Origin of the sequence: Paenibacillus chartarius (assembly GCF_042432825.1) — a bacterium.
Lineage (GTDB): Bacteria > Bacillota > Bacilli > Paenibacillales > NBRC-103111 > Gordoniibacillus > Gordoniibacillus chartarius.
Genome location: NZ_JBHLWN010000124.1, coordinates 1 through 84473, shown reverse-complemented (window position 1 = coordinate 84473; position 84473 = coordinate 1). Strand labels below are relative to the sequence as shown.

General features: G+C 53.3%; 91 protein-coding genes, 2 pseudogenes, 1 riboswitch and 1 other annotated feature. Of the genes and pseudogenes, 62 read left to right on the top strand and 31 right to left on the bottom strand.

Translation table 11 applies throughout. The features are described from left to right. Positions 1 to 245: 245 nt before the first annotated feature. Entirely contained in the window at positions 246 to 1220 is a 975-nt protein-coding gene (locus ACFFK0_RS30415) for a tyrosine-type recombinase/integrase (RefSeq protein WP_377475157.1), read from the bottom strand. Then, on the bottom strand, positions 1217 to 2185 hold the full coding sequence (locus ACFFK0_RS30410) for a tyrosine-type recombinase/integrase (RefSeq protein ID WP_377475154.1): 969 nt from the start codon (positions 2183 to 2185) through the stop codon (positions 1217 to 1219). Before ACFFK0_RS30410 ends, ACFFK0_RS30415 begins: the two co-directional genes overlap by 4 nt. 159 nt (positions 2186 to 2344) lie before the next feature. On the opposite strand from ACFFK0_RS30410, the gene ACFFK0_RS30405 reads away from it, so the two are divergent. The 8 genes from ACFFK0_RS30405 (at position 2345) to ACFFK0_RS30370 (ending at position 8448) form a co-directional block, all read left to right on the top strand. Further along, a complete protein-coding gene (locus tag ACFFK0_RS30405) occupies positions 2345 to 2773 on the top strand; it encodes a sensor histidine kinase (RefSeq protein WP_377475152.1) in 429 nt (142 codons plus the stop codon). Positions 2774 to 2871: 98 nt separating this feature from the next. After that, positions 2872 to 3717: a transporter substrate-binding domain-containing protein gene (locus ACFFK0_RS30400; RefSeq protein ID WP_377475150.1), complete on the top strand. Its 846-nt coding sequence runs from the start codon at positions 2872 to 2874 to the stop codon at positions 3715 to 3717. 113 nt (positions 3718 to 3830) lie between these two features. Next, a complete protein-coding gene (locus tag ACFFK0_RS30395) occupies positions 3831 to 4478 on the top strand; it encodes an amino acid ABC transporter permease (protein ID WP_377475148.1) in 648 nt (215 codons plus the stop codon). Then, positions 4475 to 5197, top strand: coding sequence for an amino acid ABC transporter ATP-binding protein (locus ACFFK0_RS30390; protein WP_377475146.1), 723 nt, complete (start codon positions 4475 to 4477; stop codon positions 5195 to 5197). Before ACFFK0_RS30395 ends, ACFFK0_RS30390 begins: the two co-directional genes overlap by 4 nt. A 32-nt stretch (positions 5198 to 5229) precedes the next feature. Continuing rightward, complete coding sequence (locus ACFFK0_RS30385) at positions 5230 to 6075, top strand: DegV family protein (RefSeq protein ID WP_377475143.1); 846 nt, start codon at positions 5230 to 5232, stop codon at positions 6073 to 6075. A gap of 23 nt (positions 6076 to 6098) precedes the next feature. Further along, entirely contained in the window at positions 6099 to 6944 is an 846-nt protein-coding gene (locus tag ACFFK0_RS30380; protein WP_377475142.1) for a DegV family protein, read from the top strand. 212 nt (positions 6945 to 7156) lie between these two features. Then, complete coding sequence (locus ACFFK0_RS30375; protein WP_377475140.1) at positions 7157 to 8014, top strand: alpha/beta hydrolase family protein; 858 nt, start codon at positions 7157 to 7159, stop codon at positions 8012 to 8014. A 65-nt stretch (positions 8015 to 8079) separates the two neighbouring features. Beyond that, complete coding sequence (locus tag ACFFK0_RS30370) at positions 8080 to 8448, top strand: IS3 family transposase (RefSeq protein WP_377475138.1); 369 nt, start codon at positions 8080 to 8082, stop codon at positions 8446 to 8448. Between the two features lie 195 nt (positions 8449 to 8643). Here ACFFK0_RS30370 and ACFFK0_RS30365 read toward each other — a convergent pair whose 3' ends face one another. Further along, positions 8644 to 10812, bottom strand: a complete 2169-nt coding sequence (locus ACFFK0_RS30365; protein ID WP_377475136.1) for a HelD family protein — start codon at positions 10810 to 10812, stop codon at positions 8644 to 8646. A 148-nt stretch (positions 10813 to 10960) separates the two neighbouring features. On the opposite strand from ACFFK0_RS30365, the gene ACFFK0_RS30360 reads away from it, so the two are divergent. The 8 genes from ACFFK0_RS30360 to argS all read left to right on the top strand — a co-directional run bounded on the left by ACFFK0_RS30360 (position 10961) and on the right by argS (position 19582). Beyond that, the gene (locus tag ACFFK0_RS30360) at positions 10961 to 11437 is read left to right on the top strand and encodes a glutathione peroxidase (RefSeq protein WP_377475134.1); all 477 of its coding nucleotides are present in this window, start codon (positions 10961 to 10963) and stop codon (positions 11435 to 11437) included. A gap of 312 nt (positions 11438 to 11749) precedes the next feature. Further along, positions 11750 to 11890, top strand: a complete 141-nt coding sequence (locus ACFFK0_RS30355; protein ID WP_377475132.1) for a paeninodin family lasso peptide — start codon at positions 11750 to 11752, stop codon at positions 11888 to 11890. 45 nt (positions 11891 to 11935) lie between these two features. Continuing rightward, positions 11936 to 13492, top strand: coding sequence for a leucine-rich repeat domain-containing protein (locus ACFFK0_RS30350; RefSeq protein ID WP_377475130.1), 1557 nt, complete (start codon positions 11936 to 11938; stop codon positions 13490 to 13492). 196 nt (positions 13493 to 13688) lie between these two features. Continuing rightward, positions 13689 to 14891 (top strand): FAD-binding oxidoreductase, encoded by a 1203-nt coding sequence (locus ACFFK0_RS30345; RefSeq protein WP_377475174.1) that lies wholly within the window; start codon positions 13689 to 13691, stop codon positions 14889 to 14891. Continuing rightward, a complete protein-coding gene (locus tag ACFFK0_RS30340; RefSeq protein WP_377475128.1) occupies positions 14869 to 15402 on the top strand; it encodes an MFS transporter in 534 nt (177 codons plus the stop codon). The genes ACFFK0_RS30345 and ACFFK0_RS30340 overlap by 23 nt, the downstream gene beginning before the upstream one ends. A 238-nt stretch (positions 15403 to 15640) precedes the next feature. Continuing rightward, a complete protein-coding gene (locus tag ACFFK0_RS30335) occupies positions 15641 to 16168 on the top strand; it encodes an RNA polymerase sigma factor (RefSeq protein ID WP_377475126.1) in 528 nt (175 codons plus the stop codon). Positions 16169 to 16175: 7 nt separating this feature from the next. Then, on the top strand, positions 16176 to 17537 hold the full coding sequence (locus ACFFK0_RS30330; RefSeq protein WP_377475124.1) for a DUF4179 domain-containing protein: 1362 nt from the start codon (positions 16176 to 16178) through the stop codon (positions 17535 to 17537). A 54-nt stretch (positions 17538 to 17591) separates the two neighbouring features. Beyond that, positions 17592 to 17816: a binding site (T-box leader), on the top strand. A gap of 53 nt (positions 17817 to 17869) precedes the next feature. Continuing rightward, positions 17870 to 19582, top strand: coding sequence for an arginine--tRNA ligase (gene argS / locus ACFFK0_RS30325; protein WP_377475122.1), 1713 nt, complete (start codon positions 17870 to 17872; stop codon positions 19580 to 19582). 46 nt (positions 19583 to 19628) lie between these two features. On the opposite strand, the gene ACFFK0_RS30320 is transcribed toward argS, so the two are convergent. From ACFFK0_RS30320 to ACFFK0_RS30305, 4 genes are all read right to left on the bottom strand, one after another. Further along, on the bottom strand, positions 19629 to 20285 hold the full coding sequence (locus tag ACFFK0_RS30320; protein WP_377475120.1) for a DUF4871 domain-containing protein: 657 nt from the start codon (positions 20283 to 20285) through the stop codon (positions 19629 to 19631). Positions 20286 to 20392: 107 nt separating this feature from the next. Further along, positions 20393 to 20569 carry a hypothetical protein gene (locus ACFFK0_RS30315; protein WP_377475119.1) on the bottom strand — a complete coding sequence of 59 codons (177 nt, stop codon included), beginning with the start codon at positions 20567 to 20569 and terminating at the stop codon, positions 20393 to 20395. Continuing rightward, a complete protein-coding gene (locus tag ACFFK0_RS30310; RefSeq protein ID WP_377475172.1) occupies positions 20559 to 20750 on the bottom strand; it encodes an RNA polymerase sigma factor in 192 nt (63 codons plus the stop codon). Before ACFFK0_RS30310 ends, ACFFK0_RS30315 begins: the two co-directional genes overlap by 11 nt. Before the next feature lie 18 nt (positions 20751 to 20768). Further along, entirely contained in the window at positions 20769 to 21092 is a 324-nt protein-coding gene (locus ACFFK0_RS30305) for an RNA polymerase sigma factor (RefSeq protein WP_377475117.1), read from the bottom strand. 215 nt (positions 21093 to 21307) lie between these two features. Here ACFFK0_RS30305 and ACFFK0_RS30300 point away from each other — a divergent pair, with 215 nt between their 5' ends. From ACFFK0_RS30300 to ACFFK0_RS30285, 4 genes are all read left to right on the top strand, one after another. Further along, positions 21308 to 21568 carry a GNAT family N-acetyltransferase gene (locus ACFFK0_RS30300; protein WP_377475115.1) on the top strand — a complete coding sequence of 87 codons (261 nt, stop codon included), beginning with the start codon at positions 21308 to 21310 and terminating at the stop codon, positions 21566 to 21568. After that, positions 21544 to 22389: a phosphotransferase gene (locus tag ACFFK0_RS30295; protein ID WP_377475113.1), complete on the top strand. Its 846-nt coding sequence runs from the start codon at positions 21544 to 21546 to the stop codon at positions 22387 to 22389. The genes ACFFK0_RS30300 and ACFFK0_RS30295 overlap by 25 nt, the downstream gene beginning before the upstream one ends. Positions 22390 to 22678: 289 nt before the next feature. Then, positions 22679 to 23026, top strand: coding sequence for a short-chain dehydrogenase (locus tag ACFFK0_RS30290; protein WP_377475170.1), 348 nt, complete (start codon positions 22679 to 22681; stop codon positions 23024 to 23026). A 35-nt stretch (positions 23027 to 23061) separates the two neighbouring features. Next, on the top strand, positions 23062 to 24456 hold the full coding sequence (locus tag ACFFK0_RS30285) for a cobyrinic acid a,c-diamide synthase CobB (RefSeq protein ID WP_377475111.1): 1395 nt from the start codon (positions 23062 to 23064) through the stop codon (positions 24454 to 24456). Between the two features lie 100 nt (positions 24457 to 24556). On the opposite strand, the gene ACFFK0_RS30280 is transcribed toward ACFFK0_RS30285, so the two are convergent. Both ACFFK0_RS30280 and msrA read right to left on the bottom strand, forming a co-directional pair. Beyond that, entirely contained in the window at positions 24557 to 25633 is a 1077-nt protein-coding gene (locus tag ACFFK0_RS30280; protein WP_377475109.1) for a DUF1835 domain-containing protein, read from the bottom strand. 60 nt (positions 25634 to 25693) lie between these two features. Then, on the bottom strand, positions 25694 to 26662 hold the full coding sequence (gene msrA, locus ACFFK0_RS30275) for a peptide-methionine (S)-S-oxide reductase MsrA (RefSeq protein WP_377475107.1): 969 nt from the start codon (positions 26660 to 26662) through the stop codon (positions 25694 to 25696). A gap of 102 nt (positions 26663 to 26764) precedes the next feature. On the opposite strand from msrA, the gene ACFFK0_RS30270 reads away from it, so the two are divergent. Next, positions 26765 to 26983, top strand: a complete 219-nt coding sequence (locus tag ACFFK0_RS30270; protein WP_377475105.1) for a hypothetical protein — start codon at positions 26765 to 26767, stop codon at positions 26981 to 26983. A gap of 16 nt (positions 26984 to 26999) precedes the next feature. Here the strand turns inward: ACFFK0_RS30270 and ACFFK0_RS30265 are convergent, their stop codons facing one another. Genes ACFFK0_RS30265 through ACFFK0_RS30255 form a run of 3 tightly spaced genes read right to left on the bottom strand, consistent with a single transcriptional unit; the run spans position 27000 to position 30602 of the window. Further along, positions 27000 to 27542: a DinB family protein gene (locus ACFFK0_RS30265; protein WP_377475103.1), complete on the bottom strand. Its 543-nt coding sequence runs from the start codon at positions 27540 to 27542 to the stop codon at positions 27000 to 27002. Next, positions 27502 to 29268, bottom strand: a complete 1767-nt coding sequence (locus tag ACFFK0_RS30260; RefSeq protein WP_377475101.1) for a vWA domain-containing protein — start codon at positions 29266 to 29268, stop codon at positions 27502 to 27504. The genes ACFFK0_RS30265 and ACFFK0_RS30260 overlap by 41 nt, the downstream gene beginning before the upstream one ends. A gap of 20 nt (positions 29269 to 29288) precedes the next feature. Beyond that, positions 29289 to 30602: an AAA family ATPase gene (locus ACFFK0_RS30255; protein ID WP_377475099.1), complete on the bottom strand. Its 1314-nt coding sequence runs from the start codon at positions 30600 to 30602 to the stop codon at positions 29289 to 29291. A 131-nt stretch (positions 30603 to 30733) separates the two neighbouring features. On the opposite strand from ACFFK0_RS30255, the gene ACFFK0_RS30250 reads away from it, so the two are divergent. From ACFFK0_RS30250 to ACFFK0_RS30225, 6 genes and pseudogenes are all read left to right on the top strand, one after another. Next, positions 30734 to 32239 (top strand): amidase, encoded by a 1506-nt coding sequence (locus ACFFK0_RS30250; protein WP_377475167.1) that lies wholly within the window; start codon positions 30734 to 30736, stop codon positions 32237 to 32239. Beyond that, a complete protein-coding gene (locus ACFFK0_RS30245; RefSeq protein ID WP_377475097.1) occupies positions 32236 to 32739 on the top strand; it encodes a metallophosphoesterase family protein in 504 nt (167 codons plus the stop codon). Before ACFFK0_RS30250 ends, ACFFK0_RS30245 begins: the two co-directional genes overlap by 4 nt. Positions 32740 to 32853: 114 nt before the next feature. Then, a pseudogene (locus ACFFK0_RS30240) lies at positions 32854 to 33603 on the top strand (MerR family transcriptional regulator); the annotation flags it as partial. Continuing rightward, a pseudogene (locus tag ACFFK0_RS30235) lies at positions 33575 to 33682 on the top strand (class I SAM-dependent methyltransferase); the annotation flags it as partial. The pseudogenes ACFFK0_RS30240 and ACFFK0_RS30235, both read left to right, overlap by 29 nt. A gap of 275 nt (positions 33683 to 33957) precedes the next feature. Further along, positions 33958 to 34644, top strand: a complete 687-nt coding sequence (locus tag ACFFK0_RS30230; RefSeq protein ID WP_377475095.1) for a class I SAM-dependent methyltransferase — start codon at positions 33958 to 33960, stop codon at positions 34642 to 34644. Between the two features lie 126 nt (positions 34645 to 34770). Continuing rightward, positions 34771 to 37083, top strand: coding sequence for a type IA DNA topoisomerase (locus tag ACFFK0_RS30225; RefSeq protein WP_377475093.1), 2313 nt, complete (start codon positions 34771 to 34773; stop codon positions 37081 to 37083). Positions 37084 to 37149: 66 nt separating this feature from the next. Here the strand turns inward: ACFFK0_RS30225 and ACFFK0_RS30220 are convergent, their stop codons facing one another. Beyond that, positions 37150 to 38565, bottom strand: coding sequence for a hypothetical protein (locus ACFFK0_RS30220; RefSeq protein WP_377475091.1), 1416 nt, complete (start codon positions 38563 to 38565; stop codon positions 37150 to 37152). 205 nt (positions 38566 to 38770) lie between these two features. Continuing rightward, on the bottom strand, positions 38771 to 39013 hold the full coding sequence (locus ACFFK0_RS30215; RefSeq protein ID WP_377475090.1) for a hypothetical protein: 243 nt from the start codon (positions 39011 to 39013) through the stop codon (positions 38771 to 38773). A 201-nt stretch (positions 39014 to 39214) separates the two neighbouring features. Here ACFFK0_RS30215 and pruA point away from each other — a divergent pair, with 201 nt between their 5' ends. Together pruA and ACFFK0_RS30205 are read left to right on the top strand one after the other, a co-directional pair. After that, entirely contained in the window at positions 39215 to 40768 is a 1554-nt protein-coding gene (gene pruA, locus ACFFK0_RS30210; protein ID WP_377475088.1) for an L-glutamate gamma-semialdehyde dehydrogenase, read from the top strand. A gap of 34 nt (positions 40769 to 40802) precedes the next feature. Further along, entirely contained in the window at positions 40803 to 41732 is a 930-nt protein-coding gene (locus ACFFK0_RS30205; protein ID WP_377475086.1) for a proline dehydrogenase family protein, read from the top strand. 118 nt (positions 41733 to 41850) lie between these two features. Here the strand turns inward: ACFFK0_RS30205 and ACFFK0_RS30200 are convergent, their stop codons facing one another. After that, positions 41851 to 41985 (bottom strand): hypothetical protein, encoded by a 135-nt coding sequence (locus ACFFK0_RS30200; protein WP_377475084.1) that lies wholly within the window; start codon positions 41983 to 41985, stop codon positions 41851 to 41853. 162 nt (positions 41986 to 42147) lie between these two features. Here ACFFK0_RS30200 and ACFFK0_RS30195 point away from each other — a divergent pair, with 162 nt between their 5' ends. Both ACFFK0_RS30195 and ACFFK0_RS30190 read left to right on the top strand, forming a co-directional pair. Then, positions 42148 to 42732, top strand: coding sequence for a DUF5317 domain-containing protein (locus tag ACFFK0_RS30195; protein ID WP_377475082.1), 585 nt, complete (start codon positions 42148 to 42150; stop codon positions 42730 to 42732). Between the two features lie 903 nt (positions 42733 to 43635). Beyond that, entirely contained in the window at positions 43636 to 44769 is a 1134-nt protein-coding gene (locus ACFFK0_RS30190) for a diguanylate cyclase (RefSeq protein ID WP_377475080.1), read from the top strand. 74 nt (positions 44770 to 44843) lie between these two features. Here ACFFK0_RS30190 and ACFFK0_RS30185 read toward each other — a convergent pair whose 3' ends face one another. After that, a complete protein-coding gene (locus ACFFK0_RS30185; RefSeq protein WP_377475078.1) occupies positions 44844 to 45962 on the bottom strand; it encodes an aminopeptidase in 1119 nt (372 codons plus the stop codon). Between the two features lie 165 nt (positions 45963 to 46127). Here ACFFK0_RS30185 and ACFFK0_RS30180 point away from each other — a divergent pair, with 165 nt between their 5' ends. Then, a complete protein-coding gene (locus ACFFK0_RS30180; protein WP_377475077.1) occupies positions 46128 to 46658 on the top strand; it encodes a hypothetical protein in 531 nt (176 codons plus the stop codon). A gap of 49 nt (positions 46659 to 46707) precedes the next feature. Here the strand turns inward: ACFFK0_RS30180 and udk are convergent, their stop codons facing one another. The 3 genes from udk to ACFFK0_RS30165 all read right to left on the bottom strand — a co-directional run bounded on the left by udk (position 46708) and on the right by ACFFK0_RS30165 (position 49306). Next, complete coding sequence (udk, locus tag ACFFK0_RS30175) at positions 46708 to 47334, bottom strand: uridine kinase (protein ID WP_377475075.1); 627 nt, start codon at positions 47332 to 47334, stop codon at positions 46708 to 46710. Between the two features lie 31 nt (positions 47335 to 47365). Then, complete coding sequence (locus ACFFK0_RS30170) at positions 47366 to 48724, bottom strand: N-acyl-D-glucosamine 2-epimerase (protein WP_377475073.1); 1359 nt, start codon at positions 48722 to 48724, stop codon at positions 47366 to 47368. Positions 48725 to 48841: 117 nt separating this feature from the next. Further along, positions 48842 to 49306 (bottom strand): hypothetical protein, encoded by a 465-nt coding sequence (locus ACFFK0_RS30165; RefSeq protein WP_377475071.1) that lies wholly within the window; start codon positions 49304 to 49306, stop codon positions 48842 to 48844. Between the two features lie 140 nt (positions 49307 to 49446). Between ACFFK0_RS30165 and ACFFK0_RS30160 the strand changes: the two genes are divergently transcribed. The 7 genes from ACFFK0_RS30160 to ACFFK0_RS30130 all read left to right on the top strand — a co-directional run bounded on the left by ACFFK0_RS30160 (position 49447) and on the right by ACFFK0_RS30130 (position 55455). Continuing rightward, complete coding sequence (locus ACFFK0_RS30160; RefSeq protein WP_377475069.1) at positions 49447 to 50292, top strand: patatin-like phospholipase family protein; 846 nt, start codon at positions 49447 to 49449, stop codon at positions 50290 to 50292. A 159-nt stretch (positions 50293 to 50451) separates the two neighbouring features. Beyond that, positions 50452 to 51474, top strand: coding sequence for a DUF3231 family protein (locus ACFFK0_RS30155; protein WP_377475067.1), 1023 nt, complete (start codon positions 50452 to 50454; stop codon positions 51472 to 51474). 245 nt (positions 51475 to 51719) lie between these two features. Beyond that, the gene (locus ACFFK0_RS30150; protein WP_377475066.1) at positions 51720 to 52772 is read left to right on the top strand and encodes an ABC transporter substrate-binding protein; all 1053 of its coding nucleotides are present in this window, start codon (positions 51720 to 51722) and stop codon (positions 52770 to 52772) included. Between the two features lie 28 nt (positions 52773 to 52800). Beyond that, positions 52801 to 53091, top strand: coding sequence for a thiamine-binding protein (locus ACFFK0_RS30145; RefSeq protein ID WP_377475064.1), 291 nt, complete (start codon positions 52801 to 52803; stop codon positions 53089 to 53091). Next, positions 53088 to 53870 (top strand): ABC transporter permease, encoded by a 783-nt coding sequence (locus tag ACFFK0_RS30140; protein WP_377475062.1) that lies wholly within the window; start codon positions 53088 to 53090, stop codon positions 53868 to 53870. The genes ACFFK0_RS30145 and ACFFK0_RS30140 overlap by 4 nt, the downstream gene beginning before the upstream one ends. Next, complete coding sequence (locus ACFFK0_RS30135) at positions 53870 to 54643, top strand: ABC transporter ATP-binding protein (protein ID WP_377475060.1); 774 nt, start codon at positions 53870 to 53872, stop codon at positions 54641 to 54643. The genes ACFFK0_RS30140 and ACFFK0_RS30135 overlap by 1 nt, the downstream gene beginning before the upstream one ends. A gap of 5 nt (positions 54644 to 54648) precedes the next feature. Further along, on the top strand, positions 54649 to 55455 hold the full coding sequence (locus ACFFK0_RS30130; RefSeq protein ID WP_377475058.1) for a TatD family hydrolase: 807 nt from the start codon (positions 54649 to 54651) through the stop codon (positions 55453 to 55455). A gap of 61 nt (positions 55456 to 55516) precedes the next feature. On the opposite strand, the gene ACFFK0_RS30125 is transcribed toward ACFFK0_RS30130, so the two are convergent. After that, a complete protein-coding gene (locus tag ACFFK0_RS30125; RefSeq protein ID WP_377475056.1) occupies positions 55517 to 55693 on the bottom strand; it encodes a hypothetical protein in 177 nt (58 codons plus the stop codon). Positions 55694 to 55854: 161 nt separating this feature from the next. Between ACFFK0_RS30125 and ACFFK0_RS30120 the strand changes: the two genes are divergently transcribed. Together ACFFK0_RS30120 and ACFFK0_RS30115 are read left to right on the top strand one after the other, a co-directional pair. Further along, a complete protein-coding gene (locus tag ACFFK0_RS30120) occupies positions 55855 to 56586 on the top strand; it encodes a phosphonate ABC transporter ATP-binding protein (protein WP_377475055.1) in 732 nt (243 codons plus the stop codon). Next, complete coding sequence (locus ACFFK0_RS30115; protein WP_377475053.1) at positions 56583 to 57152, top strand: DNA-3-methyladenine glycosylase I; 570 nt, start codon at positions 56583 to 56585, stop codon at positions 57150 to 57152. Before ACFFK0_RS30120 ends, ACFFK0_RS30115 begins: the two co-directional genes overlap by 4 nt. On the opposite strand, the gene ACFFK0_RS30110 is transcribed toward ACFFK0_RS30115, so the two are convergent. Beyond that, positions 57140 to 58213, bottom strand: a complete 1074-nt coding sequence (locus ACFFK0_RS30110; RefSeq protein WP_377475052.1) for a site-2 protease family protein — start codon at positions 58211 to 58213, stop codon at positions 57140 to 57142. The two genes, ACFFK0_RS30115 and ACFFK0_RS30110, sit on opposite strands and share 13 nt — an antisense overlap. 137 nt (positions 58214 to 58350) lie before the next feature. Here ACFFK0_RS30110 and sigW point away from each other — a divergent pair, with 137 nt between their 5' ends. From sigW to ACFFK0_RS30075, 7 genes are read left to right on the top strand one after another with little or no spacing between them, the layout of a single operon-like run. Beyond that, complete coding sequence (gene sigW, locus ACFFK0_RS30105) at positions 58351 to 58959, top strand: RNA polymerase sigma factor SigW (protein ID WP_377475050.1); 609 nt, start codon at positions 58351 to 58353, stop codon at positions 58957 to 58959. Next, a complete protein-coding gene (locus ACFFK0_RS30100; RefSeq protein WP_377475048.1) occupies positions 58956 to 59435 on the top strand; it encodes a DinB family protein in 480 nt (159 codons plus the stop codon). Before sigW ends, ACFFK0_RS30100 begins: the two co-directional genes overlap by 4 nt. A gap of 16 nt (positions 59436 to 59451) precedes the next feature. After that, entirely contained in the window at positions 59452 to 60171 is a 720-nt protein-coding gene (locus ACFFK0_RS30095) for a DsbA family protein (protein ID WP_377475047.1), read from the top strand. 12 nt (positions 60172 to 60183) lie between these two features. Then, positions 60184 to 60603, top strand: coding sequence for a disulfide oxidoreductase (locus ACFFK0_RS30090; RefSeq protein WP_377475165.1), 420 nt, complete (start codon positions 60184 to 60186; stop codon positions 60601 to 60603). Between the two features lie 33 nt (positions 60604 to 60636). Further along, complete coding sequence (locus tag ACFFK0_RS30085; RefSeq protein WP_377475045.1) at positions 60637 to 61035, top strand: hypothetical protein; 399 nt, start codon at positions 60637 to 60639, stop codon at positions 61033 to 61035. Positions 61036 to 61061: 26 nt separating this feature from the next. Next, positions 61062 to 61577 carry a mismatch-specific DNA-glycosylase gene (locus ACFFK0_RS30080; protein WP_377475043.1) on the top strand — a complete coding sequence of 172 codons (516 nt, stop codon included), beginning with the start codon at positions 61062 to 61064 and terminating at the stop codon, positions 61575 to 61577. Between the two features lie 58 nt (positions 61578 to 61635). Continuing rightward, positions 61636 to 61950 carry a hypothetical protein gene (locus ACFFK0_RS30075; RefSeq protein ID WP_377475041.1) on the top strand — a complete coding sequence of 105 codons (315 nt, stop codon included), beginning with the start codon at positions 61636 to 61638 and terminating at the stop codon, positions 61948 to 61950. A 62-nt stretch (positions 61951 to 62012) separates the two neighbouring features. Here ACFFK0_RS30075 and ACFFK0_RS30070 read toward each other — a convergent pair whose 3' ends face one another. The 3 genes from ACFFK0_RS30070 to ACFFK0_RS30060 form a co-directional block, all read right to left on the bottom strand. Further along, positions 62013 to 62675 carry a deoxynucleoside kinase gene (locus ACFFK0_RS30070; RefSeq protein ID WP_377475040.1) on the bottom strand — a complete coding sequence of 221 codons (663 nt, stop codon included), beginning with the start codon at positions 62673 to 62675 and terminating at the stop codon, positions 62013 to 62015. Positions 62676 to 62790: 115 nt separating this feature from the next. Beyond that, entirely contained in the window at positions 62791 to 63240 is a 450-nt protein-coding gene (locus tag ACFFK0_RS30065) for an acyl-CoA thioesterase (RefSeq protein WP_377475038.1), read from the bottom strand. A 25-nt stretch (positions 63241 to 63265) separates the two neighbouring features. Further along, positions 63266 to 63451, bottom strand: coding sequence for a hypothetical protein (locus ACFFK0_RS30060; RefSeq protein ID WP_377475036.1), 186 nt, complete (start codon positions 63449 to 63451; stop codon positions 63266 to 63268). Between the two features lie 140 nt (positions 63452 to 63591). Between ACFFK0_RS30060 and ACFFK0_RS30055 the strand changes: the two genes are divergently transcribed. Continuing rightward, complete coding sequence (locus ACFFK0_RS30055; RefSeq protein WP_377475034.1) at positions 63592 to 64098, top strand: ADP-heptose synthase; 507 nt, start codon at positions 63592 to 63594, stop codon at positions 64096 to 64098. Between the two features lie 8 nt (positions 64099 to 64106). On the opposite strand, the gene xerS is transcribed toward ACFFK0_RS30055, so the two are convergent. Beyond that, positions 64107 to 65174, bottom strand: a complete 1068-nt coding sequence (xerS, locus tag ACFFK0_RS30050) for a tyrosine recombinase XerS (RefSeq protein ID WP_377475032.1) — start codon at positions 65172 to 65174, stop codon at positions 64107 to 64109. An 88-nt stretch (positions 65175 to 65262) separates the two neighbouring features. On the opposite strand from xerS, the gene ACFFK0_RS30045 reads away from it, so the two are divergent. Genes ACFFK0_RS30045 through ACFFK0_RS30035 form a run of 3 tightly spaced genes read left to right on the top strand, consistent with a single transcriptional unit; the run spans position 65263 to position 67671 of the window. Continuing rightward, the gene (locus ACFFK0_RS30045) at positions 65263 to 66597 is read left to right on the top strand and encodes a 5'-deoxyadenosine deaminase (protein WP_377475163.1); all 1335 of its coding nucleotides are present in this window, start codon (positions 65263 to 65265) and stop codon (positions 66595 to 66597) included. Between the two features lie 20 nt (positions 66598 to 66617). Beyond that, positions 66618 to 67172 (top strand): chromate transporter, encoded by a 555-nt coding sequence (locus tag ACFFK0_RS30040; RefSeq protein WP_377475030.1) that lies wholly within the window; start codon positions 66618 to 66620, stop codon positions 67170 to 67172. Between the two features lie 28 nt (positions 67173 to 67200). Continuing rightward, complete coding sequence (locus ACFFK0_RS30035) at positions 67201 to 67671, top strand: NUDIX domain-containing protein (RefSeq protein ID WP_377475028.1); 471 nt, start codon at positions 67201 to 67203, stop codon at positions 67669 to 67671. A gap of 58 nt (positions 67672 to 67729) precedes the next feature. Here the strand turns inward: ACFFK0_RS30035 and motB are convergent, their stop codons facing one another. The 3 genes from motB to ACFFK0_RS30020 form a co-directional block, all read right to left on the bottom strand. Beyond that, the gene (gene motB, locus ACFFK0_RS30030) at positions 67730 to 68539 is read right to left on the bottom strand and encodes a flagellar motor protein MotB (protein ID WP_377475026.1); all 810 of its coding nucleotides are present in this window, start codon (positions 68537 to 68539) and stop codon (positions 67730 to 67732) included. Continuing rightward, entirely contained in the window at positions 68532 to 69338 is an 807-nt protein-coding gene (gene motA, locus ACFFK0_RS30025; protein WP_377475024.1) for a flagellar motor stator protein MotA, read from the bottom strand. Before motA ends, motB begins: the two co-directional genes overlap by 8 nt. 152 nt (positions 69339 to 69490) lie before the next feature. Further along, positions 69491 to 71758, bottom strand: a complete 2268-nt coding sequence (locus ACFFK0_RS30020) for a carbohydrate-binding protein (protein WP_377475022.1) — start codon at positions 71756 to 71758, stop codon at positions 69491 to 69493. A gap of 229 nt (positions 71759 to 71987) precedes the next feature. Between ACFFK0_RS30020 and ACFFK0_RS30015 the strand changes: the two genes are divergently transcribed. From ACFFK0_RS30015 to ACFFK0_RS30005, 3 genes are all read left to right on the top strand, one after another. Beyond that, positions 71988 to 72977: a glycosyltransferase gene (locus ACFFK0_RS30015; RefSeq protein WP_377475020.1), complete on the top strand. Its 990-nt coding sequence runs from the start codon at positions 71988 to 71990 to the stop codon at positions 72975 to 72977. A 268-nt stretch (positions 72978 to 73245) separates the two neighbouring features. Beyond that, positions 73246 to 73345: riboswitch (purine riboswitch) on the top strand. Positions 73346 to 73396: 51 nt separating this feature from the next. After that, on the top strand, positions 73397 to 74827 hold the full coding sequence (locus ACFFK0_RS30010) for an NAD(P)/FAD-dependent oxidoreductase (RefSeq protein ID WP_377475018.1): 1431 nt from the start codon (positions 73397 to 73399) through the stop codon (positions 74825 to 74827). 75 nt (positions 74828 to 74902) lie between these two features. Continuing rightward, entirely contained in the window at positions 74903 to 75292 is a 390-nt protein-coding gene (locus ACFFK0_RS30005) for an MmcQ/YjbR family DNA-binding protein (protein WP_377475015.1), read from the top strand. Positions 75293 to 75379: 87 nt separating this feature from the next. Here ACFFK0_RS30005 and ACFFK0_RS30000 read toward each other — a convergent pair whose 3' ends face one another. Next, the gene (locus ACFFK0_RS30000; protein WP_377475013.1) at positions 75380 to 76063 is read right to left on the bottom strand and encodes a TerC family protein; all 684 of its coding nucleotides are present in this window, start codon (positions 76061 to 76063) and stop codon (positions 75380 to 75382) included. A gap of 364 nt (positions 76064 to 76427) precedes the next feature. Here ACFFK0_RS30000 and ACFFK0_RS29995 point away from each other — a divergent pair, with 364 nt between their 5' ends. Genes ACFFK0_RS29995 through ACFFK0_RS29985 form a run of 3 tightly spaced genes read left to right on the top strand, consistent with a single transcriptional unit; the run spans position 76428 to position 78792 of the window. Beyond that, on the top strand, positions 76428 to 77222 hold the full coding sequence (locus ACFFK0_RS29995) for a hypothetical protein (RefSeq protein ID WP_377475011.1): 795 nt from the start codon (positions 76428 to 76430) through the stop codon (positions 77220 to 77222). After that, a complete protein-coding gene (locus ACFFK0_RS29990; protein WP_377475009.1) occupies positions 77219 to 78589 on the top strand; it encodes a DEAD/DEAH box helicase in 1371 nt (456 codons plus the stop codon). The genes ACFFK0_RS29995 and ACFFK0_RS29990 overlap by 4 nt, the downstream gene beginning before the upstream one ends. Then, on the top strand, positions 78586 to 78792 hold the full coding sequence (locus tag ACFFK0_RS29985) for a YwbE family protein (protein ID WP_377475007.1): 207 nt from the start codon (positions 78586 to 78588) through the stop codon (positions 78790 to 78792). Before ACFFK0_RS29990 ends, ACFFK0_RS29985 begins: the two co-directional genes overlap by 4 nt. A gap of 22 nt (positions 78793 to 78814) precedes the next feature. On the opposite strand, the gene rsgA is transcribed toward ACFFK0_RS29985, so the two are convergent. Beyond that, complete coding sequence (gene rsgA, locus ACFFK0_RS29980) at positions 78815 to 79867, bottom strand: ribosome small subunit-dependent GTPase A (protein WP_377475161.1); 1053 nt, start codon at positions 79865 to 79867, stop codon at positions 78815 to 78817. A gap of 181 nt (positions 79868 to 80048) precedes the next feature. Between rsgA and ACFFK0_RS29975 the strand changes: the two genes are divergently transcribed. The 4 genes from ACFFK0_RS29975 (at position 80049) to panD (ending at position 83357) form a co-directional block, all read left to right on the top strand. Continuing rightward, positions 80049 to 80957 (top strand): aldo/keto reductase, encoded by a 909-nt coding sequence (locus ACFFK0_RS29975; protein WP_377475005.1) that lies wholly within the window; start codon positions 80049 to 80051, stop codon positions 80955 to 80957. Positions 80958 to 81045: 88 nt separating this feature from the next. Further along, positions 81046 to 81729, top strand: coding sequence for an MgtC/SapB family protein (locus tag ACFFK0_RS29970; RefSeq protein ID WP_377475003.1), 684 nt, complete (start codon positions 81046 to 81048; stop codon positions 81727 to 81729). Between the two features lie 175 nt (positions 81730 to 81904). Beyond that, the gene (locus ACFFK0_RS29965; protein ID WP_377475001.1) at positions 81905 to 82819 is read left to right on the top strand and encodes a cation diffusion facilitator family transporter; all 915 of its coding nucleotides are present in this window, start codon (positions 81905 to 81907) and stop codon (positions 82817 to 82819) included. Positions 82820 to 82952: 133 nt separating this feature from the next. Next, entirely contained in the window at positions 82953 to 83357 is a 405-nt protein-coding gene (gene panD / locus ACFFK0_RS29960; RefSeq protein ID WP_377475159.1) for an aspartate 1-decarboxylase, read from the top strand. Between the two features lie 53 nt (positions 83358 to 83410). Here panD and ACFFK0_RS29955 read toward each other — a convergent pair whose 3' ends face one another. Further along, a complete protein-coding gene (locus ACFFK0_RS29955) occupies positions 83411 to 84001 on the bottom strand; it encodes a TVP38/TMEM64 family protein (protein WP_377474999.1) in 591 nt (196 codons plus the stop codon). Positions 84002 to 84473: the final 472 nt, after the last annotated feature.

Sequence of the window (84473 nt, the reverse complement as noted above, 5' to 3'; positions counted from 1 at the left end):
GGGTTTAGAGACTTACGTTGGGTGTAAATGGAACGAATCTTGTTCAGCAAGCCCTAAATAATTACAACAAGTTTGTATCCAAGTTTTGCAGCTTCCCTAATAACCTAATAAAAGGGAAAGCCCCTTCCGCCGTGCTGTCTGCAGAAGGGGCAATGCATAAAAAATGCTTTTCAGTTGTTGACTCATCGAAGGTCATCGTAGCTAACCGTTAGGGAATAGTCGCCGTTTAGCTCGAATAGTACGGTTCATAGGGCAGATGGGAGTTTCATATTCTCCACCGGGCTATATTTTTGATGTTGCTTCTTGATGTCTGAACTGAATAATTCCAGATAGTACTCAACCATATCCAGCGTGGCGTGTCCAAGGATTTTTTGCAAGGTAAATGCGTCGCCGCCGTTTAAAATGTAACATTTCGCCATGGTATGGCGGAAGGTATGCGGGGAAACCCGAACGCCCGTTATGCCGGCCTTTTTGCCGTACTCCTGCATGTTTTCCTGCATCGTTCGCGAGCCGAGCGGACTGTTGGTAATGCTAACAAACAGCGCGTCGGTTTCCAGGTCACCTCGAATGTCGAGGTATTTGCGAAGCACTTTACAGCATGTTTTTTGGATCGGTACTCTCCTTGATCTTCCGCCTTTTCCCTTTGTAATCCGGATTTCTTGTTCTTTGAACAAAATATCGCCGATCTTCAGGTTCATCAACTCTCCAATACGCATCCCCGTTTCAAACATCACCATCATCATCGTATAATCGCGGTAGCCGGTAAATGTTTTTCGTTCGGTCTGGTTTAGCAGCGCGGCGACCTGTTCTTTGTTGAACGTTTGCAGCATCAGCTTTTCCGATTTCACCGTATGCAACTCTTCCGCCAAATTCTGCTTGATCCATCCTTCGCGATACAAATAATGAAAGAAGGCTTTGCACGCTTTGATCCGGCTGTTGACTGTATTGCTTGACTTGCCTTGATCAATCATGTAGGCAACAAAATACTCCTTGATATCCTGCGTGGTTATGCTGAACGCATCCAAGGGAATTTTTTGCTCATCAAAAGCAAGCTTCAAACGTTTCAGAGATTCTTCATAACTTTCCGAAGTACGCGGCGAAAGGTTTCTGGCCTTTACATCTCGAAGAAATGCATGGACGAGATCTTCCCATTTCATTTGCTGTTTGATCGTGCTATGGTCAACGGTTGTCAGCACGTTTTGGCGTCGTTTCACAGTCATTTTGGATTACCCTCCTCAGCATCGATCAAATCAGGAAACTCCTCGAGCATGTTTTCCACCGGACTGTATTTTTCGTGCTGTTCCTGCAGATCCCGGGAAAACAACTCCACATAATAGCGCGTCGTTTCGATTTTGGCGTGGCCCAAAATGCGCTGCAGGGTAAAAATATCGCCTCCATTTAACAGGTACTTCTTTGCCATCGTGTGCCGGAAGGTGTGGCAGGAACATTGAATGCCTTCGATCTTGGCTTTTTTGCAATATCTGGCCATCATCGCGCGAATCCCGGCTGCTTCAAAAGGCCGATTGTCCAAATTCGTCCAGAGGAAATCGTGTGCCTCGGAACCGCGTTCCATCAAGTAGAGCTGCAGTTGCCTCATGCAAATTCGTTGGATCGGCACGGTTCTTGACTTGCGTCCTTTTCCCATCTGAATGCGGATGATTTGTTCCGTAAAGTCGACGTCTTTGATACGGAGCCCGGCTAATTCCTTTAGACGCATTCCGGTGTCAAGCAAGACAAGCATCATGATATAATTGCGATAGCCGGTGAAGGTGGAACGGTCGGGCTGGCTCAGCAGCGCTTGAAGCTGCTCATCCGAAAACGTATGAATGAGTTGCTGTTCGATTTTGAAGAGTTTGGTATCCGCTGCGATACTGTCCGGAATCCGCTGTTCCTCGACATGAAACTTGAAAAAGTCCTTGAGAATGCAAAGGATGCAATTGACGGTTCTGACGGAAAGTTGTTGGAGCAAATCGGGCAAGATCGTATGGGTTAAATCTCGCTGTGTCAGGGAAGACCATTCTAATTGATGGCTCTCCAGGCATTCCTGAAAATTTTTTAAACTGTAGCGATACTTGCGAATGCTTTCAGATGAAAAATTGCGGAATTTGCATTCCATCAAGTACAACCGTACGGCTTCATCGAACGGAAGTCCTGTTGCCGCGTCATCGTGGCTTTTGGTTGTCATTCTGCCTATCCTCCTATGGAAGATAGGCGCGGAAGAAAGATAGGCGAGACTGGAGGGGATTTCCCTCGTCTATCTCAGCGATAGTCGAGCGCAACTAACTTTGTTGAAATCGGCAGGATATCTGCGCTCTCTGGAAAAAAATCCAATCCGCGAAACTCCTTGATACATAAGGATTTTCGGCATTTTGGGAATGCTTGTTCGTTTCGTCCCGGCTCACCTAACACCGCATTCACAAACCTGTTTGCGAACGCAATTCGGCACATGCCGGAAGCGGCAGGAGTATTGACCGTTTCGCTCGATTATTTGGAACGGGAGCCTGCGCCTATGCTGCAGATTCGGGTGAGAGACAACGGCAGCGGGATCGATGAGAAGGATCTGCCGTTCATCTTTGACCGCTTCTTTACGGGGGAAACGGCAAGAAGCCCGCGGAAGAGCGGCAGAGGGCTTGGACTCGGACTGTCCATATGCCAGGAAATTATCGCTTCGCACGGCGGTTCCATCTGCGTTGAAAGCAAACGCGGCGAAGGAACCGAGTTTCATTTTACCATTCCGATTGCAACTCGGCCCACAGCCGTATCCGAATCTTGAAAAATATCATTGAGCATTTGTAAAGATTCTAGTATACTAATTCCCATCGTATAATTATTCAACCGTGTGTTAAATAAATAGGGATGGGGAGAAACGATATGAAAAAACTCACAACAACCGCTGTCGCTCTGGCGTTAACGATGGGACTTGCAGTCGGCTGCGGACAGAAGGACCAGCCTGCTTCGTCGAATGCGGCAGCGCCGGCAGCAGATAACAAGGAGGCGGCCGCACCGGCAAGCCCGTTCAAGGAAAAGGGCAAGCTGATCGTCGGCACGAGCGCGGATTATCCGCCGTACGAATTCCACAAATTGATTGATGGGAAAGACACGATCGTCGGTTTCGACATCGACATTGCGAATGCGATCGCGAAGGACCTCGGACTGACGCTCGAAATTAAAGATATGAAATTTGACGGCTTGCTCCCGGCGCTGGCGACGGGCAACATCGACATGATCGCTTCGGGCATGAGTCCGACAGAGGACCGCAAGAAGAACGTCGATTTCACGAACATCTATTACATGGCGAAGCAGGGCATCGTCGTGCGCGCCGAAGACAAAGACAAAATCAAGTCGTTGGACGATCTGAAAGGCAAGCCGGTCGGCGTGCAGAAGGGCTCGATTCAGGAAAAGCTCGCACAAGAGCAAATCGAGAACGCGCAGCTGAAGTCGCTCGGCAAAATTTCCGATATCGTGGCGGAGCTGAAATCGAAGCGCGTCGACGCCATTGTCGTCGAGCTGCCTGTTGCCAACAACTATGTGAATAAAAATAAAGACCTGGCGATTTCCTCGGCCGAGCCGAAGGACGAAACCGGCGGCTCCGCATTGGCGTTCAAGAAGGGCATCGATCCGAAGGTGCTCGAGCAGGTAAACAAGACGCTCGAGAAGCTGAATGCCGAGAAGAAGATCGACGAATTCGTGGCCAAAGCGAACGATATGGTAGAGTAACACCGACCGGATGAGGCAAGGAAGCGGAAAATGGCGGCATGTACGCTGTTTTCCGTTTTTGCTTGTATAACGCCAGCAAGCTGTGAATTCAAAGTATGCGAAGGAGGACGGAGATGGATTTTTCATTTCTCCAAGAGTACTGGAGCTTTTTTCTTAAAGGCGCCCAGTGGACGATTGTGCTGTCTATATTCACCGTGTTTTTCGGCGTCATTCTCGGCGTCGTTCTGGCCTTAATGCGCCTGTCCAAGGTGAAGGTGGTAAAATTTCTGGCTTCGGCTTATATTGAGTTTATACGGGGCACGCCGCTGCTTGTGCAAATTTATTTGATATATTACGCGCTGCCTTATGCCGATATTAAATTGCCTGACTACGTGGCGGCGATCTTAACGCTGTCGCTGAACAGCGGCGCTTATATCGCGGAAATTTTCCGGGCGGGCATTCAAAATCTCGATAAAGGTCAAATGGAGGCTGCGAGGTCGCTCGGTATGCCGCATTGGATGGCGATGCGCCACATCGTGCTGCCGCAGGCGTTCCGCAACATCCTGCCTGCGCTTGGCAACGAGCTGGTCGTGGTCATTAAGGAATCGTCCATCGTGTCGGTCATCGGCATTATGGAAATCACGTATCAGGCCGATACCGTTCGGGGTATTGTTTTCAGGCCGTTTGAACCGCTTATTGTCGCCGCGATCATGTACTTCGTCTTGACGTTTACGCTCTCGAAACTGCTGAGCCGCTGGGAAGGGAGGCTGCACCGCACATGATTTCCGTTCGCAACCTGCATAAGCGGTTCGGCAAAAACAACGTGCTGAACGGTATCGATATGGACATCCCGCAAGGCGAGGTGCTCGTCGTCATAGGGCCGTCGGGTTCCGGCAAAAGTACGTTTCTGCGCTGCCTCAACCTGCTGGAAACGCCGAGCGAAGGGGAAATCCGGTTCGACGGCACGCTCATTACGAGCAAGGATAACGACATTAACATTCAGCGCCAGCAAATGGGCATGGTGTTCCAGCAGTTCAACCTGTTCCCGCACCTGTCCGTTCTGCAAAATATTACGCTCGCTCCGCGCAAGCTGAAGAAGCTGAGCGAAGCGGAAGCGGAGAGCGTAGCGCTGGGCCTGCTGCGCAAGGTCGGTTTGGAGGACAAAGCGTCCAGCTACCCGGGCTCCTTGTCCGGCGGCCAAAAGCAGCGGATCGCCATTGCTCGTGCACTGGCGATGTCGCCGAAGGTGATGCTGTTTGACGAACCGACTTCGGCGCTCGACCCGGAAATGGTCGGCGAGGTGCTTGAAGTCATGAAGGGGCTTGCTCAGGCGGGGATGACGATGGTCGTCGTTACGCATGAAATGGGCTTTGCCCGCGAAGTCGGCTCGCGCGTCGTGTTCATGGACGGCGGCAAGGTCGTCGAGGAAGGCAAGCCGCACGAGCTGTTCGCCGCGCCGCAGCACCCGCGTACCCGGGAGTTTCTGAGCAAAGTGTTGTAATCGCAGTTAATCGAAACTGGGAGTGGAGTCACATGTCACGCATTCAAGTATTTACTGATAGCACTTGCGATCTGGGCTTGGAGCTGCGGCGCCGTCACGCCATCGAGATGGTGCCGCTGCATGTGATTTTTGACGATGAGGATTATTTGGACGGCGTCAACCTGCAGGCGGAGGATTTGTTTCGAAAGGTGGAGTCCGGCGGCAAGCTGCCGAAGACGGCCGCCCCTTCGCCGGGGGAGTTCATCGCTGCGTTCGAGCCATATATCGAGCAGGGCTGCGATATCGTTTATGTCGGGCTGTCTTCCAAGCTGTCGGCTACATTTCAGAACGCATGTCTCGCCGCCGAGCATTTTCCTTCCGGACGCATCGTCTGCGTCGATTCGCTCAACCTGGCCACGTGTGTCGGGCTGCTGGCCTTGAAGGCGGCCCGCGCTGCAGAAGCAGGTCTGCCGCTCGCTGACATCGAGCGCATGCTTCTGGATGCGCGCGAAAGGCTGGAAGCCGAATTCGTCATCGATACGCTCGACTATTTGCACAAGGGCGGGCGCTGCTCGGCGCTGGCCAGCTTTATCGGCGGTTTGCTGAAAATTCGTCCCGTCGTGAAAGTCGTGGATGGGGGCATGATTTTGGCGAGCAAAATTCGCGGCAAGCGCGAGAAAGCGCTGGAGCAGCTCCTTGCGAATTTGATCGAGCAGCGCGAGCGGATCGAAGACGATTTTATTTTTCTGGAGCATGCTTCGGCGCTTGAAGATGCGCTAGCGCTGAAGGCCCGGCTGGAGAACGAATTCGGCTTGCAAGTCGAGCTCGCCGAGGCGGGCTGCGTCATATCCAGTCACTGCGGACCGCAAACGGTCGGAATCTTGTACTGCCGTTCCTAACATCTAGAGTAGGGGGTCATTGGATGACCATTTGCATCATTTCAGACGGCGGTGCCGATTTGCCGACGGAGCTTGCTGCGGAGCTCGGCATTCGGATCGTGCCGCTGACGGTTCGATTCGGCGACGAGGTGATGCCGGCAGACACCGGCGCTCAAGCGTTTTATAACAAAATGCGGGAGAGCCGGGAGCTGCCGAAGACGGCGAGCCCTTCGCCGCATGACTTTGCCGCAGCGTACCGTGCAGCCGGCCCGGAGACCGACATTCTCGTGCTGACGATTTCTTCGGCCCTCAGCTCCACGTATCAGAATGCGGTGATTGCCAGGGACATGCTCCTCGAAGATCAGCCCCGGAATTGCGGTTCGATTGAGGTGGTCGACTCTTTGAACGCCTCGGGCGGGCTCGGTCTGCTCGCTTATCGGGCGGCAAAGTGGGCCGGAACCGGGATGGTTTTCGACGAGCTGCTGCAGCGAGTAAAGTCGATCGTCGCCGAGTCGAAGCTGTACGTTTTCCTTGAAACGCTGGAGAACGTCATTAAGGGCGGAAGACTTGATCGTGCCCGCGGTGCGGTGGCGTCCATGCTGAACATTAAGCTCGTGATGAAGCGCAGCGACGAGGGGACGATCGAAGTGGTCGACAAGGTGCGCGGCTCGCAGCAAGCAATCCGGCGCATGATCGAACGGATCGGCGAAGTGAAGCACGACTTCGAGAAGGCGGTGCTGGCGATCGCTCACAGCAACTGCGAGGAGAAGGCTCGGAAGGTGCTGGCCGATATCCTGGCCGTTTATCCGTTCCGCGATGTGATTTTTACCGATATGGGGCCTGTGATCGGCACTTATGCCGGTGAAGGCGGAATTCTTGTTTCTTACTGATACGTGCTGCATCCTGCAATTAAATAATAAGTAAAGACCCCGGTTCCAGGTGTTTGCTGCCAAGGAATCGGGGTTTTGTCGTGCTAAGTAATGTATAGTGTTCGAACAACTGCACATTGAATTCAATATTTGTTCAAAATGTTAACAGGCAAATAGTGGTAGAATATACTTGTATACTCAATTTTATTCGATTATTACAGGGAGTGGTTTAGATGTTTGCTTATGATCGCTCATTGCCTCTGGATTATACGGAAATTTCAACAAGTAAAGAGAATGGATACACGATGAAGGACATGTCGTATTTAAGCCCACATGGAGATCAAGTCCCTGGATATTTGGTTATTCCTGATACAGATGATTATCCATTTCCGGCGGTTATTTTTATGCATCCCGGCCAAGGCGATAGAACGACGTTTTTAACAGAAGCGAAGGCTCTAGCCTCGAAGGGTATTGTTTCTCTATTAATATCGGGACCTTCGATTCGAAACAAGTCAACGCAACAGCTTTCCAAGGAACAACAACTCATGCAAATTGTGAAGGAAATAACGAGTATTCATAATTACATACAGATCGTTGTAGACCTTCGAAGGGGAATAGATCTATTATGCAACCTAGATATCGTAGATCCAAACCGACTTATTTATGTAGGACATAGTCTTGGAGCTACATGGGGCGGAGTCCTTGCTGGTGTTGAGGAACGCATCAAGGCATTTGTTCTTTTAGCCGGATTCTCCAGAGTGTCCCAGTGGCATAAATCTAGTGGCCATCCAATTGCCAATTTGGTTAGGCAAGTTTTATCAAAAGAAGAGTTCGAGCATTTTATCTTTGCTTTGGAGCCTTTAGATGCCATTCACTACATTAAAAATACTTCAAATTCATCGTTATTTTTCCAATTTGCTCATAACGACGAATTTGTATCGAGGGAGCAAGCGGAGGCATTTTTCGAAGCAGCAAGCTCCCCTAAGGAAATCGTATGGTATGAAACTGACCATCTATTCACAAACCATGCCGCCTCTTATCTTGATCGAGTGCAATGGATTTTCAAACAATTAGAACTTGAAAAGCAGTAACAGCATTTTGAACTATATTTCCAAAAGTTTCTATAAGTATGGCTACCTTTTAAAGTGGACATTCCGTGGAATTGCAGGAGGAACTGGCGATTCTAAAAGGCTCTGCACATCTTCGACAAAGAAAGGAACTAAGGTTCCAATTCATCGAAGATCATCGCTCCGAGTTTCGTGTGGAGAAGATGTGCAGCGTGATGCAAGTTTCCCGGAGCGGCTTTTACAAATGGCGGAAAGCTATGCCAAGTGAGCTGGAATTACGAAAGGCTAAAGTTCTCGAACGGGTTGCGTACTATTTTCACGATTCCGAGGGACGGTACGGCAGCCCGAAAATCACACAATTGCTGCGGAAAGAGGGCGTCGGGATCTCGGAGCGCACGGTCGGCAACTACATGAAAGAGCTCGGCATCCAAGCTCATATTGAACAATCCTTGCGTTGATCGATCCGTCCCACGTCATCTGCAAGTCACAACGCGCCATACGAATCAACCCGCAAGCCTTATTAAGCTCAAAAGGACCTCAATTCTCTATTCTCGGAGATTGAGGTCCCTTTTATATGTAACATCGGCAGCCCCGGACCATATTCGTCCGAATCTGCCGCAGCTTCGTTATATGAAGTCAGATCATGAATTCTCTTACGCGCCGGCTTCTTGAATTTGGATGAGCTCACTCGGAATCTGAGCCAGAAGCGGCGAAGGATCGGCTCCATGGATGAGCACCAGCTCATGCAGCGCCCGTGTGCAGCCGACATAGAGCAGTTTGGCGTCCTGCGGCGTCGCTTCGTATGCGTCGGCATCGACGCCGAACAAGATGACGGCATCGAACTCCAGCCCTTTAGCCAAATAAGCCGGAACGACCGAGACGCCGCCGCCGTAATGCTGCTGGGCCGCGCCGATCAAATGAGCTTCAATTCCCGCTTGCTGCAGCGCTTTATACACAGGGGCGGACGCCTTCTCCGTGCGGGTAATGACGGCAATCGCCTGCGCGCTGCCGCCGCGGATGCGTTCGACGGCGGCAACCGCCGCCGCTGCCGCTTGCTTCGGCGATGCGGCCCGGAGGATGCGGATCGGCTCGCCGCTCCGGAACACCGGCACGGCCAGCTTCGCATTCGGGACGCCGGCCTGCAGGACATGGTTTGCAAAATGGATGATTTCCATCGTTGACCGATAGCTACGTTCCAGCTCGAAATAGCCGGTGCGCTCCGTCTCAAAGAGCGAGCTGAATTCATCCCACGCATGAATGCCCTGGTAGCCATGAATACCTTGCGACAAGTCGCCGAGGATCGAGAACGAATCGTTCTTCGTATGGCGGCGCAGCAGCTCGACCTGAAACGGCGAAAAATCTTGCGCTTCATCGATCACCGTATGATCGAACATATGCTCGCCGGATATGCCCCAGAAGGTGTCCCGGATATAGACGAGCGGTGCGAGGTCTTCCGGCTGCACCAGCTTCTTCTTGAACTGTGCCGCCGATGCGGAGGCTAGCGATTCCGGCAGCGCTGCACACAGTTCCTTGGTCGCGTAGAAGGGAGGCTGTTTCACATCGAACAAGGCCTTGTAGAAGCCAAACGGCGTCAGTGCCGTCCAAGCCTTCTCGTAGGCGCGCAGCTTTTGCGCTGCCGATTTCTTCAGCTCTTTGCGGCGGCTTGCTTCCCAAACTTTATCGAGCTCCATCTCCAGCCAGCGCTTCATCCGGGCGATAACGCGTTCGCGGCGCTTCATCAGCGGATAATGCTTGTTTTCAACGTCCCACCAGCCACGGATCGTATCAGCGGGCAGCTTCTTGCGCTCCCATGGCTCAAAGTCGGTATCCGGCAAAGCGCCTGCCTCATATTTGCGGAGGCAGTCTTCGAGCAATTGGACGAACCGCACGGAGCCCTTCCAGCGTCCGGGGGCGGTGTCGTCGATAGGCGGGCGCTCCGGGCCCACGGCGAACCAGGCGGCGAGCCTTTCGGCCGGATCGGCCAGCTTCACCTCGTGGTCCAGCAGATCGAGCGCCCAATCCGCGAACGTGCTTTGCTGAATCGAGCCGACCCCGAGCTCCGGCAGCACGCCGGAAATATAATCGAGAAACATGCGGCTCGGCGCGAAAATCATCATTTTCTCGGCATGCACTTGATCCCGGTATTGATAGAGCAGGAAGGCAAGACGGTGCAGGGCAACCGTCGTTTTCCCGCTGCCCGCGACCCCTTGAATAATCAGGGCGGTGTTCTTCGCAGCGCGAATGATTCGGTCCTGCTCCGCTTGGATCGTCGATACGATGTCGCGGAGCTTGTTGTCTTTATTTTCGCCGAGCCGGTACAGCAGGAATTCGTCGGTGACCGCCGGATCGCCCGCACTACGGTCATACGTGTCGACGACGCGCTGCAAAATTTGCTTGCGGATGACGATGTTCCGCTTCAAATAGACGAGTCCTGCGACAAGTCCTTCCGGGGACTCGTACTCAGCCTGCTCCAAACCTCCGGTAAACGAGTAAAACAAGCTCGCAACGGGCGCACGCCAGTCAATTACAAGCAGCTTGCTTGTATCGGGGTCGTCCACGCCAACCTTGCCGATATACAGCGTGGCGGGGGCCGACTGACCGTTCTCTTGAAAATCCAGCCGTCCAAAATACGGCTCTTCAATCGCCCTCGCCATATTACGCCGCCCCGACTCGCGCACCGCTTCGAGCGACTGCTCGGTCAAGTCGTCGCCCCGGTAAGGCGGAATTGCTTGCAAACGCTTGAGCTGCGCATCGATTTGACGGCTCGTTTCCTCCAGCCGCTGCAGCTCTTCTTGATAGGCACTTTGAAGCTTCGTCTCCACGTTTCAGTTACCTCCTAAGTGAATTTGCAAGCTAAACGAAAAACGAATATACCATATATTGGCGAGTGAATGCAAGCGTTTGCGAGTTTGGGGACCAATTCCTTATAATATAGGTAAGCTGTGAAGAAGGTGAAGGAGGCTGGGGACCATGAGTCGTTTGTACGATTTAACCGTAACGACATCGAAAGGGCAGGCGAAGCCGCTTGCCGATTATGAAGGAAAGCCGCTGCTGATTGTCAATCTCGCGTCCGAGTGCGGCTTGACGCCGCAATACGCCGGACTGCAGAAGCTGTACGAGACGTATCAAGAGCGCGGCCTTCATATTTTGGGCTTTCCGTGCAACGACTTTGGAGGTCAGGAGCCGGGCACGATCGGCGAGATCGAACAATTTTGCTCGCGGAATTATGGCGTCACGTTCGAGCTGTTCGACAAAGTCGCTATTTTGGGGGAGGACAAGCATCCGCTGTACGCTTACTTAACGACGCATGCCGAGCCTGCCGGGGACGTCTCGTGGAATTTCGAAAAATTCCTCATCGATCGCAGCGGCCATATTGCCGGCCGCTTCTCGCCGAAGGTGACGCCGGAGGACGAAACGCTGCGCAGCGCAATTGAGACGGTGTTATAAGGATCATGTAGGAAAAGCCGCTTAGATGCGGCTTTTTTTTGTTAAGGAAATTATGCGAAACATAATTTTTGGAAATCGGATTTCCAGTGAACCTTAAGCTATCTCCAGCTTGCCAACAATCCAATCAGCGTAAAAATGCATTAATCCATTGTTTGAAGCATGCTTGGACTGCAAGATTTACATTAGCAGAAAAAACCATAAAATGGTATATTAAATCGAAATTTAACATCTAACCCTTAGTTTTCGACAGCTTTTTCTTTCCGCAATATTTATACTACATTTGGAATATATGAAACTTGGAGGGATGATGATATGGAGAACAAAAAAGAATGGATCGAGCCCTGCCTGGAAGTTTTGGATGTAAGGGAAACAACGCTGCAGCCAACATGGATATTCAAGGAACCCGGAGATAATTATGATTTTTGGCACCGGGAATTAATTCAGATCAGCTAATCAACAAAGCAACAACTAAAATCGACGAATAAAGGAGCTAGGTACATGATCAAAAAAATCGTAGTTAGTACCGTTCTAGCATTTGCCGTTGTCGCTTTCGGTTCGTCAGCCTATGCCGCTGAGGGCAACCATCCCAGTGCTTTGGGCAGTGATGTTGTTACGATCCCCGATACCAAATTAGAGTCGGCAGTACGAACAGTGTTAAACAAACCCACTGGCAGCATTTCCGTCACCGATATGGAGCAGCTCACTGCTTTAAACGGGAACTATCGCCACATCACAAATCTGCAAGGGTTGGAGTACGCCAAAAACCTGAAATCGCTTGAACTGAAATTCAACGAGATTACAGATTTCACGCCGATCTCCAATCTAACGTCCCTGGAGAAACTGGATATTGGATTTAACAAGAATCTTACCGTCTTCCCCTCCCTACCAAAACTCGGTAATCTATCGCAACTTGATTTCGAAGGTAGCCAGATTAGCGATATTTCGAATCTTAAGGACTTGCCGAATCTTAGCTATCTCTCCATTAGTGATAATCCAATCAGCGATTTTTCTCCGATATCCAGGCTTAGCAAGTTGAAAACTCTTATGGCTAGCAACGTTAAGATGACTGACCTTTCGCCCATTGCCGGCGCCACATCCCTTGAAAATCTGTATTTGCGTAGCACTCCATACGGTAACAATATGAATCAAATCTCCGACCTCTCACCGCTTAAAAGCCTGAAAAACCTCAGTATATTGGATGTAAGCTTCAATAATGTCTCGGACCTTAGTATAATCGAACATTTACCCAGAATAAGCCGTATGAATTTGGAATATAACCAAATAACGGATGTTACCCTTGTTTATAACCTCTTTCTAAATGGCCGCTTACCTAATGTAAACATTATTATTACAGATAATCCTTTGAAAGTTTACGCAGGTTCGAAAACCCTGAAACAACTTCAGTACCTGACGGAGCATGGCTTAAAAATCGAATACCTATCATTTTCCAAGTCAACTTCACCCGCTGCAAGCGATATTACCATTTATAATCAACCGGGAATCTCATATGCCGTTATCAAAAATGTGCGTAAGGACATTCAAAGAATTTGGGTTTCTACTGAAATTTCCCCCAATTATCCTGTTGATTTGGGGTATGCGGATGTAAACCCAGATGCTACTGTTATTCATATCCCGCTTGATTTTTCAGTAGCCCTCAAACCTGAAGGCGGTACAGTTTACGTGACTGTCAAAGATTATATAAAGAAACACAGTGATCCTGTCTATATTTCATATGGCCCTGTAACCACAACGGACAAGCTGCCGCCGGTCACGAAATACCAAGTGCAGCCGGTATACGAAACTTCCAGCAAAGGCGAACGATATATCAGCGCTTTAACGGTTACACTTACAGCATCCGATAGCAGCGGCATTCAATCAACCATGTATCGCATTAATGGCGGCATTTGGACGAGCTATACCGAACCGTTTACGATACTCGCGAAAGATGCGTTGAAGGTTGAGTACATGAGTACGGATTCGAATGGAAATACCGAGGATATTAACGTGATGGATTTCGAACACGGAACGTTTATCGGTTCCGGCAAAGTCAATTAATTGAAAAAGATGACATTGTACAGCTACACTGAAGGTTATTCTCTTCTTTAGCATCGTTCAATACCTGAGTAATCTGCAAGTAAAATGATCGAGGTTCCTTGGCCGAAATGTGTCATTCATAACAGTTTGCTCAGAGTCGTCATTGGAGGAATCCAGTGGCGCTTTTTGTTTGTGACATACGTTTTATAAAGACGGTATTGTCGTGGATATGACCGCATTTAATCGTGTGCTGGCTTTCGATCCGCAAAATCGCACGATACGAGTTCAAGCGGGTGCGACATGGGGAGATATTCAGGATTATGTGAACCCGTACGGTCTTGCGGTCAAGACGATGCAGTCGCAGAACATTTTTACGATCGGAGGGTCAATCAGTGTAAACGCACATGGACGCGATATCCGCAACGGGTCGTTGATCAAGAGTGTGGAAGCTTTTCGGCTGCTTACGGCGGACGGGAACATCCTTCAAGTCAGCCGCACCGAGAATCCCGAGCTGTTCCCGCTGGTCATCGGAGGCTACGGACTGTTTGGCATTATTCTTGATGTTACGCTTACATTAACAGACAACGAAATGTACCGGATGCACATCGATCAAATGGATGTCGGGAGCTACAGCCGTTATTTTATGGAACAAGTGAAAACGAACCCCGCTATTCATCTGCACCTGGCACGGATATCCGTAACGCCGGATCAGCCGTTAACGGAGATGTATGCCATCAATTATGAGCTGGACCGTTCGTTGTCATTGAAGGAACACGATGCGTTAAAGACGAGGGAAAGCGGTGTTCTTCCATCTAAGCTTTTATTTCATCTCAACCGGTTCTCCGGTTGGGGGAAAGCCGTGTTCTGGAAGATGCAGAAGGCCTACTTCGATACCCGGCAAGGGAGCTTCATTACGCGAAATAATGCGATGCGGTCGGAGTCGGCGTTTATGGAGTATCGTCAGGCGGGAAGAAACGACGTGCTTCAGGAATATTTTATTCCCGTAAGCCAATTTGAAGGATTTATTGACGATTTTCGCAAGGTGCTTCAGACGGAAGACTTAAATCTGCTTAATGTCACAGTACGGTATGTAAACCAGGATGAAGAAGCGGTGCTTTCGTATGCAACGGCTGACATGTTCGCACTCGTCTGTTTATACAACGTCCCGCTCTCGGAGGAAGGGCAAGCTCGCGTTCGTTCCGGTATGCAGGCTGTTATTGACCGGGTTTTGGAGCATAGAGGGACCTACTACTTGCCGTACATCGCCTATCCGCGGCTTGGCCAGTTTCAGTCGGCCTACCCGAAGCAAGAAGAGTTTTTCCGTAAGAAGGAGGAGTACGATCGTGACGGCTTGTTGATGAACCAATTCTACAATGATTACAGAGGGGGAGCTAAACGTGAAGGGGCGATGGCTGATTAGGTCGCAATCGATCGTAACGCTGGCTGCGGGCTTGATCTATCCTTACTACTTGCTATTTCTCAAAAACTTGGGCAACAGCTTCACCAAGTATGGCCTTGCGTTTGCGGTGTTCACGATCAGCTCCGCCGCTGTCTCGCAGCTGCTCGGTCCTAAACTGGACCGGTATGGGATCAGGCTCCTCACCTATAGCTCACTTGGCATGATGGCTGCGATGCTTTTGTTTCCGTGGGTGGAGCATTATGCGTGGGTGTTAGCGCTGCAGCTGCTGATGGGCGTTTGCAATGCGATGCAAAAAATGAGCGAACGGTTGCTGCTGGCCGATTATACCGAACAGGGAAAGCGGGGGAAGGTGATCGGTTCGTATCATTTTTGGACATCGGTGGCTTCGGGATTTGCCGTTATGATCGGCGGATATGTAATCGACTGGCTGACCATTCAGGCGCTGTTTTATGTAAGCGCGCTGCTGTATGCGATCAGTGCTTGGGTGACTTGGCGGGCCGTGGGGAAATAGCGAGAGACCGAACAACTGCCCACAGTGAGCCTGCTCTTGACATTATGTATGCTGAAGCATGTAGACATCCCCGAATGTTAACACGTAGAGTGACATCTAGTGACCATCAAAGCTCTCGTCTCTTTGGAAGATGGGAGCTATTTGCATTTATTTGCATTTTGAAGATGTCACTCAACAAATCGAACCTTTTCAGCTTAACTAGGATATATACAGTAAACAGTTTGGGAGGTGAAATGGATTGAACGTTTCCGAAGAAGAAGCGGAGAGAATCTACGCAGAACAGTCAGCCTACGTGTTCCGATTAGCATTGTTTCTAACCAAATCCAGGAGCATGGCCGAAGACATTGTCCAAGAAACGTTTATTCAAGTCTTCAAGGCGTTACCCCACTATGATGCTTCGAGACCGATCCAGCCTTGGATTTACAAAATTACGCTGAATACGGTCAGAAAATCCCTGCGCAAAACGTACTGGTCGAGCATATGGAATAAACACCATGGAGACGAACCTGAATCTGTGGAAGCTGCCATTCTAAGAGAAGAATCGAACCAGCAATTATGGGAAAAGGTCAACGCCTTGCCTATAAAAAGTAAAGAAGTCATATACCTCCATTACTACCTTGAGCTGAAGCTGACAGAGATCGCCGAGATTTTGGACATTCCAATCGGTACCTGTAAATCCAGACTGCATACGGCTTTGAAATCATTGAGAAAGAAGTTGTCGGAAGCCGAATGTGCAATGACACCATCTAGTGAAATAGGAGGCTAATTGCCATATGGATGTGCGAGATTCCACAATAACAAACATTCTAAAGGAAAAGTTGGATCGAGAATATCCAACGGCAACATTTAACCGGATATGGGGGCAAACGTACCCGGAGCGGCACGTGCAGAAATCTAAAAGGCTTACATACAAGCGTAAATACGGGTTCGTTCTTGCAGCCCTAACCGTTCTCATTCTGCTGGTTTCGCTGCCTAATACAGCAACGCTTGCCCAGTCCTTTCTGATGAAATCCGTTTTTCAATTCATCGGTTATTTTCACGATCGAAACCCCGATCTTGGGGGGAGGACGACCGAAGTGCGGCAATCGGTGATGGATAATGACGTTAAGATTACCATCTCAGAGGTGTACTATGACGGGTATGAGCTGATTGTCAGTTATTTGATGGAAACGGCTGAACCGGTAAAGAGAGGGATGACTCCATACGATATCGAACTCGGGTTTAACGGGCTGCGTATCCCGGCAACGGCAGGGTATGGGAATCTGATCAATGATCATCAGTATGCCGGGGTTATTTTTACTAATCCAGACGACATGTTGTTGAAGGGGCTGCCGGAAACATTCGATATGCAGATAACCATTGGTAAAGTTGGTTACGAGCTGGCGAACGGGGAGATGGTCAACAAAGAAGGACAATGGAATTTTACATTCAGCACGAATCTAGGGATGCTCAAGGCGGGGATTCGTACGGTGGAGCTTATAACCGTCAGCCAGGATCAGATTCAAATCACGGTTAAGAACATCAGTTATTCGGATTCTTTTATTAGTATAATCGGGGAGACCAAAGAGGGAGAGGCAAGGGAAGGTTTTATCGATATGGAGATCATGGACGAAAATGGACGCTTCCTTGATTTTACTTATAGCGGGATGAGAAAAGGCTGGCATGAAGGAAAATTGAACATCAATACATGGAAAATAAGCTCGCAAATAACAGGTGAAATTCCGAAGTCGATCACGATTCGTCCATATTCGGTACCGAAGGATCCGCCAAGAAAAACGTCGATAGTGCCTCTGGACCGTACGCCGACACCAGAAGCCCCGGTACTGGTACCGCGCGGAAAGCTCGGCAGCTTGGAATTGAGTGGCATCACGCATTTACCTGACAAAACGCTGGTATATTATCGAACTCTTGGCGAGCAACGCTCCGACCACGATGGATGGGCATTTCGGTTACTCATGGAAAATGGTAAATTAGTGGAAATGATTGGCGAATATTACGTCGATATCAACAATGACATCATTGTTCGAGAATTTCCACCTGTGGAACCGGAACAAAAGCTTCGTTTACTCGTTCAAGATCTGGTGCCGAGAACGTACTTGAAGGAGCTTGAAATGACCGTTTTACTCGCAAAGTAAAAACTTATCGCTTGCATTGACGTTTTCTTCGTGGTAATTTAATCCATAATAAGAAGAACGTTAATGAACGGGAAAAGTATTCCGTGTCGGACAGTCACAGCGAGCCGGGGAAGGTGGAAACCGGTACGTACCGCATGGAGGAACCGGGCCCGGGAAACGGTTTGCCGAACCTGCAGCAGTAGGCAAGCCCGGTCAATGACCGTTACAACAATCGAGCGGTTAACCCATGGGTTAGCACGTAGAGTGGAACCGCGGGACCGTATGGCTCTCGTCTCTTTTGGAGACGGGAGCTTTTTGCATTTTTGCTGCTTAAAGAAGATGGAGGGATGCACATGAAAGCGTACAAAATTCGTATCGCCGAGCAAGTATCGGAAATCTATCCTTCAATTCCTAAAGAGGATATCGTCCTCTCGCTCGAAACACCGCCCCAACCGGACATGGGTGACATGACACTGCCTTGCTTTCCATTAAGCAAGCTGCTGCGCCGATCGCCCCTGTATATTGCCGAAGAGCTTAAGGAGCAGCTGCAGCTGGATTTTATCGAACGCAAAGAAGCCGTGGCCGGTTATATGAACATGTATTTTGATAAAATGAGCATCGGAAACGACGTCGTCACCGATATATTAACCCGCCGTGAACATTATGGTTCGCAAACCGTTGGGCACGGAAAGACGATCGTCATCGACTACTCTTCGCCGAATATCGCAAAACCGTTTCACATTGCTCATTTACGATCAACGGTAATCGGACATTCTCTATATCGGATCTTCTCGTTCCAAGGCTACCAGTGTATCGGCATCAATCATTTGGGAGATTGGGGGACGCAGTTCGGCAAGTTGATTACGTCTTATCGCTTGTGGGGGAACGCCGACGCCGTTGAAAAGGGCGGGATCGACGAGCTGCTTCGCTTATATGTCGTCTTTCACGAAGAAGCCGAAAAGCAGCCTGACTTGGAAAACGAAGCGCGTCGTTGGTTTGCGAAGATGGAACAGGGTGACCCGGAAGCATTGCAGCTATGGGAATGGTTTGTGGACATCAGTCTGACGGAATTTAGACGAACTTACCATTTGCTTGGCGTCAGCTTTGATTCATATGCGGGTGAAAGCTTTTACAACGATCAAATGGGTGCCGTCATCGAGGAACTGAAAGCTAAAGGGCTGCTGGTAGAGGACGATGGTGCTTGGCTGGTAAGGTTGGATGAGTATGAGCTCCCGCCTGCATTACTAGTAAAGCAGGATGGCAGCTCGTTATACCATATGCGTGATATTACTGCAGCCCTCTACAGAAAAAAGACATACGATTTTGATAAAGCGATTTATGTGACCGATTATGCTCAAAATCTTCATTTTCAACAATGGTTTAAAGTGATTGAGCGAATGGGATACGAGTGGGCGAACGAATTGGTGCATGTTGCATTCGGACGTGTAAGGTTGGAAGGAAGGGGCCTTTCCACGCGGAAAGGGAATGTATTGAAATTAGAGGACGTGCTGCAGCAAGCGATTGCGAAAGTGAAATCCATTATTGAGGAAAGAAATCCGAGTCTTAGGAACAAAGAGGAAGTCGCAAGAGCGGTAGGCGTGGGAGCGGTGATTTTTCATGACTTAAGCATGAGCCGAATCAAGGATATCGACTTCTCGTGGGAAGAGGCGCTTCAGTTCGAAGGGGAGACGGGACCTTATGTACAATTTACTCACGCGCGCGCATCGCAGGTTCTGAAGAAGGCATATCGTTCTCGGGATATTCCTGCGAGTGATGTGGCGGTCGTGCCAATTCATCTTGCAGATGAAACGTCTTATCAGTTAATTAAAGATCTGTCCATGTTCGGAGATGTCGTCGAAAGAGCGATGGAGAAATTGGAACCATCCATAGTCACCCGCTACCTGATTGATCTTGCACAGCAGTTCAATCGATTTTATCATGAGCATCACATCCTGGTGGAAGACGCAGAAGTGCTGGAGACTCGCCTTGCGTTGGTAAAATGCGTACAAATTACGTTGAAGGACGGGCTGTGGTTGATCGGGATCGAGGCGCCTAAAGAGATGTAGGCACCTCGACACCGAACGGTGATGTGATTCATAGGTGAGAAGCGAGCTACTGCGCAGCAACGTCAACTACGATGCTGCCCAGCAATTCGCCATCGATGAAGGCGAGTAGGCGCCAGCGTCCTTCGCTCGGAAGCATCAAGTTGCTTGGCATCGAAGCGTCGGCTCCGTTCAGTTTTCCTGGAGCGAGTTGGGCATGGAATAAAGAAAGCAGTGTGTTCGTCCCTTGCTTCATGGCGGAAATTTCCAGCTGCCCAGTAAGCTTTTCCGGTTCACCCCAGAAATGCCACATATATTTGTTCGGTTTTCCTGCGACAAAGTTTGGACCGAGGATGCCGAGCTTATCCGGTACACCGGTCATCTCGAACGTTCCGGAACGAAACGCAGTGCTTGGCTCCCAGGAGCCGTCCGGCACTTCAATGTCTACGCTGCCGGTGGAAAGGTCATCAAGGTATATCTGGAACGTCCAAACTCCCGGAAGAGGAAGTGCAAGCCGGCTAGATATGCGAAACAAAGAATCCTTATACCGATTTGCTTCCGTTAGTTTCGTTGGGACCAACTCTGTTAACCTTGTTCCAGTGCTGTCGTGCAGCGCGTCAATCCGGATTGTTTTGCCAGCGAGATCCTCCTTAGGGAGGTTCAAGTTCCACCACGCACCGGCGGGAAGGCCTGCTTGCAAGTCACCGCCGGGCAGCGCTTCGATCACTGCGCGTCCTTCTTGAATGTAAGCGTAGCGTTTGCTTTGTTCAGGCGACAATGGCGACAACGCGTAAGGTTGCATCAACAAAGCCAATACGACTGTAGCAGTTACAGTTATCGCGGCCGCGAACCATGCGGCGGTACGGTAACGGTGCGTTCTAGCGGTGTAGAATGACGCGCGCGTTCCAAAATCGTTCGCGACAGCTCTTCCGTAAAACCGCGAATTCCTTCAGGCGGCTGCCGAAGCGAGTCGTACCATTTAGGCCTCCGTGCTTCATCGTTATTTGTCATCTCGTCCATCCCCTTCCAGCATTCGTTCCAGCCTCGCTCTTGCCCGATGGAGTCTGGATTTCACGGTTCCTCTGGAAACGCCGAGCACTTCAGAAATTGCCTGTTCGGATAGTCCGTGATGTGCTTCTAAGATTACCGTTTCACGGTACGGCGGTGAAAGCTTCATCACCAATGACCAGATCCGATCAGCTTCTATGTGTCAAATCGCCTCTTTTTCGGCGGAAACATTATGTTCGTATTCACGGGGGAACAGAACCCTGAACATATTTCGCAACCATAACGATTTACGGTGCTTTAGTGCGGTGTTGCGGGTGATTGCGAGCAGCCACGTTTTCACGGAGCTACGTCCTTCAAAGCTGTCCATTTTCAAATATACTTTCAAGAACACATCCTGTGAAATTTCGTCCGCAGCGTCTGAGTTACCGGTTATGACAACCGCGTAATTCCAAACATCTTTGCCGTAAGTCTGCATTAAATGAGTCAACACTGTACCAGGGTCATCCGAATGCTTCAGATGCTTCATGAAATCCAATGCCTTCACCTCGTTCCCATACATTAGACCCTGTAGTTGCCGTATGGTTCCCGTTTTTGATTTTTTTTTTATAGTTGGTTTTTGTCGAGAGCGGAAATTAGGCGTCATTGTTGAAAGATTGGTTAGAACCATTGTTTACCTACAATGAAATGTTAAAAAATGTTATTCTATCACATATGCGCCATCTAAGCTGAAGGAGTCTAATCATGACGGAAGAGCAGGTCTTTACTCTTGATTGCAAGGACGTCATTCTAAGAGAATTTATAGCTGCAGATGTAGAAGCGTTTCATGCACTAACATGGCAGCCTGACATATATGGTTACTTACCAGGTTGGAACGTATCGAAAGAACAGCGGGAGAACTGGTTGTTGAATTACGAAATACCGGGTAACAAACAGTTTCTGAAAGGCGTATATGAAGAAGGAATTGGGGATGATGAGTCGTGGCGGCGCCTGATATTGAGTTGATTGTGCAGGATCTTCGCAGCAGAGGAATAATCGAGAATACGAGCCAAGTTAGCGGACATATGAGTGGAACGACGCAAGGGCGGGTGTTCACAATAACCGTTCATGAGCAGCCTACCTATATCGTGAAAATCGATTCGCCGTCCAGTACCGCGTACGACGTACAGTTTCTGGCTGCGTACGAGAACAGTCCGCTGATTCCTAAGCTTATATATGTTGGGGAGGGGCATTCGTTTTTTGTATACGGCTATTTAGCCGGAACGACACATGTTCAGCGCGGTTCAAAGGCGGATTGGATGAAGCGGCTTGTTCGGGATTTATTGAATCACTACGTGCCAGATCGGTGCACGGAAGGATGGGGAAGACTGGAGGCGCCGGCGAGCACTTGGCAGCAATTTCACGAGCGCAGCTTGGAAGAAGCCCGAGCCGACATCGGCGACCTGTTGTCGTATGCGGACTATGAACGAGTAAAGTCGTTACTACCGGTTATCTCCGTAGGTCATCACAAATGCTTATTGCATGGAGATACGGGGGTACATAACTTCGTCTTTCGCGAACATCGTCTCGTTGGGGTGATCGACCCGTGTCCGATGGCAGGGCCGCTGCTTTATGATTTTACGTATGCGTTCTGTTCCTCACCTGACGATCTCAACGAAGAAACGTTGTTTGCCGTTTACGACTTGCTGAGACATGCACCTTTCGAAAGAGCGAGGCTTAGGGACGAAGTGCTGTTCCAATTGTATTGCCGGATCGGCATATGTGTGAGACATCATCCTCACGATTTGCCCGGTTATTTACAGGCATGGAAGAGTTGGGCCGGATGAGAACCATACATCGTGTCCTTACGCTTACATTCGTTGCGATAGTTATTCTTGCTGCTATTTTTTATTCTCCATTAGGTCTGGATACAAGAGTTAAGCTTGCTGAACGGGTTATTGTTACGAGATACGAATCGTATGCTTGGCTGCTTGTCGGAAAATCCATGAGAGATCAGATGATTCTAGAACATATCATTCAACATTGCGGTTATCTCCCTGATCATGAACGTCCATGTATGTGAATTGGTTGCGTACAGCTAGTTGGCGGTAAGATAAATTGTCAGAGGTGAAAGCAATGCCCTGTGTCCATGAATTTGGTATAATGGATGATTTCGACACCGAGAAGGAATACAATAAATACGAGCCGCAGAAATACAACTGTATCTCTGTTGACGATGACATCATTAATTGTTTGGTTGTAGACTTAATGGGAATGAAAAGTTACTTTCATTCATTTCATCGACCGGAGTATGGGTTAGCCCTTTGGGGAATTACGATCATTCCGCCTGAGTCCTTATCCTTATTTTATGATGTTGTCATATCTTCGAATGATTATCAAAGTTCTGTTGAGCTTTCTTATCTGGCCTCAAAAATATTGCTAGCAATAGAAGATCAAAAATATATGATACATTTTGGAGTATGAACGCATGAGAGCAAAACAATTCCTGGAGGCGTGACATGCAGCGTAGACTACTTATCGCTGGAACGGGAAGCGGCGTCGGCAAGACGACGCTAACGATCGGCCTGATGGCCGCTCTAAGAAGCCGCGGACTAACGGTACAGGGCTTTAAATGCGGGCCCGATTACATCGATCCGACATACCATACGGCGGTTACAGGCCGGCAATCCCGCAATCTGGACACTTGGATGCTGGAGCGGTCCGTGATGAAGGACATTTACAACCGTGCCAGCGCCGACGCCGATATTTCGGTTATTGAAGGAGTTATGGGATTGTTCGACGGGAAAGACCATCTATCGAACGAAGGCAGCGCGGCCGATATTGCCATGGAGCTGGATTGTCCGGTCGTGCTGGTCGTCAACTGTCAGAGCATGGCCCGCAGCGCCGCGGCGGTTGTGAAAGGCTTTCAGCATTTTGCTCCAGGTCTGCGAATTGCTGGTGTCATCGCCAATAAAGTGGGTAGTGCCGGTCATTATCAAATGGTTCAAGAGGCGATTACGCAGGAATGTGGCTTAAAGACGTTCGGCTATTTGCCGCGTGACAACACGCTAGCCATTCCAGAACGACATCTCGGGCTTGTGCCGTCGGTGGAACGGGGGGAGCTCGATTCATTCTTTGCCAAGCTTGGGGACCATGTTGCGGAGACGATCGATATCGATGCGATGCTGGAAGCCTCCCGCTATGGGGATATACATACAGATGATCCGTCCGGTGCGAGCTCTATATTCGAACCGGCTGCCGATCGCTATACCGCCACGATCGCCGCAGCACGAGACGCTGCATTCAATTTCTACTATCCGGAAAATTTTGAGCTGCTGCAGGCTTACGGCGCCGAGCTGCGGTTTTTCTCTCCGCTGGCTGGAGAGCCGGTGCCCGCCGATGCAGACGGCTTGTATATCGGCGGAGGTTTCCCGGAAGAGTTCGCTCAGATACTGGCGGGTGATGGGAAGGTAAAAGAGTCTGTTCTCCGGTTCATCGAGCAGGAGCAGCCGGTGCTGGCGGAGTGTGGAGGATTTATGTATTTGACCGAGGTAATCGTCGACCGGGAGGGGCAGCGTTACCCGATGGTAGGCGCGATTCCCGGATATGTTCAGATGCAATCGAAGCTGGCCGCTCTCGGATATAGGGAAGTTACAGGAAGCGAAGAAAACAGGCTGTTCGGCGAAGGGCTGCGGGCAAGAGGCCATGAATTCCATTATTCCATCTACCAAGCTCCTGCTTCGCCGCTTCCTGCCGCGTACAAGCTGACCGGTCGAGGCGGGGCAAAGGCAGAAGGCGTCGTCTATAAAAAGCTGATCGCCGGCTATACGCATATTCATTTCGGCTCGGCCCCTGAGCTGGCGAAACGATACGTCAAGGCGTGCAGCGAAAATAATAAGCTAGGAACAATATGACCTGTATCCTGGACATGAAGGATGCACGTTAGTAAAAGGTACAACAAACAAACCATCCCCGTCCATTGGGGATGGTTTGTTTGTTGAGGAATGATACGGATCATTGCAAAATGTCCATACGCCGTTTGCGTCTTATACTGTAATACCGCATCGCAGCGGGAACGCCTTTAATTTCAAGAATACCTTCGTAAATCAGCTCTCGAAGCCGGTATTCAAAAAACAAATCCCCGACATACTGTTCGCAATGGCCGATCGCTTCTCCGATCAGGCGGGTCGCTCGCAGGAAGCCGTCATCTTCGGCAGAAGGCGGCACCTTGTCGAGCGATTCCAGCAAGTATGCATCATAATAGTGTGCCGGAACGTCAAACACGACGCCGTTCTGCCAAATCCGCAGCGTTCCGGCTTGCTCCGTTATGTCCTGCCATTCTTGTTCCAGCCGCATAAGCTCGGCAGGTCCCAGCCTGCCTTTACCGTCCAGACGGACCATCGCTTCCTTCAGCTTGTCCGGTGGGAGCTCCCCCGAATGCCTGTAGTCGATATAGGCATCCGGGCGGTTGTACAGCTCCTCGCTGACGGCGCAAGCATCGCGTAGCGAAATCGGATTTTGCTTGCCGTGCATACGAAGCAGGTGAAGCGCGTGCCGAATGCCCGCCTGCTCACTTGCGTTGCTGCAGGTCCATAGGACCACTTCGGCATGTTCGGGAATGCGCTCTAACTTGAGCGAAAGCTTCTCGTACTCTACTTCTAAACTCGTATATGCTTCGTTCTCCAGCGCAATATTGTCGCGAAACCAGTCATACCGCACTTTACGTCCTTCAGGCGAATCGAGATCGCCCAAAGGACCGATAGCGTAATTTTCCCGCAATACAATGAGCTTGTGCGTTTCGGTCCGGCCGAGCGCTTTCAGCGCCTGCTTCATGCTGCCCGCAAAGGATTCGCCGACAACGATATGAACATGGGTGCAAGCCGGATCGGGATCCCAAGCTGTCAAGTTGCTCTGCAGTCTCATCAGTTGGTCATACAGCCGGGTGAGCTCTGCGGCCGATTCTTCTAGAGGTACTTCCCGCTCTTTCATTCGCTTGATAGCAGCCAAAATGAACTTCAGATACGGCTTCAATTGGCTTTCACCCAAGCGATCGAGTGCATGTGTAATCGCCTGCATGTCTTGCGGATTCATACGCCATCTCCTTCGGGTACAAGTGAATGATGAGCGGAATGCAGCAACGGCAGCATACGCTCACTTAAACAGCGACCGATACTCCCCGTAGCCTTCCCTCTCCAGCTCTTCCTTCGGGATGAACCGGAGGGAAGCGGAGTTGATGCAGTACCGCAGCCCGGTAACGCCGGGACCGTCCGGAAAGACGTGACCGAGATGAGAGTCTCCCTGCTTGCTGCGCACTTCGGTTCGAATCATGCCATGCGAGGTGTCCAGCTTCTCGACAACGTTCGATTCGTGCAGCGGCTTATGGAAGCTTGGCCAACCGCAGCCGGAGTCGAATTTGTCCAAGGAAGAGAAGAGAGGCTCGCCGGAAACGACGTCGACGTAAAGGCCTTCCCGCTTGGAATTCCAGAATTCGTTATGGAACGGCGGTTCGGTCTTGTCCAGCTGGGTGACGGCGTATTGAATGTCCGTCAGTCGCTCCCGCAATTCGTCGTCGTTCTTCTTCATGCGCCAATTCTGCTCCAGAAATGCCTGACGGCCGGAGCCTTTGCTGTAAGCCTTGTAACGCATCGGATTTTTTCGGTAAAAATGCTGATGATATTCCTCAGCAGGGTAGAAGGGAGCCGCAGGCTCAATCGTCGTTGCGATCGGTTTATTTCCGAACCGGCCGCTTTCCTGCAGCTCCTGCTTGGACGCTTCGGCGATGCGGCGCTGTTCCTCATTATGGTAAAAGATCGCCGTCCGATACGAAGAGCCGCGATCGTGGAACTGTCCGTCGGCGTCGGTCGGATCGATTTGGCGCCAAAACAAATCGACCAGCTTCGCATAAGGGAAAACCGCCGGATCAAACGTAATTTGCACGGCTTCCGTATGGCCGGTCGTGTCGGAACAAACTTCCTCGTAGGTTGGATTTTTGGTATGGCCGCCGGTGTAGCCGGAAACGACGCTAATAATGCCCGGCAGCTCATCGAACGGCTGTACCATACACCAGAAGCAGCCGCCTGCGAACGTCGCCAATTCCACTGATTTTTCTTGCTCACTCATCGAAAATTCCTCCTCATGGAAAAATGATTAACGCGGCCCCCATACCAGCGTATCTCGCCGCGAATACTATCGCAATAGGACAAGCGAAAGGTCGTGCTACAGATGGCATTAGCTAATTGCAAACGGTGCGGAACGCTCTTTATTACCCAATTTGAAAAGCACTGCAAAGCATGCGCGGAATCCGTTATCGAAGATTCCCGTAAAGTGAAGCAATTTATTTCCGCCAACCCTTGGGCTACCGTTATGGAGGTTTATCATAAAACCGGCGTTTCCTTGGAGACGATATACGGATTAATGGAGCGCAAACGCAGTGCGCTGTAGCGGCTGAAGCATGCGGCTAGGCGCGTGGATGTGCGGCGCGGATCCGCTTCAGCTGGTGAATATGGCTCCACTCATGAAAGGCGCTGAATAGGACCCATTGACATGCATTGAGCGAAAGTCCGAGCGGGTGCGGCGCGATCAATGCGTTCGTTTCGCGCAATGCTAGATGGGGGAGCAGCGCCTTGAGCTGAGCTCTGGACTCCTGCATTTCACGCATCGCTTCTTCATATGACATTAGGCCGGACGGCTCCAAATGCGGAGGCGTCTTCTTTTTGCTTCCCAGCAGCCCCCGTTCGCGGAACGGCTCGGTGATGTCGACAAGCTTATCGCCAGCAGGCTCGGAAGGGAGGGCGGGAGCCGAATCCAGCAGCAGCTGAACTTGCGCAGTCACCATGCGTTCTACCATGGCAACATGCTCCAGTACGTCGCAAGGTGTCCAGCCGCCCTCAGCCTCACGGAGCGATTTCGCTTCCGATACAGGATCAAACCAATCAACCGCGGCCAATAATTCATGGCGTTTACGATCTAGGAACGGCTCCAGCTCTGCGAATCCGATCACGGCGAACCGACTCTCTTTCGGCAGAAAATACATCGAGCAGCAGCTCGTCTTTCGTCACATCCCGCATATCCCAGTTGGCGGCGAAACGCACCTGATGCGATACGCCCAGGATGTCATATTTTTGCACCAAATGCTGACGAGCCGAGCCGATAATGAGCGTGTGCAGCCGCAGCTGCTTCGTCCGGCCGAGCTCGCCCAGCTCCTGTCGGAGGGGAGGGGATACCGCGCCGACACCGTCGGTGACCATGACGAAATCGGCATGCCGAAAAGCCGGCGTATTGGTAACAATGTCGATGCCGCGGCGAAGCGGGGCGTCGAAGTTCGTTCCGCCGCCGAACGCCATCTGCGCCAAGCTGTAGAAAGCGGCCCAGTCCGGACGGCGATGATACAGCATATGCTCGAGCACCTCGCCTTTAGCTCCGAACAGCAGCAGAACGAAATCACGGCGCTCCAGGAGCGAATACGAAGCGAAGGTGGCGACGAACAGCTGGGCAAGCTGCAGCTTCGCTCCCCGCATCGAGTGCGAGGTGTCAAGCATGCAGATGACCGGACCCTTCTGCGGCTCCTCGACACGGCCGGAAATGTTGTACGTCAGGAGCTTGCCTTCGAGCCATTTTTGCAAAAGAAGCGGTTCGAAATCCGGGTCCGCAAGCAGGCTAGCTTCACTCGGCAGCATATGCGGCAAATCGGCGGATTGGCGTAGATCGTCGTACGCTTCCGGAACATGCGGCGATTTTCTGGCGCGGCGGGCCACCTTCAGATGATGAATGTTGCGGCCGACTTCATGCAGGAAGGAGAGCAGGTCGGGCTGCTTTTTCATCTTGTCGACCCATTTCAAATAGTGCTCGAACTGCTGCCGTCTCAGCTTGCCGAGCTCGGCCCCCCAGCGCCGGTTGGCCAGCCGCTGGCTTGCTTGAATTAATTCGTGCAGACGGAAGCTGTCTTCGTCTTCGCCCTCGAGCGTTTCGCGCAGCGAACGGTTCAGCCAATCCCCGAGCTCCGACTCGATCGCCTGCACGGCTTCCTTGTCGCGCCGTTCCTGCTTGCTGCGCTGCGCCTCGACGACCGCAAGCTCCTCTTCGGCTTTGCGCAGCTTCGCCTTCAGCTTGTCCCGCTTCAGGAACTCCGTCTTCATCTCCTGCTTCAATTCCTCGATCCGCTGCTTTAATGCGCGGATTTCCGCCGCCGCAAGCGGCTTGGCATCAAGCTCCGCCTGCTTCTCCTCGACGGTGCGCTTGCCCTGCTGCAAGGTATAGCCGACGAGCCTCAGCTTCTCAATCTGCTTCTGCGACAGCCGTTCCTCCAGCTCTCCGGGCTGCTGTCCGGGGGCCGGCCGTTTCTCGCCGACGCCGGCCGAGACGGGCCGTTTTTGCCGCTCGCGCTTTTTCGTCTCCTCTTCATAGGAAGCCGTTAACCACATGAGAGACTTCAACGATGTCTTGAAGGCGGCGTTCACTTGTTGGATGGTGCGAGGGTGGATCGTCCGGTAAAAATGCTGACGCAGCAGCGTCTCGACGAGCCAGCGGTGAAACGGCGTCACGTCCGGTGCGCTGTAGTCCAGCCGGGGCTCGGCCAAATAGAAGGCGAAGAAAAAGTCCGCGAACAGCTCCTCCGTAAACCATGGCGCCTGTCTGCGAGCTTCCAGCAGCCATTCCCGCGCGGTCCGGGACGAACGGAGGTAGCCTTCGAATACGTATTTGTCGACGCGGGCACATTCGATCAGCATCGGCGAAACCCTCCGCTTCGTTACAAGGTGTAATCGTAGGTGAACCCGGGAATATCTTTGTCATTGAGCGTCCGGTACAACCCCTGCAGCTGCTGGAGAATGCGCTCGCCTTGAATGCGAAGTCTCGTGAACTTGGCCGCGTACGTATCCGCGTGCAGGATCAGTACATTTTGCGAGCGGATCCAGTCGTCCAGCTTCTGTTCCCGCAGCTGCCAAGCGGTCAGCCGCTTGGCCAGCGCTCTGGCCGTCTCCTCCAGCTCGGCCCGGCTTTCATCCAGCGCACGGCGCAGACGCTCGGCGGTTTCTTTCGGCACATTGGCGCCGACCTCGCGCTTGAACTGGAAGCTGTGCAGCTCGTCCTCGCGCTCCAGCCATTTGCGAAGGACTTGATCGTATTGGCCGAGCGGCAGCTCCCGCTCCATCTCGCGCTTCAGCGCTTCCTGGAAGACGCCGTCGAACAGCTCCTTGAGCGGACTGAGATCTTCGGGAAAATCCCACAGCATATGAGGCGTATACACGGTATCCCAAACCGACACGGAGGTGCGGCCGTTCAAAGCGGCGGAGGTGCGCCAGACGTTGCCGATCTTCTTCCACCTGCGGTCGGAGACGACGTATTCCTTCTCTTCCATAACCGTCTTCAGCTGGAACAGCATATAAATGATCGCTTCGGACAGCTCGACACCTTCGGCCCGCCGCTGAATATCCTTCAAATCCCGGACGGACAGCAGGGCAGGGACGGGCTCCTTCGGCGTGTCGAACATGCGCTCGTAGCTCGCAATCGTCTTCATATACGATACTTCATAACGGAACAGGAAGCGGTCGTACAGCGCCGCCAGCTGTTCATTTTCCTCCGGAAGCTCGTTGGAGGCGGCCATTAAGAAAACCAATGGAACTTGCTGCTTTTCGCGTCCGTTGAAAAATACCCGTTCGTTCAGAATCGACAGGAGCGCGTTCAAGATGGCGCTGTTCGCTTTAAATATTTCATCGAGAAAGGCGAATTCCGCCGACGGCAAGTAGCCCTCCGTCCGCCGCACGAACTCGTCCTGCTTGAGCTGCTGCAGCGATACCGGGCCGAACATTTCGTCCGGAGTCGTGAACCGGGTCAGCAAATAATCGAAGAAACGGCCGCCGCCGCCGAAGAGCTGGGCAACTGTATGGGCAAGGCCGGATTTGGCCGTTCCGGGCGGTCCGACCATCAGCACGTTCTCGCCGCTGGCGATGCCGAGCAGAAGAAGGCGAATCAGCTCTTCGCGTTCGAGAAAGCGCTGCTCCAGAACGGAAATGACCTTCTGCAGCTTGGAGGTTAAGTCGGTAGAAGCCGTTGTCGTACTCACGGGGGCTCAGCACCTTTCAGTAAAATGTACGGTAGTCATATTGTACCAAACCGCGATGGAAAGTACGAATGAGGAGGAGTACAATGGAAAACATAGGTAACGTCCATGATGGAAAAGGGGAATTTAGCGATATGCAGATAAAGGATAAAGGCGTCATAGAAGGTAGTCCTGACTGGGACAAGCGGCTGCCGGAGGCAACGATCGCGGAGCTCCAGGAGGCGATGGAGAACGGGGAGCTTACGTCAAGATCGATCGTCCTGATATACATGAAACGAATTGCCGAGCTCGATCAAGCCGGACCGCGCATCAATTCCGTATTGGAAATCAATCCCGACGCCCTGCATGCGGCCGAGGCGATGGATGCGGAACGGCGCCGCAAAGGGCCGCGCGGTCCGCTGCACGGCATTCCGGTGCTGCTGAAAGATAACATCGACACTGCCGACAGCATGCATACGAGCGCCGGATCGCTTGCGCTGGCGAACCATTATGCGGCGGACGATGCGTATCTCGTGCTTCGCTTGCGCGCCGCCGGCGCTGTCATTCTCGGCAAGGCGAATATGACGGAATGGGCCAATTTCATGGCGGACGACATGCCGATGGGATACAGCTCGCGAGGCGGGCAAGTGCTGAACCCGTACAAGCCGGGTACGCATATTGCAGGCGGCAGCAGCTCCGGCTCGGCCGCCGCCGTCAATGCCGGATTCGCGGCGGCGGCCGTCGGCACCGAAACGAACGGTTCGATTATTAACCCGGCAAGCTGGAACGGCGTCGTCGGCATGAAGCCGACCGTCGGCCTCATTTCACGCTCGGGTATCATCCCGATCTCATTCAGCCAAGATACGCCCGGCCCGATTGCCCGGACGGTAACCGACGCCGCCCTGCTGCTTGGCGCGATGGCCGGCGTCGATGAGCTCGACCCGGCGACTTGGGCAAGCGAAGGTGCAGCACCGCACGATTATACGGCTTACTTGGATGCGGAGGGGCTGCGAGGTGCAAGGCTGGGCGTGCCGGTCTTTTTTGATAAATTCGTCTCAGATCCGGAGCACCGGCTGCCGCTCTTTCGAGAAGCGCTCGACACGCTGCGCCTCATGGGGGCTGAAGTCGTGGAAATTGAACAGTTCCCGTATCAGGATGAGCCTTACCGGCCCGAGGTGCTGACCCACGAATTCAAAGCGGCCTTGAACGCCTATTTGAGCGGGGTGGCGGCACATGTGCCGGTTCACAGTCTTGCCGATGTCATTGATTTCAACAAGAGGAACGAGAAGGCTATGCTGCGCTACGGCCAGGCCAGGATGGAGGCGGCGGAGGCGACCGGCGGCCTGCTCACGAACCCGGCTTATTTGCGGGCGAGAGCGCTCGACATCGAACAGACACAGTCCGGCGGCATGGATCGGGTGCTCCGTGAGTACAGGCTGGATGCGATCGTGTCCGCCGGGAGCTCATTCATCCATATTCCGGCGATTGCCGGCTATCCGTCCGTTACGGTGCCGTGCGGCATGAGCGAGGCCGGCCCGCTTGGTCTTACGTTCTCGGGCACAGCTTTCAGCGAACCGCAGCTGTTAAAGCTTGCGTACAGCTACGAACAGGCGAACAAGCTGCGTCAACCGCCGAAGCTGGAAAGGGGGGCGTCAGCGTGAAAATCGGAATTATCTCAGACACGCATCTGGGCAGTTCGGCAACGAAGCTGCCTGACGAGCTGGTCCGGGGGCTGCAAGGTGTAGAGATCATCCTGCATGCAGGCGATTGGGTTAGTCCCCATGTCGTCGGTCTCGTCGAACGGATCGCGCCGGTCCAATCCGTCGCCGGGAACAATGACGGTCCGGATATCGTCGATCGATTCGGTTACGCGAAACGGCTGCTGCTGGACGGCGTCCGGATCGGTCTCGTGCACGGCGACGGCGTACGGAAGACGACGGCGGAGCGTGCCATGGACACGTTCCGGGACGACCTGCCGGACCTGCTGGTTTACGGCCATTCGCATATCCCCGAGAAGCGAATGGTCGGCAGTACGCTGCTGTTCAATCCGGGCTCGCCGACGGACAAGCGCCGTCAGCCGCGATATTCATATGGCCTCGTTACCGTTCAGGAAGGGCGTATCGTAACTGCCGAGCTCGTTTATTACGATAACAAAGCTTAGAGGAAGATTAGGAAAAACCGCGGAACCTTACAGACCTTCCGCGGTTTTTTCATCCCATCCGGCCTCTTTACATTGACGTAGCGTAAAGGCTTACAATAGTAGGGGGAAGGATGGATGGACGTGCTCATTCACGAAGCGGCCAAGCAATTCCGCATATCGACAAGAACGATTCGGTTCTACGAGGAGAAGGGGCTGCTGCCTCAGGGCGTACGGAACCGCAATCACTACCGCATTTTTACGGAAAACGAGCTGTGGAGACTGCAGATGATCATCGCGCTAAGGGAAATCGGCATGAGTCTTGACAAGATCAAGAGCGCTTTGGATCAGGTGGAACTCGGAAATAAGGACGAGCTGCTGCATCACCTGGAGCTGCGTCGGTCCGAGATGTTCGCAACTTGGCTCGAATTCAAGGAACAGCTTACGGCCGTCGACCGGATGATCGAAACTGTTCGCGTGGATAAGGACTTGCCGCTTCAGGAACTGCATTCGCTTGCGGAAGGCATCAAACAGGTCAAGGAAACGAGAAGCCGCTGGCAGGACGAATGGAATTTCGATCTTTTGTCGGCTCAGCACGACAGCCTTGTTCAAACCGCAGACGGCCTGTATGGATATTACGAGCATGCGCTTGATACGGTGTGCAAATGGATTCGACCCGAGGCGAACGAGTACGGCGTCGATGCCGGGGCGGGAACCGGCAACTTAACGGGGAAGCTGTCGGCCTCGGGATGCCGGATGGCAGCAGTAGATCAATCGAGGTCGATGCTGGCCCTGTGCAGGAGCAAGTATGCAGGCATAGAGACGAAGCTTGGCACTTGCCGTTCCCTATGTGGACGGGATGTTCGATTTTGCCGTATCGAGCTTCGCGCTTCATCACATGACCGACGAACAGAAGCGGCTTGCGCTCTCCGAGCTGCGGCGCGTGTTGAAGCCGAGGGGAAGGATCTGTATCGCCGATTTTTGCCTGGAGGACGGCAATCGGGCTGACATTCCGAAGGAGCTTCAGGGCAAATACGTAACCGACGTGAGCAACTTGACGGACTGGTTCGAAGCGGAAGGCTACATCACGAAAACCAAAAAGTGGGGCGAGCTGACCCATGTGATCTATGCCGTGCCTCTGCGGTAATATTCCCGGCTTGACCTTGCCGCTGCGTGAATCGCTATGATAGGCGAGTCGCAGCAATGCAGCGATCAATTCGAACATTTGGAGGGTGACACCCAATGCCAAATCACACGCATATCTACGAGCGGGAAGCCGGCAAATACGACGAACTGGTATCCAAGCAGCCTGACGTCAGCATGGCCTTGCAAAGTCTATGTTCCATCGCGGGAAAAGAGGTGATCGAGCTGGGAGCAGGGGCAGGCAGGCTGACCGTTCCGCTTGCCCGTCTAGCACGTACAGTCGCTGCGTTCGATGCCTCGGATGCGATGCTTCGACTCGCCGCCGCCAAGCTTCGGCAGGAAGGGCTTGCGAATTGGACGGTTCAAACGGCGGACCATCGGGCGATACCGGCCGAGACGGGCAGCGCAGACGTTCTGGTAGCCGGCTGGACGATCGGCTATATCGCCAATTCCACAGTTCCGAGTGGAATGCAGAACTTGGCCGCCGTCATGAGCGAAGTGCAGCGTGTATTGCGTCCGGGCGGAACGGCCCTGATCATCGAAACGCTCGGAACCGGTGTCGCAGAGCCTGCGCCTCCGGATTTTTTGACTGCATACTACGAAGAGCTGGAGCGAACCTACGGCTACCGGAGGCACCCGATTCGAACGGACTACCGCTTCGACGATGCCGCTCAGGCGGCGGAGCTGATCCGCTTCTTCTTCGGAGAGGAGCTGGGTGCTCACGTAGCCGCCAGGAGGCTGACCGTCGTGCCGGAATGCGCAGGGATTTGGATACGCGTCTATTAATTCTGCATGCGGAAGCCGGACGCCGAAATCGCCAATTCCGGCCAATTTCGTCTGCGGCGCAGGATTTTTCCCGATTCAGGTCGAACTAGTACTGTCTAGAATCGAACAGATAGGGCTGTATGCGAGTTGAAAACATTAATTATTGCCGAGAAACCCGATATGGGGCGCAACATTGCCGCGGCGATCGAGCCGAAAGCGGTAAATAAGCGTACGCATCTGGAAGGCCAGCAGTATATCATTACGTGGGCGATCGGACATTTGATCGGACTTGCGGAACCGGACTATTACGACGAAAAATATAAAAAATGGCGCATTGACGACCTGCCGATCATTCCCGCCGAGTTCAAGCTGCTGCCGAATCCGAAGACGAAGGATCAGCTGAAGGTAATCGACGAGCTTGCCAAGTCGTGCGACCGGATCGTCAACGCCTGCGACGCCGGGCGGGAAGGACAGCTGATCTTCTCCTACATTCAGCGTCATCTGCGGCTCCGTCAGCCTGTGCAGCGGCTGTGGATTTCCGACTTGACGGCGGAGACGATCCGCACCGGCTTCGCTTCGCTGAAAGATGCGGCCGAGTACGAAAACTTGACGCGCGCCGCCCGCTCGCGCAGCGAGGCGGACTGGCTGATCGGCATGAACGGGTCGCGGGCCTTCACGACGAAGCACAATGTGCTTTTATCCGTCGGCCGTGTGCAAACGCCGGTGCTGGCGCTCATTTACGACCGGCAGAAGCAGACGGAGGCGTTCGATTCGCTGAAATATTACGAGCTGTCCGCTCAATTCCGTCAAGGGGAGACGGAATACAGAGGCATGTGGCAGGGCGAGCGGCTGACGGATCCGGAGAAGGCTGAAGCGCTGCGCGTCAAGGTAAACGGGAAGCCCGGCCGTATCGCCTCATATGACGTGAAAGAGACGAAGGAGTATCCGCAGAAGCTGTACGATTTGACGCTGCTCCAGCGCGAGGCGAACGGAAAGTACGGCTTCTCCGCCAAGAAGACGCTGGATTTGGCTCAGGCGCTTTATGAGAAGCATAAGGTGATCACTTACCCGCGTACGAACTCCAATTACGTCACCGAGCAAAATATCCCGGAAATGCATCGGGCGCTCGGTACGCTGCAGGGGACGTCGTACGACGAGCTTGTCAAAGGAGCGAACCGCGGGCTCGTTCATAAGGGGAACAAGTTCATCTGCAACCCGTCCAAGGTAGAAGATCACCATGCCATCCTGCCGACGGCAAAGCGGGCCAGCGGACTTGCTCCGGATGAGCAGAAGCTGTACGACCTGATCGTACGGCGGTTTCTTTCCCAGTTTTATCCCGCGGCCGAATACAAGGTGCATACCGTGCTGACGGAAGTCGAAGGCGAAACGTTTAAGACGACGATTAAGCAGCTGCTTTCGCTGGGCTGGAAAATCGTGTATGCGGATCAAGCCGAATCTTCCGCCAAGAAGAAGCCGACCTCCAGCAAAGACAAGGACGGCGACGAAGCGAAGGAGAAGGACGACGAGGAAGTCGAAGTGAGCTCCCCGTTTGCACTGGACGGCCAAGCTCCCGTTCTGTGCCGCGAAGCGACGGTGAAGGAGAAGGAGACGCAGCCGCCGAAGCCGTTTACGGAAGGGACGCTGCTGAAGGCGATGGAAAGCGCGGGGCGCAATATCGAAGACGAAGAGCTGCGCGATGCGATGAAGGATTCGGGGCTCGGCACGCCGGCGACCCGGGCGGCGACGATCGAGCGGCTGAAAAATGTCGGCTATATCGTCATGCAGGGCAAACGCATCGTTATTACCCAGAAGGGTCGCACGGCCATTGAGCTGATCCGTGCCGCAGGCGTTGAGCTGCTCACTTCGCCGGAGATGACCGGGCAGTGGGAGCGCCGCCTCAATGAAATCGCCAAAGGCCAAGCGTCGGACGAGGTGTTCATGGAGAAGGTCAAGACGTTCGCCTCGCTCATCGTCGACAAAGTACGGAGGCAGGCTCGCGTTGCGAAGACGGCGTTCGAAAGCGAAGCGCAGAAGGAAGCCGTCGGCGGCAAAAGCACCGGCGCCGTCCGGAGCAAGCGGGGGACGGGCACGGGTGATTCGGGAACTCGATCAGCCAGAAGCAGGACGGCCTCCACGGCGGCCGCCAAGGCAGCTTCGCCGAACGGAGAAGAGAGCCGCAGGGGCCCTGCCGTTATCGCCGCTTGTCCGCGGCCCGGCTGCGGCGGATCGATCTTCATGGGAAAGAAAGGCTACGGCTGTTCGAATTTCCGCTCCGGCTGCTCGTTCGTCATTTGGAAAGAAAGCTTTGGCCGCTCCTTGACCGATACGCAGGTAAAGGCGTTGATCGAGAAGGGACGCACCGCCAAGCTGAAGCTGACGGATGCCGCGGGACAGCCGTTCGACGGGAAAATCGTCCTGGCCGATCCTTCAACTGGCAAACTGGACATCGAGAACGGATAACAAAGCGGGCTGATCGAGCGAAGCGGGCAATTACGCTTTGCGTCGATCAGCCTTTTCGTGCTGCCGTCATAATATAAACATCGCGGCGATCGTCGTTACGGCCAAACCGATGGCGACCGGCTTTAAGTTGCGGCGCGCCAGCTCGAACGGGCTTACGCCGCATATGGCCGCCGCCGGAATGAGCGCCCACGGAACGAGCGTTCCGCCGCCGACCCAAATCGCGGCAATCTGACCAAGTGCCGTCAACGTATCGATGCCTGTGCCGAGCGCGGCGCCGAACAGATGGGCGATGGAGCCGGCCAAGGAAATGCCAGAGAAGCCGGAGCCGTCTAGACCCGTGATCGCGCCGGCCATCGTCACTGTCACTGCGCTGACGGCAGGGTTGACCGGCACGTGCTGGGCAAGCGCGACGCCCAAATCGTTCACGATGCCGGTCGAGCCGTCCGGGAGCACGCTGCCATACAGCTCTTTCAGAGCCGCATCGCCCAGGTAAAAGAATGCAGCGACCGGGATCACCGGGCCGAACACGCGAAAGCCGAACTGCAGACCCTCGATCAAATAGCCGGTCGTCTTTTCCAGTCCTTGGCCTCGATGCGTCATCAAAGAAACGATGACCAAAATGATTAGCGCCGTGCCGCCGATCAGCGCCGTCGCGTCGCCGCCTTGGAGCTTCATCGTCAGCATGGCGATTACGTCAAGCGCGAACGAAGCGACGATCATGACGGACAACCAGCGCTTCTGCTTCAACGTTAGAGCAGGCTTTAACGAATGTATGGAGAAAGGCAGATCGTCATTGAGTCCTGTCGAGCCTTTGAATGGCGAGGGGAATACGCCTTTACCGGTTTTCATGTCCTTGCGCAGATCAAGGAAGGCGATAACGGTCGTGACGACGCCCATGATGATGACCAGCGGGATCGATGCTTCGATGACATCGCCTACCGGTATGCCTGCCGCATCCGCGGTCAGTTTAGGTGCGCCTTGAATGATGTAGTCGCCGGATAGCGCGATGCCGTGTCCGAACAAGTTGATCGCAACGGCGACGCCGACCGCGGGCAAGCCGGCGCGAATGGCAGCCGGCAGCAGCACGGCACCGACAAGAGCAACGGCAGGGGTAGGCCAGAAGAACAAGGAAATGACCAGCATGACGATTCCCGTTATCCAGAAAGCGAGACCCGGCGACCGGACCCATCTCGACACCGGTGCGATCATCGTTTCGTGGATGCCGCTCCTGGTCAGAACGGCGCTCATCCCGACGATAATTGAAATGACCAGAATCGTTCCGGCCAATTCCTTAATGGCATAAATAAAACTGTTGAAAACGCCGCTAACCGATTCGCTTAAAGAATACGTCGCCACCAATCCCAGCACCAATATTCCGGCCAAACATACGATGGTCGTATCTCTCCTCGCGATCATGAAGCCGATAATTGCAGCGATAAACAGCACGAATACACCGTGCAGTCCAAGCCATTCAACGCTCATTTGGTGCCACCTCCGTTTTGGTTCAAGGAACCTGTACTTCAGCCTATTCGAGGCACGGAGAAAGGTGAGTGCGTTTCCGTTCATCAGATAAAAATAAATCCGGATGCCCGTGCGCGGACATCCGGATGTGTATAACCATATTGCATAGGATATTGTCATTGTCCATTGTAAAGTGTGTCATTCCTTTGATGAGTACGGCGCACGGTTACTCTTCGTCTTTGAACTTTACACTGAATTCGCAATGGTCGCGAATGTGCAGCTTGGTCTTGCGTGCGTATTTGGTGGATCGAATGATTACGGCGTCCGCATCATATTTCAAAATTAAACCTTGGTCAACCAGCACATATACATCATGTTCATTGAGCGACCAGACGAGGACCTCCTTCTGTGACAACGACGCCGCCAGCAAATCCATATCGGTATCCAAAAGCTTTGTTCCGTACATCATCAGACACACCTCGACAGAGAATTTCTATTCTTCGATGATTTACAACCGTTCTACTCTTTATACAGCACGAATGAACAAGAAATCACTCTGTTTTAGAAAAAAAATCCCGCAGGCCGGTAAGGGCATTTTCCGGGACGGTACGCCGTATGTATAGGTTATCACAGGACACTGCTCGATTCTTACCCATCGGGAGGGACGCTTATGCAGCAGCCTTATCGGCCGGAACCGCTTACGGATTATAACGGGGATCAACAAGTTGAGGCTCTCGGCTCCGCCTTGTCCGCCGTCGCCGCCTGTCTCGGCGAATCGTACCCGCTGCGGATCGGAGGGACGGACGTTTGGACGGACGAGCGCATTGTGTCGCGGCAGCCTTGCGACCCGGATGTCATCATAGGCAGCGTGAGCAAAGCGGATGCTGCCCTGGCTGAGCGCGCCATTGCAGCCGCTCATGCAGCATTCCCGATGTGGGCGTCGGTAGCACCTGAAGAAAGGGCTGCCGTTCTGTTCAAAGCAGCTGCGCTCTTGCGTCAGCGCAAACACATCTATAACGCCTGGCTTATGGTCGAAGCGGGCAAAACCCGCAGCGAAGCGGATGCGGATACGGCCGAGGCGATCGATTTCCTGGAATATTACGGGCGCCAGATGCTGGAGCTCACCCGCCGCGGCGAGGAGCAGCTCGTGCATATCGACGGCGAACTGAACGAGCTTACCTATATTCCGCTCGGAGTCGGCGTCGTTATCTCCCCTTGGAACTTTCCGCTTGCGATCATGGCCGGCATGACGACGGCGGCGCTTGTTACGGGAAATACGGTCGTCTTGAAGCCGGCCAGCGCGACGCCGGTTATTGCTTATCACTTCGTGAAGCTGTTAGAAGAAGCCGGCCTTCCAGCCGGAGCCGTCCAGTATGTTCCCGGCAGCGGCGCAGACATCGGCGACTTGCTCGTACAGCATCCGCTCGTTCGTTTCGTGTCGTTTACGGGCTCGAAGGAAGTCGGGGTCCGCATGTCCCGGCTTGTCGCTCAAGTTGCGCCGGGACAGCATTGGCTGAAACGGTTTATCGGCGAGCTGGGCGGGAAAGACGCCATTATCGTGCTGCCGGACGCCGACCTCGACGCCGCGGCGAAGGCAATTGTAGCTTCCGCATTCGGCTACTCGGGACAGAAGTGCTCGGCATGCTCGAGAGCGATCCTTCACAAAGACTGCTACGATGAGGTGTTGGAGCGATGCGTGCAGCTCGCGAATCGGCTGCAGGTCGGTTCGGCGCTAGATGCCGCGACCCAGGTAGGTCCCGTTATCAATGAAGCGGCTTACCGCAAAATACTCAAGTATTTCGATATCGCTAAACAGGAGGGACGGATAGCGGCAGGAGGCGGCGCCGCACCGGGCCGGGGCTACTTGCTTCAGCCGACGATTGTTGAAGGTGTAAACCCTGAAGCCGTCATTATGCAGGAGGAAGTGTTCGGACCGCTGCTGGCCGTCTGCAAGGCGGACGATGCGGAGCATGCGCTGAAGATCGCCAACGATACGGAGTTCGGTTTGACCGGGAGCATCTTTACTCGCGATCGGAAAGCAATCGCCAAGGCGAAGCGCGATTTCCATGTCGGCAATCTGTATATCAACCGCAAATGTACAGGCGCCGTCGTCGGCGCCCATCCTTTCGGCGGCTTCAACATGTCCGGTACGGACTCCAAAGCGGGAGGGCCGGACTACTTGCTGCTCTTTACCCAGCCGAAGCTGATTGCCGAGCTGCTGTAACCGATACGGCTAGCCAGCAAAGGAGGAGAGGACCATGGGATGGAACGCAGCGCTTCGTACCGTCATTCTCGCTGTCATCGGCAATTCTTTCATGCGCCGCTTGGCCGAACGATACGGCATGAAGCTCGGAGCGAACCGTTTCGTGGCCGCCGAAGCGCTGGAGGAGACGATTGCCAAAGTTCGAAAGCTTAATGCCAGCGGATTTCTGGTGACTCTTGATTATTTAGGGGAAAGTGTAAAAGACCCCGAGCTCGCCAAGGAGGCGGCGGCGACAATCGGACACGTGATCGATGCCATTCGGCTCGAACGGCTGAATGCTAACGTTTCCGTCAAGCTGACGCAGCTCGGGCTGTCGATAGACCCGGTTCTTTGCGTCGAGCTGATGAGGCAATTATGCCGTCAGGCGAAGGCGTCGAACAATTTCGTCAGGATCGACATGGAGGACTCCAAGGTTACCCAGCTTACAATCGATGTATTCAAGCAGCTGCTGGCGGAGTTCGACACGAAGACAGTTGGGTTGGTCATACAATCGTATTTATATCGTTCGGATACGGATGTGGACGATTTGGGCCTGCTCGGCGCCAATCTTCGCATCGTGAAGGGCGCCTACCATGAGTCCGTCCAAGTGGTTTTCCCGCGCAAGACGGATGTCGACCGGAACTACTTGAAGCTGGCCAAAAGCCACTTAAGCAACGGCTGCTATACAGCGATCGCAACGCATGACAGAGCCATCATAGCCGACTTGAAAGAATTCGCCGATGGAATGAAAATATCAAAGCTCCGCTATGAATTCCAAATGCTGTACGGCGTTGCCGAGCAGCTGCAGCAGGAGCTTGTAGAGGAAGGGTACCGCGTTCGCATCTACACGCCGTTCGGCAAACAATGGTATCCTTATTTTACGAGGCGCATCGCCGAACGACCGGCGAATATGTGGTTTGTATTGCGTCAGCTGTTTGTAAAATAACAAGCCAACCGATACGGGTTGGTTTTTTTGTTTTATAGCAATCTATCAACATCGAACAGGTACTACTGCATATGGAGACTTCACATGGAATACCATGGAAGTCTCTGCGGTAAGCCGATTATTGTTTGCCCGATTCGTTGTTGCCGCCCTTCACGGATGGGCTATTATCCGCCATTCGCTCGCCGAATTGGTCGAGTCTCGACGGCTTTCCCGCTGGCCCGGTGTTCTTAGGATGATTATTGCGTCCAGTCATGTCGTAATCACCTCCATAAGGCTATTGTCCCGCATATGGTGTCGATTCATCCTACTGAAGGACGATTTTTATGGATATTTTTTGTCGAGGTGATGCTTTTTTTGGTAGATTCATGTATATTAAAGTGAAACATGTATTCTACCAAATAATGGGGAATGAGAGATGGCTTTTGACGGTATTATCTTCGGCTTGTTGTTTGGTTTTTTACGCAGAGGCAGCATTAAAAATTTTGCATCCATCCGTTTGAAATATGGTTGGATGTTTCCATTGCTGCTTTTGATTCAGATATTTGTTTTTGTGTTCCAAAGTAAGCTGGGTTGGCTGGAAGCAATCAGCAATTATACCTTTGCGGCGGTATACATAATTGGGTTTATTTTTTTGTGGATGAATCGCAAAGAAAGAGGATTTTTGCTCGTTCTGGCAGGTGCATTTCTCAATTTTCTCGTGATGATCGTCAATGGGGGAAGGATGCCCGTTTCCATAGAAGCCGCAGAAGTAGCTCTTGATCCCTTTTTTGTTGAAATATTGCGGCAAGGAATTACCTATGGCAAGCATACTGCGATGACTGCGCAAACCCATCTGACGTTCCTCGGGGACATCATTCCTCTGACGAAGCCTTATTATAAACAGCAAGTTATTAGTATTGGCGACGTCATCGAGAGTATTGGGATCATGATTTATATTCAAACCGTGATGCTAAGAGGCAAAAGCAGTCACAACCATGTGGCTGCCGCCAATCAAGCATAAATATTCATTCAATGGAGGTGAAAAAATGAAAACAGCTAAGAAAGTATTGTGGATTGCGATCAACCTGGTGATTGTCGCAAGTGCTGTTGTTGCTTTCACTTCGGGGTTCGAGCTTGGTTAATTGCAAAAACATATTGATTTTCATAGGTTTGGAAGTCAAAATGAAAGGAAGAAGTTTTTTCTTCCTTTCATTTTTTATTCCAAATACGGGAGTGTACTATGTTTAAGCCTAAGTCAATTTATATCACTCTTGTTTCTTTATTAGGGCTTTGTGCTTTCCTGTTTTATTTTGATTATCGCTCTCCCACAACAAATGATTGGGTTTGGATATATGCTCTTACTGGAGTTACGTTGATATTAAACTTTTTAAGATTTCATATTCCGCCTGACGGACACTCGCTTTCCATGAATTCGGCAGTTCACCTTGCTGTATTATTTGCATTCGGGTTGGAATACGCTTTGTGGACGCATCTTTTGAGTTCGATCCTTACCATATTTATCGTTCGAAGTCGAACGTGGTGGATGCATCTCAACAACTTCTCCAATTATTCGCTTGCCATAATTGGCGCTATGATCTGTTACAATTATCTCGACGGAATACCAGGAGATTTCCAATTAGATCATATAGGTTCATATTTACTGGCAATGACCGTATACTATGTAATCAATTCTATGATCATGAGTGTATATTTTAAGATTACCACCAAATTAAGTTTCACATCTATTATCGGGATGTTGTTGCGTGATGCTTCTGTAGCGTATATTAGTACTCTTCTGCTTGCATTGGTTTTAAATATTTTATTGCAAACATATGAGTTTTTTGGGTTAAGTTTATTTACAGGAATTACGGTGTTATTATCGTTCGGATTCCGTGAACTTTTCAAACTATATAGCGAAGTTTCTTTGAAAGCCATCAAAGACCAGCGGACGGGCCTCTTCAATCATGGATACTTTGAAGAGCTGCTGGAGAAGGAATTTCAACAGGCCAAGCAAGAAAATACAGCATTCAGCGTTGCGATCCTCGACCTTGATAATTTCAAAAGGTTTAACGACACATTCGGACATTTGCGCGGAGATAAGCTGCTTGAATTCGTAGCCGGGTTGCTGCAGAAGGAATGCAAGCCACATGGTTACATCGTCGCCAGGTACGGTGGGGAAGAATTCACGGTGCTGATGCCGAAGCGAACGGAGCTCGAAGCGTTCAGATTCATTAACGATATGCGCAAACGGCTGAACGATTCGGAATTTGAGGGCGCCGACATTTTCCCGCATGGCTGCGTGTCGTTCTCGGCCGGGGTGACGGAATTCCGAAGAGGCATTATGGACAAGTCGCAGCTGCTCGACAAGGCCGACCAAGCGCTGCACTACGCTAAGGCCCAAGGGAAAAATCTGGTTCACATCTATAACGAACAATCGGTCATTCAACAGATGATCGACATTGAACAGGACATCCGCGAGATCGAGCAGCAGCTCAGCATTTTTTTATCGAAGGACGTGTATACGTTCCAGCACAGCAAGCGGGTGTTCGGCTACGCGATCGACTTCTGTGAGTATTTACAGATGCCCGATGCGGAGAAGAAGATGTTCGTGCTCGGAGCGCTCATTCACGATATCGGCAAGCTCGAGGTTCCGAAGGAAATTTTGAGGAAGAAGAGCAAGCTGTCCGGCGAAGAATGGGAAACGGTGAAGAGACATGTCGAATGGGGGAAGGACATCGTCCTGGCGATGGAGAAGTACCGGGACCTTGCGCCGCTCGTCGAGCTTCATCATGAGCGTTACGACGGCGAAGGCTACCCGCAGCAGCTGCGCGGTGAAGATATCCCGAAGCTGGCCCGCATGCTCTGTATCGTCGACTCCTTCGATGCGATGACGACGGAGCGTCCGTACCAGAAAACCAAATCGTTCCTGGAGGCGATCGAGGAATTGAAGCGCTGCTCGGGAACGCAGTTCGATCCGGAGCTGGCGCAAGCGTTCATCGGCATGCTGGAGCTGAAGTATGCGTTTAAGCTGGAGGCCGCGGTTGCCCAGGGGAACTAACAGACACCGTAGCAAAAAAAACCTCGTACCGGACGAGCCGCAAGGGCTGCCCAGGGCACGAGGTTTACTTTATTTTACCCGATTAAGTTCTCCGGATTTAAGCCTTCGAGCTCCTTCAGCACAAATCGGCCGTCTTTGCGGATCAGAACGTCGTCGAACCAAATTTCGCCGCCGCCGTAATCCGGCCGCTGAATCAGCACCATATCCCAGTGCACGGAGGAACGGTTTCCGTTATCCGCAGTTTCATACGATTGGCCCGGCGTAAAGTGAATGCTGCCGTCGATCTTCTCGTCGAACAAAATATCTTTCATTGGATGCTTGATGTACGGGTTCACGCCTATCGCGAATTCGCCGATATAGCGAGCGCCTTCGTCCGCATCGAGAATATCGTTCAAGCGCTTCGTATTGCTGCCGGTCGCCTCGACGACTTTTCCGTTCTCAAAGCGGAGACGAATGTTATCGAACGATGTGCCGTCGTAGATCGTCGGCGTGTTATAGTGGATAACGCCATTAACGGAATTTTTGACCGGTGCCGTGTATACTTCGCCGTCTGGAATGTTTCGGTGTCCGGAGCATTTGACGGCTGGAATGCCCTTGATCGAGAACGTCAGATCAGTGCCTTCGGCGACTAAACGAACTTTATCGGTGCGTTCCATCAGCGCCTTGAGAGGATCCATCGCTTTGTCCATCTTGGCGTAATCAAGGTTGCATACCTGGAAGTAGAAATCCTCGAACGCTTCCGTGCTCGTGCTGGCCAGCTGCGCCATGGAAGGGCTCGGGTATCTCATTACGCACCACTTCGTATGGTTGATGCGCTGATCGAACACAGGGCGCTGATATACCCCGGTATACAGCTTCATCTGGGCTTCCGGCACATCGGACAACGTCGTTACATTTTCGCCTGACCGCACGGCGACATACGCCTGCATCTGCTTCATACGCGCCACTTCGAAGTCGGCCAGCTGCTGGAATTGCTCGCGAGTGCCGCCCATCGCCAAGGCGCGCGTGACGACCGGATCGCGGAGATCGACGAAAGGACGGCCGCCGACGGCATATACTTCTTCGACGAAGCATTTGACGATTTCCAAGTCCTTCAGTCCGATCATTTCGAGCAGTATGTTTTCCCCGGGCTGCAAATCGACCGAGTAGCGTATGATGTTGCGGGCAAATATCTGCAATCGCGGATCTCTCATGTACATTCACCTCAAAATAGAATGATCAGTCGGTTTTGTCTTTCTTTAAGCATTATAACGTATTCGAATGGGGAACGCTACAATCGTTTCAGTAAATGATGGCAGGCATTATACCGCGAAAAAAATGCTGCGCACGCCATGAACGTGAACGGAGGAGGAACGAGTATGGCTAAAGGAAACACATTGATGCCGTTCGGCTACGAGGTGGAGAAAGAGACGGCCAAGGGTACGCTGCTCGTTATCGGCATATTCGACGATCCCGAGGCTGAACATGTGCCCGAGCTGATCCGGCTTGGCGCCGAACGGTCGTTTCATAAGCTGGTGCTGCTGCCTCAGCATGAGGAGACGCTTCGGCGCATGAAGCTGCAAGCCGAGCTCCCTTACTATAAGCGGGTGCATGGGCTGAACGGCTGGCTCGAAGAGCATCAACCGCAGCTTCCGGTGCAAATCGACGAGTGGGAAGGGAAGCGTCAAAAATATACTCCCCTGGATACGCTGCTCCAATTCGCCGTAGATAAATATAAAGCGCCTCATTTTGTCGCTATGACCGATACGTATGCGAATGCGTTCGCTACCTACGCTTCGTTCGACGAGTGGATCCGCCGCGTTCGGCTGCTCGTCGTGACGAAGCCCGGCTTCGAGCCTCATCCGAAGCTGGCCGCCCGGGACAACCGCTGGGAAGCGGTGTATATGTAGAACAAGAAAGCCGCAGGAACGGTCTGCTGGGGACGTTCCGCGGCTCTTTTTATTTAAATCGGGTTAATTCCGTCAAATAACGGTCCGTTAACGAGGTAAGCAGGGAGATGCCGATTTCGTTCTGGCCGCCCTCGGGAATGATAATATCCGCATACTTCTTCGACGGCTCAATGAAGGCGTCGTGCATCGGTTTGACAGTCGTCAAATATTGCTCATAGACCGACTGCAGCGATCGGCCGCGGTCTTCGATATCCCTCACGATCCGGCGCAAAATTCTTACATCCGGATCCGTGTCCACAAACACCTTGATGTCGAGAGACTGGCGCAGCTGCTCGTCCGTCAGCACATGAATGCCCTCGATCAGCACGATCGGCTTAATTTCGATACGGACCGTCTGCGCGGACCGGCCGTGAACGGTGAAGTCGTACAGCGGGCTGTCGACCGGCCTCCCCTCGCGCAGCTCTTTCAAATGCTCCAGCAGCAGCGTATTATCGAATGCATTCGGATGATCGTAATTGATAAGCTCGCGTTCCTCCGCCGAAAGCTCGGAGTGATCGAGATAATAATTGTCCTGCGACAGCAGCGTAACGTTATCCGGACCAAGTTTATTCATAATGGAACGGGCGACGGACGTCTTCCCGGATCCAGTACCTCCGGCGATACCTATGACCAACATGATGAAAAGAGCCTCCCTGCGACAGCAAACGTTATTTCCGATTAGTGTAGCATACGGTGCGATGTTCGTCGAGAGAGGCCCATTCATAGACGGAGGTGCGGTTCGCGCGTTTGGGCGGAAACAAGAGCAGCTCCGGCGTATCGGCCGTGCCTTTCACGCCGATGTGCGTAGCCCCGGAAGGCAGGTCAAGACCGCGGAGAATGAGGCGGTTGCCGTCCGAACTCACGTGTGCCGGGAACAACTCCCGAACAACGTTCCCTGTCCGCGCGGCGAGCTGCAGTCCGCTTCCTGTGCTGTTTGTATGAACCGATGCGATACGTTTGTGAAAACACAGCTCTATTCCACCCCCGGCAAGGCGTCTTGCACCCATCAGACGCGGCGCTTCGTCGTACAGCGCGCCTCCGATGTGGTATTCGTAAGCGGTCCACGTCGAACAGCCAAGCGCGCCAGTCTCGCGAGCGAACTGCTCGAGCCAAGCCCTGGAGCGAATCATCGGTTTCGCCGAGCCAATGTCCGTTTGAATACCGATCGGCAGCGACGGGTGCGCATCGCGGATCGCCTGCACGAAAGGCCGATAGGTCCGGACGTATTCGGCGGGCAAAGCGGCGCGGCCCCAATCCGGCCAGTGCGTTTGCAAATAATGCAGGTCAGGCTTCACCTTCGCGATCATGGAGACGGCGTCGTTGCCCTGCAGTTCCCGCAGCTTGGCCGCCGAATCAGGACCGTCGTCGACAGCCAGCGTCCATGTCGCGATTCGAATGTCCGGCCTCGCTTCGCGTACGCCCCCGCAGCCGTTGAAGATTTCATCGACGTAATCATTGACGCCGTCGACGCGGAACTGCACCCATGCTTCATACAGCTCGGGTTGTTTGCGGTAATAGCGCGGAGACAGACGATTGCGGAATTCCGGAATGGCTGCTCCGTACGTACGCCGGAACGCCGCCGCCGCATGGGCGCCGACATCGCCGTAGGTGCCGGACTTCAGGCCGCCCCATTCCGGCAAATAGGGCTCTGCAATATGCAGGCCGTCAAACGGAATGCTGCGGACAAGCGCAGCGAGCGCCTGCTTCTTCCAAGCCACATAAGCGGGGCAGAAAGGGGAGAGGCGCGTATATCCGTCATTCACCGTCTTCAGCAGGCCCATTTGCCAGCCTTCCCACCCCGAGGGCAAATGAGCTGTCGTAAACGTACCGTTGCCCAGCGTCAAAGCCCAAACTTCCAGCCTGCAGCGGTGAAGCGCCCGAACAAGTTCGGCGTCAACATCGAATTCATTCGTTACGAATATATGGACGGCGCGGTACCCGGCAAGCTGCAGCTCGTCGGCTATGGAGTCCGGGGAGCGCTGCCGGTAATAGGGGAATGACGGATCGATCTGAATGGACGGAGTCATGCGGCCAGCCACCTTTTCTCTTATTGGCAACCTTTACTCCCATTATACGTCCATCCCAAACGAACATGAAAAAAGTGACAGGAGACCGGCTCCGTGCCACTTGTGCAATATGCCCTATTACCGAATTTGCTTTGGCTCCGTCACCGATTCCGACGCGATCTTGTTTTCCTGATCGGCCTGCTTCAGCTGGGTCATCGTCTGGAGGATCTCCTGGTGGTGACTTTCCGTATCGTGATGCTCGAGCTGAGTGATCGCTCCCGAGACTTCATGCTCAGCTTCCAGCAGTCGGGCCTTGGCGGCTTGCATCCGCTGCGGGTCCGAAGCGAGGTGCGCTTGCTGCAGCTCATAACGGGCATCGTCCGCTTTCGTAATGGCCTTCTTCGCCCGGTCCAGCGCGTGGCTTAAAGGCATTTGGTGCTGATCGACTTCTACCATACACATCCTCCTCGCATACGTATCGATTAATAATATGCGCGAATCCCGCATTTCCCATTCTTCATCGAATATTTCCCGGGCGAGCGCATGAATCGATACCGTATGGTGGCTTTCGACAATTGTCTGAAAATTACAAACGAAATTCATGTCGGGTCATCGTAGCTTTCGACAGCTTGTGACGCGAAGAGAATGCCTGGTCAACTATACAGCTTGATAAGCGTTGCTGCACAGTCGTTATTTTTCATTTCAAGCACATTAGAGGTATAATGGTTCGGGAGGTGTAGGGAATGTCGATCGGATTAGTGCTGGAAGGCGGCGGCATGCGGGGCGTCTACACGGCTGGAGCGCTGGATTATTTGATGGAGCGGCAATTATATTACCCTTATGTTATCGGTGTCTCGGCAGGCGCCTGCAACGCAGCCTCATATATTTCCAAACAAATCGGACGCAATCGCATCGTAACGATCGATTATGTGCGGGATCCGCGATATTTAAGCTATCGGAACCTGCTGCGGGAGAAGAGCATTTTCGGCATGAAGTTTATTTTCGACGAAATCCCGAATCGGCTCGTTCCGTTCGATTACGATACGTTTTACCATTCGGAGCAGCAGTTTGTCGTTGGGACGATGGACGCGCTGTCCGGCGAGCCGGTCTATTTCACAAAGGATGCGGCGGGCAAGGAGATGTTTGACATCGTGCAGGCGTCCAGCTCGCTTCCATTCATTTCCGTTCCTGTCGTACGCGACGGACGAGAGCTGCTCGACGGCGGCATCTGCGACCCGATTCCGATCCGCAAATCGATCGCCGACGGCAACGAGCGCAACGTTATTATTTTGACGCAGGTGAAATCGTACCGGAAGCGTCCGTTCCAGTGGGGATGGCTGGCCAGACGTGTGTATCCGAACTATCACGGTCTCATTAACGTAATGGAGCAGCGTCACAAAACGTACAACGAAACGCTTGACTATATAGATGAACTGGAGCGGACCGGGAAGGCGATCGTCATTCGTCCGTCCCTCGATCTCAAGGTCGGCAGAACCGAGAAAAATCCGGTCAAATTGACCGGATTGTACGAGCTCGGCTATCGTGATGCGCAGCGCCTGCAGCAATCGTTAGACAAATGGGCGTTGTAGTGGCAGGCTGCCTGAACAACCGATATGGCACTCATAATCTAAATGGACAGCGACCCTCAAAGTCGATGTCCATTTTGCATTTGCGCGCATACGAATGCGGTTCATCATAAATAATAGAGGGAGCAGCATATTGGAAGAAAACGGGGTGCCTGGCTACTCATGAAAAGCAATGATTCTCAGGTGAAGAAGCACAATATTGAGTTAAGCTGTACGGAAATCGGCGGGCTTTGGAGCATTTATTTTCAAGAGAGCATGACGGTTTGTTTCCTTAAATATTTTTTGCATCATCTTCAGGACGCGGAAATCCTTCCTTTAGCCGAGGAGTCCTTGCAAATATCTCTGGGACGATTGGACCATATCAAAAGCATATTTTTAGCGGAGAATTTTCCGATACCGGCGGGTTTTTCGGACGGTGACGTAAATTTAGCGGCTCCGCCGTTGTTTCACGATACGTTTGCCCTCAGTTTCATTTACATGATGAATCGTTTGGGCACGATCAATTACGCGTTTACAGCTTCTAACAATGTTAGGCTGGATGTACTGGATTTTTTTAATGAATGCATACATACTTCGACCGAGATGTTCGGCAAGGCGGTTAAACTGATGTTGGAAAAGGGCATTTACGACCGGCCGCCGAAAATGAACTATCCCCAAAAAATAGAGTTCGTACAAGAGGTTTCTTTCCTCGACGGAATGCTGGGCAAGAAGCGGCCTTTGAATGCCATTGAATTGTCCGAAATGTTCTTCAATATTGAAAGAAATTACTTCTCGATTATCGTGATGCTTGGCTTCGCACAGGTTTTAGAGGACAAAAAGCTTAAGGATTTCGTGACTAGAGGAAGAAAAATAAGCGAGCAGCAAGTGAAGCTGTTTAACGATCTGCTCTTGGAAGAAGACCTGCTCGGAACGGTGACCGTAAGTATGGAAGTCACTGCATCGACGGTATCGCCTTTTTCCGAAAAACTGATCATGTTCATGATCAATGTTCTGAACGCTGTTGATATTGTGCTGATTTCACACGCTCTGGCACTATCCATGCGGGCTGACCTCATAGCTCAATACACCAAAATTATCGGTGAAGTAATGGCATACGCCAAAGACGCTTTTGATATCGTAGTGGAGCGGAAATGGCTGGAGCAGCCTCCTCTTGTGACTGACCGGCAACAGCTTCTGAAATCGTAAATGAAAAAATGTTTGCAAATGAAAGTTGACTGTTGTAATATTCCTATTGATAAATAAATAGCAAACGGGGGCTCGATGAAGTCGGGCTGAGATTGTGGCCGAATGTCACTGACCGGATCTGATCTGGGTAATGCCAGCGTAGAGAATAAGCGAACGGCTGTTCAACCGTGCGGAATCTTATTCCGTGCGGTTTTTATTTTTTGCGCGTGCAGGTCGGAGCTATTTTCAATGGAGGAGAGAAACAGATGAAGATGTGGGGAATCAAGAGCGTTATGGTGCTTGGCGCAGTCGCCATGCTGGCGGCAGGCTGCGGCAACGGCGGAGCCGGTCAAGCGCAGAGCGGTGCGCAGCCGCAGGCGGGATCTCAAGCCCAGGCGCCTGCAGGGAAGAAAACAACGAATGTCAAAGTCGTGCTCGACTGGACGCCGAATACGAACCATACGGGCTTGTATGCGGCAAAGGACCTCGGCTATTATGAGCAGGAAGGGCTCAACGTAGAAATCGTGCAGCCTGGCCAGGCGGGCGCCGACACGATGGTGGCAACCGGCGATGCGCAATTCGGGGTCTCTTATCAGGAGGCGGTCACACAGGCGCGCATTCAGAATGTGCCCCTCGTTTCGATCGCCGCCGTGATTCAGCACAATACGTCGGGCTTTGCATCGCCGGCGGCCAAGAACATTACGTCGCCGAAAGATTTCGAGGGCAAAACGTACGGAGGCTGGGGCTCCCCTGTCGAAAATGCGATGATCGAGTCGCTGATGCAGACAGAGAAGGCCGATCCGTCGAAAGTGAAGATCGTAAATATCGGCGAGGCCGATTATTTCACGGCAGTGAAGAAGGACGTCGATTTTGCCTGGATTTATTATGCGTGGACGGGAATTGACGCCGAGCTGCGCGGCGAGCCGATGAACATGCTGTACCTCACCAAGTATTCCGACAAGCTCGATTACTATACCCCGGTTCTCGTTACGAACGAGAATCAAATCAAGAGCGATCCGGAGCTTGTGAAGGCGTTCATGCGCGCTACGGCCAAGGGCTATCAATATGCCATCGAGAAGCCGGACGAAGCGGCGGATCTGCTGGTGAAGGCCGTCCCGGATCTCGATCCGAAGCTGGTAAAAGCGAGCCAAAAGTGGCTCAGCACCCGCTATCAGGACGACGCACCGCGCTGGGGCGAGCAGAAGAAATCGGTTTGGGAAAATTACGCCGCTTGGATGCTCGAGCACAAGCTGCTGGAGAAGAAGCTGGACGCCGACAAAGCGTTCACGAACGAATTCCTGCCTGCGGCAGCCAAGTAATCAAGTCGGATTCGGGAAGGTGTAGGAGATGGCCAACGCACTCGTAAGCATTCAAATTATACCGAAGACGCCGGGTGGCGCCGATGTGATTCCGTACGTGGACCGTGCGATCGACGTCATTGAGGAAGCGGGCGTAAAGTATCTGGTCGGTCCTCTGGAGACGACGATGGAAGGGGAGCTCGACGTCCTGCTCGACGTTGTGAAGCGGATGAACGCGGCGATGATCGAGATGGGCTGTCCGAACGTGATCTCCCAGATGAAAATTTACTACAATCCGACCGGCGCTTCGATCGACCGGTTGATTGAGAAATACCGATGAACACCGGGTCGACCTGGTGGGAACGAGGATGGCCGCCGGTGGCGGTTGTCCTCGTTTTGCTGCTTGTATGGGAAGGCGGCGTCCGGATCAGCGGCGTCGAGCCGTTCGTGCTCCCGTCTCCGACACGAATCGCCTCGGACGCTATTGCCGTTTGGCCGCGCGTCTGGCTGCATACGTTAGCGACGCTGCGCATTACGCTGATCGGCTTTGCGGCAGGCGTTGCCGCCGGTGTTGCCTTGGCGGTCGCGATGCATATGAGCCGCCGGGTGAAGACGGGCATGTATCCGCTGCTCGTCATTTCGCAGAACATCCACCCTGCCGCGCTCGGACCGCTGCTTATGATTTGGTTCGGCTTCGGGCTGACGCCGAAAATTATTGTCATCGCCCTAGTCTGCTTTTTTCCGGTCGTCGTCGCCCTCACGGATGGGCTGACGCAGACGGACCGGACGATGCTCGATTATTTGCGCATGCTGGGAGCGACGAAAGGGCAGCTGTTCCGCAAGCTGGAGCTGCCGCACGCGCTGCCGTCGCTGTTCTCAGGGCTGAAGATCGCAGCGACCTACAGCGTGATGGGAGCCGTTATCGCGGAATGGCTCGGCGGGGATAAAGGGCTCGGGTATTTCATCCAGTTTTCCCGCAATCAGTTTGCGACATCGCGAGTATTTGCGGCATTAATAATCATTATCGTTCTTAGTTTCGCTTTGTTCGGGATCATCGCTTTGCTGGAGAGGGTGCTCCTTCGGCATCGACGGCGCGGGTTGAAGGGGGAGATGCCGTAATGCTGCTGGACATATCGGACGTACATGTGAGCTTCCCTGCTTCTCGCGGCACAGATCGCGAAGTTAAAGTGCTGGACGGCGTTTCGCTGCACGTTGGACAAGGCGAGTTCGTTGCCGTGCTCGGTCCTTCGGGCAGCGGAAAGACGACGCTGTTCCGGCTTGCGGGCGGGCTGCTTCGTCCGGTTCGAGGTTCGATACGGCTCAATGGCGCAGACATTACGGGCAAGCCGGGACATATCGGCTATATGCCTCAGCAGCCTGCGCTCCTGCCATGGAGAACCGTACTTGAAAACTCGCTGCTCGCGGCGGAAATCGCCGGGTCCGAACGGCAGACGGCGGAACGGCAAGCTCGCGAATGGCTGCAGCGCGCGGGGCTCGCAGGGTATGAGCACGCCTACCCCGATGAGCTGTCCGGCGGCATGCAGCAGCGTGTCTCGTTCGTGAGAGCACTGCTAGGGCCGCAGCTGCTGCTGGGACTTGACGAGCCGTTCGGTGCGCTGGATGCGATGACGCGGCTGGAGATGCAGCTTTGGCTTGGCGACCTGTGGCAGGAGAGCGGACGTTCGGTGCTGCTTGTCACGCACAGTATAGAGGAAGCGCTGCTGCTGGCGGACCGCATTTATGTGCTGTCGGCCAAGCCGACGCGAGTCATTGCCGAGATGGAGGTTCCATGGGAAAGGCCTCGCCGCGAAGAGCTGCTGGCCGATCCTGCATTCGCCCGGCTGAAGCTGCAGCTGTATCAGGCGATGAGAAATCAGGCGGGAGGAGGTTGAACGTGGTGGCGGAACGGCTTCTCATGATTGACACCCACATTCATTTGGATATATATGATCCGCATCAGCGGGAAGAGCTGCTGCAGGAATGTTTCGAACATAAGGAAGTCACCAACGTGATTGCAGTTTCCATGCACATGGCCTCATGCCTGGTGAACAAACGGCTGGCTGCCAGCAATCCCCAATTCATCCGTCCCGCTTACGGGTATCATCCCGAGCAGACGCCTCTTCAGGAGAAAGAGCTGCAAGAGCTGCTCGTATGGATTCGCCGACACGCAGACGAGGCAGTCGCAATCGGTGAAGTGGGGCTGCCTTACTATAGCAGGCAAGAAGCTGCCGACCGCGGCGAGCCGTTCGATCAGGAGCCGTATATCGCGATGCTCCAGCGCTTCGTTGCGCTTGCGGACGAGCTCGATAAGCCGATTGTGCTGCACGCTGTATATGAGGATGCGGATATCGCCTGCCGTTTGCTCGCTAATTATCCGCGAGTCCGGGCCCATTTTCACTGGTTCAAAGGCTCTATGGAGACGGTTCGGCTGATGGCGCAGCGCGGCTATATGATCTCGGTAACACCTGACGTGCTGTATGAAGAAGAGATTCGCGAGCTCGTCCGGCTGTACCCGCTGGAGCTCATCATGACGGAAACCGACGGACCTTGGCCGTTCGAGGGGCCGTTTCAAGGAAAGCCGACCCGCCCGCACATGATGCGGGAATCGATCGCTGTCATCGCCGGCCTCAAAGGGCTGAGCGTGGAGGAGACGGCGCAGCGTCTGTATGACAATGCCAGTCGATTTTACCGTCTGAATTCGTAACACGAAGAAGCCTCCCAAACCGGGTAGCCGGAACAGGGAGGCTTCTGCTGCGTTGTAATGCTTACGATTCGATGATTTCGTCGAGCGACGAATCCGATTCGTTCGCGGCTTTGGCTACTTCTCGGTCAATTTCGCTCTCTCCGCCCTGGAGCTGCTGTACGGCGTCCGCTTGCTGGGACAGCGCCTCCTCAATTTGGCCGATGCCGTGAGCTTCCTGGTGGTTGCGGCTCGTTGTCATGGGGATCCCTCCGAAACATGTTGGACTGGTAAGACTCTCTTAGGATGGATAGCGAACCGGCAAAATATGTGGTAGAATACACCTTACATAGACACCGCCATCCAAACACAAACATCTCTCGTGGTGTTTGTGTTTTTTGCCTATCGGGGAGGAAGAGACACGTGATCATTGCCCGCAACATTACGAAGACGTACAAGCCTGACCCTAAGGAAGTTCTCTCGAAAGTAAGCCTGCAGATCGACGACGGCGAGTTCGTCGCGATCGTCGGCGGTAGCGGAAGCGGAAAGACGACGCTGCTGCGCTGCTTGTCGCTGCAGGACGAGTGGGACAGCGGCCAGCTCATTGTGAACGGCAAGGATGCAGGCAAGCTTGGCTCGATCGGCAAATGGGGAGTGCGCAGACGTTGGGTGTTCATTGAAGAGAAGCCGACGCTCGATTTACATGCAACCGCATTGAAAAATGTAGCGCGAAGTCTCCTGTTTCATTCTCCGATACGCGCTGTCGCCGGACTTGTGTCCAAGAACGAGCATATGGAAGCGATGGACTATTTGGAACGAGTCGGACTGCTCGACAAGGCACATCAGAAAGCCGGCCAGCTAAGCGGCGGAGAACGGCAGCGCATTGCCGTCGCCAAGGCGCTCGTCCAGGGCGCGACGATGATTTTCGCCGACGAGCCGGTATCGGGGCTGGATCCGACATCAGCGGAGAGCGTGATGCGCGACCTGAAGGCCATCGGGAAGAGAGAGCAAATTACGATCGTCGCTACGCTGCATCGCCTCGATTTGGCGGAGCGGTATGCTACTCGTATCCTCGGTGTCCGGGAAGGGCGAGTCGTCGTCGACATACCCGGAAGGGCTCTGGACGAACGCGAGAGAGGGCTGATCTTCGGATGACAACCGGACTTTCTCGCTGCGGCTGGGTGAATGACGACCCGCTGTACATCAAATACCACGATGAAGAATGGGGCGTGCCGGTGCGGGACGACCTGAAGCTGTTCGAGATGCTCAACCTCGAGGGAGCGCAAGCCGGTCTTAGCTGGTATACGATTTTGCGTAAGCGCGATAATTACCGCCGAGCTTTCGATAACTTCGACCCGGCGCTCATCGCGCAATACGACGATGCCAAAATAGAAAGCCTGCTGCAGGACGAGGGCATCGTCCGCAACAGGCTGAAGGTGCATGCGGTCGTTACGAATGCGAAAGCGTATATGCAGTTGAAGGACGAGCTTGGTTCTTTCAGCGATTATTTGTGGGGCTTCGTCGGCGGGGAACAGCAGCACTGCCCGCGGCCCACTTTACAGGCTGTGCCCGCGAAGACTCCGGAATCGGACCGCATGAGCAAGGAGCTGAAGAAGCGCGGCTTCAAGTTCGTCGGGTCGACGATCTGCTACGCCTTCATGCAGGCGACGGGCATGGTCGACGATCACGTCGATACGTGCTTCAAAGCTCAGAGCAGATGATTCGCAGCGTAAATCAAGGTCCCTAACGCCGCCGCCAACACGCCGTATGCAATGCCGAACATCCAGCGGGTGCGGACGGGAACTTCATAGTAACGGTCGTTCACATGCGGCGAGAATTCCATTTTTGAAGTGATGGAAAGCTCCTGAGTGTCGTCATGCCGGTTACAGCCAACCGCCTCTACTTTGTGAATGACCGCTTGGTTCGGCATAATCCGTTCCGCATGGTCGATATAACCTTCCCATGTATAACGGACCGTTTGCTCCCCGGTCGATAGATCCGACCATGTTGTGAACGACAGTTCCCTGCGGTGATGCTGGCCGGGGAAAGGCAGGCCTTGTTCATACAACGAAGCATACGGCACCATAACCGTGTTCAGCTGGATCAATTGTTGATCCGGCTTTAGCCGTTTGCGGACGAATTTCTGGTACAGGTCCCATGCGAACATCACCCAAAGCAGCACGAATATCCAGCTTCCCGGCCTGCTCGGACTGAACAGATCGATGATGACGACTAATCCGGCAATAAGTCCGACCAGCCACAGCCATCTCGTTACCGCCGTCGAAATGCGTCCGCCGTCCAGAGGATGGATCGGCAGGAGGTTAATGAGATTGAGCATAAATCCAACGTTCGCCAAAGATATCAGCAATCGGTTATCGAGCATAACTCCGGCCGCCAGGAATAGTACGGCTCCAATCGTACCCAGCAGCGGTCCCCCAAATGCGATATACGCTTCCGTAGCCGCGTCGCGCGGATGACGTTTCATCGCGATCAAGGCCCCGATGAACGGAATGAAGATCGGGGCCGATACCGGAAGTCCTTTTTGCTTGGCTGCAATGCTGTGGCCTAGCTCGTGGATGAGGATGAGTACGACGAAGCCGATCGCGAACGGCAGCGGATACGCGATGGCATACGCCCCGACGGATACAAGCATCGTGAGCAAAGTACCTCCGACTTTACTGAATTTCAGCAGCCCGGCTATGCTCTTCAGTTTTGTTACGATAAAGAGGAGAACAGCGGTCCATGCCCACTTGGGTCCTCCAGGTTTTCGACTGGTTGCCATTTGGCGAGCCTCCCATTCTAGTCACTCCAATACACATGCAGTATATACGAAGGAAGAGGCTTGGAAGTCGCAAACTAAACGCAAACATGTTATCATATGGGTTACAGGAAGTAAGCAGATAGCGGGGGGGAATTGCGATGAACGTAGCCGAGGTTCAATTGGTTCAGCTGTCCCGGACAGGCGACAGAGCGGCGTTTCGAGAGCTTGTCGAGCTCTACAAAGATAAGATTCACCGGCTTGCATACCGCATGCTGCACGACCGTCACGATTCCGAAGATGTGGTGCAGGAAACGTTCATGAGGGTGTACATGAATTTGAATCATTACGACGAGAATCAGAAGTTTTCGACGTGGATTTACCGCATCGGCAAAAACTTGTGCATCGACCTGCTGCGCAAGAAGAAGGTTGACCATTCGCTTGACGCAGGGCTGAATGACGATCTCGAGAAGCCGTTCTACGAGAAGCTTCCCAGCACGGACGAATCGCCGGAAAGCAAGCTGATTCTCAGCGAAATGCAGGAGCAAATGCGCCGAGTCATCGATAAGCTGTCCGATAAGTACAAACAGGTCGTAACGCTGTACTATTTGCATGAGCTGTCCTTGCAAGAAATCAGCGATTTGCTGGGGATGCCGGTAACGACCGTGAAGAGCCGCCTGCACCGCGGCAGGGAGCAGCTGCGCAAGAAGTGGGGAATCATGTTTGCCGTCAGCACCGTTATGTTTATTTGCGGGATGGTAACCGGATGAATAGCGAGCAGCTTCTGCGGCAGGTCGAGCTGGTCCGTGCGATAACGCTTACAGCCTTCGATCATCTGGATGAAGAGCTGGCGGACCGGCAGCCTGCCGGTTTCCCGAACAATATTCGCTGGAATTTGGGGCATATCTTGATTACGCAGGAGCAGCTTGCGACTCACTTTGCCGGTATGGAGCCGCAGCTGCCCCCGGAATACCTTCGATGGTTCGGCAACAAGACGAAACCGTCCGATTGGACGGAGACTACCCCGACGCTGCAGGAATTAAAACATAGATTACAGATACAGACCGCTTACATATGCGATAAGCTCGGACCGCGTCTGGACGATCCGGCCTTGAAGCCGTTCGTCCGGCTAGGCAGGGAAATGACGACTATCGGCGAAGTGCTGACGCACAGCTTGTATCATGAAGGCCTTCATCAGGGAGCGATTCTGGGGCTCCGCAAAGCAATTGCCGCCCGGAACGGATAAGGAGAGGAGATTAACCGTGTCGAAGAAGCAGGGGAAGCCGAAGCTCAGCTACAGTGAGCGAAAGAAAATCGAGGAGCAAAAGCAGCGAAAGTCTATGCAGCGGCTAATCTGGATCACCATAGCCGTCGTGGCGGTCATAGTCGGGCTGATCTGGCTGGCGCCGGGACAGAACGGTGGCGGACAAGCCGCTAACATTTCGACGGAAGGCTTGCCGGTCACAGGAAACTCGGACGCTCCGGTAAAAATTATCGAATACGGGGATTTCAAGTGCCCGTCCTGTCAATATTTTACCCAGCAAATTTATCCGAAGTTAAAAGCCGACTACATCGACAAAGGGGAAGTCGCCCTGTATTTCGCGAATTTCCCGTTCATCGGCAAGGACTCTTTCACCGCCGCTTATGCCGCTCAAGCCGTCTACCGTCAGAACAGCGAAGCGTTCTGGCCGTTCTACAAATCGATTTATGACAACCAGAGGGACGAGCGGACCGCTTGGGCAACCAGCGAATACCTTGTCGAGCTCGCGTCCAAGGCGAATCTCGGCATTAATCTGGAGCAGCTCAAGAAAGATATTGACGGCGAAACGTATAAGTCTGAGGTTCAGAAGCAGTATAACAGCGGGGTATCGAATGGCGTCAACAGCACGCCGACCTTGTTCGTAAATGGCGTTAAATTCGATAAATTCTCCGATTACAACGCCTTGAAGCAGCTGATCGAGCAGCAAAAGGGAGCGAAGTAAGCCGTGAGCTATGTGCTTGACGTCACACGCCGCTTCGGGCTGTATTTTGCCTGGATCGTCGCCGTTGTCGCAATGCTGGGAAGCTTGTATTTCAGCGAAATACTCCGGTTTGAGCCCTGCAAGCTGTGCTGGCTGCAGCGCATTTGCATGTACCCGCTGTCGCTCCTGCTCGGGATTGCCGCATACCGAGGCGAACGAAGCATTGTATCGTATGCGATGCCCCTTGCGATTATTGGCGGACTCATCTCTCTGTGGCATACGCTCGAGCAAAAAATACCGGCGCTGGCCGAGCTTGCGCCCTGCACGATTGGCGTACCCTGCAACGAAGATTATTTGGACGGCTTCGTGACCATTCCGATGCTGGCATTAATTGCATTTATCTTGATTATTATTTTTCTTGCGATAGGCAGGAACGAACCGGCAGACGAATGAACGTAGATCGAGACGGGAGACGGGGGGCGCACCATGAACGAAAACTTCATTCGGATTAAATCGCTTGAGGGCGAGCTGAAGATGTCGCATAAGAAGCATGAGTTCGGCTTGACCGTCTCGACAATGGAATTCGTTCTGCAGAAGCCCCACGTTAACTATCACGTCCGTCTGGCGGACATTACCGGCATCGTTCCGTTCGAAGTAAAGGGAACTCAGACGATGACGTTTACAAGCCGCAACGCGGCAAGCAATGAAATCATGACGGTGGCGATCGGCCCGCAGCACTACCGTTTCTTCGTCAAAGAAGCGATCGTCCATAACCGAAGCGGCATATTCACGTTAGGCCGTGCGCAGTTCATCATGCCGGTTTTGCCGGACCTCTTGGCCGTTATTTCCCGTTATGCGGGAATGCATGGGCTGCAGACGGAATAACAGAAGAACGGAGGGCGGATAACGATATGTTAAGCTCGATTCCGGACCATATCCGCAGCGGACTGTCGATTTTGTTCGTCGGCTACAATCCGAGTCTTCGATCCGGTGAAACCGGCCACCATTATGCGAACCCGAGCAATCGGTTTTACCGACTTTTATATGCATCCGGTTTGACGGATCGGCTGTATACGCCTAGCGAGGATGGCGATCTGCTCGAGCTTGGGTACGGCTTTACGAATATCGTCTCGCGTCCGACAAAGACCGCAGATGAGATTACGAAGGAAGAATATGAACAAGGCCGGCAAACGCTTCGGGAGAAAATCGAAGCGTACCGGCCTTATATCGTATGCTTTGTCGGCAAAGGGGTTTACGAGCAGTATAGCGGACGGCGAAACGTAGGGTGGGGCTTTCAGACGGAGCCTGTCGTTCCGGGAGTCAAGGAGTTCGTCGCGCCTTCTTCCAGCGGCCTTGTGCGGATGAAGCTGGAGGAGATGGCGGATATATTCCGGCAGCTGCGCAAAGCATTGGACGCTAAGGTATAAAACTGCCGGCAGCCGCGCATCGTACTAGGGATTGCCGATGAAGGAGGGCGAACCCAGCGTGATGAATCCGATGAACAACAGCAGTGCATTCAACCGAAGCGGAACCGGTTCTCAGCTTCAGCAGACCGATCCACAAATCCAGATGACGCTTACGCAAGCGGGTGTCAGCAATTTCTCGCAGCAGCTCATGATGACGGAGCAAATGCTCCAGCAGGTCATGACGCGGCTGCACTATGCACAAAATCAAGTCCAGGTGCAGGCGCAGGGTCAGCTTCGCGAGCTTCAACAACTGGAGCAGCAGATCGCGCAGACGCTGCAGCAATTTCAGATCGTTTCCCGCGCCGCTCAGGCACAGCCTACCGTATTGATGTAACGCCGGCAGTACAGCAAGAAGCCCCGGAACTTGATCGTTCCGGGGCTTCTATGTATGCTTGCTCAGGAATCGGCAGAAGCGATCTCCGACAGCTTCGCCAGCACGTCGGCAACGAGGCGTTCCGCATCTTCCGGTCTGCCGACGACGTCGGTCTTGTCCATATCGACAACTAAAACTTCGGATGCGTCGTAATAATTCATAACCCAATCGTCATAGCCCGACCACAATGTACGGTAATATTCCACTAGCGCCGGGTCCTGCTCGAAGCTGCGTCCGCGCAGGCCGATACGGTGAAGGACGGTTTCGAACGAGCCTTTCAGATATACCATAAGGTCGGGGGCTTTCTTCGGAAGCTCGGCCAGCTCTGCCATCATATTGGCGGCCAAATTTTCGTAGATGGAAAACTCCAGGTCGCTGATTCTGCCGAGATCCCGGTTCACCTTCGCAAAATACCAATCCTCATAGATGCTCCGGTCGAGAACGTTGTGCCGATTGCCGAGCGCCTGCTTGATCGCGCGAAACCGTGTATCCAAAAAGTATAGCTGGAGAAGGAACGGGTAGCGCTTGCGCTCAATTTCTTCTTCCGAAGCCGTATAAAATAAAGGCAATATCGGATTTTCCTCTACGCTTTCAAAGAAAACTTCGCTGTTCAGCTTGTCGCCGATCAGCGTGGCTACCGACGTCTTGCCCAGTCCAATCATCCCACCGACAACGATCACTGCCATGCTTCCCCTTTCCCTTCAGCCAAAATTCGACAACAGCTGAATTATTATAGCAGGAAAGGGGCGAGTTGGCGATGGGTATAACAGGAATAATACGAACTTTTGAAAGCAAGCTTCATTAGCTGCCGAATGACGCTTCAAAGCGTTCGATCCGCTCCGACAGGTCGGCGGGAAGAGGGGTACTCTTCTGGAGTGTGCTGTCGAAATAAACCATTGTACTTGAGCCTGTGCTGACGACAGCGCCGCTATCCCGGTTGATCAGCACATATTCCATGTCCAGGGAGGACGTTCCGATGCGCGATACGCGTACGAAGATGTCGATTTCGTCGGCGAAGTAAGCCTGTGAGCGATAATTGACCGACTGGGCGGCCAGAACGAACGTTTTGCCATCGTCAGCGCTGCGCTCCCGTCCGAACAAGCCGAGTCCGCTGGAATACTCGGTACGTGCCTGCTCCATGAAGATGACGGTCGTTACGTGGCTCATATGGCCGTTAGCGTCCGTTTCGCAGAAGCGCACCTTCGCGCTGCTGCGGAAACGAAAAGCGGTCAAATCGACTTCAGATGTCATGGAGGCATCACCTCAACGATACGAATTAGCTGACCGATTGAATCGGGGCCGGTTCTTTAATGAAAACGAACATCGAAATGAACAGCAGCAAGGCTGCGACGGACAAGACGATGCCAAGCACCGGGCGCTTGCGAACGATTTGCATAAAGCCGATGCTGAACAGCGATCCGCTGACCAGCACGCCAAGCAGAATTAGGACGAACGACGACATAGAAATCTTCCTTTCTCGATAGGGCGGTCGTACATGATTTTTGTTCACGACTATACTATAATAGCAACAGAAAGGGGAGTAACGCCAATGTGCGCACATCATAGGATATCGGGCTGTACAGACGGGGGGCGCAACATTCGATGACCCGCCGCATTGTTATAGAAGCCGTTTTATTAACAACTTACGGGCAATTGCTCGTTCCGGGCAAGCCCGTGGAGTATTTAATTCCTTATTCAACGGTTATGGAGCTGTACGATATGCGGGACAGCGGCGAGGCCGTCATGCCCGACCCGCGCGAGGACGAACACGTCAAGAAAAAGATCGCCGAGCTCATCGCCTTCTTCGAGGATTCGTTCAACAAGAAGAAGCTGGAGCGCTCGCTCACGCTTCCATGGAAGAAGAGTCCGCCGTTTCCGATTAACGAGCATGTGACGCTTACGGTCGTTAACGCCGTTGATAACGCTTATTTCGGCGAAGCGTTCGATCCGGTGGAGACGGAGCTGCTGCTGACGGCCATGCAGGAGAATGTCGCTCTGCTGACGGATCAGCTTGATTTTCTGGACAAGTGTTACGAAGCGGGCGTAGGCGTGCTGCTGTTCGATATCGAAGATTTCGAGCTTGCGCTGGAAGACGATTTGAAAGTATAGCTCGACGTTTAGTTGTCGATTGCCTCGGCCATCGTCTTGTCCGTCAAGTGCGCGTAAATTTGCGTCGTTTCCGGCGAGGCGTGCCCGAGCTGCTCTTGCGTTTTATACAAGTCATTGCGTAAATAATAATCGGTCGCGAACGAGTGGCGCAGCTTGTGAACGGACAAGTACGGCTTGCCGAAGCGCTTGGCGTATTTTACGACCATCTCTTGGATCGCCCGCTTCGTCATTCGTTCGCCTTCCTTCTTGCCGTTGGCAATCGCCAGGAACAGCGCCTTCTCCCGTTTGGACGGCTTGTACTGCGGCTGGCGGCGCTCCAGGTAAGCTTCGAGATGCTCCAAGGCGTCCTGGCGAAAATAAACCGGCGTCTTGAACGTATCGTCTTTTCCTTTGCGATGTACATAGAGCAGCTTCTTCTTCAGGTCGATATCGTCGATATTCATGTTGACGACCTCGGACACGCGCAGGCCGGAATTCAGAATGAGACTGACCAGACAGACGTCGCGCTGCCAGTTCATCTCATACGCATACAGCGCTTGCTTGTTCGTGGCGACCTCATGCGGATAGACGGATTTAATATAATCGATGAATTCGAAAATTTCCTGCTCCTGCAGCAGCTTGCCTTCGAGCTTGGCAGCGGTATCTTTCGGTTTCTGCGAGCGCTTGATTTCGATCTTGGCCATCACGTTGCGTTTGAGCAGCGGATAATAATTCTCGTCTTCGGCGATCTGGCTTAAGTAATGAAACAGTGAGCGCATGGACGAGAGCTTGCGGGTGATCGTCGTTCGCGTGTTGGCTTGTTCTTTGCGGGTGGCCAGGTGCATCCGGAACCGGTCGATGTCGTCCGTCCGCAGCAGCTCCAGCGCCGTGATCGGGATATCCCGAATGGCCGGGCCTTCGGCCAAGCCTTCCGCCAGCAGCCAGCCGAAGAACGTTTCGTAATCGCGTATGTATTCAAGCAGCGAGGAAGGCGAGAGGTCCGGCAGCTTATATTGGATGAAACGGTCGACGTACCACGGCATGGCGGGCAGCCGGCGCTCCAGCTCGGCACGGTCTTTTTGTTTAATTACATTCATTGCGTTACACCTCCAGTACTAGTAAGTATAGCACAAGGAAACAATCGTAGGGAGCCGCTTGGAAGGCTATTGAAGGGAAAGGGAGACGCTGGTGAAAACATTAATTCGGCAGGCGACGGTAATGACCATGAATGCGGCGCTTGACGTGTTCGTAGGAGACGTGTTGCTGGAGAACGACCGCATCGTCAAGATCGAGCAGGGCGATCCCGGAATCGATGAAGCCGAGGCGGACTGCGTCGTACAAGCACGCGGCTATGTGCTGCTGCCCGGGTTCGTTCAGACGCACATCCACTTATGCCAAACGCTGTTTCGCGGCCGGGCCGACGATCTCGAGCTGCTGGACTGGCTGCGCAAACGGATATGGCCGCTGGAAGCGGCTCATGACGAGGATTCCGTCTATGTGTCGGCGCTGCTCGGCATCGGGGAGCTGATCCGCAGCGGGACGACGACGATTCTCGATATGGAAACCGTGCATCATACGGAGTACGCGTTTGAAGCGATACGGGAGAGCGGACTGCGTGCTATCGCCGGCAAAGTCATGATGGACCACGGTGCCGATGTGCCGCTTCCGCTGCAGGAGCAAACCGAACGGTCGCTGCAAATGAGCGTCGACCTGCTTGAAGCGTGGCACGGCAAAGAGAACGGCCGGATCGGGTACGCCTTCTGTCCGCGGTTTGTCGTTTCCTGTACGGAAGAGCTGCTGATCGGCGTACGTGATTTATCGGCGAAGTACGACGTTCTCGTCCATACGCACGCTTCGGAAAATCAAGGCGAGATCGAGCTCGTCGAACGCGAGCGCGGCATGCGCAACGTCGTCTACCTCGATCATATCGGTTTGGCCGGACCGAGACTCGTACTGGCTCATTCGATATGGCTGAACGAAGAAGAGAAGAGGATCATTCGGGACCGCGGCGTGAAGGTGACGCACTGTCCGGGCTCGAATCTGAAGCTGGCTTCCGGCGTCGCCGAAACGCCCGATCTACTGGGGCGTCATATCAAGATGGGCATCGGTGCCGACGGAGCGCCATGCAATAATAATCTGGACATGTTTCAGGAGATGCGGCTGACGGCGTATATCCAGAAGGTGCAGCACGGACCGACCGTCATGGACGCACGAACGGTGCTGCGGATGGCGACGATGGGCGGGGCCGAGGTGCTCGGACTGGAACGAGAGATCGGCAGCATTGAAGTCGGCAAGAAAGCGGATTTGCAGCTGCTGGATTTGAACGATTTTCATACATACCCGTCTTATGAAGCGGATCCGTTCTCCCGTGTCGTCTACGCGGCAACGCGAGGAGACGTCGATACGGTATGGATCGACGGCAACGTTGTGATGAAGGGCAAACAGCTGACGACCATCGATAAATCCCGCGTACTGAAGCAAGCGGATGCGGCGATCGCTCGCGTATTGAAACGGATTTAACTTAGGGAGGCAGAGCGAGTATGCTGCAGCAAATATGGCATTTATTTCTGGCCTTCTTCCGGGCGACAATGCTAGGCTTCGGGGGAGGCCCGTCCATTATTCCGATTTACGAGAACGAAGTCGTCAATCAATTCGGCTGGATGACAACCGAGGAATTTGGCAAGGCGCTGGCAATGGGCAACGCGCTGCCGGGGCCGATTGCGACGAAGCTGGCCGCTTATATCGGCTTTAAGGTCGCAGGATGGCCCGGCGCAGCAGCGGCGTTGATCGCGGTGGTCATGCCTACCGCAGTGGCGATGATCGCCCTCGTCGGCGTCATGAACAAGCTGAGCGGCAATCCGATCGTCCGCGGCATGATAAAGGGCATACAGCCCGTCATCTTCGTTATGCTGGCCATGCTGGCGTACGATTTTGCCAAATATGCGTTTCAGTCCGCACCCGAGCTTGGCAAGTTCGGCTTTCTGCCGTTCCTGATCGCAGCCGTTTATTTTATCGCCGTACAGTATTTGCAGATCAATGCGGTGTGGGGTGTCGTCGGAGCGCTGGCGGCGGGCGCATTGTTTTTCCGCGGGTAAGCTGCAGGATAAATGGGGAGGGACCGGCGTGACGAATATCCGAAATTCCGCTAAAGCGGTTATCGTGAAGGATGGCTGCGTGCTGTTGACCGTGAACCGGATCGATGATGGGCATTCGTTTTACTTGTTTCCCGGCGGAGGTCAAGAATTCGGCGAAGAGCTGAAGGATGCGGTGCGGCGGGAATGCTTGGAGGAAATCGGCCGCAGTGTCCGTGTCGGAGAGCTGCTGCACGTTCGTGAATATATCGGTGCGAACCACCAGTTTGCCGCACACGATTCGCATATTCATCAAGTGGAGTTTTACTTCAGCTGCATGCTTGAAGATGAGGATGGCGAAGCGGCCGCAACGTTTCGGGGGCATAACCCCGACAATCATCAAATCGGCGTCGAGTGGCTCAAGCTGGACCGCCTCCCTGAGGTGGAGGTGTATCCCGCGGCACTTGTTCCGTTGCTCCTCGCCAGGCATACAGGCGAAGTGTATATGGGGGATACCAACTAGCAGGAAGAGAAGAAGAGGCAGCCGTCGCAATGATGCGAATGGCTGCCTCTTTAGCGGTTTACTGCGATTTTTCCGCGACGTCGGCAATTTTGACATTGCGGATGATGCTGACTTCAACGCGCCGGTTTTTGGAACGGCCGTCGGCATTCTCATTGCCGGCCACAGGCCGGTACTCGCCGTAACCGATGGAGGAGAACAGCGACGGATCGAGGGCGCTCGTGCCCAGCAAAATTTTCATAAAGTTAAGGGCGCGCTTTGCACTCAAATCCCAATTGGATTCAAACTCGGCATTATGGATCGGAATATTGTCCGTATGCCCGGCAACCTCGATTTCGTAGCCCGGGTATTGGGCCAGCATACCGGCGATCGTCGCGGCGAGCTGCTGCGACTCCGCTTTGAGTGCAGCCGATCCGGAATCGAACAGGGCGCGGTCACGTATCGTGATCATGAGCCGGTCGTTCGTTAGCTTCGTCTCCAGCTGAGCGGACAGCTGGTTGTCGGCGATGTACTGGTTGAGCTTCTGCTGCAGCTCCTCGAGATCCTTCTCTTCTTTCTTCAGCTGTTCTTGCAATTGCGAGACGGACGGCTTGCCCTGCGATGTCGAATCTTCTTTCTCGCTGCTCTTCTGCTTCTCGGTATTCGGATTCACATCAAGGGGAACGACGTTCGATACTTCGAACTGCGACAAGCCGCCGGTGAAGGCAGAATTCAGCGCCTGCATCAGCGAATCGTATTTCTTCGAATCCACTTGGCTGGATGCGAACAAAATAATGAACAGCGCAAGAAGGAGCGTTAGAAGATCGGCATAAGGGATGAGCCACGACTCGTCAACGTGCTCTTCATGATGTTCCTTCTTATGTTTAGCCAAGCTCCGCAGCCTCCTTCTGCGCGCCAGGAGCGGTTTCTTCTTCACCGCGCTCGGCGTTCGGGACGAATACGAGCAGCTTCTGGCGAACAGCTATTGCGGATACGCCCGCTTGGATCGAGAGGAGGCCTTCAATCATCATAAGCTTCAGCTCGACTTCTTTCTTGGACTTCACTTTCAGCTTATTGGCAATCGGGTGCCACAGCACGTAGCCGGAGAAAATACCGAGCAGCGTTGCGACGAACGCGGCCGAAATCAAATGTCCGAGCTTCTCGACCTCGCTCAAATTGCTCAGGGCGGCGATCAAACCGACTACGGCGCCAAGTACCCCGAGTGTCGGTGCGTATGTACCGGCTTGCGTAAAAATAAGAGCGCCCGTGCGATGCCGTTCCTCCATAGCCGACACGTCCTCGAGCAGAACGTCGCGCACAAACTCATGATCGTTGCCGTCGATAATGAGACGCAGGCCGCCCTTCAGGAACGGATCTTGAATTTCGTCCAGCTTCGCTTCGAGCGACAGAAGCCCTTCGCGGCGCGTGATCGAGATCATGTCGGCAAACCAGTTAATGAGATCCATCTTGCTGCGCAGCTTCTGCTCGGTAAAGACGATTTTGAACAGCTTCGGGATTTTTTTGATTTCTTCCAGCGTGAAGCCGATGAAGAGCGAAGCTGCGGTACCGACGAAAATAATCAGGATTGCGGCCGGATTGACTAGTGACGCAAGACTGGCTCCTTTCAGTATCATGCCGACGCCAACGGCGATCACAGCCAGTACCAAGCCGATAATTGTAGATTTCTCCATGTTCAGATGCACCCTCCATTGGTTCTATATGGTTTTACTAATTCGCCATCCATCGACAAAACCCTTTATATTGCGACACAATTATTAGAGTGAAAAGAAGCAGCCTGCCCCCGAATCGGAGACAGGCTGCTTTGCAATCAATCGGTGAAGTATTACTGCTTTACAACCGTTACATCATCAATCTGCAGCGATGTACGGCCCGGGGAGTCCGCATAGAACCCGAACGTAAGCTTGCCGTTCCTGACAACGGCCGTACCGCTGACCAGTTGATACCCTGCTTTCGGTGCGATGTTCACGTAGGTTGGCTCGGCGCCGTCGGCGGACAGCTCCATGCGGACTGTCGCAGGATCGGCTCCGTATACGGTTTCTTTCACATAAGCCGATACGCGGTACGTCCCGTCGGACAAGCCGGTCAGCTGCTGGTGAGCGCTTTGCTTGAACGGATTCATCGACCAGAAATACAGCTTGCTGTCACCGCTGCGCTCATCGTAGCCGTCGACGCCATAGGCAGGCTCTTGACCGGCCGGATGCCATTCGGACCAGCCGGATAAAGTTCCGGTCTCGAAGCCGCCTTCCCGGACGAGAGGGACGGATGCAGCTTTGTAAAGCTCGATATAATCGAGGTTGATGGCGCCGGCGTCGCCTGCCGTACGCTGCAGCGTGACGAGATTGACGCCTTTTTTCAACGTCAGCGTACTTTCCTTGTTCATCCAATCGTTCCAGGATGCCGCAGCAGGGAACGAAACCGTCTTCGCCGTTTGTACGGCCGAACCGTTCTCGTTCATGACGCTAGCTTTCAGTGTGCTGGTCGCACCGGTCGCATTGGCATAGCGATAGTTCACTTTATACTGGCCGTCGGCCGGAGCTTCTACGGCAACAACGACCTTGGCGCCGGCGGTTCCGAACCCGTCTACGAAGCCGTATCCGTTATATCCCGTATGATCGTTGTTGAAGCCGGCGCCGCCGACCCAAGTCGCGACCTCCATCTCGTATCGGGACACCTTTGCCTGATCCGCAGGCTGGATCTCGACAACACTCGTACCATGCGCCGGGAGGGCTGGAGCATGCTTGCTGATGGAGCCGAGCGATTCGTTCGTCCACAGATCCTTTGTCGAGGCGGAGCCGGTAAGACCTAAATCTTTCACATAATCGATCGAGCGCGTCGCCTTGATATCAGAACGGTTAAACAAGCCGACGATCCAATTGCCGTTCGGCAGCTGGCCGAGCCAGCGCTCGGAGTCGCGCGAATGCGGGTCGCTGCTGAACGATTTGCTGTTGTAATAGTACGGCTTGCCGACGAATCCCTGGTTGTGCAGCGAAAGCATGTTGGCATTTTTGTAGAAGGAGCCGGTATTGCCGATCGTCGAGTGCTGGTCGGTTATCGCAATTGGAGATCCTGCGAGCGTAAACAAGGAAATGGCGCTTTTGCGCTCTTCATTCGTCTTGAACGTGTTCATACGCAGGAAATCGCCGTCCATAATCATGTTGGAACCGCGCCCCGCGATGTCCGAGAAGCCGGTAAAGCCCTGGAACGGATTCGCCCACTGCGACCAGCCGTTCGTCCAATTTTGGCGCTGGCCGCTAAGGTTCTCCCAGCCGCCGCGGGCCAGATCTTCGTTGATGCGCACCATGTCGCCGGTTGCCAGCTCGTTTGCGGCATGACTTTTCAAATGCGGCATGACCAGGCTCAGCTCCATGTCGTCGCCTGCCGCTTCCTTCATCCATTGCAGCGCCTTGCGGTAGTTGGCCGAACCATGGTTTTTGCCGATAACGCGGCCTTTGTCGATCCCGTTCTCGTACCAGGATAAGAAGTCGATGCGCAAGTATTTCACGCCCATGTTCTTGAAATAGTTCACATAGCCCTGAACATATTCCTTGGCGCCCGGCTTGTTCACATCAACCCAATACAGATCGTTGTTGAACACGTCCGAAGAGTTGGCGATGCTGCTGACCGGAATATTCGTCCCGGCGATTTTCTTCGCCGGGTCGTTCGCCGCGCTGCGCGTTACCCACAAAGGATTGTAGTAGACACCGAGCTTCATGCCCTTGCTTGCGATATAACGCTGCCAGTACATCCAATCATGCTGCCAATTATCGTTGTGGGTCAAAATGTATCCGTTTGAATTCGTGCGCTGCGCAGACTCGATCCAGCCGTCGGAGACAATCAGATCATAGCCGAACTGCTTGTATTCCGCGGCAATCCAGTCGATGTTTTTCTTCCATTCGGTTTCGTCCATCGGTCCATTGTTTGTATATTGATATTCGTATGTGCTCCAGTAGAGGGGGCCTACGCCGCTGCGGGTGAATGTGCTTTCGCGAGCGGAAGCGGGTACGGCCGCCACGGCGCCGGAAACGATTGCTGCGGCGAATGCGGCAGTAGCAAAGCGGCGAAGGCTGCGGGTCTTCTTTGTCATTTTCATGGTGTATGGTTCCTTTCGTAATCGCTTTCATATAGAACTGGCTTCCTCATTGTACACAGAATTGTAACCGCTATCTAGGACCACTTTTCGCCATATGGTTTGGGAGGTTCGCCCGATTATTCCGGTATATGGTAGGTGTCCAATTACTTGCAGAGCAAAGGGCATATGTTGACTAAGGTGATCGTTCCGATTTATATGACTCTGAAGAGGATCAAGGAGGGTGAAACGATTGAAAATCGTTCAGGTCATTTCCAACTTTCCGAATGCAAGACCGCTTCCGCCAACCAACCAAGGCGGCACAGAAAAAATCGTTTATGAACTCACAGAAGAGCTCGTACGGCGCGGTCATCGAGTCGTCGTATTTGCCTCCAAGGGCAGCAGAACCAAGGCGAAGCTGATTGAGTATCCAAAAGGAATGCGGGATCGCGGTATCGGTCGTTTCGTTGCCAAACGGCTGCCGAAAGGAGTTCACCTGATCCATGACCATACCTTTACATCTACCGTAGATAAACAACGGCTGAAAGTACCGACCGTCAGCACGCTTCATTTGCCGGTCAAACACTGGGTCAGGCATCCCATCTACGTATCTAAGCGCGCCCGCCAGGTGATGGGCAAGGGCCGCGGCTATTACGTGTATAACGGGATCCGACCGCACGAATATGAATTTTCCGAAGTGAAGAAGGGCTATCTGCTCTTTATCGGACGTCTTCTTCGGGTGAAAGGAGTGTTGCAAGCCATCGAGGTGGCGGAGAAAACGAACAAGCGGCTCATTATCAGCGGTCCGATTAAAGATAAGCGGCTGTTCGTCAAGGAAATTGCACCGCGGATCCGCAGGAACCCGCGGATCCGGTATGTAGGAGCGGTGGGCGGCAAGCGAAAGCAGCAGCTGCTCAAGCACGCGAGCTGTCTGCTGTTCCCGACGCTGTGGGAGGAACCGTTCGGACTAGTCATGATTGAGGCGATGGCTTGCGGCACGCCGGTTGTCGCTTTGCGCAACGGGTCCGTTCCGGAAGTGATGGCCGGGTTTCCGCAATTGATATGCCGCAGTGTACCCGAGATGGTTCGCAAGGTGAAGGCGGGCAAATATCCGTCGCCTCGTGCACTGCGAAGCTATGTCATCCGCCGGTTTACAACCCGAAACATGACCGACGGGTATCTGCGCATCTATTCGAAAGTACTAACCGCTTCGCGCGTTCAGAAGAGGAAGGGCGGGAGATAGCGATGCCCTGTTCCCGGAGCCTGCCGCTACGTGAAATCTCCTTATTTGCGTTCCACCCGGCTGACTGAAGGTGAATCTAGCGTTTCGATTGCGGAAAGTATTAATGCTGCAGAACCGGTTTTCCGGTGGCTGTCTAGCGATTTCGAATAGAATGTTCGGATATTTCGAATGAACGCTGATTTAATTGACGTTTTTCTTGGTTATCACAATCAAAAGACGAACATTCACCTATTGACGCATGCCGGATATTCCGTTATGATTACTTCTGTCCAATAGGGAAGCAATCGTTCGTATATCCCCGATAATCGGTTCGGGGGTCTCTACCAAGGAACCGTAAATTCCTGGCTACGAGCGGCGGGTTTCGTGTACCTGCCGCTGCGTAGACCGGGATTTTTTTATGCAAATGAAGGAGGAGCACAGTGGATCGATATGATGTTATCGTAGTGGGGGCCGGTCCGGCCGGAATTTTCACATGTTATGAGCTGTCGCTGAAGGCGCCGCATCTGAAGGTGCTGCTGATCGATAAAGGCCACGGCATTCATCAGCGGAGCTGTCCGATACTGGAAGAGAAAATCAAGCTGTGCCCGCCCCCGGCGGGGAAGAAGGACTTCGCCGGCTGCCTGCCGGCCTGCTCGATTACGAGCGGCTTCGGAGGCGCCGGAGCGTATAGTGACGGGAAGTTCAACATTACGACGGAGTTCGGCGGTTGGCTTACCGATTATTTGCCGCCTTCGCAGGTGCTCGAGCTCATTCGTTACGTTGATGAGCTGAACTTGCGCCACGGCGCGACTACAGCCATCACGGATCCGACGACGGAGAAAGTGCGCGATATCGAGCAGCGGGCCTATTCCGCGGGACTGAAGCTGCTACGGGCACAGGTGCGGCACCTCGGCACGGAGCAAAACCTGGAGATTTTGAAGTCGATCTTTGCATATCTGGAACAACATGTCGAGATGCGGTTTAAGACCGAAGTGGACGATCTGGTCACGGAGAAGACGGAAGGGAAGCTGCGGGTGCGGGGCGTGACGCTGAAGAACGGCGAGACGATCGCCGCGGAGCATGTCGTCGTCGTTCCGGGGCGAGACGGCTCGGCCTGGCTCACCCAATTGCTCAAGAAGCGCCGTGTGCATATGGTCAACAACCAGGTGGATGTGGGCGTACGCGTGGAAACGTCCGATGTCGTCATGCGCGAAATCAACGAGCATTTATACGAGGGGAAATTTATTTTCAATACATCTGTCGGGACCCGGGTACGCACGTTCTGCTCCAATCCATCCGGGCATGTCGTTGTGGAAAATCACAGCGGCGTTATGGCGGCGAACGGCCATTCCTACAAAGACCCGGCGCTTGGCTCTGCCAACACGAACTTTGCCCTGCTCGTGTCGCATACGTTCACCGAGCCGTTCGACAAGCCGAACGAGTATGCGCGGGAAATTTGTAAGCGGGCGAACGACTTATCGAGCGGAGGAGTCATCGTTCAGAAGTATGGCGACATCCAGCGCGGCCGGCGGTCGACGGTGTCGCGTATACGGGAGGGCTTCCTCGAGCCGACATTGAAGGAGGCGGTGCCGGGCGACCTCGGACTGGTGCTTCCGTACAATACGATGAAGAGCTTGATTGAAATGATCGAAGCGCTGGACAAAGTTACGCCGGGGATCGCATCGGAGCACACGCTGTTCTATGGGGTGGAGGCGAAGTTTTACTCGGCACGGCCGAAGCTGACGCCCGAGCTGGAGACGGACATTGAGGGACTGTTCTGCGGCGGTGACGGAGCCGGCATCACGCGCGGCCTTGCCCAGGCCGGAGCTGCCGGCGTTTGGATCGCACGCAGCCTGTTAAAGCGGGTATAATCGTATTAAGGAAAATCATTTACACTCTGCCCGGTTCGGGTAGGGTGTTCTATGATGTAACGAGGAGGGCGAACGATGAGTTCAAACGCAATGGCGCGAACCCCGGCATTCGAGGCGATGCTGTCGCGAATTCGGACGATCTGTACCGGACTGCCGGAGGTTGCCGAGGAGGTCGATGGGCACGGCCATACGGTTTTCCGGGGCAACGGTAAAACGTTTATTTTCACAGGCGACCATAATCTCGAGCAAACTCCAGGCTTATCCGTCAAAACCGATAAGGAAAATCAAGAGCTGCTCATCGCTTCGGGGAAGTACACCAAAACACCGTACATCGGTCAGCATGGCTGGGTGTCCATACATGGCGAACCGGATTGGGACGAGCTGGCAGACCTTGTCGAAGAGAGCTACTTGCGTGTCGCGCCGAAGAAGCTGGCCAAACAGGTCCAAAACGTAACACGCCCTTGAGATTGCGCTGTGGACACAAAAGGGGCTGTCCCAAACCGCATTGGCCGCAAGCCTTGGCGGAACGGAATAGCCCCGGATTGTTTCATATTAATGACCTTGCTGAGTAACGAGTCGGCGGCGGCGAAGCTGGACAATACGGCCTGCAGCAATAACGCCGATGATGATGATCGCTTCAAACGTGTACATGATCCATGGGTTGTCGAAGATGCCGCTCAAAAACTTCTCGTGCGTAATCATCTTGGCAGCCGTATAAGCTAAAATGCCTGATCCGATAAAGAGCACGACCGGGAAGCGGTCGATCAGCTTCAAGAACAACGTGCTGCCCCATACGACGATCGGTACGCTGATTATCAGGCCGATTGCGACGAGAACGAAATCGCCGTGCGCAGCACCGGCTACTGCAATGACGTTATCCAAGCCCATGATGCCATCGGCGATAATGATCGTTTGGATAGCGCCCCACATCGTATTTTTCGCTTCAACTTCGTGATTTTTCTCGTCCGTCAGCAGCTTGTAGGCGATCCAGACAAGCATCAAACCGCCGGCTAAGAGCAGCCCCGGAATTTTGAGCAGCCATACGACAGCGAGCGTCGCAAGGATACGGATGACGACGGCGCCTACCGTCCCCCAAAAAATAACTTTCTTCTGCTGAACCTTCGGAACGTTCCGTGCGGCAAGCCCGATTACGATTGCGTTGTCGCCGGCCAGCATCAGGTCGATAACGATAATGCCGAGCAGAGCCGTCCACCAATCAATTGTAAACCATTCCATTCTCACATCACTCCTTCTTGGAAAATAAAGCGGCCTCTACCGTCAAGGTAAAGGCCACTCTCCATGCTTTATAATGTGCATAGAAAAAGACCTTTACCCGCGATAGGCAAAGGTCTTGCTAACAACGACAATGCACCGTTCGTTGCCAGTAGAGCCGGGGAACGAAACATTCCCGAATTGACGACTTCTACTGTCAGCTACTCCCCTTTGGATGACGCTATGTACTTGCAGTCATTATAAGCCTCGGACTGCGCCCTTGTCAATCGCCCAGTGTCCGCTGCTGGCGAACAAGCCGTCAAAACGTTATGATTAGAGGAATTGAAGTTTTTACGCTATGTTGCGCTGAAGGAAGGGAAATCAACTTATGAATAACGAACGTACTCATTATAGGCCGGGTGGACGCCAGCCATTTTTCTTCTATGCTTTATTCGGACCAAGCTTTGCGGATTTGCAGGTGACGGAGCACCGGCATCGGGTCACTGGCATTCCCGGCGGCATTCAGTTTCTAACATACGACATTCGCCGGGATAGCGAGACGATGACCTTGTATTATTCCAATCAACTCGGCGAGCTCCTGCGCGAGAAGGGAGATGAGCTGTTCCGGCGCGTCGCCTTGTCTCCGGCTTGTCTCGTCATCGTCGGAGAAGTGAGCGAGGACACCGGGAGCCTCGAATATTTCCGGAACATGATCGGAATCGTGCAAGCTGCGGTCGAGCAAGGAGCCGTGGCCGTACTGGATGCGCAAACTCTGCGGTGGTATTCGGCTGAGGAGTGGAGCGAAACTTTCTTTGCCCAGTCCGCTATTCGTCCCTTGGATCAAACTGCGCTGCTCGTCACCAAGGAAGGGGAAGACGTATACAAGCTTCATACGAGGGGAATGCGTAAATTCGGCAGACCCGATCTCAGCATCCGCCAAGTTCCGGAGTCCGGTATTCCTTACGCAACATCTCTCGTTAACAGGCTGATTGAGCTGCAGGCCGACGGCGAGCGGCTTCAAGCAGCCTCCTTCGTTACTTGGCGGGAAACGGACTGGTCGCTCGTGGGGACATATAATGGCGACGTTGCGAATCCCGAATTCAACAATGAATCGGTCGAATATGATTACAATCCGGCTTGGGGCAAGCTGGACCGCAATGCCGAAGGGGCGGGATGGCAATGAGTGTTCGCTCGGCGAATCTTACCTTCGGCGCGTTAGGGATCGGAGACACGCTCGTTTCCGCTCTGCGCGAGCTAGGCGTCGTTACACCAACTCCCGTTCAGCAGCAGGCGATTCCGGCTCTGCTGGCCGGCAGCGACGCCATCGTGCAAGCCCAGACGGGGACCGGCAAAACGTTGGCGTTCGTTCTGCCGATGCTGCAGCGTATCCGGCCGGACGAGCTGTTCAGCCAGGCGCTGATCATTACGCCGACAAGGGAGCTGGCCATCCAAATTTATGGCGAAGTCGCCAAGCTGGCCCCTGCGCTTGGGATCGCTGCGCTGCCGGTGTATGGGGGCCAAGACGTCATTGCCCAAGCTCACCGGCTGCAGGGCGGCGCGCAGGTCATCGTTGGGACTCCCGGGCGGTTGAACGATCATTTGCGGCGCGGAACGATCAACTTGGACAAGCTGCATATTCTAGTGCTGGACGAAGCGGATCAAATGCTGGCGCTCGGCTTCCTGGACGAAGTGACCGGCGTGATCGATGCGGCGCCTGGCGAGCGGCAGACGCTGTTGTTTTCCGCTACGATGCCGGAGCCTGTACGGCGGCTCGCCGCATCGTATTTGCGAAGTCCCGCCGACATTCGGGTTCATGGCCGCGAAATTACGCTGGATACGATACGGCAAACGTTAATCGAGACGACAGACCGGGCCAAGCAGTCTACGCTGCTGCAGCTGCTGCGGCGTTACCGGCCGCATCTGGCCGTCATTTTTTGCCGGACCAAAATTCGCGCCAAGAAGCTGGCGGAAGCGCTCCTCAGCCACGGGCTTTCCGTTGAAGAGCTGCATGGGGATTTGACGCAGGCGAGGCGGGAGGAGGTCATGGCCGCATTTCGCCGCGGCGACATTCAGCTGCTCGTCGCGACCGATGTTGCCGCCCGCGGGCTCGATGTCGAAGGTGTAACTCATGTCATCAATTACGACATCCCGCACGATGCGGAGAGCTACATCCACCGAATCGGCAGAACCGGCCGGGCCGGACACAAAGGCTATGCCTTCACGTTAGCTGCGCCGCGGGATGCCATGTACGTACAATTGATCGAGAAGGGAATCGGCATGACCCTTGAACGTCAATCGGATTCTCAGTATAAGGACGAGGTTCGGCCGCGTCCGGACCGCCAAACCGATGTGCGGGGGCGGGGGGATAGGCTTCTCGTTAAAGCATCTATGGTTAAACGAGGCGAATCCGGACGCAAACCAGGCGATTCGAACCGGGGGAGAGGGGAACGCGGCCCAAGGGCCGATTCGCCGAAAGCGCAAACTTTCGGCCGGAATTCCCGGCATACATCCGGCACCAAACCAACAGGCAGAAGGGAGCGACGCAAATGACGCCAAACGGACAAAAGCGAACCGATATTCGACCGGGCTTAACCGTCGACATCGTGCTCAAGCAGGATCAAGCAACCGGTAAACTGACGCGGGGGATCGTCAAAGATCTATTGACGAATTCCCCCAGTCATCCGCATGGGATCAAAGTGCGGCTGACGAATGGCCAGGTCGGCCGAGTGAAAGCGGTCCTGCCAGATAATTAACGTGATTAATCAACGTGCTTGATCATCGGTGCGGGCGGTTTCTGACAGCTTGATGGATCTTTTTCCATTTGAGCTTCTCGGCTGCCTGCAGCGCTTTGCTTTCCTTCCGTTCGAAGTAGGCGAGCTCCTTTTGCAGCTTTATATAACTGTTATAGCGGCCGCTTTCCAGCGTACCGTCCGCTAACGCAGCTTGTATGGCGCAGCCCGGCTCGCGATCGTGGCGGCAATCGGGAAACCTGCATTGTCCGCTAAGCTCTTCGATATCGGCAAACGAAGTGCCGAAGCCTTCGTCCGCACCCCACAGCTGAAGCTCGCGCATGCCCGGCGTATCGATCAGCAGCCCGCCGCCGGGCAAGGGGAGCAGCTCGCGATGCGTCGTCGTGTGTTTGCCCCTGCCGTCGCTTTGGCGAATGACGCCGGTTTCCATCGCTTCTCTGCCCAGCAGCCGATTGATCAACGTCGATTTGCCGACCCCGGATGAACCCAGAAAAGCGACCGTTTGGCCAGGACCGACATACGGCGCCAAACTGTCCAATCCTTTTCCTTCCAGCGTGCTCACGACATGAACGGGAACGCCAAAGGCGATTTGCTCCATCTCCCGGACAGCTTCCTCGATCCGCTCGCTCAAATCCGCCTTGCTCAGCAAAATGACCGGATTCGCTCCGCTTTCCCAAGCCGCAGTCAGATATCGTTCCATCCGTCTTACGTTATAATCGTGATGAAGCGCCATAACGAGGAAGACGGTATTCATATTCGTCGCAACGATTTGCTCTTCCGTTACGGCTCCGGCCGTTTTGCGGGAAAACTTGCTGATTCGCGGTACAATGCCATGTATCGCTGCACGTCCTTCATTAGATCTGGCAGCAACGGCCACCCAATCGCCGACGGCCGGATAGTCCGCTCTGCCGCTCGCCAGATGACGCATGCGTCCCGTAATTTCGGCAAGCAGCTCGCCGGATGACGTTACGACCGTATACGTATGTTTATGCTCCAACACGACCCGGGCCGGCTCTAGCCCTTCCTTGCGCCACGGATCGAACACATCCTCCCATTTTGCATTCCAGCCCCACTGCATCAAGTCCAAAATCGGTTTCCTCTTTTCTTGTTCCGTGATTTTGATATCAGTATAAGTTCGCCCCCGCATCCGTTACACGGGACAATTTGAGTGTAACGATATTTTCCTGTCGAAGAGTCCGTATGCCTGCTAAGCCTTAATGTGGTATGATGCAGAAAAAGACGGTAAAGGGTGAACCGGGATGCGTACCAATCGGTTGGGAAGTTCGGAGCTGCAAATTAGTGAAATCGGGCTGGGCTGCATGTCGCTCGGTACGGAGGAGAAGCCTGCTCTGCGTATTATTCATGAGGCGCTTGAAAGAGGGGTAAATTACCTCGACACTGCCGATTTGTACGATGAAGGGCGCAACGAGGAGCTTGTCGGCAAGGCGGTCCGCGGCAGACGGAGCGAAGTCGTCCTGGCGACGAAGGTCGGAAATCGGATCGTGCCGGGGAAACCGGGGTGGACGTGGGACGCTTCAAAGTCCTACATTATGAGCGCTGTGAAGGAAAGCTTGCGTCGGCTCCAGACCGACTACATCGACTTGTATCAACTGCATGGAGGCACACTGGACGACCCCATCGACGAAACGATCGAGGCGTTTGAGGAGCTGCAGCGGCAAGGCGTCATCCGATATTACGGCATTTCGTCGATTCGGCCGAATGTTATCCGCGAATATGCGGTGCGTTCCCGGATCGTCAGCGTGATGAGCCAATACAGTTTGCTTGACCGGCGTCCTGAAGAAAGCGTGCTGGATCTGCTTGAGCAGCACAATATCAGCATGATCGCGCGCGGACCGGTTGCTAAGGGACTGCTTGCAGACGGCGGCTTATCCAAGCTGAAGCCGGACGGATATTTGGACTACACAGCCGACGAGCTGCGCCCGCTTCTGGGGAAGTTCGCAGCGCTTCCGCATGAGGGGAGCTTGGCGCAAACGGCTATTCGTTTCAGCCTGGCGCATCCTGCGGTAGCTTCGGCTATTCCCGGCGCCAGCACGGTAGAGCAGCTGATCCACAACGTCGGCGCGGCGCGGCTGGACGAATTGCGTCCGGATCAGATCGTGCAGCTGAAGGAGCTAACGAAGGCGAACGTATACACGTCGCATCGCTAGAATATGATGTAAAGCAATAGCTCGAACTACACCAATTCGTCCCTCCCTTCATACCATGAACTGACGAAGAGAGAAGAGGGGTATCACCATGAGCATCGTATATTGGGATAAGCTGTTGTATGCGCTTCTGTTGGGTTTATTGATCGGAGTGGACCGGCAGCTTAAGCACAAGCCGCTCGGCATGAAGACTTCTATGGTCATTTCCGTGGCCAGCTGCTTGATCACGATCGTATCCATCGAATCCGTCGCCAAATATTCGGTTCCCGGTCATACGAATATGGATCCGCTTCGACTCGCTGCGCAGATTGTGAGCGGGGTCGGTTTTATTGGCGCCGGCGTTATTCTTCGGCGGAGCAACGAGATTATTTCCGGCCTGACGACTGCGGCCATGGTGTGGGCGGCGTCTGCGCTCGGCATTGCAGCGGGGGCGGGATTTTATAAGGAAGCGGCCGTTGCTGTCGTGTTGATTATTAGCGCCGTTAACTTTTTTCCGTATTTGTTCCGTTTGCTTGGGCCAAGCCAATTGCGCGAGAGAGACTTAGCCATCACGATACGTTTCAACTCGGCAGGCGACATGACGGCAATGATCGATCGCATACATGCAGAGCACTTGAAGACCAAGCATATCAAAATCAAGGACATTAATGATGATGAGAAGATGATCTACATCGTCATCTCCGCGTTGGATAAATTAAGGACGACCCATATTTACGATAAAATCAAACAGATCCCCCATGTTCTGGCCGTCGAGATCGAAACGATCAGTTCTTGATCCTGCTTGAGCCTTCCGGACTGTTGTGCTATCCTGTCTAAGATATAACAATGAAAAGAGTGTTTCCTATGCGCAGACGCTGCATGCGTAATCTAAATATCCTGGTGTTTAACCCCTGACCGATTGGTCGGGGGTTTTTGTTTCCCCGGGGAAACACTTCTGCAGGAGGTCATGAATGATGAGTGCGGACAACACTCGATCTTTGTTTGCCGTGTGGATTAGTTTGATCAGTAATATCATATTAACCGCATTAAAACTCGCAGTCGGATTTTTGTTTCAAAGTGAAGTGCTGCTGGCGGACGGTGTCCATAACGCCGGCGATATTGTGGCAACCGCCGCCGCGCTTGGCTCTATGAAAATTTCCAAACGACCCGCCGACGAAGATCATCCTTACGGTCATGGCAAAGCGGAGGTGCTCGGATCAGGCTTCGTCGCGATGATTCTTGTGCTCGCGGCGCTATACATTGGCTATCATTCCATTGTTGTGTTTTTTGCCGAGCCTGCCGCAGCCAGCTACATCGCTCTTGCCGCCGCCTTACTTTCTTTGGTTTGGAAATACGCGCTGTATGTGTATACAATCCGCATCGGCCGCCGCTGCAACAGCAAGGGCTTGATCGCGACCGCACATGATCATTTGGCCGACGTCTACGCATCGCTCGCTGCAGTGATCGGGATCGGCATGTCGCTGCTTGGCGAAGCGTATCACATTCATTGGCTGCTTTATGGCGATCCGGTTGCCGGCATCATCGTCGCCGTGTTGGTGTTGAAGCTGGGCGTGGAGATGGGGAAGGAGTCCTTTGACATTTTGATGGAGAAGGCTGTGGACCCCGAGCGTTTGAGCGGATACGCCGTTATCATTGCTTCCGTTGCCGGCGTCAAGCGCATTGACCGTCTGCGGGCGCGAGAACATGGGCATTATATTCTTGTCGATGTCAGGGTAAGCGTTCCGGGCGAACTGACGATTCAAGAAGGGCACGATATTTCCCGCCAAATCAAACATTCGATCATGATGCAAAATCCGGACGTCGATGAAGTGCTCATTCATCTCAATCCTTGGTATGCTCCAGGCATGGAACCGGAGCGCCGGTAAATTTGGACAAATATGCGTTGGATGATGCAAGGTCAGTCCTGCAAGAAACGAAAAGTACCGTCAGCCCAAACCATTCCGCTCTTGCCGGCATAGCCTGTGATATACACCCATAGGCGAGAGGGGAATGACGGAATTGCTGCGCTTCATGTGCAAGGGGAAAATTCATCGTGCTACGGTGACCGAAGCGGATTTGAATTACGTCGGGAGCATAACGATCGATGCCGGGTTGATGCGGGAAGCTCGCATTCAGCCGTACGAGATGGTCCAAATTACGAGCCTGCGCAATGCAACCCGGTGGAAAACGTATGCCTTGCCGGCTCCCGAAGGAACGGGGAAAATATGTTTGAACGGCCCTCCGGCACATCTGTTTCAGCCCGGCGATCTTGTCATTATTTTAAGTATGGGACTGTTTACGGAGCCCGAAGTGGATGCACTGCGTCCTAAAGTTGTATTTGTTGACGGCAGCAACCGCATTACACGGGTCGAGACCCATGATTTATCGATACCTGAGCCGCTGGAAGGCTTTGAGGGCGTGTAAATAACGAAAAGGTTCGGTCACACCGGGCAATCCGGGTCTCCGAACCTTTGCATTTATTTCATAAACTTGGACTCCAGCTTCCTGCCTATCAACCATAGCAATATGAATCCTACGACGATAAGCGCAAGCTTCCAGGGCTGATGAAGCAAACTGGCGAGATCGTGCCCGGCAAAGGAAACCAAAGCGATCATAATCCCTTTGCCAAGCAACGTAGCGATCGCGAATTTATGAATTTCCAATTTGGACAGTCCCGAAATGATGTTGACGACGGACGACGGCGTAAAGGGGAAGCAGGCTAAAATAAATATCGGCATAAACCCGTTCGTTTCCACCCAATGAATGAATTTCTCCGACCGCGGCAGCTTCCGTTCAATAAACCCGCGGAATCGCCTTCCGAACGCGCGCACAAGCAAAAACACGCTGATTGAACCCAAAACAACGCCAATCCAGGACAATAATAAACCTTCCCAGAATCCGTATGCGTTGACGTTCGTCACAATAAGCGCTACTAGCGGCAAAAATGGGAGGAACGATTCGGACATCGGTACGAGTATGCCGGGGATAGGACCCATCGCTTCGAATTGAGTAAGCCATTCGTCGAGCTGCTGCCAATTGAACGTGGAAAGTTCGAACGTGAAAGACATCGATCCGTTTCTCCTTATTCGGAATCATATGATAGTTATATTTATGCCATCATATGCATACGTAATAAACGCTGTCGAAGTTGCTTGCATTAGTTGGGCTCTTGTTGAATAAGGCGATATCTTGCAGGGAAAAATACGAAGTATACCCGGTACGAATCATCTCATATTGTGAATGATGTGTCCAGAATTTCAAGGAACGATCTGCCGGTTGAGTTTTGCGTACTGTAGTGGTATAGTACTTTTCGCTGTCGCCGAAACAACATGGCGAACGGCAGCTTGAGAAAACGTTCCGGTTGCAATCAACATGCCCATTGTGGTACAGTAATGTTCCTGCCGCTGAGAGGCGCCGGGTAAAACAAGCAAGAGATTGCTCCTTGAAAACTGAATGACGAGTGAGAGGTTATATGTAATACAACACGCAAGTGTTATCAATGAGCAAGTCGAACTACCCTTATTGGAGAGTTTGATCCTG

Bases quoted from the DNA above. Each gene is read 5' to 3' on its own strand.
- ACFFK0_RS30415 (WP_377475157.1), bottom strand. From the start codon at position 1,220: ATGACTGTGAAACGACGCCAAAACGTGCTGACAACCGTTGACCATAGC.
- ACFFK0_RS30410 (WP_377475154.1), bottom strand. From the start codon at position 2,185: ATGACAACCAAAAGCCACGATGACGCGGCAACAGGACTTCCGTTCGAT.
- ACFFK0_RS30400 (WP_377475150.1), top strand. From the start codon at position 2,872: ATGAAAAAACTCACAACAACCGCTGTCGCTCTGGCGTTAACGATGGGA.
- ACFFK0_RS30395 (WP_377475148.1), top strand. From the start codon at position 3,831: ATGGATTTTTCATTTCTCCAAGAGTACTGGAGCTTTTTTCTTAAAGGC.
- ACFFK0_RS30390 (WP_377475146.1), top strand. From the start codon at position 4,475: ATGATTTCCGTTCGCAACCTGCATAAGCGGTTCGGCAAAAACAACGTG.
- ACFFK0_RS30385 (WP_377475143.1), top strand. From the start codon at position 5,230: ATGTCACGCATTCAAGTATTTACTGATAGCACTTGCGATCTGGGCTTG.
- ACFFK0_RS30380 (WP_377475142.1), top strand. From the start codon at position 6,099: ATGACCATTTGCATCATTTCAGACGGCGGTGCCGATTTGCCGACGGAG.
- ACFFK0_RS30375 (WP_377475140.1), top strand. From the start codon at position 7,157: ATGTTTGCTTATGATCGCTCATTGCCTCTGGATTATACGGAAATTTCA.
- ACFFK0_RS30360 (WP_377475134.1), top strand. From the start codon at position 10,961: ATGAGTCGTTTGTACGATTTAACCGTAACGACATCGAAAGGGCAGGCG.
- ACFFK0_RS30355 (WP_377475132.1), top strand. From the start codon at position 11,750: ATGGAGAACAAAAAAGAATGGATCGAGCCCTGCCTGGAAGTTTTGGAT.
- ACFFK0_RS30350 (WP_377475130.1), top strand. From the start codon at position 11,936: ATGATCAAAAAAATCGTAGTTAGTACCGTTCTAGCATTTGCCGTTGTC.
- ACFFK0_RS30330 (WP_377475124.1), top strand. From the start codon at position 16,176: ATGGATGTGCGAGATTCCACAATAACAAACATTCTAAAGGAAAAGTTG.
- argS (WP_377475122.1), top strand. From the start codon at position 17,870: ATGAAAGCGTACAAAATTCGTATCGCCGAGCAAGTATCGGAAATCTAT.
- ACFFK0_RS30315 (WP_377475119.1), bottom strand. From the start codon at position 20,569: ATGACAAATAACGATGAAGCACGGAGGCCTAAATGGTACGACTCGCTT.
- ACFFK0_RS30305 (WP_377475117.1), bottom strand. From the start codon at position 21,092: ATGAAGCATCTGAAGCATTCGGATGACCCTGGTACAGTGTTGACTCAT.
- ACFFK0_RS30300 (WP_377475115.1), top strand. From the start codon at position 21,308: ATGACGGAAGAGCAGGTCTTTACTCTTGATTGCAAGGACGTCATTCTA.
- ACFFK0_RS30290 (WP_377475170.1), top strand. From the start codon at position 22,679: ATGCCCTGTGTCCATGAATTTGGTATAATGGATGATTTCGACACCGAG.
- ACFFK0_RS30285 (WP_377475111.1), top strand. From the start codon at position 23,062: ATGCAGCGTAGACTACTTATCGCTGGAACGGGAAGCGGCGTCGGCAAG.
- ACFFK0_RS30280 (WP_377475109.1), bottom strand. From the start codon at position 25,633: ATGAATCCGCAAGACATGCAGGCGATTACACATGCACTCGATCGCTTG.
- msrA (WP_377475107.1), bottom strand. From the start codon at position 26,662: ATGAGTGAGCAAGAAAAATCAGTGGAATTGGCGACGTTCGCAGGCGGC.
- ACFFK0_RS30270 (WP_377475105.1), top strand. From the start codon at position 26,765: ATGGCATTAGCTAATTGCAAACGGTGCGGAACGCTCTTTATTACCCAA.
- ACFFK0_RS30260 (WP_377475101.1), bottom strand. From the start codon at position 29,268: ATGCTGATCGAATGTGCCCGCGTCGACAAATACGTATTCGAAGGCTAC.
- ACFFK0_RS30250 (WP_377475167.1), top strand. From the start codon at position 30,734: ATGCAGATAAAGGATAAAGGCGTCATAGAAGGTAGTCCTGACTGGGAC.
- ACFFK0_RS30230 (WP_377475095.1), top strand. From the start codon at position 33,958: ATGCCAAATCACACGCATATCTACGAGCGGGAAGCCGGCAAATACGAC.
- ACFFK0_RS30220 (WP_377475091.1), bottom strand. From the start codon at position 38,565: ATGAGCGTTGAATGGCTTGGACTGCACGGTGTATTCGTGCTGTTTATC.
- ACFFK0_RS30215 (WP_377475090.1), bottom strand. From the start codon at position 39,013: ATGATGTACGGAACAAAGCTTTTGGATACCGATATGGATTTGCTGGCG.
- pruA (WP_377475088.1), top strand. From the start codon at position 39,215: ATGCAGCAGCCTTATCGGCCGGAACCGCTTACGGATTATAACGGGGAT.
- ACFFK0_RS30205 (WP_377475086.1), top strand. From the start codon at position 40,803: ATGGGATGGAACGCAGCGCTTCGTACCGTCATTCTCGCTGTCATCGGC.
- ACFFK0_RS30200 (WP_377475084.1), bottom strand. From the start codon at position 41,985: ATGACTGGACGCAATAATCATCCTAAGAACACCGGGCCAGCGGGAAAG.
- ACFFK0_RS30195 (WP_377475082.1), top strand. From the start codon at position 42,148: ATGGCTTTTGACGGTATTATCTTCGGCTTGTTGTTTGGTTTTTTACGC.
- ACFFK0_RS30185 (WP_377475078.1), bottom strand. From the start codon at position 45,962: ATGAGAGATCCGCGATTGCAGATATTTGCCCGCAACATCATACGCTAC.
- ACFFK0_RS30180 (WP_377475077.1), top strand. From the start codon at position 46,128: ATGGCTAAAGGAAACACATTGATGCCGTTCGGCTACGAGGTGGAGAAA.
- udk (WP_377475075.1), bottom strand. From the start codon at position 47,334: ATGTTGGTCATAGGTATCGCCGGAGGTACTGGATCCGGGAAGACGTCC.
- ACFFK0_RS30170 (WP_377475073.1), bottom strand. From the start codon at position 48,724: ATGACTCCGTCCATTCAGATCGATCCGTCATTCCCCTATTACCGGCAG.
- ACFFK0_RS30165 (WP_377475071.1), bottom strand. From the start codon at position 49,306: ATGAATTTCGTTTGTAATTTTCAGACAATTGTCGAAAGCCACCATACG.
- ACFFK0_RS30160 (WP_377475069.1), top strand. From the start codon at position 49,447: ATGTCGATCGGATTAGTGCTGGAAGGCGGCGGCATGCGGGGCGTCTAC.
- ACFFK0_RS30155 (WP_377475067.1), top strand. From the start codon at position 50,452: ATGAAAAGCAATGATTCTCAGGTGAAGAAGCACAATATTGAGTTAAGC.
- ACFFK0_RS30150 (WP_377475066.1), top strand. From the start codon at position 51,720: ATGAAGATGTGGGGAATCAAGAGCGTTATGGTGCTTGGCGCAGTCGCC.
- ACFFK0_RS30145 (WP_377475064.1), top strand. From the start codon at position 52,801: ATGGCCAACGCACTCGTAAGCATTCAAATTATACCGAAGACGCCGGGT.
- ACFFK0_RS30140 (WP_377475062.1), top strand. From the start codon at position 53,088: ATGAACACCGGGTCGACCTGGTGGGAACGAGGATGGCCGCCGGTGGCG.
- ACFFK0_RS30135 (WP_377475060.1), top strand. From the start codon at position 53,870: ATGCTGCTGGACATATCGGACGTACATGTGAGCTTCCCTGCTTCTCGC.
- ACFFK0_RS30125 (WP_377475056.1), bottom strand. From the start codon at position 55,693: ATGACAACGAGCCGCAACCACCAGGAAGCTCACGGCATCGGCCAAATT.
- ACFFK0_RS30115 (WP_377475053.1), top strand. From the start codon at position 56,583: ATGACAACCGGACTTTCTCGCTGCGGCTGGGTGAATGACGACCCGCTG.
- ACFFK0_RS30110 (WP_377475052.1), bottom strand. From the start codon at position 58,213: ATGGCAACCAGTCGAAAACCTGGAGGACCCAAGTGGGCATGGACCGCT.
- sigW (WP_377475050.1), top strand. From the start codon at position 58,351: ATGAACGTAGCCGAGGTTCAATTGGTTCAGCTGTCCCGGACAGGCGAC.
- ACFFK0_RS30100 (WP_377475048.1), top strand. From the start codon at position 58,956: ATGAATAGCGAGCAGCTTCTGCGGCAGGTCGAGCTGGTCCGTGCGATA.
- ACFFK0_RS30085 (WP_377475045.1), top strand. From the start codon at position 60,637: ATGAACGAAAACTTCATTCGGATTAAATCGCTTGAGGGCGAGCTGAAG.
- ACFFK0_RS30080 (WP_377475043.1), top strand. From the start codon at position 61,062: ATGTTAAGCTCGATTCCGGACCATATCCGCAGCGGACTGTCGATTTTG.
- ACFFK0_RS30070 (WP_377475040.1), bottom strand. From the start codon at position 62,675: ATGGCAGTGATCGTTGTCGGTGGGATGATTGGACTGGGCAAGACGTCG.
- ACFFK0_RS30065 (WP_377475038.1), bottom strand. From the start codon at position 63,240: ATGACATCTGAAGTCGATTTGACCGCTTTTCGTTTCCGCAGCAGCGCG.
- ACFFK0_RS30060 (WP_377475036.1), bottom strand. From the start codon at position 63,451: ATGTCGTCGTTCGTCCTAATTCTGCTTGGCGTGCTGGTCAGCGGATCG.
- ACFFK0_RS30055 (WP_377475034.1), top strand. From the start codon at position 63,592: ATGACCCGCCGCATTGTTATAGAAGCCGTTTTATTAACAACTTACGGG.
- xerS (WP_377475032.1), bottom strand. From the start codon at position 65,174: ATGAATGTAATTAAACAAAAAGACCGTGCCGAGCTGGAGCGCCGGCTG.
- ACFFK0_RS30040 (WP_377475030.1), top strand. From the start codon at position 66,618: ATGCTGCAGCAAATATGGCATTTATTTCTGGCCTTCTTCCGGGCGACA.
- motA (WP_377475024.1), bottom strand. From the start codon at position 69,338: ATGGAGAAATCTACAATTATCGGCTTGGTACTGGCTGTGATCGCCGTT.
- ACFFK0_RS30020 (WP_377475022.1), bottom strand. From the start codon at position 71,758: ATGAAAATGACAAAGAAGACCCGCAGCCTTCGCCGCTTTGCTACTGCC.
- ACFFK0_RS30005 (WP_377475015.1), top strand. From the start codon at position 74,903: ATGAGTTCAAACGCAATGGCGCGAACCCCGGCATTCGAGGCGATGCTG.
- ACFFK0_RS30000 (WP_377475013.1), bottom strand. From the start codon at position 76,063: ATGGAATGGTTTACAATTGATTGGTGGACGGCTCTGCTCGGCATTATC.
- ACFFK0_RS29995 (WP_377475011.1), top strand. From the start codon at position 76,428: ATGAATAACGAACGTACTCATTATAGGCCGGGTGGACGCCAGCCATTT.
- ACFFK0_RS29990 (WP_377475009.1), top strand. From the start codon at position 77,219: ATGAGTGTTCGCTCGGCGAATCTTACCTTCGGCGCGTTAGGGATCGGA.
- ACFFK0_RS29985 (WP_377475007.1), top strand. From the start codon at position 78,586: ATGACGCCAAACGGACAAAAGCGAACCGATATTCGACCGGGCTTAACC.
- rsgA (WP_377475161.1), bottom strand. From the start codon at position 79,867: ATGCAGTGGGGCTGGAATGCAAAATGGGAGGATGTGTTCGATCCGTGG.
- ACFFK0_RS29975 (WP_377475005.1), top strand. From the start codon at position 80,049: ATGCGTACCAATCGGTTGGGAAGTTCGGAGCTGCAAATTAGTGAAATC.
- ACFFK0_RS29970 (WP_377475003.1), top strand. From the start codon at position 81,046: ATGAGCATCGTATATTGGGATAAGCTGTTGTATGCGCTTCTGTTGGGT.
- ACFFK0_RS29965 (WP_377475001.1), top strand. From the start codon at position 81,905: ATGATGAGTGCGGACAACACTCGATCTTTGTTTGCCGTGTGGATTAGT.
- ACFFK0_RS29955 (WP_377474999.1), bottom strand. From the start codon at position 84,001: ATGTCTTTCACGTTCGAACTTTCCACGTTCAATTGGCAGCAGCTCGAC.